The organism is Halalkalibacter alkaliphilus (assembly GCF_023555415.1).
In the GTDB taxonomy this organism is placed as follows: Bacteria; Bacillota; Bacilli; order Bacillales; family Bacillaceae_D; genus Halalkalibacter; species Halalkalibacter alkaliphilus.
The window spans coordinates 1-115,343 of the sequence record NZ_JAKRYL010000008.1; the positions used below are offsets into that span (position 1 = coordinate 1).

110 protein-coding genes, 1 tRNA gene, 2 pseudogenes and 1 riboswitch are annotated in these 115,343 nt (G+C 35.6%); of the genes and pseudogenes, 83 read left to right on the forward strand and 30 right to left on the reverse strand.

Annotated features, from left to right (window positions below; all coding sequences use genetic code 11):
- Positions 1 to 196: 196 nt before the first annotated feature.
- From MF646_RS09130 to MF646_RS09140, 3 genes are all read left to right on the forward strand, one after another.
- Positions 197 to 754, forward strand: a complete 558-nt coding sequence (locus MF646_RS09130; RefSeq protein WP_250096189.1) for a DUF1405 domain-containing protein — start codon at positions 197 to 199, stop codon at positions 752 to 754.
- 222 nt (positions 755 to 976) lie between these two features.
- Positions 977 to 2,899, forward strand: coding sequence for an asparagine synthase (glutamine-hydrolyzing) (gene asnB / locus MF646_RS09135; RefSeq protein WP_250096190.1), 1,923 nt, complete (start codon positions 977 to 979; stop codon positions 2,897 to 2,899).
- 192 nt (positions 2,900 to 3,091) lie between these two features.
- Positions 3,092 to 3,508: a rhodanese-like domain-containing protein gene (locus MF646_RS09140; RefSeq protein WP_250096191.1), complete on the forward strand. Its 417-nt coding sequence runs from the start codon at positions 3,092 to 3,094 to the stop codon at positions 3,506 to 3,508.
- Positions 3,509 to 3,580: 72 nt separating this feature from the next.
- On the opposite strand, the gene MF646_RS09145 is transcribed toward MF646_RS09140, so the two are convergent.
- Positions 3,581 to 4,417: a cupredoxin domain-containing protein gene (locus MF646_RS09145; RefSeq protein WP_250096192.1), complete on the reverse strand. Its 837-nt coding sequence runs from the start codon at positions 4,415 to 4,417 to the stop codon at positions 3,581 to 3,583.
- Between the two features lie 401 nt (positions 4,418 to 4,818).
- Entirely contained in the window at positions 4,819 to 5,982 is a 1,164-nt protein-coding gene (gene spoIIP, locus MF646_RS09150) for a stage II sporulation protein P (RefSeq protein ID WP_250096193.1), read from the reverse strand.
- A 290-nt stretch (positions 5,983 to 6,272) separates the two neighbouring features.
- Between spoIIP and MF646_RS09155 the strand changes: the two genes are divergently transcribed.
- The 20 genes from MF646_RS09155 (at position 6,273) to MF646_RS09250 (ending at position 24,806) form a co-directional block, all read left to right on the forward strand.
- Positions 6,273 to 6,971 (forward strand): response regulator transcription factor, encoded by a 699-nt coding sequence (locus MF646_RS09155; protein ID WP_250096194.1) that lies wholly within the window; start codon positions 6,273 to 6,275, stop codon positions 6,969 to 6,971.
- Positions 6,968 to 8,353, forward strand: coding sequence for a sensor histidine kinase (locus MF646_RS09160; RefSeq protein WP_250096195.1), 1,386 nt, complete (start codon positions 6,968 to 6,970; stop codon positions 8,351 to 8,353). Before MF646_RS09155 ends, MF646_RS09160 begins: the two co-directional genes overlap by 4 nt.
- A gap of 214 nt (positions 8,354 to 8,567) precedes the next feature.
- Entirely contained in the window at positions 8,568 to 8,825 is a 258-nt protein-coding gene (locus MF646_RS09165) for a hypothetical protein (protein ID WP_250096196.1), read from the forward strand.
- Positions 8,826 to 9,065, forward strand: a complete 240-nt coding sequence (locus MF646_RS09170) for a hypothetical protein (RefSeq protein ID WP_250096197.1) — start codon at positions 8,826 to 8,828, stop codon at positions 9,063 to 9,065. It begins immediately after the preceding gene.
- 322 nt (positions 9,066 to 9,387) lie between these two features.
- The gene (locus MF646_RS09175) at positions 9,388 to 9,945 is read left to right on the forward strand and encodes a TVP38/TMEM64 family protein (RefSeq protein WP_250096198.1); all 558 of its coding nucleotides are present in this window, start codon (positions 9,388 to 9,390) and stop codon (positions 9,943 to 9,945) included.
- Between the two features lie 88 nt (positions 9,946 to 10,033).
- Positions 10,034 to 10,867 (forward strand): M15 family metallopeptidase, encoded by an 834-nt coding sequence (locus MF646_RS09180; protein WP_250096199.1) that lies wholly within the window; start codon positions 10,034 to 10,036, stop codon positions 10,865 to 10,867.
- A gap of 214 nt (positions 10,868 to 11,081) precedes the next feature.
- Positions 11,082 to 11,429, forward strand: coding sequence for a four-helix bundle copper-binding protein (locus tag MF646_RS09185; RefSeq protein WP_250096200.1), 348 nt, complete (start codon positions 11,082 to 11,084; stop codon positions 11,427 to 11,429).
- Positions 11,430 to 11,495: 66 nt separating this feature from the next.
- Entirely contained in the window at positions 11,496 to 12,824 is a 1,329-nt protein-coding gene (locus tag MF646_RS09190; protein WP_250096201.1) for an MFS transporter, read from the forward strand.
- A gap of 51 nt (positions 12,825 to 12,875) precedes the next feature.
- Positions 12,876 to 13,193 carry a hypothetical protein gene (locus MF646_RS09195; protein ID WP_250096202.1) on the forward strand — a complete coding sequence of 106 codons (318 nt, stop codon included), beginning with the start codon at positions 12,876 to 12,878 and terminating at the stop codon, positions 13,191 to 13,193.
- Between the two features lie 779 nt (positions 13,194 to 13,972).
- A complete protein-coding gene (locus MF646_RS09200; RefSeq protein WP_250096203.1) occupies positions 13,973 to 15,121 on the forward strand; it encodes a YncE family protein in 1,149 nt (382 codons plus the stop codon).
- Between the two features lie 475 nt (positions 15,122 to 15,596).
- Positions 15,597 to 16,331, forward strand: a complete 735-nt coding sequence (locus MF646_RS09205; RefSeq protein WP_250096204.1) for a cytochrome c biogenesis CcdA family protein — start codon at positions 15,597 to 15,599, stop codon at positions 16,329 to 16,331.
- Between the two features lie 129 nt (positions 16,332 to 16,460).
- Positions 16,461 to 16,667, forward strand: a complete 207-nt coding sequence (locus MF646_RS09210) for a hypothetical protein (RefSeq protein WP_250096205.1) — start codon at positions 16,461 to 16,463, stop codon at positions 16,665 to 16,667.
- 308 nt (positions 16,668 to 16,975) lie between these two features.
- The gene (locus MF646_RS09215) at positions 16,976 to 17,671 is read left to right on the forward strand and encodes a response regulator transcription factor (protein WP_250096206.1); all 696 of its coding nucleotides are present in this window, start codon (positions 16,976 to 16,978) and stop codon (positions 17,669 to 17,671) included.
- Positions 17,668 to 19,080 carry a sensor histidine kinase gene (locus tag MF646_RS09220; protein ID WP_250096207.1) on the forward strand — a complete coding sequence of 471 codons (1,413 nt, stop codon included), beginning with the start codon at positions 17,668 to 17,670 and terminating at the stop codon, positions 19,078 to 19,080. Before MF646_RS09215 ends, MF646_RS09220 begins: the two co-directional genes overlap by 4 nt.
- Positions 19,081 to 19,341: 261 nt before the next feature.
- Positions 19,342 to 19,539, forward strand: coding sequence for a hypothetical protein (locus MF646_RS09225; RefSeq protein ID WP_250096208.1), 198 nt, complete (start codon positions 19,342 to 19,344; stop codon positions 19,537 to 19,539).
- A gap of 2 nt (positions 19,540 to 19,541) precedes the next feature.
- Positions 19,542 to 19,796, forward strand: a complete 255-nt coding sequence (locus MF646_RS09230; protein ID WP_250096209.1) for an SHOCT domain-containing protein — start codon at positions 19,542 to 19,544, stop codon at positions 19,794 to 19,796.
- Between the two features lie 89 nt (positions 19,797 to 19,885).
- A complete protein-coding gene (locus MF646_RS09235) occupies positions 19,886 to 20,128 on the forward strand; it encodes a hypothetical protein (RefSeq protein ID WP_250096210.1) in 243 nt (80 codons plus the stop codon).
- Positions 20,129 to 20,533: 405 nt separating this feature from the next.
- Positions 20,534 to 20,740, forward strand: coding sequence for a copper chaperone CopZ (gene copZ, locus MF646_RS09240; RefSeq protein ID WP_250096211.1), 207 nt, complete (start codon positions 20,534 to 20,536; stop codon positions 20,738 to 20,740).
- A 222-nt stretch (positions 20,741 to 20,962) separates the two neighbouring features.
- Positions 20,963 to 23,416 carry a heavy metal translocating P-type ATPase gene (locus tag MF646_RS09245; RefSeq protein WP_250096363.1) on the forward strand — a complete coding sequence of 818 codons (2,454 nt, stop codon included), beginning with the start codon at positions 20,963 to 20,965 and terminating at the stop codon, positions 23,414 to 23,416.
- A 58-nt stretch (positions 23,417 to 23,474) separates the two neighbouring features.
- On the forward strand, positions 23,475 to 24,806 hold the full coding sequence (locus MF646_RS09250; protein WP_250096212.1) for a cell wall-binding repeat-containing protein: 1,332 nt from the start codon (positions 23,475 to 23,477) through the stop codon (positions 24,804 to 24,806).
- 96 nt (positions 24,807 to 24,902) lie between these two features.
- Here MF646_RS09250 and MF646_RS09255 read toward each other — a convergent pair whose 3' ends face one another.
- Positions 24,903 to 26,177, reverse strand: coding sequence for a hypothetical protein (locus MF646_RS09255; RefSeq protein ID WP_250096213.1), 1,275 nt, complete (start codon positions 26,175 to 26,177; stop codon positions 24,903 to 24,905).
- 457 nt (positions 26,178 to 26,634) lie between these two features.
- On the opposite strand from MF646_RS09255, the gene MF646_RS09260 reads away from it, so the two are divergent.
- Together MF646_RS09260 and MF646_RS09265 are read left to right on the forward strand one after the other, a co-directional pair.
- On the forward strand, positions 26,635 to 26,829 hold the full coding sequence (locus MF646_RS09260) for a hypothetical protein (protein ID WP_250096214.1): 195 nt from the start codon (positions 26,635 to 26,637) through the stop codon (positions 26,827 to 26,829).
- Entirely contained in the window at positions 26,829 to 27,347 is a 519-nt protein-coding gene (locus MF646_RS09265; protein ID WP_250096215.1) for a DUF2269 domain-containing protein, read from the forward strand. The genes MF646_RS09260 and MF646_RS09265 overlap by 1 nt, the downstream gene beginning before the upstream one ends.
- Before the next feature lie 632 nt (positions 27,348 to 27,979).
- Here MF646_RS09265 and MF646_RS09270 read toward each other — a convergent pair.
- From MF646_RS09270 to MF646_RS09280, 3 genes are all read right to left on the reverse strand, one after another.
- Positions 27,980 to 28,444: a phage integrase SAM-like domain-containing protein gene (locus tag MF646_RS09270; RefSeq protein WP_250096216.1), complete on the reverse strand. Its 465-nt coding sequence runs from the start codon at positions 28,442 to 28,444 to the stop codon at positions 27,980 to 27,982.
- A 543-nt stretch (positions 28,445 to 28,987) separates the two neighbouring features.
- The gene (locus MF646_RS09275; protein WP_250096217.1) at positions 28,988 to 30,154 is read right to left on the reverse strand and encodes a type I restriction enzyme HsdR N-terminal domain-containing protein; all 1,167 of its coding nucleotides are present in this window, start codon (positions 30,152 to 30,154) and stop codon (positions 28,988 to 28,990) included.
- Between the two features lies 1 nt (position 30,155).
- Positions 30,156 to 30,494: a hypothetical protein gene (locus MF646_RS09280; RefSeq protein ID WP_250096218.1), complete on the reverse strand. Its 339-nt coding sequence runs from the start codon at positions 30,492 to 30,494 to the stop codon at positions 30,156 to 30,158.
- Positions 30,495 to 30,642: 148 nt separating this feature from the next.
- On the opposite strand from MF646_RS09280, the gene MF646_RS09285 reads away from it, so the two are divergent.
- Positions 30,643 to 31,302 (forward strand): SOS response-associated peptidase, encoded by a 660-nt coding sequence (locus MF646_RS09285; protein ID WP_250096219.1) that lies wholly within the window; start codon positions 30,643 to 30,645, stop codon positions 31,300 to 31,302.
- 65 nt (positions 31,303 to 31,367) lie between these two features.
- The gene (locus MF646_RS09290; protein ID WP_250096220.1) at positions 31,368 to 34,232 is read left to right on the forward strand and encodes a DUF4116 domain-containing protein; all 2,865 of its coding nucleotides are present in this window, start codon (positions 31,368 to 31,370) and stop codon (positions 34,230 to 34,232) included.
- 350 nt (positions 34,233 to 34,582) lie between these two features.
- Here MF646_RS09290 and MF646_RS09295 read toward each other — a convergent pair whose 3' ends face one another.
- The 5 genes and pseudogenes from MF646_RS09295 to MF646_RS09315 form a co-directional block, all read right to left on the reverse strand.
- Positions 34,583 to 35,770 carry a chromate transporter gene (locus MF646_RS09295; RefSeq protein WP_250096221.1) on the reverse strand — a complete coding sequence of 396 codons (1,188 nt, stop codon included), beginning with the start codon at positions 35,768 to 35,770 and terminating at the stop codon, positions 34,583 to 34,585.
- A gap of 16 nt (positions 35,771 to 35,786) precedes the next feature.
- Complete coding sequence (locus MF646_RS09300) at positions 35,787 to 36,095, reverse strand: PadR family transcriptional regulator (protein ID WP_250096222.1); 309 nt, start codon at positions 36,093 to 36,095, stop codon at positions 35,787 to 35,789.
- Between the two features lie 320 nt (positions 36,096 to 36,415).
- Positions 36,416 to 37,768: pseudogene (locus tag MF646_RS09305) on the reverse strand (TrkH family potassium uptake protein).
- A gap of 2 nt (positions 37,769 to 37,770) precedes the next feature.
- On the reverse strand, positions 37,771 to 38,436 hold the full coding sequence (locus MF646_RS09310; protein ID WP_250096223.1) for a potassium channel family protein: 666 nt from the start codon (positions 38,434 to 38,436) through the stop codon (positions 37,771 to 37,773).
- A gap of 65 nt (positions 38,437 to 38,501) precedes the next feature.
- Positions 38,502 to 38,646, reverse strand: a riboswitch (cyclic di-AMP (ydaO/yuaA leader).
- A gap of 81 nt (positions 38,647 to 38,727) precedes the next feature.
- Positions 38,728 to 39,756, reverse strand: coding sequence for an ion channel (locus tag MF646_RS09315; protein WP_250096224.1), 1,029 nt, complete (start codon positions 39,754 to 39,756; stop codon positions 38,728 to 38,730).
- 543 nt (positions 39,757 to 40,299) lie between these two features.
- Here MF646_RS09315 and MF646_RS09320 point away from each other — a divergent pair.
- On the forward strand, positions 40,300 to 42,225 hold the full coding sequence (locus MF646_RS09320; RefSeq protein ID WP_250096225.1) for an SNIPE associated domain-containing protein: 1,926 nt from the start codon (positions 40,300 to 40,302) through the stop codon (positions 42,223 to 42,225).
- 83 nt (positions 42,226 to 42,308) lie between these two features.
- Here the strand turns inward: MF646_RS09320 and MF646_RS09325 are convergent, their stop codons facing one another.
- Positions 42,309 to 42,539: a hypothetical protein gene (locus MF646_RS09325; RefSeq protein ID WP_250096226.1), complete on the reverse strand. Its 231-nt coding sequence runs from the start codon at positions 42,537 to 42,539 to the stop codon at positions 42,309 to 42,311.
- Between the two features lie 445 nt (positions 42,540 to 42,984).
- On the opposite strand from MF646_RS09325, the gene MF646_RS09330 reads away from it, so the two are divergent.
- The 7 genes from MF646_RS09330 to MF646_RS09360 all read left to right on the forward strand — a co-directional run bounded on the left by MF646_RS09330 (position 42,985) and on the right by MF646_RS09360 (position 53,886).
- Positions 42,985 to 44,538: a hypothetical protein gene (locus tag MF646_RS09330; RefSeq protein ID WP_250096227.1), complete on the forward strand. Its 1,554-nt coding sequence runs from the start codon at positions 42,985 to 42,987 to the stop codon at positions 44,536 to 44,538.
- 1,344 nt (positions 44,539 to 45,882) lie between these two features.
- On the forward strand, positions 45,883 to 46,965 hold the full coding sequence (locus tag MF646_RS09335; protein ID WP_250096228.1) for a protein NO VEIN domain-containing protein: 1,083 nt from the start codon (positions 45,883 to 45,885) through the stop codon (positions 46,963 to 46,965).
- Between the two features lie 66 nt (positions 46,966 to 47,031).
- The gene (locus MF646_RS09340; protein ID WP_250096229.1) at positions 47,032 to 47,931 is read left to right on the forward strand and encodes a hypothetical protein; all 900 of its coding nucleotides are present in this window, start codon (positions 47,032 to 47,034) and stop codon (positions 47,929 to 47,931) included.
- A 722-nt stretch (positions 47,932 to 48,653) separates the two neighbouring features.
- Positions 48,654 to 49,208, forward strand: a complete 555-nt coding sequence (locus MF646_RS09345; RefSeq protein ID WP_250096230.1) for a restriction endonuclease — start codon at positions 48,654 to 48,656, stop codon at positions 49,206 to 49,208.
- Positions 49,209 to 49,213: 5 nt separating this feature from the next.
- Complete coding sequence (locus MF646_RS09350) at positions 49,214 to 50,764, forward strand: PDDEXK family nuclease (protein WP_250096231.1); 1,551 nt, start codon at positions 49,214 to 49,216, stop codon at positions 50,762 to 50,764.
- Positions 50,765 to 51,431: 667 nt separating this feature from the next.
- The gene (locus tag MF646_RS09355) at positions 51,432 to 52,724 is read left to right on the forward strand and encodes a GTPase family protein (protein ID WP_250096232.1); all 1,293 of its coding nucleotides are present in this window, start codon (positions 51,432 to 51,434) and stop codon (positions 52,722 to 52,724) included.
- Positions 52,725 to 53,112: 388 nt separating this feature from the next.
- On the forward strand, positions 53,113 to 53,886 hold the full coding sequence (locus tag MF646_RS09360) for a hypothetical protein (protein ID WP_250096233.1): 774 nt from the start codon (positions 53,113 to 53,115) through the stop codon (positions 53,884 to 53,886).
- Positions 53,887 to 54,688: 802 nt separating this feature from the next.
- On the opposite strand, the gene MF646_RS09365 is transcribed toward MF646_RS09360, so the two are convergent.
- Together MF646_RS09365 and MF646_RS09370 are read right to left on the reverse strand one after the other, a co-directional pair.
- The gene (locus MF646_RS09365) at positions 54,689 to 55,057 is read right to left on the reverse strand and encodes a hypothetical protein (RefSeq protein ID WP_250096234.1); all 369 of its coding nucleotides are present in this window, start codon (positions 55,055 to 55,057) and stop codon (positions 54,689 to 54,691) included.
- 267 nt (positions 55,058 to 55,324) lie between these two features.
- A complete protein-coding gene (locus MF646_RS09370) occupies positions 55,325 to 55,537 on the reverse strand; it encodes a hypothetical protein (protein WP_250096235.1) in 213 nt (70 codons plus the stop codon).
- A 122-nt stretch (positions 55,538 to 55,659) separates the two neighbouring features.
- Between MF646_RS09370 and MF646_RS09375 the strand changes: the two genes are divergently transcribed.
- Positions 55,660 to 55,977, forward strand: a complete 318-nt coding sequence (locus tag MF646_RS09375; RefSeq protein ID WP_250096364.1) for a nucleotidyltransferase family protein — start codon at positions 55,660 to 55,662, stop codon at positions 55,975 to 55,977.
- Positions 55,978 to 56,312: 335 nt separating this feature from the next.
- On the opposite strand, the gene MF646_RS09380 is transcribed toward MF646_RS09375, so the two are convergent.
- The 5 genes from MF646_RS09380 to MF646_RS09400 form a co-directional block, all read right to left on the reverse strand.
- Positions 56,313 to 56,522: a hypothetical protein gene (locus tag MF646_RS09380; RefSeq protein ID WP_250096236.1), complete on the reverse strand. Its 210-nt coding sequence runs from the start codon at positions 56,520 to 56,522 to the stop codon at positions 56,313 to 56,315.
- A gap of 381 nt (positions 56,523 to 56,903) precedes the next feature.
- Entirely contained in the window at positions 56,904 to 57,152 is a 249-nt protein-coding gene (locus MF646_RS09385; RefSeq protein WP_250096237.1) for a hypothetical protein, read from the reverse strand.
- A 569-nt stretch (positions 57,153 to 57,721) separates the two neighbouring features.
- Complete coding sequence (locus MF646_RS09390) at positions 57,722 to 58,138, reverse strand: CPCC family cysteine-rich protein (protein WP_250096238.1); 417 nt, start codon at positions 58,136 to 58,138, stop codon at positions 57,722 to 57,724.
- Between the two features lie 202 nt (positions 58,139 to 58,340).
- On the reverse strand, positions 58,341 to 58,550 hold the full coding sequence (locus tag MF646_RS09395) for a hypothetical protein (RefSeq protein WP_250096239.1): 210 nt from the start codon (positions 58,548 to 58,550) through the stop codon (positions 58,341 to 58,343).
- A gap of 184 nt (positions 58,551 to 58,734) precedes the next feature.
- Positions 58,735 to 59,775 carry a hypothetical protein gene (locus tag MF646_RS09400; RefSeq protein WP_250096240.1) on the reverse strand — a complete coding sequence of 347 codons (1,041 nt, stop codon included), beginning with the start codon at positions 59,773 to 59,775 and terminating at the stop codon, positions 58,735 to 58,737.
- Positions 59,776 to 60,116: 341 nt separating this feature from the next.
- Between MF646_RS09400 and MF646_RS09405 the strand changes: the two genes are divergently transcribed.
- From MF646_RS09405 to MF646_RS09450, 11 genes are all read left to right on the forward strand, one after another.
- Positions 60,117 to 60,725, forward strand: a complete 609-nt coding sequence (locus tag MF646_RS09405; RefSeq protein ID WP_250096365.1) for a recombinase family protein — start codon at positions 60,117 to 60,119, stop codon at positions 60,723 to 60,725.
- Position 60,726: 1 nt separating this feature from the next.
- Entirely contained in the window at positions 60,727 to 62,739 is a 2,013-nt protein-coding gene (locus MF646_RS09410; RefSeq protein ID WP_250096241.1) for a type I restriction-modification system subunit M, read from the forward strand.
- Positions 62,736 to 64,085, forward strand: coding sequence for a restriction endonuclease subunit S (locus MF646_RS23415; RefSeq protein WP_250096242.1), 1,350 nt, complete (start codon positions 62,736 to 62,738; stop codon positions 64,083 to 64,085). Before MF646_RS09410 ends, MF646_RS23415 begins: the two co-directional genes overlap by 4 nt.
- On the forward strand, positions 64,082 to 67,075 hold the full coding sequence (locus MF646_RS09420) for a type I restriction endonuclease subunit R (protein ID WP_250096243.1): 2,994 nt from the start codon (positions 64,082 to 64,084) through the stop codon (positions 67,073 to 67,075). Before MF646_RS23415 ends, MF646_RS09420 begins: the two co-directional genes overlap by 4 nt.
- A 679-nt stretch (positions 67,076 to 67,754) precedes the next feature.
- Positions 67,755 to 68,507, forward strand: coding sequence for an AbiV family abortive infection protein (locus MF646_RS09425; protein ID WP_250096244.1), 753 nt, complete (start codon positions 67,755 to 67,757; stop codon positions 68,505 to 68,507).
- Positions 68,508 to 68,970: 463 nt separating this feature from the next.
- Positions 68,971 to 69,093, forward strand: a complete 123-nt coding sequence (locus tag MF646_RS23250) for a hypothetical protein (protein ID WP_275980265.1) — start codon at positions 68,971 to 68,973, stop codon at positions 69,091 to 69,093.
- A 526-nt stretch (positions 69,094 to 69,619) separates the two neighbouring features.
- Positions 69,620 to 70,807: an AAA family ATPase gene (locus tag MF646_RS09430; protein WP_250096245.1), complete on the forward strand. Its 1,188-nt coding sequence runs from the start codon at positions 69,620 to 69,622 to the stop codon at positions 70,805 to 70,807.
- Positions 70,804 to 71,553, forward strand: coding sequence for an HNH endonuclease (locus MF646_RS09435; protein WP_250096246.1), 750 nt, complete (start codon positions 70,804 to 70,806; stop codon positions 71,551 to 71,553). Before MF646_RS09430 ends, MF646_RS09435 begins: the two co-directional genes overlap by 4 nt.
- A gap of 1,015 nt (positions 71,554 to 72,568) precedes the next feature.
- Positions 72,569 to 74,161, forward strand: coding sequence for a hypothetical protein (locus tag MF646_RS09440; RefSeq protein WP_250096247.1), 1,593 nt, complete (start codon positions 72,569 to 72,571; stop codon positions 74,159 to 74,161).
- Between the two features lie 79 nt (positions 74,162 to 74,240).
- Complete coding sequence (locus MF646_RS09445) at positions 74,241 to 75,098, forward strand: hypothetical protein (RefSeq protein ID WP_250096248.1); 858 nt, start codon at positions 74,241 to 74,243, stop codon at positions 75,096 to 75,098.
- A 522-nt stretch (positions 75,099 to 75,620) separates the two neighbouring features.
- Positions 75,621 to 76,598, forward strand: coding sequence for a tyrosine-type recombinase/integrase (locus tag MF646_RS09450; RefSeq protein ID WP_250096249.1), 978 nt, complete (start codon positions 75,621 to 75,623; stop codon positions 76,596 to 76,598).
- A 107-nt stretch (positions 76,599 to 76,705) separates the two neighbouring features.
- Here the strand turns inward: MF646_RS09450 and MF646_RS09455 are convergent, their stop codons facing one another.
- The 3 genes from MF646_RS09455 to MF646_RS09465 form a co-directional block, all read right to left on the reverse strand.
- Positions 76,706 to 77,764, reverse strand: a complete 1,059-nt coding sequence (locus MF646_RS09455; RefSeq protein ID WP_250096250.1) for a tyrosine-type recombinase/integrase — start codon at positions 77,762 to 77,764, stop codon at positions 76,706 to 76,708.
- A 129-nt stretch (positions 77,765 to 77,893) separates the two neighbouring features.
- Positions 77,894 to 77,990: transfer RNA gene (locus tag MF646_RS09460), tRNA-Sec, on the reverse strand.
- A gap of 209 nt (positions 77,991 to 78,199) precedes the next feature.
- Positions 78,200 to 78,799 carry a CBO0543 family protein gene (locus tag MF646_RS09465; RefSeq protein ID WP_250096251.1) on the reverse strand — a complete coding sequence of 200 codons (600 nt, stop codon included), beginning with the start codon at positions 78,797 to 78,799 and terminating at the stop codon, positions 78,200 to 78,202.
- Between the two features lie 243 nt (positions 78,800 to 79,042).
- Between MF646_RS09465 and hutP the strand changes: the two genes are divergently transcribed.
- The 7 genes from hutP to MF646_RS09500 all read left to right on the forward strand — a co-directional run bounded on the left by hutP (position 79,043) and on the right by MF646_RS09500 (position 86,594).
- Positions 79,043 to 79,486: a hut operon transcriptional regulator HutP gene (gene hutP, locus MF646_RS09470; protein ID WP_250096252.1), complete on the forward strand. Its 444-nt coding sequence runs from the start codon at positions 79,043 to 79,045 to the stop codon at positions 79,484 to 79,486.
- 123 nt (positions 79,487 to 79,609) lie between these two features.
- Positions 79,610 to 81,127 carry a histidine ammonia-lyase gene (gene hutH / locus MF646_RS09475; protein ID WP_250096253.1) on the forward strand — a complete coding sequence of 506 codons (1,518 nt, stop codon included), beginning with the start codon at positions 79,610 to 79,612 and terminating at the stop codon, positions 81,125 to 81,127.
- 16 nt (positions 81,128 to 81,143) lie between these two features.
- Entirely contained in the window at positions 81,144 to 82,811 is a 1,668-nt protein-coding gene (gene hutU / locus MF646_RS09480) for a urocanate hydratase (RefSeq protein ID WP_250096254.1), read from the forward strand.
- A 19-nt stretch (positions 82,812 to 82,830) separates the two neighbouring features.
- The gene (gene hutI, locus MF646_RS09485; RefSeq protein WP_250096255.1) at positions 82,831 to 84,117 is read left to right on the forward strand and encodes an imidazolonepropionase; all 1,287 of its coding nucleotides are present in this window, start codon (positions 82,831 to 82,833) and stop codon (positions 84,115 to 84,117) included.
- A complete protein-coding gene (gene hutG, locus MF646_RS09490) occupies positions 84,086 to 85,051 on the forward strand; it encodes a formimidoylglutamase (RefSeq protein WP_250096256.1) in 966 nt (321 codons plus the stop codon). The genes hutI and hutG overlap by 32 nt, the downstream gene beginning before the upstream one ends.
- A complete protein-coding gene (locus MF646_RS09495) occupies positions 85,044 to 86,351 on the forward strand; it encodes a Na+/H+ antiporter family protein (protein WP_250096257.1) in 1,308 nt (435 codons plus the stop codon). The genes hutG and MF646_RS09495 overlap by 8 nt, the downstream gene beginning before the upstream one ends.
- Before the next feature lie 102 nt (positions 86,352 to 86,453).
- Positions 86,454 to 86,594 (forward strand): hypothetical protein, encoded by a 141-nt coding sequence (locus tag MF646_RS09500; RefSeq protein ID WP_250096258.1) that lies wholly within the window; start codon positions 86,454 to 86,456, stop codon positions 86,592 to 86,594.
- A gap of 66 nt (positions 86,595 to 86,660) precedes the next feature.
- Here MF646_RS09500 and MF646_RS09505 read toward each other — a convergent pair whose 3' ends face one another.
- Positions 86,661 to 86,879, reverse strand: a complete 219-nt coding sequence (locus MF646_RS09505; RefSeq protein WP_250096259.1) for a hypothetical protein — start codon at positions 86,877 to 86,879, stop codon at positions 86,661 to 86,663.
- A gap of 385 nt (positions 86,880 to 87,264) precedes the next feature.
- Between MF646_RS09505 and MF646_RS09510 the strand changes: the two genes are divergently transcribed.
- The 8 genes from MF646_RS09510 to MF646_RS23255 all read left to right on the forward strand — a co-directional run bounded on the left by MF646_RS09510 (position 87,265) and on the right by MF646_RS23255 (position 92,910).
- Entirely contained in the window at positions 87,265 to 88,053 is a 789-nt protein-coding gene (locus tag MF646_RS09510; protein ID WP_250096260.1) for an ABC transporter ATP-binding protein, read from the forward strand.
- Between the two features lies 1 nt (position 88,054).
- Positions 88,055 to 89,686 (forward strand): hypothetical protein, encoded by a 1,632-nt coding sequence (locus tag MF646_RS09515; RefSeq protein ID WP_250096261.1) that lies wholly within the window; start codon positions 88,055 to 88,057, stop codon positions 89,684 to 89,686.
- 158 nt (positions 89,687 to 89,844) lie between these two features.
- Positions 89,845 to 90,339: a small multi-drug export protein gene (locus MF646_RS09520; protein WP_250096262.1), complete on the forward strand. Its 495-nt coding sequence runs from the start codon at positions 89,845 to 89,847 to the stop codon at positions 90,337 to 90,339.
- A 14-nt stretch (positions 90,340 to 90,353) separates the two neighbouring features.
- Entirely contained in the window at positions 90,354 to 91,094 is a 741-nt protein-coding gene (locus tag MF646_RS09525; RefSeq protein WP_250096263.1) for a hypothetical protein, read from the forward strand.
- 18 nt (positions 91,095 to 91,112) lie between these two features.
- Positions 91,113 to 91,505, forward strand: coding sequence for a GntR family transcriptional regulator (locus MF646_RS09530; protein ID WP_250096264.1), 393 nt, complete (start codon positions 91,113 to 91,115; stop codon positions 91,503 to 91,505).
- A gap of 2 nt (positions 91,506 to 91,507) precedes the next feature.
- The gene (locus MF646_RS09535) at positions 91,508 to 92,392 is read left to right on the forward strand and encodes an ABC transporter ATP-binding protein (protein WP_250096265.1); all 885 of its coding nucleotides are present in this window, start codon (positions 91,508 to 91,510) and stop codon (positions 92,390 to 92,392) included.
- 37 nt (positions 92,393 to 92,429) lie between these two features.
- The gene (locus tag MF646_RS09540; RefSeq protein WP_250096266.1) at positions 92,430 to 92,759 is read left to right on the forward strand and encodes a hypothetical protein; all 330 of its coding nucleotides are present in this window, start codon (positions 92,430 to 92,432) and stop codon (positions 92,757 to 92,759) included.
- A 25-nt stretch (positions 92,760 to 92,784) separates the two neighbouring features.
- Positions 92,785 to 92,910: a hypothetical protein gene (locus MF646_RS23255; RefSeq protein ID WP_275980266.1), complete on the forward strand. Its 126-nt coding sequence runs from the start codon at positions 92,785 to 92,787 to the stop codon at positions 92,908 to 92,910.
- A gap of 47 nt (positions 92,911 to 92,957) precedes the next feature.
- Here MF646_RS23255 and MF646_RS09545 read toward each other — a convergent pair whose 3' ends face one another.
- On the reverse strand, positions 92,958 to 93,281 hold the full coding sequence (locus MF646_RS09545) for a 2Fe-2S iron-sulfur cluster-binding protein (RefSeq protein ID WP_250096267.1): 324 nt from the start codon (positions 93,279 to 93,281) through the stop codon (positions 92,958 to 92,960).
- Between the two features lie 250 nt (positions 93,282 to 93,531).
- Between MF646_RS09545 and MF646_RS09550 the strand changes: the two genes are divergently transcribed.
- Complete coding sequence (locus MF646_RS09550; protein WP_250096268.1) at positions 93,532 to 94,251, forward strand: YebC/PmpR family DNA-binding transcriptional regulator; 720 nt, start codon at positions 93,532 to 93,534, stop codon at positions 94,249 to 94,251.
- A gap of 96 nt (positions 94,252 to 94,347) precedes the next feature.
- Here the strand turns inward: MF646_RS09550 and MF646_RS09555 are convergent, their stop codons facing one another.
- Positions 94,348 to 94,494 carry a hypothetical protein gene (locus MF646_RS09555; protein WP_250096269.1) on the reverse strand — a complete coding sequence of 49 codons (147 nt, stop codon included), beginning with the start codon at positions 94,492 to 94,494 and terminating at the stop codon, positions 94,348 to 94,350.
- Between the two features lie 183 nt (positions 94,495 to 94,677).
- On the opposite strand from MF646_RS09555, the gene MF646_RS09560 reads away from it, so the two are divergent.
- Positions 94,678 to 94,818 (forward strand): hypothetical protein, encoded by a 141-nt coding sequence (locus MF646_RS09560; protein WP_250096270.1) that lies wholly within the window; start codon positions 94,678 to 94,680, stop codon positions 94,816 to 94,818.
- 115 nt (positions 94,819 to 94,933) lie between these two features.
- Here the strand turns inward: MF646_RS09560 and MF646_RS09565 are convergent, their stop codons facing one another.
- On the reverse strand, positions 94,934 to 95,248 hold the full coding sequence (locus tag MF646_RS09565) for a hypothetical protein (protein WP_250096271.1): 315 nt from the start codon (positions 95,246 to 95,248) through the stop codon (positions 94,934 to 94,936).
- Between the two features lie 150 nt (positions 95,249 to 95,398).
- Here MF646_RS09565 and selB point away from each other — a divergent pair, with 150 nt between their 5' ends.
- The 6 genes from selB (at position 95,399) to MF646_RS09595 (ending at position 102,056) form a co-directional block, all read left to right on the forward strand.
- Positions 95,399 to 97,312 carry a selenocysteine-specific translation elongation factor gene (gene selB / locus MF646_RS09570; protein WP_250096272.1) on the forward strand — a complete coding sequence of 638 codons (1,914 nt, stop codon included), beginning with the start codon at positions 95,399 to 95,401 and terminating at the stop codon, positions 97,310 to 97,312.
- On the forward strand, positions 97,284 to 98,336 hold the full coding sequence (locus MF646_RS09575) for a glycosyltransferase (protein WP_250096273.1): 1,053 nt from the start codon (positions 97,284 to 97,286) through the stop codon (positions 98,334 to 98,336). The genes selB and MF646_RS09575 overlap by 29 nt, the downstream gene beginning before the upstream one ends.
- Positions 98,337 to 98,410: 74 nt before the next feature.
- On the forward strand, positions 98,411 to 99,361 hold the full coding sequence (gene phnD, locus MF646_RS09580; protein WP_250096274.1) for a phosphate/phosphite/phosphonate ABC transporter substrate-binding protein: 951 nt from the start codon (positions 98,411 to 98,413) through the stop codon (positions 99,359 to 99,361).
- Between the two features lie 12 nt (positions 99,362 to 99,373).
- A complete protein-coding gene (phnE, locus tag MF646_RS09585; RefSeq protein WP_250096275.1) occupies positions 99,374 to 100,135 on the forward strand; it encodes a phosphonate ABC transporter, permease protein PhnE in 762 nt (253 codons plus the stop codon).
- A gap of 242 nt (positions 100,136 to 100,377) precedes the next feature.
- Positions 100,378 to 101,112 carry a phosphonate ABC transporter ATP-binding protein gene (gene phnC / locus MF646_RS09590; protein ID WP_250096276.1) on the forward strand — a complete coding sequence of 245 codons (735 nt, stop codon included), beginning with the start codon at positions 100,378 to 100,380 and terminating at the stop codon, positions 101,110 to 101,112.
- Positions 101,113 to 101,333: 221 nt separating this feature from the next.
- Positions 101,334 to 102,056: a lipocalin/fatty-acid binding family protein gene (locus tag MF646_RS09595; protein WP_250096277.1), complete on the forward strand. Its 723-nt coding sequence runs from the start codon at positions 101,334 to 101,336 to the stop codon at positions 102,054 to 102,056.
- 711 nt (positions 102,057 to 102,767) lie between these two features.
- Here MF646_RS09595 and selD read toward each other — a convergent pair.
- Positions 102,768 to 103,817, reverse strand: coding sequence for a selenide, water dikinase SelD (gene selD, locus MF646_RS09600; RefSeq protein WP_250096278.1), 1,050 nt, complete (start codon positions 103,815 to 103,817; stop codon positions 102,768 to 102,770).
- 179 nt (positions 103,818 to 103,996) lie between these two features.
- Here selD and MF646_RS09605 point away from each other — a divergent pair.
- The 3 genes and pseudogenes from MF646_RS09605 to MF646_RS09615 form a co-directional block, all read left to right on the forward strand.
- A pseudogene (locus tag MF646_RS09605) lies at positions 103,997 to 104,188 on the forward strand (Rdx family protein); the annotation flags it as partial.
- Positions 104,189 to 104,243: 55 nt separating this feature from the next.
- Positions 104,244 to 105,635, forward strand: a complete 1,392-nt coding sequence (gene selA, locus MF646_RS09610) for an L-seryl-tRNA(Sec) selenium transferase (RefSeq protein WP_250096280.1) — start codon at positions 104,244 to 104,246, stop codon at positions 105,633 to 105,635.
- Between the two features lie 53 nt (positions 105,636 to 105,688).
- Positions 105,689 to 106,147, forward strand: coding sequence for an acyl-CoA thioesterase (locus MF646_RS09615; RefSeq protein ID WP_275980271.1), 459 nt, complete (start codon positions 105,689 to 105,691; stop codon positions 106,145 to 106,147).
- 67 nt (positions 106,148 to 106,214) lie between these two features.
- On the opposite strand, the gene MF646_RS09620 is transcribed toward MF646_RS09615, so the two are convergent.
- A complete protein-coding gene (locus MF646_RS09620; RefSeq protein WP_250096282.1) occupies positions 106,215 to 106,346 on the reverse strand; it encodes a small acid-soluble spore protein P in 132 nt (43 codons plus the stop codon).
- Positions 106,347 to 106,455: 109 nt separating this feature from the next.
- Here MF646_RS09620 and MF646_RS09625 point away from each other — a divergent pair, with 109 nt between their 5' ends.
- Positions 106,456 to 106,608, forward strand: coding sequence for a hypothetical protein (locus MF646_RS09625; RefSeq protein WP_250096283.1), 153 nt, complete (start codon positions 106,456 to 106,458; stop codon positions 106,606 to 106,608).
- Positions 106,609 to 106,680: 72 nt separating this feature from the next.
- On the opposite strand, the gene sspO is transcribed toward MF646_RS09625, so the two are convergent.
- Positions 106,681 to 106,815: a small acid-soluble spore protein O gene (gene sspO / locus MF646_RS09630; RefSeq protein ID WP_250096284.1), complete on the reverse strand. Its 135-nt coding sequence runs from the start codon at positions 106,813 to 106,815 to the stop codon at positions 106,681 to 106,683.
- 291 nt (positions 106,816 to 107,106) lie between these two features.
- Here sspO and acnA point away from each other — a divergent pair, with 291 nt between their 5' ends.
- The 7 genes from acnA (at position 107,107) to MF646_RS09665 (ending at position 112,194) form a co-directional block, all read left to right on the forward strand.
- The gene (acnA, locus tag MF646_RS09635; protein ID WP_250096285.1) at positions 107,107 to 109,821 is read left to right on the forward strand and encodes an aconitate hydratase AcnA; all 2,715 of its coding nucleotides are present in this window, start codon (positions 107,107 to 107,109) and stop codon (positions 109,819 to 109,821) included.
- A gap of 141 nt (positions 109,822 to 109,962) precedes the next feature.
- Complete coding sequence (locus MF646_RS09640) at positions 109,963 to 110,106, forward strand: hypothetical protein (protein ID WP_250096286.1); 144 nt, start codon at positions 109,963 to 109,965, stop codon at positions 110,104 to 110,106.
- 10 nt (positions 110,107 to 110,116) lie between these two features.
- The gene (locus MF646_RS09645) at positions 110,117 to 110,329 is read left to right on the forward strand and encodes a DUF1657 domain-containing protein (RefSeq protein WP_250096287.1); all 213 of its coding nucleotides are present in this window, start codon (positions 110,117 to 110,119) and stop codon (positions 110,327 to 110,329) included.
- Positions 110,330 to 110,460: 131 nt separating this feature from the next.
- The gene (locus MF646_RS09650; protein WP_250096288.1) at positions 110,461 to 111,180 is read left to right on the forward strand and encodes a DUF421 domain-containing protein; all 720 of its coding nucleotides are present in this window, start codon (positions 110,461 to 110,463) and stop codon (positions 111,178 to 111,180) included.
- Positions 111,181 to 111,237: 57 nt separating this feature from the next.
- Positions 111,238 to 111,378 carry an FbpB family small basic protein gene (locus tag MF646_RS09655; RefSeq protein WP_250096289.1) on the forward strand — a complete coding sequence of 47 codons (141 nt, stop codon included), beginning with the start codon at positions 111,238 to 111,240 and terminating at the stop codon, positions 111,376 to 111,378.
- Positions 111,379 to 111,425: 47 nt separating this feature from the next.
- On the forward strand, positions 111,426 to 111,566 hold the full coding sequence (locus MF646_RS09660) for an acid-soluble spore protein N (RefSeq protein ID WP_250096290.1): 141 nt from the start codon (positions 111,426 to 111,428) through the stop codon (positions 111,564 to 111,566).
- Positions 111,567 to 111,735: 169 nt separating this feature from the next.
- On the forward strand, positions 111,736 to 112,194 hold the full coding sequence (locus MF646_RS09665) for a VanZ family protein (protein ID WP_250096291.1): 459 nt from the start codon (positions 111,736 to 111,738) through the stop codon (positions 112,192 to 112,194).
- A 53-nt stretch (positions 112,195 to 112,247) separates the two neighbouring features.
- Here the strand turns inward: MF646_RS09665 and MF646_RS09670 are convergent, their stop codons facing one another.
- Entirely contained in the window at positions 112,248 to 112,877 is a 630-nt protein-coding gene (locus tag MF646_RS09670) for a TVP38/TMEM64 family protein (RefSeq protein ID WP_250096292.1), read from the reverse strand.
- A 227-nt stretch (positions 112,878 to 113,104) separates the two neighbouring features.
- Here MF646_RS09670 and MF646_RS09675 point away from each other — a divergent pair, with 227 nt between their 5' ends.
- Together MF646_RS09675 and MF646_RS09680 are read left to right on the forward strand one after the other, a co-directional pair.
- The gene (locus MF646_RS09675; RefSeq protein WP_250096293.1) at positions 113,105 to 113,689 is read left to right on the forward strand and encodes a copper resistance CopC family protein; all 585 of its coding nucleotides are present in this window, start codon (positions 113,105 to 113,107) and stop codon (positions 113,687 to 113,689) included.
- Positions 113,686 to 115,284, forward strand: a complete 1,599-nt coding sequence (locus MF646_RS09680) for a copper resistance D family protein (RefSeq protein WP_250096294.1) — start codon at positions 113,686 to 113,688, stop codon at positions 115,282 to 115,284. The genes MF646_RS09675 and MF646_RS09680 overlap by 4 nt, the downstream gene beginning before the upstream one ends.
- Positions 115,285 to 115,343 lie beyond the last annotated feature (59 nt).

Genomic DNA, 115,343 nt, shown 5'->3' on the forward strand with positions numbered 1-115,343 from the left:
GTTGTCATAAGAGATTAAAGCTATTATCTTTTTTTCAAAGATTTCATAAATCTTCTTCATAGTTTCTACACAATTAAATGCAATACTCTATAACACAAAGCTTGTTAGGCTAATTTTAAATAGGATGTAGAAAGAAGGAAAGCTATTGATTTACTTGAAGCTGGTTTATTAACTGGCTTGGGAAGAAACGTACTATTTGGTTATTATTTATGACCAATTGGGAACGATCTACGGATATATATGGTATATGCCTCAATTAGTCGAAACGGAACTTTGGTTTTTGCCGTTTGTCCCAGATAGTCCTACTGCTAGTTTATTTTTTACCATTACGTTGCTGTCCTTTTTAGTAGGGAAAAAATGGCCGCTAATAGAAGCGTTTGGTGCTGTTACTTTGTTTAAATACGGAATATGGGCAGTTGTCATGATTGTGGCAACAAATTTTACTGGAGGAACCCTTCATTGGACAAGTTATATGTTAATTGTTTTTCACATTGGAATGGCAGTTCAAGCACTCCTGTTTAGTCGATACTTTCGTTTCAAATTAAAACATTTGTTAATTGTAGCACTGTGGACTTTAACAAACGATATATTGGATTATTCACTGGGGATTTTTCCGTGGTTATATTCAGGACTTCATCCCTATTTAACTAATATTTATATGTTTACTGTAAGTCTAAGTATTACGAGTGTTCTCGTATTTCATGTGTTGGTTGCAAGGAGAACTGGACAATACAAGAATGATATACCTGTTTGATTAAATTCGATGTGTACTCCTAAACATGACCATAAAGTAGAGGTCATGTTTTTATGATGGTATGTCTTTAAAAATGGCGGTTCAAAATGGGAGTGGCACTGTGATGTTGAACATTAAAATTCATTTCCCTTTGTTTTACATGAGTTCTTCATGAAAAAAACATACATTGAGGGTAATGTAATTATCTAATCTAAAACAAGAAGAAATATGAGGTGTTGTCAAATGTGCGGTTTTGTTGGATATATAAATGAACAAAATGAAATCGGAAATATAGAAAAAAATCAAATAAATAATATGCTTAAGTTGATTCATCATCGTGGACCAGATGACACAGGTTTCTTTAATGATGATCATATCGTTTTTGGATTTAAAAGACTAAGTATCATTGATGTGGAAAATGGAAAACAACCTATCTCATTTGAAAATGAGCGGTACTGGATGGTATTTAATGGTGAAATTTATAACTATCAGGAACTGCGTAAAACCTTGAAAAATATAGGTTATACGTTTCAAACTTCATCAGATTCAGAAACGATTCTTGCTCTTTTTAGTCATAAAAAAGAAGAAGCTTTTTCTGACTTAAGAGGAATGTTTGCTATTTTGATTTGGGACAAGCAGGAGCAAACGATGTACGGAGCACGAGACCCCTTTGGTATCAAACCATTGTATTATACGAATGGTGAAAGTGAGCATGAACTATATTTCGCGTCTGAGAAAAAAAGTTTAGTAGCACTTGAAAACAAAAGATCTTTAAATAAGGAAGCATTACATCATTATTTAACTTTTCAATATGTGCCTGAGCCATTAACGATGACAACTGATACGTTTAAAATCGAGCCTGGCCATTATTTCATCAAAAGGAAAGGAGAGAATTTAATCCAAACAAAATATTGGGAGCCAACCTTTAAACCAAGTCAAGGTGATCTGGATGCAAGTTCTAAACAGATCGCACGAACGTTAGAGGAGTCTGTAAATTGTCATATGATAAGTGATGTTCCATTAGGAGCTTTTTTATCTGGAGGAATTGATTCCACTTGTATAGTAACATTAGCAAAAAAAATTAATCCTGACATTAAGACATTTACTGTTGGATTTGAGCAAGAAGGATATCATGAACTAAACCCTGTAAAGCAAACAGTGGAAGCTTTGGAGGTTGAAAATTCTTATTATCAAGTTTCAGTTACCGAATTTATTGAGGAACTTCCTAAAATCATTTGGCATTTAGATGATCCCGTGGCTGATCCAGCAGCTATTCCTCTTTACTTTCTAGCAAGGGAGGCTACCAAACATGTAAAAGTTGTTTTATCTGGAGAGGGTGCAGATGAACTTTTTGGAGGCTACCGAATCTATAAGGAGCCTTTGTCACTTCGTCCTTTATCTTCACTTCCGGATAGTGGTAAAAAAATGATGAATTTCATTCTTAATCGAGTTCCACAAAAAGTAAAGGGCAGAAATTATATAGAACGCGGGCTTACACCGATCGAAAAGCGTTACATTGGGAATGCAAAAATGTTTTCGGAAGCCGATAAATTTAAGTTGTTAAGCCAGTATCAATCAGAATATAACTATGAAAAGATTACTACGCCATTTTATGAACAAATTCAACACCTTGATGATATTACGAAGATGCAATATATCGATCTTCAGACATGGTTACGAGGTGATATTTTAGTGAAGGCTGATCGAATGACAATGGCGCATTCATTAGAACTCCGTGTTCCATTTTTAGATAAAGAAGTCTTTAAAGTGGCTGCTAACCTTCATCCCACTTTAAAGGTAGATAAATCACAAACGAAAATTGCTCTTAGAAGTGCTATGAAGCACATTGTACCAGAGCATATTGTCAATCGAGCTAAGCTAGGGTTTCCGGTTCCAATTAGACATTGGTTACAAAATGAATTGTACGATTGGGCAAAGAATTTGATTATGGATAGTCAGACTGACTATATATTTAAGAAAGAAGAGATTCTTCAGTTGCTTGAACAACATCGTAAAATCAATTTGCATGAAAGTTCAATGTTTAAGAGCAAAGGGGATTATAGTCGTCCATTATGGACAGTACTGACTTTCATGCTTTGGCACCAAGTCTTTATTGAAAAGGTCTATGAATTTGATACTACTATGGAGCATAGTAAACAGTTTTAAGTTTTTTCATTGAACATGTTGAATAACTTTATTCAACATGTTCGGCTATTATTGTTGTATGTTAAACACTTTCTAACAATGCTTGTCCCGCCTTAAGGGGCTTACATGTTAACAGTTTTAATACATATCCTTTTCTCTAATCTTTTAAATAAGCAAGAAAAAATATAGAACTAGAAAAAGGAGCGAGAAATGATGAGAAAATATCTTTTACCTTTAAGTTTTATCGTTGTAATAATCATTTCAATTGCAATTGTTATTAATCCATTCCAAACAGCTACCGTAGAAGAGGAGCCGATAAGTCAAAAATGGGATGATATTGACCAAGAGGAAGTTCTGATGGAAGTTGGTAACGAATATGTAGAAATAGTAGATTTACGAGAAGAGGAGCTCTATAAGGAGGGGCATATATCTGGAGCCATTAATATCCCCTATGAAGAGTTTCAAGACCGCTATAATGAATTAAATCAAGAAAAACGAATTATTCTTATTTGTCATACAGGTAGAATGGGAGTTGAAAGTGCCGATTTTCTTGTGGAAAAAGGATTTGATAAAGTAGCTAACTTCGGAGGTGGCATGGCTGTTTGGGATGGACCTCTTTCAACAGAATAAGTTCGTTTCCTTTTTAAAATAACAAAGTTCCCCTACTTAGTCTGAGCGAAAAGTAAGTAGGGAAACTTTGTCTTATAATTCCGTAACGATTATAGTAGCTTTCATTCCAGCTGCTTCATGTCCAGGTATGGTACAAACGGCTTCATACGTACCAGGTTTCGGAAAAACAACTGACATATTTTCAGAAGTACCAGGCATCGCATGGAGGTGAAAATCCAACCCTTTAATCTCAAAATCATGTTCCTCTATTCCGTTATTAACTAATGTTAGTGATACCTCCTCACCGGGTAACAATTGAATTTGATCTGGACCAAATTGATATTCATTCGCGCCTACTACTATTTCTTGATTATTTCCATGATTGGCATGATGGGCTGGGCTGTTATTAAATTCAAAAGTGAAATTGTGAAAACTAAAAATAAACAAACAAACAAGAGTAAAGTATGGAAGTGGGTGTGAAATCAATGAATTATTGTTTGATTCCTTATTAATTTCATAAACTAAAAGTAAATAAATTAGAAAGAAAATCCCAACAGTCCAAAGACTCATTATGTTTAAAAGTTGGTTATAATGTTCAGGGGAAATCATAACACCTAACATCGTTCCCATCATTCCCCCCATTACTCCAGAAATGAGTCCATCAATAATTGCGATCAAGGAGTAAGGAAATCCTGCTATTACACCAACGAACCCGCCAATTAACATGCTTAGAACAGTAATTTCAAAAAACAAGTCAGGAAATAAAACTGCAGAGAACGTACCTATACTTAATCCGGTAATCATTCCAAGAGTCATTGAAACAACCATTCCTATCATATTGCTTAATTTCTTTTTAAATAGATAGGAAAGACATATTAACCAAGTTAATAAAAGGATAAAAACAATACCGAGCAAAACTGGTTGTAGCAATTTATTCTCTCCCTTCATGTTCATACTGTTAGTTTATTAACGTTAAAGATTAAATATGTACAAGGGTTACTATTTCGTATCTTCACACATCGGGAGAAAGTCGATATAAATAATTTTAACGAGGTAAGGGATAAGTACGTGAGGTGAGACAGGGGCTCATAAAATTAATCATTTTTATTTAAGACGATGTAAACTATAATTAAGTAAATTCTCTTCTACTTTTTGTTTTTTGCGTACTTTTTAAAGGGTATACAATTATTGTTATTGAAGGTCCCAAAATTATGGGGTCCTTCAATAACATGTAAAAGTCAAGTCATTTCAATATTTTTCATTAGATTACGTTTGTCAAAATTCAAAGTAGAACTAGAGTAATTACTATTAAGAAATAATGCTAAGTAAAATTAGTTATTCACCTGCTCAGCGGAGTTCCAGTAATACTCACTAATAATTTCTGCTAATGCCTCAGTTGTCCGGTAACTTTCCTCTAATGTATTATCTACACCGCCCATTTCAATAAGTATGGAGTTTTCCGAAAGATCCTGATTATATCTACCGTTAATCCCGGTTCCGTCTTTAACTAGTACCCCTCTACTTAACCCTGGATATTGTTTTTCGAGTAAATAGTGCAAGTCCTCAGCTAGTTTTTGATTCTTCTCATAGTTAGGGTTATTTTTCCCAATAACAAAATAAGTTCGTGCGTATTCTATCCCGTTAATTGTAACGGTTGTTATATCTCTGCGTAATGCATCGCGATGGATTTCAAAGAAAAATTCTAAGTCTTGATTGTTTTCCATGGCTGTTTTTATAAGATCTCTTGACGCTTCATAGGACTGAGGATAGCTCCATCCAAGTTCGCTTAACATACCACTAATATCAGTTTTGTCGACCTCCGTTCCGATACCTCTCTTTTCTAATTCTTTTCCTAATCTCTCGCCTACTAAAGTGACATTTACATCTGCATGCCAAGCATCGTCCGGTTCAGATGCGTTTTTTAATTCAGGAAGGAATGATTCCCGACTATGTGAATGGATAATATGAACAACTTTATTCTCTGTTGATTGAGATTCGGCGCTCATATCATTACGTTCATCAGAAGTTTCTTCGTTTATATTTGGTAACCCCTCAGAAGCCGCCTCTCTTTCAGCAAGTATCACATCCATTGGGGGAGCTGATTCAGAAGTAGGCATGTTTGTAAAATCGGATCCTTCTCCAGCAACAACAATCGTTCCATCATAAAAAGAAAACCCAGGAAGTTCTCTTCCTAAAAAAGTTCTAGGATCATCAAAATTTATATTAGTTATAAATTCAAATGCAAATTTCCCTATTGAGGGATTTTGACTTTCGGCTGGCAAAACCTCCGAAAAATATTGATTCTCCATGCTCATAAAATAAAAGAGTGATTCAACGGAGATGTCATAAGTTGTTCGTTTTAATGCGTCACTTGTTAGAGATGTTTGAAAGGTCGTTAATGCTCCAATAATTATAAAGATGGAAATCATACTTAAAATCAACATAGTTATCATATTTTGAATGGTTGCAGCACTATGAGTTTTGCTAGATTTCAATAGCGACCTCTCCTTTCACTCGTTAATAGATATGATGATAAGTTAAATATTAGAAGAATCAAATTCTATAAAACTCTATTAATTTAAGCGGAACTTTTTATTTATAATAGTAAAAGGGACAAGAGATTAGTTCATAGCAAAGTGGATATAGAATAAAAATGAATCTTTTCTGATAAGAAGTTCATTGTTTTTACATACTTTTAAGTTAATATGACATTGGATTGTTAATATTAAAAATCTATGTCGAAGGTAATATGTTTAAGAAATAGATTAAGTATGAGGTGAGATCAATGAAAAAAATACTTATAGTTGATGATGAAAAACAAATGCAATCATTGCTCTGTGTATGTATTGGTTCTAGTGAATTTGAGTTAACGACAGCGGGTTCTGGAAAAGAAGCACTTGAATTAATAAAAGAGCAACAGTTTGATTTAATGTTACTTGATATCATGATGCCAGAAATGAATGGCTTTCAAGTATTGAAGGAATTAACGGAGAAAGAATTATTAGTCCCTACTATTATTATTTCAGCTATTGGTGAAACAGATCAGGTGGTAGAGGGGTTAAACCTTGGGGCATCTGATTATATTACGAAGCCGTTTGAACCGAAAGAACTAGTGGCCAGAGTTAATTCTGTACTTCGACGTGTAGAACCTTTACAACTGGTAGAAAAAAGGAAGGGGATTTTTGGAATTACCATAGATCAGTCACAGCAAATGGTTTCCTACAATCAGAATGGGATTCCACTGACGAAAAAAGAGTATCAGCTTTTTAGTACCCTTCTATCCAACCCTGGACGTGCTTATACAAGGGAACAACTCTTTTACCTTGTATGGGATGAGGCAGATGATCGTGATTTCCGAAATATTGATACCCATATTAAAAACATCCGTGACAAATTAAAAAAAGCCGGGCTTGACAACACTGTCGTGGAGACAGTATGGGGGATTGGTTATAAAGTTCCTCAATGTGAGGGATTGAGTATATGAAATTGTCGACTAAAGTGAGCTTGCTTGTACTTTTGTCCGTGGTATTGATTATAGTCATGATGGGTTTCTCTTTTTACACCCTTTCGAAATCATTTTACAAAAATCAACTGCAGGTGGAAATTGAGCATAGACTTGACGCACACCGCGAAGTAGTAGAACTGCATACGGTGCCAGAAACGCTAGAACATGTGATGATTATGGAAAAAAGAAATCAAGATAATTCATTTATTGTGTTTGATGCGAATTTCAATGTTCAAAATAGTACTCAACAAGTTTCAAAGGAAATGATTGATCGATATCAAAGTTGGATTGTTAGCCTTTCTGAACGCTCGAATGAAAAAACAGAACTTGTTAACACCATGACTGAACATATTCCCCATATCTGGTCATACGAACCGTTTGAAATCAACGGAGAGTTGGGAGGGTATCTATTTATTGACCAAGATACTGGTAGCTTTGAAAAAGCTAGATTAACTCTTTTAGGTATTACAATGTCAATGGGATTGATTACACTATTATTTTCAGGTATGTTAACAATTTTCTTGTCAAAAAAGATTACGCTTCCACTTAAGAACGCACGGGATTTGACAAAGCAAATAGCAAAAGGGAACTTTGATGTCCAACTTTCTAGTAGAGGAAATGATGAAATAGCTGATTTATTAAGACATATTTCTACTATGGCAAGACAACTTAAAGAATATAAAGATACAAGACAACAATTTCTAACCAACGTCTCCCATGACATCCGAACACCACTAACATATATTAAAGGCTATGCTGCATTGTTAAAAGATCAGAAGGTTGAAGCAGACCTTGTTCATGAGCAGGCAACAATTATTCACCAAGAAGCTGTACGAATGGAAAGTTTAGTAAAGGACCTGTTTCAATTAATGAAGTTAGAGGAAGGGAAAATCCCGTTGAATATTCAGGAAATCGATCTTGTAGATTTCATTCAAGAAGTTAAAAAGAAAGTAACATTAGCTACTGATGATAAGAAAATAGACATACTCTTTTCATACGCCTACCCAACTCTTCTTGCTAACATTGACCCAGATCAGTTTGAACGAGTCTTACTTAATCTTTTGAATAATAGTATAAGACACACAAACCTAAATGGGAAAATACAAGTTAGACTAGAGAAGAGAAACAAAGAAATAATAATTGAAATTGAAGACGATGGCGAAGGAATTCCAGCAAAGGATCTTCCCTATATATGGGACCGTTTTTATCGAGTAGACAAATCGCGTTCCACGAAATACGGTGGTAGCGGATTAGGGTTAGCCATTACTAAGCAAATAATTGAACTGCATGGTGGAACAATACAAATCAAAAGTATGGTTAATGTAGGAACGGTCTTCACCATTAGATTAAACAATTCTTGATATATTGTTATCAAAAATAGATGGACTTAACAACCAGCGAGCAGAGTAAGCCCTTTTTTCATAAATGAAAATCGGCTCAAAAATAAATTTTCCAAAGAAAGTATTCTAATCTTTTGTACTACTTCATATTTCCATCAAATTCTTTTGTTACATTTTTTATGAGAGGTCCTTAAAGCTCTGTAGGGAACCGAATTGCTGAAAGGGGTTTTGCGAAATGGATTTAGTTACATTCCTTTTACTTGGTGTTCTTGTGCTCTTAAGCCTGACTTGTGTTAAAGGCATGGGCAAGCATGGTGGAAGTTCTACCTGTTGTTCGCCTAAAAAAAACATAACTGGTAGTCCAGTAAACAACGAAGATTCAGTTTCTGAATCGATCGAGTTACAAAAAATGTATTCACAAATGGAGAAAATGGAAAAGGATAATCAAAAACTATTGAAAGAAATTGACGGATTACGAAAGGAGTTGAAATAATTGAACATATTTTTAATAGTATTTATTGCGATTAAAATCGTTTGTCTGTTCTTCTGTTGGAAAGCCGTCAAGATGACTAAGCAGAGTACCCCTAATAGGACGCAAAAAAATAAGAATGAGAATGTAATTAACTCATCTGAAGATTGGCAGCGAGCACATAAACAAATGAGTAAATTAATGGAAGAAAATAAAAAGTTGACGGCATCTTTAGAGGAACTAAAAAAGTCAAAGTCATCATAAGAAAAATGCTCACTTTATAGAGAAATCATTGTTGAAAAGGTTAATATAAAATGAAGGTAATTGAAGAAAGCATATGACGCATGAAAGAATAATGGCATTGACTCCTATCAATTTGTAGGAGTCTTTTGGATTTTATAAAAGGTATGCAAAGTTACTTTAGTGATAATAACCAAAATTTGAAAACTTCATATTTTCTACATAAATGAACGATAGAATGATAGTTCTTGATCAGAGTAACAATACAAGAAAAATTAAGCGTCAGGGTCTATGGAGATCTCATAAAAATACAAGATCATTATGAAGACAAATAGAGGAGGGGAAAATGGAAGATCGGCTTATATATTACTTTCAAGAGTATGAACACTTTGCAATCTTAATTAGTATTGGAATTAGTATTATTGTTGCAGTATTAGGAGTTATTCCAAGTTTCTTTGTGACTGCAGCGAATCTTATCTTTTTCGGGTTCTGGATGGGGACATTTATTTCTTTTGTTGGAGAGTCGCTCGGAGCCATCATAGCATTTTATTTGTATCGAAAAGGGTTTAAACAATTTTCTCAGAAGCCATTGGACAAGTACCCGAAATTAAAACGGTTAGTACATTTAAAAGGAAAAGATGCCTTTTATTTAATTTTATCCCTTCGCCTTCTTCCTTTTGTTCCTTCAGGTCTGGTTACTCTTGCTGGAGCCATTGGGAGTGTTTCATTTATCACTTTTGCTATTGCAAGCTCAATAGGTAAAATACCTGCGCTTTTGATTGAAGCGTATTCGGTTTATCAGATTACTCAATTTGAGTGGCAAGGAAAAATGATCCTTAGCATTGCAGCGATTTATTTAATTTTTGTTGTTTGGAAAAAAAGGAAGCAACCCACTTCTGTATAATGAGTCACTTACTAATAAAGCTTAAGACCTGAAATCTCGCTAAGTTGTAATTGCAGTAATAACACAGAAAGGATAGGTATTTTATTAAATGAGGTATTTTTACATTGCTGCACTAGCAGTCGTATTTGTAATCTTAATTGTAATTTATAAAGAAAATTCACTATTAACAAATTCTACAAAAGAAGAAAATAAAGAAATGTTATTAAGTGACTACTTATCAACAGACGACGGAAAAATGAAGAATAAGAACGGTGATATAGATAGTGCTCCAATAAAAAATAGTATCGATAAAGGCGAACAATCCCAAGAAGATCTTGCTAAAGATAAACCATGGGAATCTTACACGGAAGAGCAATTAGATGATGTTCTTTTATTGGTAAATAAAGAGCGAAATTTACCAAAAGACTATGTACCTTCGGATTTAGTTGAGCCCAATGTACCTTTTCCATTTATAGAGGATCTGCCTCAACGGTTAATGCGCCAAGAAGCAGCGGAAGCACTTGAAGACTTATTTGAAAAAGCCAATGATGATAACTTAAATCTTTATGCTCAATCCGGGTATCGCTCTTACGAACGACAGGAGAGTATTTTTGCATATTATGTTGAGAGAAGCGGAGAAGAAAAGGCAAGTCAAGTAAGTGCGAATGCTGGACATAGTGAGCACCAAACTGGTCTAGCAATGGATGTTACTAGTCCGGAAGTGAACTTTCAATTAGTTACCTCATTTGAAGATACGCCTGAGGGGCAATGGATTAAGGAAAATGCTGCGCAGTTTGGTTTTATAATACGTTATCCAAAAGATAAAGAAAAAATTACAGGTTATCAATACGAGCCATGGCATCTTCGGTTTGTAGGCAAAGAGCCAGCCAAAGTAATTTATGAACAGGGGTTAACGTTAGAAGAATACTTAGGATTTGAGTAAGATACGAAGAGTAAATTTTAATTAAAGTAAATACTAATATTTTTTTTCTAAGCTCCCTTCTCAAGGGGGCTTATTTACGTTTTGGTGTCATGATAATAATTAAAATTTTGAACAAATTTCCTATAATACTTCTGCCTTGTGTGACTTGGTAATATTTACTAGATTTGTGTAGAGTGGTCTATTAAATAATAAGAAAGAAGGGAGGAGATGTAAAATGACCAATTTGATTGATTCAACTATACAACAACATCAGGCCTGTATTGATGCTTGCAACAAATGTATGCAAGCATGCGAAGAATGTTTGTCATCATGTCTAAAAGAGCCTGATGTACAAGCTAGAACTCACTGTATCAGTATGTTAAGAGACTGCGCAGATATTTGTTCAATGGCATCTCAATGGATGTCTCGTGGGAGTATGTTTGCAAAACAATTTTGTGAAATGTGTGCTATGATCTGCGAAGCCTGTGCTACTGACTGTGAGAAGTTCCAAGACGCTCATTGCCAGGAATGTGCTACTTACTGCCGCAAGTGTGCAGAAGAATGCCGTAAAATGGGAGCTTAAAATCGAGCAAAAGCAGGTGATCAAGGTTGCCTGTTTTTGTTCAATACCTGTTAAAGAAGGGATCAAATGATTATACAAGACATTAAAAAATTAGACCGTGCCATGCTGATTTTATTATTAGGAGTCTTGCTTTCACATCTAGGAACATACTTAGTGATTCCTATGTTACCGATTATGTTAAAAATAGATGCAGCATTATCTCTAGCGCAAGTAGGAATGGTATTGGCAACGAATGCCATATCATTTCAATTTGGGAGTTTACTCGGAGGATTTTTGGCAGATCGTATTGGAAGAAGGTTCATTATTGGATTAGGAGCGATGATTGGTGCAGCTGGATTAATCGGTTTTGGGCTCTTTAATGTATTTGGATTGTTACTTGTAGCCTCACTGATTACAGGTCTTGGCAATGGATTGAACGCTCCATCAACCAAGGCGGCCATTGCGGCATTGGCATCAGAAGAAACGCAAACGACAGCCTTTTCGATGCGTGGGATTGCCGCTAATATCGGAACAGCAGCAGCTGGACTTATTATCTTCTTTGTTGTGACAGGATCCTCTAAGTTGATTTTTTGGATTGCGGGGATTATTTATGTGGCACTCGCATTAAAGAGTTGGTTTTTCCTTCCGAAAAATTGTGGAGATGCAAATTGTCCTGTTATCCCATCGGGTGCATATAAGGAAGTGTTTAAGAATAAACCTTTTATTGTGTTTGGTGTAGTTAGTGTTATTATTTGGGCTTTATATGCTCAGTTGGCTTTGACCCTTCCAATACGGGCAACGGAGGTCTTGCCCGATCCAAGTAATGTGGCCCTAATTTGGACGATCAATAGTGGGATTGTCATTTTGGCTCAAAACGTGATGACAGGAAAAGTTATTCAGAGGTTACATCCGTTAACCGCACTTGCATTCGGGATGTTATTTATCGGGTTTGGAGTCGGTTCTCTTTACTTTGCTACATCGTTTTTTCACCTTGTGTTAAGTGGTGCCATCTTTGTTTTAGGTGAAATGCTTATCTTACCAACTATTGATAGTACAATTTCACAGTTATCGACAGCTGGATTGATCGGTCTCTTCTTTGGATTGGCGAATGTGATGTCAGGCTTAGGTGAAGCTGGTGGAAACTTTATTGGTGGTCAATTACTTCAAATCGGAACAGAAGTTAGTTATTTGCCGTGGGTCGTGTATGCAGCAACAGGGGTAGCGTTATTCTTGGTTGTTCTATTACTCAAAAAGTGGCAGCCGCTTGAACAATTATTACAAAAGGCAGCGACACAAGATGATAAGCCGAGACACGCACCAAGAGTTCAACCGGGACCTACGAAAAACCGCTCTCATCCGTTTAGTGGTTGGGAACAAGAAGTATTTTTCAGAAAAAAAAGTCATCCCCAGAGATAGGCGAATAATCAAATGGAACAACATCATTAGCATCATGAATTGCAATATCATATGTACAGGGGTGCAGACGAAAACGATATCATCACAACCATTACGTATCAAGATTCTATTTTGAAAATTCATTTAGAAGATCGGGAAGGAAATTCACCAGAGTTTTTACCAACACATGAGAAATATATGCACCTGATCGTAGTTAGTGATGATTTGCAAGAGTTTTATCATTTACATCCTGAACAAATTGATTTGTATACGTATGAAGTAACGCTTCCTCTTCGTGATCTTACATCATATAAGGCTTTTGTTGATATAAATTCGAAAGGGAAACATTATCTAATTGAACCGAATGCAATAAAGGGCAATATACTTTAACATACTAATATGAATCTAATTCCTAACAAAAAAAGATAAAGGAGATTAATGGGAAGCAAGTTGAAATGACTCAATCGGAGAAGATGTTACATTTCATTTCGATTTCAAAGGTGAGAAACCTGAACCTTAACGAGGGGCTCTTGGACATGTAGTAATTATTGATGATGAAGTAAAGCAATTTATTCGTGTGCATCCTAATACTATGGGTTGAGTTTAAATTTGCAGATCAAATAATTGCTTTTCCTTTCTGGATAGAAGTAAAGGAAAAGTAAAAGTAAAAGCATGAAATATCAAATCACACCTATCAGAGACTTGAATCTCAAAAATTCTTGTCTTTTTATTTTTGCTTTTAATTCTACAAAGGCTAATGTAAATATTAAACAAATACTAAACAATCTAGTGATTGGATAGAATTAAAAATAATAATCAGCAATGAATTAATAATTGTCTCCATGTACAATATTTGGTTTCTTTTTTGAATCGAAGTTAAATATGAACACAACTTTGAAAAAGCAGCAATCACTCATAGATAGCTAGGAATAAATCAGATGAGGAGGTTTTTGAATATGTTTACTGTATTGTTTGAACTTCTCTAATTTCAAACGATGTAATACAGATAACGACTTTTTTATTACAGATAATTATATAGAAACTATGAAGAAAGCAAGGTAATATATTGAACAAAAAATACTTATTATTTGCTTTTGTGATTGGAATCACATTTGTCCTAAACCCCCTCCTTTTATACTTACATTTATAAAGATCTAGGAGGGAAATAGATGAAAAGAAAAATTTGCTTCATACTTATGATTTTGACGTTTTTACTTTTGCTTGCTGCTTGTGGACAGAACGCTGAAAGCATGATGACTAACGAAGAAAATGCTAATGCAGAAAACAAGTTAAACGATGATATGGAAGAAACAGTAAAAGAAGTGGACGAAGGGGATAATGATTTCGAAGAAGAGTACAATGTTGTAGTCGGAAATGAAAAGGATGGGACTATGTCTGTCATTTACTATCCAGAAGAAAGGCAAGAGCTTGTTTACCTTGATGGGGAAGCACATAATCTAGAAGTCAATGTTGAGTCTCAATTAATTTGGGTAACCATTAATCCGCCACATGGCGATAATGAAGATGAGGAACATAGTCATAGCCATGAAAATGATGGTAACGAAGAAGAAGATAAGGTAAAACAAGAAAAGGTTGTAGCATATGATATAAACACACTAGAAAAAGTCGAAGAACATCAGGTAGGGAGCCACCCTGCTCATGTAACGGCCACAGAGAATGGTGAGATCGTTGTCGTAACTAATTCAGGTGATAATTCTGTCACGGTTATTAATAGAAAGACAGATGAAGTTGTTAATGTAGAAGTGGGAGAATATCCGCATGGAGTAAGGATATCACCCGATCAGCAATATGCTTATATAGCGAATATGCAAAGTGCTGATGTTAGCATTATTGACTTACAATTGAATGAAGAAGTTAATCGAGTACATGTAGGAGAGGGTGCTGTTCAAACTGGATTTTCCCATGACGGAAAGTATGCCTTTGTTGGATTGCATGTTGATAACCAACTAGCTGTTATTGATACTTCATCACAAGAAGTAATCAAACACATTAATGTTGGAGTAGGTCCGGTACAAATGTTTGCTAGTTACAATAATCAATATGTCATTGTTGCAAATCAAGGAAGTGAAGAGAACCCATCAGATACGATCTCTATTATAGGACTTGATACATTAGAAGTTGAAAAGGAGCTTTCCTTAGGAAAAGGGGCACATGGTATCGTTATTTCTAAGGATAGCAAATATGCCTTTGTAACAAATATGTTTGAAGATACGGTTTCCGTTGTTGATTTAAAAAAGTTAGAAGAAGTTAAACGATTAGATGTAGGGGAATACCCTAATGGAATTTCTATAAACTAGAGGAATAGCCTTAAGAAGTTGTAGGTAAACTTTTTAAGGCTTTTGCATTGTTAAATTGTTAATATATATGGCCCCCTAAATTCGGCTGCCAGCGCAAAAGCAGGCTTTACAATGGTTCCCGTTTTCTTACTAGAGAATTTGTCTGACAGTTCTTGAGAAGCTATTTCTATACCTTTAATAGAACCTCTAATAAATAACACCTCGACGATAATCCTTTCTTCGAGGTTCTTCTTGCTTACTATACAATTTTCATTGTCACATGAAAGAATTTTTTCTCGGTGCTTGTCGAAAAAATCTATATAAATTTCGCATTTTTAAAATTTTTTCTTCATAGTTTCATCACAATTCTTCGTTACAATTGCAAAATATTGAATCATTTTTATCAATTCTTACGGCAGTAATTAAGTGAAAAAGTGAAAATTCTATTAAGGAAGCTTCATGAAATTGTTGTTTACTATAAAGCGAGGTTCGTAATATGTATGATGTATTTAATTCTATTAGCAGATTATTATATGATCCTTTGATTCAACTAACGTATGGTTTTGAACATATTCCGATATTAGCAGCACTTGTTATAGGAATTCTAGCAGCCGCTGCTCCGTGTCAATTTACCGGAAATGTAGGAGCCATTACACTCTATGGGAATCGGTCTATCCAAAAAGCTATTCCATGGTCAGAAGTCATATTCTTTCAACTTGGGAAAGTAGTTGTTTTTTCGGGGTTAGGATTACTAGTGTGGATATTAGGTTCTGAATTTCAACAAGAACTAATTGGTTATCTTCCATGGATACGTAAAATACTTGGGCCCATTTTTATCGTAATCGGTCTTTATTTAGTTGGACTCATCACATGGAAATGGTCTATCGGTCTAAAACAAAAAGAAGCTGGTGATAAAAGAAGAGGCAAATGGGGGGCATTTCTTTTAGGAAGTAGTTTTTCATTAGGGTTCTGTCCAACCATGTTCTCAATCTTTTTCTTTTTGCTAATGCCGCTAACCCTTTCTACTTCATACGGATTTATTTTACCAACTGTGTTTTCGTTTGGTACATCGATTCCTTTGTTCATTACGATGTATCTCATCTGGACTTTTGGATTAAACGGGACACTTTTGAAAAAAGGAAGAAACATCGGAAAATGGATCCAGCGAGTTGCAGGTTTTTTTCTGATCATCCTTGGGATTTTAGATACGATAACTTATTGGGGGATTTAAGAAAGTATGTGCATTTTTTAAACCATGATCTTAACCTAAAAGAAAAGTTTATTTGAGGTTTTTTCTTCAAAATTTCAACACATTTATCCTTTACAATATAAGTAGTTTAAAAATAAGGAGGTATTGTCTATGGAAAATTTAACTTACTATCTTCCACTATTATTATGTCCTTTAATGTTAGTGATGTTATTTTTCTTTATGAAAAGAATGTCTGATGGAAATAACAATAATAAGAGTGAACCGAATGCAAATGATTTACAAAAAGACATGAATCACTTAATGGAGCAAAATCAAAAATTGATGAAAGAAATTGATACTTTAAAAAGGTCACCATAACGGAGGGGATTAGGTTTGAAGGAATTATCAATTTTTGTTCCGATCATACTTATATTCTTACTAATAATTGCGATGATGATTCACTCTTATGCTAATATCAAAAGAAATCCAGAAGTTTTTAAACTATGGATTAACAAACCGGAAGATCCCTTTGGTAAACGGGAAAAAAGAACCTGATATTGTTGAAAGAATTTTATCGTAAGATCAATCAGTGGAGGAGACTTTTAATTGAGTACCTCCATTTTCTTCTTTTCAAGTAGATTTGTGAGTATAAGATTATATTCTTTTATAAGAGAAGAGGCAAAAACATGAATACTAAAATTCTAATTGTTGATGACGAATGGAATATGAGAAATTTAATCCTAATTCATTTATCCAAGCAAGGTTTTCACATAGTGGAAGCTATTAATGGGAAAGAAGCACTTAAAGAAATGAAATGTCATTCATTTCAACTTGTTATTTTGGATGTTATGATGCCAGAGATGGATGGGTGGGAAGTGTGTGAAGAAATTCGAAAAGAAAATTTGTCTATACCTATTTTAATGTTAACAGCTAGGACGGATACCACAGACAAGGTGAAAGGACTCGATATTGGTGCGGATGATTATTTAACAAAACCGTTCAAACCAGAAGAACTTATTGCGCGGGTGAATGCATTATTAAGAAGATCCGTAATAAATCAAACAACGCAAACAAAACAACTCCACTTCCACGAGCTGAAAATGGATGTGGATGATCATAAAGTTTTTGTTCAAGACAATCCCGTTCATTTAACCCCTAAAGAATTTGAGTTATTAAAATTTTTACTATTAAATCCTAAGCAAGTGTTTAACCGAGACCAGTTACTTTTGAAAATTTGGGGAGTGGATTTTCTCGGAGATGAAAGAACGGTTGATTCTCACATAAAAAGTATTCGTTTAAAATTAAAGAAAGAAGGGCTGAGTTTTACTATCATCGAAACGGTTTGGGGTGTTGGCTATAAGTTGAAGGAAATAGACACATGAGATTGAATCGAATTGATGTAAAATTAGGGCTGACAATGATTACCGTTTTTTTATTAGTTTTCGCACCTTTTGTTTATGTCATTGATCAGGTTTTTTGTAATTATTATTACAATAAGGCAAAAGAGGAAGCTCGTCAATTAACGTCAAATTATGCACAGATGATAGCGAATAATCAAATGTTAATGTCAACGCCAATGGTCGAAATGGCAGGAAATATTACACAAAAAATAATCTTCTTACTAGACAAAGATGGAGATATGATCATGTTTACAGGTACGGATGATCTGGAAATAAACATTAAAGAGTTCGACTTGCAAAACCTTTTTGAAGGAAGGCCTGTTTTCTACGAATACGTAGAACCGCTCACTGACAATCCTTATCTTTTGTATGGTCATCCGATAAATGCTGATCAATTCAAAGGTAGTCTGTTCATGTTATTTCCACTTAATGATATGTATGATTCGATGTCTAAGGTAAGACAGTTGTTTCTTCTAGCTGGTGTTGGAGGTTTCTTTCTAGCTCTTGGATTTACATTTATTGCTTCAAGAAAGCTCTCGTCACCTTTACTTGAAATGCAGGCTGCAACGAAAAAGATTGCCAAAGGGGATTTAAATACAAAAGTGATTGTACGATCAAAAGATGAAATCGGTTCTCTAGCTGTTGGCATTAACAACCTAACTCAGGAACTAAAGAGACACCATGATACAAGAAGTGAATTCTTTGCTAGTATTTCTCATGAATTAAAGACACCGGTTTCATATTTAATGGGTTATTCGGAAGTCTTGAAAGAAAAGCTGTATCAGACGGAGGAAGAAAAAGAACAGTATTTATCAATCCTTGAACATGAAGCAACTCGATTAAATTCTCTTATATCAGAACTATTTGATTTATCTAAGATGGAAGAAGGGAAGTTTGAAATAAAGAAGGAGTGGATCGATTTAACAGAACTTGCCGATAATCTCGATATGAAATATTTATTAAAAGCAAAAGAGAAAGGGCTATCATTTATATTTAAAGTAGATGAAAACATTTCCTTGTTTTATGGAGATGGGAAACGTATTGAACAAATTCTTACCAATTTATTGGATAATGCGTTTAGGCATACGACTAACGGACAGGTAACGTGTGAGTTCAAACAAGGTGAAAATCAAGTTTTCGTTATTGTTAAGGATACCGGAACCGGTATTCCTGCCGACGAAGTTCCATTTATTTTTGAACGGTTTTACCGTGTTGAAAAATCTCGTTCAAGGGAATTTGGAGGGACAGGATTGGGGTTAGCCATCGTTAAAATGTTAGTCAAATTACACGGTGGTACAATAGAAGTAACTAGTAAGGAAAACGAAGGAACCCAATTTACCCTTTCTTTTCCTAACGAATTTTTGAAAAAGGAGAGGGGAGAACAGATATGAAGTGGATAGACTGGGTCATTGTTAGTCTACTTTTACTTATTGGGTTAGTTTGTTTAAGTATGTCCTTAACATTAACGACCGACGAAAATTTTATCATCTCTCTCCTGAAAATTTGTCTTTGGGTAGGTATACCATCTCTAATGATCGGACTAATCTTTCTGATGTTCAAAAGAAAGTAAGCAATTCAAGGAGAAAAAACAGGATGTGTGTAACTAGTGTTGACAAAAAAAGATAGATTTACTTGGGGGGCTTATTCTTTTTATGACAATATTCATTTCATTGGTAAACGGAACTGTTGTTGAAGCCCATTCAGAAATAAAAGAAATAAGTCCGAGAATCAGTGAAATATTGGACTTTTCACCGGAACATATTAGTGTCATGTTTGCTAAGCCTGTAGAAGTCTATTCAGAGTCTTTATTTGAGGGAAACCATATAGTTGAAATAATTGGAGGTGTTTAATCATGATGATGAACTGGGGAATAATGAATATCGGTATGATTTTGTATATGGTCTTAGTAATTCTTATATTAGGTTCAATCATTTATGGTGGATTGGTATTAGTCATGAGACTCTTAAAGAAGAACAATTCAACCGTTGTCATTCAAGATCATGAACAAGATACATCACTTGAAATCTTAAAAGAGAGGTTTGCAAAAGGGAATTTAACGCAAAATGAGTTCGAGCAAAAATATACGTTCTTAAAAGGAAAAAATTAAATTATATCAGTAACTATCACAATTTCATCAAAATTATAGTTTAAACTATAAATGTAAATAGATAATACACTTTTAAAGGAGTGAATAACATGCGAAAAAAAACGAAAATGTTACTTTTTTCATTCGGGTTATCTTCTGTCTTAGTCGTAGGAACAATGGGGTTTTCAGGAGTATCTCAAGCTAATGAAGACCATGGTATGATGAATATGATGAATGGTAATGGCATGATGAATATGATGCAAGGTATGAATTCCTTAGAAGGTGAGGAAATGATGGAAGCATGCAGTAACTTTATGGAATCATATGGAAATAAAGGGGCTGAAACAAATTAGGAGCTCTAATAAAAGCTTTCAAGTATAAGAGGAAGGAGAATCCGAGACTGCTGAAAATATAAGGTCTATGAAGTGCAATAAAATTAAAAAGATTAGGGAATGATTTTAAACATTCTCTAATCTTTTTTGAGTCTTACAAGAGCAAATTAATAGGTCATTTCTAACTCATTAATGTGATGATTCGTTTCATATTCACTACGAAGATCGTCGTTGCAATCTGTATGTGCGTGGCTAAGAGACCTTGGGAATGACTTTTTTCAAAGCCATGGCGATTCTTTAGTTAGTAAGGATGCTTCTCATCTATTCAATTAATTTTCACATTTAAATAAGCATTCGGGTTTATTACCGTAGGGGGGTATGGTAAAATTAATTTGAAAAGAAAAAAGATTTTGGGAGGATGAAAAAATGGAACAAAAAACATTAAAAGTTAACGGAATGTCATGTGGGCATTGCATTAGTACGATAGAAAGTAATATTGAAAATTTAAATGGTGTCAACTCAGTAAAAGTTCTACTGTCTGAAGGAGAAGTAAACCTTAATTATGATTCTAATGTTATTTCATTAGATCAAATTATTCATGAGATTGAAGACCAAGGATATGATGTAGAATGAAATAGTTGGATAGAATCATAGAAGTGAGGTCGCACGATTTTAGTACGACCTTCTTCACTATTTTCATTAGCTATATCAAAATGAAGATACTTATAGAAACAAAGAAGAATTTGTGATGTATCTCACATATTTTCTTTACATTCTTTTGGTAATCTATAGGGGAAATATGATCACAATAACAGTATTATTCGAATTGTAAAGGAGGGGAATCAGGTGAGTAAGATGATATTTTCGGTAAAAGGAATGACATGTGCCTCTTGCGTCAATCGCGTTGAAAAGATGATCTCAAAAGTAGAGGGTGTTCGATCTGTTAATGTAAACCTGGCAGCCAATCAAGCTCAAGTTGAAGCGGATGAAACAATAGAAATGTCTGAGGCAATTATAAAGGCTATTGAGAAGGCTGGATATGATGCTAAGCCTATTGATAACGATGGTCGAAGAAAGGTTCTGTTTTCTGTCAAGGGAATGACATGTGCCTCTTGTGTTACTCGTGTGGAAAAGGCTATTGCAAAAGTAGAGGGTGTACAATCTGTTAATGTGAACCTCGCTGCTAATCAAGCTCAGGTTGAAGGAGAAAAAGGAATATTAGATCCCGAAGCTGTTATAAAACGAATTGAAAAGATAGGATATGAAGCATCAATTATCAATGAAAATGAACAGAGAAAAGAATCTGATGAGCAAGAGGTAGAAACGAGAAAGCTTTTAAAAGATTTTACAGTAGCAGCCGTCTTAACAACCGTTGTGTTAGTTGGTAGCATTCCCCACATGATGCATGGCTGGGGAGCATGGGTACCGACATTTTTGTCTAATCCTTTATTCTTACTTGTGTTAACGAGTTACATCCAACTCGTACCTGGATGGAGATTTTACAAAAATAGCTATAAGGTATTAAGAAATGGATCAGCAGATATGAATGTACTAGTAGCAATGGGTACGTCAGCTGCGTGGCTTTATAGTGGTGCGATGACGTTATTTCCGGATCAGCTTACGGCAATGGGCTTCCCGTACCAACTTTATTACGATGTCACAACCGTTATTACGACGCTTATCCTCTTAGGACGTTACTTTGAAGCGAAAGCAAAAGGGCAAACCTCTACGGCAATTAAGAAATTAATGAGTTTGCAAGCAAAAACAGCCAGAGTGAGTAGAGATGGAAATGAACTCGAAATTTCTGTTGATGAAGTAAAGATTGATGATGAGATCATTGTAAGGCCAGGTGAACGTATTCCTGTCGATGGAGTCGTCACGAAAGGTAGATCTACGATAGATGAATCAATGTTAACCGGTGAGTCTATCCCAGTAGAAAAAGTATCTGGAGATGAGGTTATCGGTGCGACTATTAACAAATCTGGAAGTTTCCGTTTTCGTGCAACAAAAGTAGGGAAAGAAACGGCACTCGCACAAATTATTCGAATGGTTAATGAAGCTCAAGGTTCCAAAGCTCCCATTCAACGTGTCGTTGATTTAATTTCTGCTTACTTTGTACCGGCAGTCTTACTAATAGCGGTAGTCTCATTTATTGTTTGGTATTTTGTCGGTCCGGATCCAAGTCTGATTTTAGCATTAACTACCTTTATTGCGATTCTTATTATTGCTTGTCCTTGCGCGTTAGGTTTGGCAACACCAACAGCCATCATGGTTGGTACAGAAAAAGGAGCTGAAAATGGCATCCTAATTAAAAATGCTACAAGTTTAGAACGTGCCCATAAAATTAAGACCGTTGTTTTAGATAAGACAGGTACCATAACGGAAGGCAAGCCAAAACTAACAGATATCATTACAACTGACATAGTAAGTGAACAGGAACTATTGCAAGTCGCTGCATCAGTTGAAACTGCATCAGAGCATCCATTAGGTGAAGCCATTGTGGAAGCTGCCAAAGAAAAAGACCTTCCTATAAATCACCCTGAATCTTTCGAAGCGATTGTTGGTCACGGATTACTTGCCTCATTAAATAACAAAGAAGTCTTAATTGGTAACATCAAACTGATGAGTAAATACAATATTGATTTGGGGTTATACGAAGAAAAAGCAATTGCATTAGCTGATCAAGGGAAAACACCCATGTATGTTGGGATTGACGGGGAATTTGCAGGGATCATAGCAGTAGCTGATACATTGAAAAAAGGAACCATCACAGCTATCAAAGCCTTAAAATCGATGGGCATTGAAGTGATTATGTTAACAGGCGATCATAACCGAACGGCCAAAGCGATAGCAATGGAAGCCGGAATCGATAACTATATTGCTGAGGTGTTACCTGAACATAAGGCAGAAGAAGTAAAAAAACTACAAGGAGAAGGAAAAATGGTTGCTATGGTCGGTGATGGTATAAATGATGCTCCTGCACTCGCTCAAGCCGATGTAGGAATTGCGATTGGAACAGGTACGGATGTTGCAATGGAAACCGCAGATATCACTTTGATGCGTGGTGATATTAAAAGCGTTGTAACGGCCCTCAGACTATCTAAATCAACGATGAAGATGATCTGGCAGAACCTTGGGTGGGCGTTTGGATACAACATTGTCTTAATTCCAGTAGCAGCGGGTTTACTATATCCTCTATTTGGAATTTTGCTAAATCCGATGTTAGCTGGAGCGGCAATGGCATTTAGTTCTGTTTCAGTTGTGTTAAACACTTTAAGACTTAAAAAATTCAAGTCAACGATTGAGTAGAGTTGATTTGGATAAGATAAAAACAGGAGATATAAAAGAAGTTAATGATTAGAAAGGAATGGATAAATTGAAAAAAGCAAAAGCTACTAAGTTGATGTTAATTGTATCTTTCTTACTTTTAAGTATGCTCCTTGCCGCTTGTACCCAAGCCGAAGAAGAACATGCAGGGCATGGAAACGATCAGGATATCGATCACGGCGAAGAAATAGATCATATGGACGAAGAGATGGATCATGAAGGGCACCATGGTGACTCAGTTGACGTAGATAGATCTAATTTAGAACAGGAAGCGGCAAAAGCTCCGGAGAACCTTAATGATTTAGCAACTGATGAATTAAAGGTCGTAAATACTAAGAACATTACTCGAATAAATGAGGATGATCCTATCCAATTATCCATTCACGTATCACAAACTGTTTGGCCAGCAACCCATGAGGAAAACCAACCTGGAACAGTTATTTTGGCTCCGTTAAAGCAATGGCAATATTCCTTAGCCGCTCTAACACTGGTTCACCATCCTAATGATGGTCCTTTGATGTATTGGGACGGAGAAATTTCTGACGATGTCTTAAATGAACTCAATCGACTACAACCAAAAGGCAATAGTGAAGACACTCAAGTCCTCGTGGTTGGCGATCTTCCAGAAGCAGAATTAAATAAATTAAACGCCTACAATGTTGAACAAGTACAAGGTGCAAATGCAGCAGATTTTGCAAGGAATATTGAAGAAAAATTCACAGAAACCATTAATAAAGTTCATCCGAGTGTAATCATTGGTTCTTCAGAGGAAGACGCAAAAGAATATACAATAACTGTTGGAAATTGGATTGCTCACATGAATGAATCTTTACTTTATGTTGATAATGATGGGATTCCACAAGAAACTATTGATGCTCTTAATGCAAGAGAGAATGGGGTAACGATCTATCTTGTAGGACCAGAAGATATTATATCTGATGAGATTGCTCAAGAGTTAGAAACGTATGGAACGGTTCACCGAATTGAAGGGGATAATCCAGTAGCTCAATCCATTGAATTCGCCTCATATAAAGATGCTGAAACAGGATTTGGTTGGGGAATTACTAGTCCTGGGCACGGTTTTGTGTTTTCATCAACTAATACACCTGAACTTGCCATTGCGGCTGCTCCTTTTGCTCATTTAGGAAAGCATGCTCCAATGATCTGGTTAGATGAAGGTGAAATCACAGATGAAGTTTATCAATACCTAGCAACTGTTAAGCCTGCTTTTAGTGAAGATCCTACAGAAGGTCCATATAATCATGGTTTTATGATAGGAACATTTAAGGATATTTCATTTACAACTCAAGGCATACTAGATGAAAAGCTAGAAATTGTATCATTAGGCGGAGACGACCACGGAGGACATTAATAAATGGAGGAGAGGTTGGTATACCAACCCCTCCTTTTAAGATTCGGATTTCAAGACTATGCATTAGAATTTCAGAATTAACTTACGGATACCTCATTAAGGTGAACTAAATTCAATATCATCGGGAATTTCAAACACCGCATCGGGAATGATTTCTCCTACATTATGAATGGAGACTTGTAATTCTCCACTAGAAAATGGAATTTTGTGTTCTCCTGCTCCGTACTGTTCTGCCCATCCCCCTGTTTCTATGGCAACTTCTAAAATTCCAATATCTTCTGGTCTCACATTCACTATTTTAGACCAAACAAGCTCCATGTCAGCATCTAGTTCTTCCATATATAAAGTCTGATCGTCGTAACGGTATATGTTGTTCAGAACCTTCTCCCCTGATATTTCGGTCATTTGGCGAAAGTATGGTGCACTGTCAAGGTTTTTTGCCCAAATGTAAATATTCTGGTTTTCTTCATGGATAACCATTTCAAAATTTTGTGCATAATCTTCTGCGGCCTGGGTAAACTCGGGTGGTTCTTTTATCGTTCGATTGTCAAAATACGCAACCGTTCCCGTCATTAGCACTAAAGGCATTGCAAACATTATGGCTATACCAATTACTGCAGCTACCTGGATAATACCATTCTTTTGTTTGCGTCCTCTCCGATGGAGTACAGTCTTAGTAAAGGCGCACGCCTGAAGTAAAACGACAAAAATAGCCATCCCAAGAAAAACATATAAGAACCAAATTGGAGGATACGCCCGCCAGTTAGGAGGCGAATATTGAAAGAAATAAAAAAGATACAATACACCGCGAATCATAACAATATAGAAAATAACATGTACTAATGTGGTGTGAAGCCACTTCCACGCAGATGCTCCGAGTAACTTTACTGCTCCGTCAAAAGAAGTAACGACAAGTAAGATGATCATAGGAGCTATTATAAGTCCCATCATGTTCATTATGCCAACTTCTGGTCTAAAGAGAATATATCCACCTACGTCTTCCATATATTCAAATCCAAATAATCTTGCCACATCCCAGCGCGCCCAACGGTCCCATATAGCGTAACCATGTCCGAATGATAACACAGCAAACCATATACCCAATTCACGCCTCCAAGAATACAATCGTTTAATAGGGGGCCATAGTGTGGCAGCTGGTGAAATGATTAGGGTAAGGAAAAGAAGAACAAATGCAGCATGTGCCCATGCCCTCCAAAATGGATGATCAGCTCCCCAATCTGGGAATAAAGCAGGAACAACCCCCCATGCTGAATAGGATAGATAAAACAAATAAACCAATATAGCGGAAAATACCGCTACGCCTAGATGTCGAATAAAAATTAACCTTCTACTTTCTATGCCATAGATCATAATACATCTCCTATACTTTTTGAGGCTATAAAAGTCTGACAAATCAGCTATATACATATTTTGAAAACGTAACTTTTGTAAGGACCTTAAATGTCAAGATGAGGATATTAGCTACTATTCGTTCTTGTTTGCTTTATATCTTTTTAGCTATTCCTCTCTTAAGGTAGTCATCACAAAAATCTAAGTTTCCTTGATTTCGCCTCTGGATTTTATATTCTAACCACATATTATAAATAAATTTTGTAGAAAGTTTGTAGAACGACACGTTTGTGTATCCTTGATGATTAATTAGTGATAGTTTTGTTAGTGGAATTGGAAGGAGGATATAAACATATGAAAGAGAAAAATTAGTAAACCATCTGGTCTTTGAATAGCTAAAAAGAGAAATTCTATTCATCGAATGTTCATAAAAAATTGTTATACTTAACTGTAGATTTTATATTTGGAGGTTACCTAAATGAAAAAGTTTTCATCAGGCACTAAAACTGAGAAGGATATGGAAAAATCGGGCTCTGATTCTAACCATAGAACACCAACCTGGGTTAAGGTAATAGGAATCATTGTGATCCTCATAGCTGTACTAGTTATCATCATGATCTTCACCGGCGATCATGGACCAGGTCGCCATTTACCTTCCGGAGGTAGTTATTAATGATCATGGTACCATGGTTTCGCAAATTAACACTCACGATACATATTACATCGACAGTTGGCTGGCTGGGAGCGGTATTTGGATACATAGCTCTCGTAATAGCTGCATTGATAACGCAAGATGTTCAAATGGGGCGAGTTGCGTGGAGTGCTATGGAGATTATTGGATGGTATGTCATTGTCCCATTAGCACTCGTTTCTTTTCTAACTGGGCTTGTCATGTCACTCGGGACCGCCTGGGGCTTATTTAGGCATTATTGGATTCTCTTTAAACTTCTTCTTACCATAGTTGCAACTGTTGTTTTGCTTTTAAATATGCCGACAGTTAGTTATCTAGCGAATGTCACCCATCAGACTGGTGCTTTTAACTTTGATGGTCTGTGGGGCCAACTTCTTCATGCTGGGGGTGGATTAGCGGTATTGTTTTTAACTACGATCTTGTCAGTATACAAACCACGGGGGATGACGAGATATGGGATACAGAAACAGGAACAGTTGCGAAAACTCTCCCAACAGTAACCGTTACTGTGCAAGTGTTTGGAATGAAAAAGTAACTTACTTATAACGTATTGGTTTCATGAACGCTTCACTTTGGATAAGGAAACAAAAAGTAGATCTCTATGGGTAACGGACTTTTACGTAATATAGTCCGTTATCCTATAATTCATGAACATGGTCATCATCTAAATTAATTAATTCGACTCCTTCTGCCGCTTGCACAATAAGTATGTCTTCATCGTTAGTTCTTGCTCACTCCTTCCGGTCCACTCCGCTAATTCCTCAAGCGTAGGATTTCTCCCTTTCGTAATATTAACGTTCTGTATTATCTGTTTAACTTTACGTTCCATATCGTTCATTTTAAACGCTCCGTTATCGTTTTATTTATTATTATATGCGAAAATGTGTTCATATGCTGGTGGCGTGCTTCTCTCGACGTTTCTCGTGCAATTAACTTTACTATTGCGTATGGGTTTTTTATAGAAAAAGGCGCTCTAAGGCTTCCTTACTATTATTTATCAAATACGTTCTTCAGTGGACTAAATTTATTGTGCTGCTTTACTACGTTATCGCTCGCCATATTTACATAAAGTCGTACCATTGATATATCGGAGTGGCCTAGTATTTTTTTGAAACTAAACGGATCGCCGGCATTATGCGTTGTAATTCATCGGGAGTAAGAGCTTCAACTTGCTCAAGTGGCTGCTTAATAGGTTTAAACTTTTCGTGAATGGCTTCGTCAAATAGTCCTCGTTATAACACCAACGCAAGAAGGCTCGAACTGTTCTTATGCGAATATTTATCGTTGAATTCATAAGTTTATCGATCATGAATCGTATATAATCAATAAATGGCTCTGACGTTATTTCGTTGTGTAACAAGTCACGAACGCCCTTATGTTCTTCAAGCCAGTTACAAAACCAATCGAAATGAGTGACGTAATCAGCCATTGTTTTACGTGCCAATCCTTCCGATTTTTTAACTACCATAAATTTATCGAATAGCTCCGACATTCCAATTTCCCGAATACTATTTGTATTAAAACGACCGCTAGCATACTTACGCGTACCTACTTTCTTTTTAGGTCGCTTACACTCCACCTTACCTTTTAACGCCATAATAAAAAAACTCCTGCAATATGATCGCAAAAGGTCGAATTTACTACGTAATTATGTATTTGTTCCACGCGGTCACAGCAAATAGTTCCGTGACGGTTTCGAAAAATCCAGCTATAATCCATTCGGGAAATCACCGTATCAAATCACCGCATAAATCAGCGTCAAATCTCCGTATGCCTTGCAGCAGTCGATTTTTGGCGGGACTGTGTAGGAATCGAACCTACCGGAGACGGCACGCGCCTCCCAAGCGGTTTTGAAGACCGTGCTATCGGTTCTGAAAATTCTGTAAACTCTAAAACCCTTGCTATATAAGGGATAATCCCCTTTTAATTTAAATTTTAGTAACTAGAAATCCATCGTAACTACACGGTCTGTGGCCAGTATGTGTCACGGTCTTCATTATAGCATATAACAATATATTTATTTGCAAAAAATCATACTTAACTTCATCTCAAGTTTATATTGTTACAAACAGCACCAATCAAAAGGACATTTTGTAATAACAAAGATTGAATTGCGTCACGCAAGGATACCCTATTAGAGTTATTTCATAGTTAAACGCTTCTTTTTTACTTTCTTTTTCTGGATTAATTTCTCTCTTACACTAGCATATAATAAAAGCCTTTCTATGAATTGTGATCCAGTTGAAGAAGTAAAAGATTCTCCTTCTGGTAAGGACCCAAGGTATATTTGGCCATTGCAGATTAATTCGGGAGCATAATGTTGAACCTTATCTATTACTTCTTTATTTGTATAACCATTCCGTCTTCCGTTGTGAAAAATATTATATATTTTTTGATCTTTGTTGTACCTAAAAAATTTATCAATGTTTAACTGAAGAATGTGTGTAGAAACACCGGATTGATCTACTGCCACACATAGATAGCTATTTCCAGTCCGGTTACCATATACTGGATCATTTTTGAATATAGGTGTTCCAAATATTCCTATTCTGTAGATTGAATGATTACCATTTATATCCTCAACAATAAAACTTCTGTAATAGCCAGGGAAGTTACCACCACTTGCATTTCCAAATGAAAAGGTCCCGTAAGAGAGGTCTTCCTTAATTGAGGTACTATATTTAGAGCTTGATAATATTTCGCCACATAGAATATAGTTTTGTAACTCAGAAATAAATCCGTGCATTTCCTCGGGTGTCCCTTCACCTATATACCCCACATCCAATAAATGATTCACATAACGCTCGTATGTAGTTAGATCATATGGGAGGCGCTTTAATTCACGAAACTTTGTATATTCAACCTTCCCTTTTAAAAGCTCTGAATATGTATGAATATCATCAGTAAGAAGGACTAGGTTCTCTCCGTCTACTTCATATAAATCAATATATTTTCCATTAGATACTCCAACGTATTTAGCTTTGAGAATATTATTATAAGATTTTACTTGTTCTATAGTGTGTTCAGTTAATTCAATGTGTTTAGCCTTTAACTCTAAAACTAAAAGTGCTTGTTCATTGTCGTGCCGGTCTATATTCCAAACAACTATATCTGCTCTTTTTTTAGAAGTCGGATCAATATGATTAAGAGGATATTCAGTACTAATTGCAGAGGGAGGTATCTCCATTTCGTTTATTAAATAATTAATGAGATGCTGCCTTACTTCTTCTTCCGGAGTATATTGTAGAAATATCTGTCGGCATGGATCGTACAACAATTTCTTTCTTTTACTTTTATAAGTATTCATATTAATTACTTCCCTTGTAGAATTTTATTGGATATCTGTCTACTCTTCCAACATCAATTTTTTCAATGAAACCTTTTGGAAGAGACCAGAGTTCCGTAGTTAAAGTAGATTGAGGTTGTCTTGATACGTCAAAGAATATGATTTTATCTTTGAAGTCAAGATTATATAGAGCTAAAAAAGTAGTAAGCATAGGTTCTTCAGATTGATCGGTACTCTCATTAAGTATTGCATAAATCTCGTATGGGTTCGTTAGAAGGAGGTCTTTTAATTCTTCTACTGAATTAGGTTGTTCCATAAGATAATAGTTTTTATTGTTATGTGTGAATTGTTTAGGATACATTATTTCACCTTTTTCATTTTGTTGTTAGATAATGGTAATATAATAACATAGAATTAAAGAATATTTATAGCTTAGGAATACACTGAATAAATACCGTGGTAAATATGTTATCTACTTGGTTAATAATAGTTGTTGGAGGTGATAAATTATGTGCGGGAGGTTTTCTTTGACAGCAACTAAAGAAGAAATTGAAGAGCAACTGCTCGTAGAACTATTTGAATATCATCCAAGATTCAATATAGCTCCTAGTCAGCCTGTCTTAAGTGTTATTTCGGATGGAGAAAAAAGAAGAGCTGGTTATTTAAGGTGGGGACTTGTACCTGTTTGGGCAAAGGACCCCAAAATTGGATATAAGATGATTAATGCTCGTGGTGAAACGGTTGATGAAAAACCAGCTTTTAAACGATTACTTATTCGCCGCCGTTGTTTAATTGTGGCTGATGGTTTCTATGAATGGAAGCGAACGGAAGAAAATAAGAAGCCTTATAGAATTACAGTTAATGAGGGCATCTTAACATTTGCAGGCTTGTGGGATAGATGGAAATCTAATGACAAGGAAATTGTTTCTTGTACAATCCTTACAACTAAACCTAACGAGTTTATGAAGGGAATCCATGATAGGATGCCAGTTATCTTGGGTGGAGAAGATAGAAATGTTTGGTTGGATCCGGGTGTGAAGGATAAACAGATATTAAAGAACCTTATAAAGCCATACCCAACTCAAGGCATGAATGCATACGAGGTTTCGACTTTGGTTAATAGTCCAAAGAATGAGACGCAAGAGTGCATAAGATCTTTAGTAGAGTAAATAATCTTGTAACTTTTTTGTTTATCATGTTACAGGTTAAGGATTCTATAGTGGAGGCGGATAACATGGATAAGCCATTTGAGATTAGTACCATAAATGATCAAGAGATAATATCAGCCATACAAGAAAATGGTTGGTACATTGAAAAGGTAGAAAAAACGGCTGAAAGATGCCTTGAAGCTGTAAAGCAAGATGGTTGTACATTAAGATTAATCCCAAAAAGGTTACATACTTTAGCTTTGTGTCTTGAGGCGGTTAAACAAAATGCATCAGCTATAAAATATGTGTCAAGAAAAATAATGACAGATGATATTTGTATAGAAGCTGTCAGAAATAGGGGAACAATAATAGCCAATTCCAGGTATATTCCTGATTTGTTCCGAACAAAAAAACTTTATCTTGAGGCAATAAAGCAAAACGGCAAAGCCCTTGAATATGTGCCTGATAAGTATAAGTCGGAAAGATTTTGTAGATTAGCTATTATGCAAAATGGTTTAGCACTCGAATTTGTTCCGAAGAATATTCTGTCAAAAGAATTATTCTTGCTAGCAGTTGAGCAAGACGGATTGGCCTTGGAATATGTCCCATATAAAAACAGAAGCAAAGAAATATGTAATGCTGCTCTTAATAATGATGTATTAGCATTAGAGTATGTACCTAACAGATATAAAAAGACGGAGTTGTGCAAAGAGGCAATCAACTCAAGTTGGGAAGCTTTTCTTTTTGTGCCTGAGAGTATGTATACTTTTAATAATTGCCTTGAGTTATTTGAAAGGGTATTAAGGGAATGTGACGATCCTTCTGTGATGTCGTATAGTGACCGCTCTTGTGTTAGAGAGATAGCAAAACGCTTGCCAGATACTATAAACAACGATATTCAAATTATCAAACTGGCAAGACAATTACGGATAAGGGAATTTAAGAGAAAATACTTCGATAGTGAAACACATAGATTTATAACAATAGAAAGAATAAGTTATAGAGAAGAGGATGAAGTAAGAGAATTTGATTTATTTGTTGACTTTTATAAATATATAGATGGGGATTTGAGAAATGCAAATCTGCATGATTATGATTTTAAAGAGGAGAGTCTGGCCAATTTTAATATTGAAGGTGCCTATATTAGTAGCGCTGTATTAATCGAACAGCACTTATATAACGATTCTTTTTACGATAAGAACATCAAAGATTTCGAACGCAACACGGAACTTATGATTTCTAAAGAAAATGAGGTAGTAGAATCTATCTCTGTTCTTCATGATATCGGTTTGGTTTCAAATGATTCACTAAATGACAATTCTCACAAGATATATTATATCAGCGATATCCATCTAAATCATAAGCTTCTAAAAGCATTCCCAATAAGTGCAACTGAATTGGAAGTTAAGATGTATATCAGACAGTTAGTAAAAAAAATGGTCGATACTGCTACAGATCATTCTTATGAGGACTACTTATTATTAGCTGGCGATATATCTTTTAACTTTGAAATATCAACATTGTTTTATACAGAATTAGTCAAGTATCTGAAGTCAAAACGTTGGAATCCTCTTCAAATAGTAGTAGTGCTTGGGAATCACGAATTATGGGATTTCAATCGACACGGGAGCACACATGCCAAATTGCTTACATTGGATGAAATTATTCAGCAATACCGGGATTTGTTTTCAAGTCTAGGCATATGCTTTTTGCAAAATGATTTGTTGCTTTCAAACGGAGAGATTATTTCAGAAGAGCAATTGGAATCCATTGACCAGGAAGAGTTAAAGCAAATGTGCTTGAAAAGTGCTTTTGTAATACTGGGAGGATTAGGGTTTACCGGATTAAATTCACAATTTAACGCCACGCAAGGAATTTATCGGCAAACCATTATGTCTTTAGATGAGGACATTAAACAGACAAACCAATTTAATTTCATTTACAATAAAGTTAAAAGTGTTTTAAGCAACGATAAAGTTATTGTTTTAACTCATACACCTAAAGTAGACTGGTCGAATGAAGACTACAATCGGAACTGGATATATGTGAATGGACATACTCATCGAAATGATTACTGTTGTGATGAGGAGAAAACTTTTTATTCGGACAATCAAATTGGTTATTATTCTAAAAACATAGGTTTAAAGCATTTTAAATTATCGAGAGTTTATGATATTTTTAAGTACTATTCTAACGGAATTTATTCTATTTCAAGAGAGCAATATTTGGACTTTAACCGGGGTCTCGGGATTAATGTGATTTTTAATAGAACAGGAACTATACTTATGCTTAAAAACAATAATGTATATTGTTTTATACTTGAAGACCAGGATAAAGGGAAAATATATTTGTTAAATGGTGGGAGAATTAATAACTTAGAACATAACGACATCAATTATTATTTTGAGAAAATGGCGTATTATTCAGATGCTATCAGAGGGTTATTTAGCGATTACAATCAAGCATTAAAATCTATAGCTGATAGTATTAAAAAAATTGGTGGTAGTGGGACAATTCACGGCTGTATCGTTGATATAGATTTCTTTAATCACATTTATGTGAATCCGGAAGACGGAAGCGTAACCCCGTATTTTGCCTTGTCGATTGTGGATAAGTATATCTATCCAAATGTCAAATCGCTTTTGTTAGCTCAAAGAAAAGATTTATATGATAATTATATGAAACTTTTAAAAGGAGAGAGCGAGGGCGACAAGCTGTTGAAAGGTCAAATTAAAGCAGGAAGCATTGAAATATCAAGATTTATATCGGATACTTATATGTATAGACCATCAAGAATAATGAAGTCATTACAGTACCTGACAGAAGTTAATGTTATAAGGATTTGGAACGATCGTATTTTCGAAACTCAATTTCAAAGCCAGAAAAAGGAAAACGACTTGTGTGCTAATAATGACGATACTTTGTTGCTGTCCGCTAAACGACAGGAGTAACAATTAACGCCTGTCAAAGACAGTAAGTGTAAGCGCAGAAGTGTTGATAGATCCTTGGTTGGACAAGGACTATCATTTTTGTTTGGATCTTTTGCTGAGCAGTACACCGATACATATTGAAAAATTAAAGAGACGATTACGATTATAAGTGAGCGTCTCTCTGCTGCGCAGTAGACTCTTACTGCGCAGCAATGTGCTTTATTAAATAAAGTTAACAATCGGTCCAATTTGTTAAAAAAGGATTGTAGAAATTTCCCGTATTGAAATAATTATATTGGACTAAAGAGCAGCAAATTTTAAGAAGAGTAAAAAAGATGAGGTTTTAACCACATCTTTTCATTTTGAGCATATTAAATTAACGTTAAGAAAAGCCCGCCTATTGCACCTGTAAGAACGATAACCCAAGGTGGCAACTTCCAAAAGACCAACATACTAAACAATACAGCGGCAAAAGCAAAATCAATTGCTGATAAAATTGAACTGGTCCAGATCGGATGATAAAGTGCTGCAATTAGGATACCTACAACAGCAGCATTTACCCCCATTAAAGCACCTTTAATTTTAGGATTTCGTCGCAAAGTATTCCAAAAAGGTAACGTTCCTAAAATAAGAAGAAAAGCTGGTAAGAAAATAGCAATTGTTGCTAATAATCCACCTTGCCAACCATTAATAACTGCTCCGATGTAGGCTGCAAAAGTAAATAAAGGACCCGGTACGGCCTGAGCTGCTCCATAACCAGCAAGGAACTGTTCTTCACTTAGCCATCCAGTTGGAACGAATTCTCTTTCAAGCAAAGGTAATACGACATGACCCCCACCAAACACAAGAGAGCCGGCACGATAAAAGCTATCAAACATCGCAACCCAATTGAGGTTTGTTGCTTCTCGCAGTAATGGCAGAGCGATAAGTAAACCAAAAAAGAGGATTAAACAAATAACAGCCAAGCGATGGGAAATAGGGAATTTCATGTTTTCTGATGAATCATCTAATGTATGATGTCTATAGATAAGAAAACCGACAAATCCAGCTAAAAGAATCACGCCAACTTGAGTGAATGCAGTCTGCCATAGTAAAGTCACGACAATTGCAAATAAGGCAATCGTTTTTCTTTTAACGTCAGGAGTCAAATTCTTTGCCATCCCTAATATGGCGTGTGCTACTACCACAACAGCGACAATCTTCAGTCCATGTATCCAACCTGCATCTGCAAATCCAAAGCTGTTTAGCAGTAATGCAAAAATAATTAAGGCAAGAACAGATGGAAGAGTAAAACCTATAAACGAAACAATCCCACCTAAAATACCAGCTCGCATCACACCAATACCGATACCCACTTGGCTACTAGCTGGTCCGGGAAGAAACTGACATAATGCTACTAGATCGACATAGCTCTTTTCGTCCATCCATTTCCTTCTTCGTATATATTCTTCGTGAAAATAGCCTAAATGCGCTACAGGTCCACCAAATGAAGTAAATCCAAGTCTTGTAGATACCATTAGGATTTCTAACAGTAATCTAATTTGCTTTTTCTCAGTCATTTCTTTCACCTTCTTATTATTCTTTAATTTCTTTAAAAAGCTCATGGGCTTTTTTCCTAGCCTCTTTTAAGACCGCTTCACCTTTTTCAGTTGTCGAGTAGTACTTTCTAATTTTCCCTTCAACTTTCTGTTCATTTTTTACTAGAAGTCCATCTGCTTCCATATTGTGAAGAATAGGATACAAAGTTCCAGCACTAATGTCATAACCATGTTCTTTTAACTCTTCAAGCATCCATAATCCAAAAATAGGATGTTCCTTAGCATGATGCAAGATATGGATTTGGATAAACCCTAAGAACAGCTTTCGCAACACTCTATCCTCCAAAATTTACCTCCTTTCCATTAACGAAAACTAATATCGGAAATCGATATTGTTAAGGTAACAAATTTAGAAGGCATTAGCAATGAATGAACAAAATTTTATGAAACCTTTACAATTACTTAAGAAAAGCATTGGCGTAAACGCCAATGCTTTTTACAGATTAACGGTCTGAAAATATCTTTTGTAAATCACTTCTAAATTCTGGGTGAATCGAGATTTCGGGTCGAATGTCTTTTACCATTGTTTCTGCCTGTTCTATGGTTTTCTAAAAGATCAATTACTAGTACACTAATTAGAGGTTTTCTAAAGTATACATTAATCTATTACCCAATAATAACTCTCTCTTTTGGATAATGATAATGCTCATCCGTCATTTTACCCCGAATAATAAATAAGAATGCAAAAACACCGATACGACCTACAAACATTAAGAAAATGATTGTTAATTTTCCAGCTGTGCTTAGATCAGGGGTAATTCCCATTGATAATCCTGTAGTTCCAAAAGCCGAGCAGACTTCAAATATGATAGCTGTTAAAGGAAATGGTTCAATGTATGAGAGGAAAATAACAGCTGAAGCAGTAAGCATAATTGCTACACTTATGACAATAAAAGACTTAATCATGTCTTCTTGATCGATTTCTCTGCCAAATACCTTTATCGAGTTTTTCCCTCTAGCAAATGTATAAATAGCCAAAATGATGATTGCGAACGTAGTGGTTCGAATTCCTCCACCCACACTACTAGGAGAAGCCCCGATAAACATGAGAGCACTTAAAAATAGCTGTGTAGGAATATAAAATTCTGCTACATCCATTGTGGCAAGCCCACCATTTCTAGTTGTAACAGATTGGAATAGGGCATAAAAGAAGGTTTCATGCCACGATTTATCAAGGAAGAAATGATTTCAAACCAATAAAAGTATTCCAATAAAACCAACTAAAACAAGTAACCCAAATGTTGTTGTTGTTAATTTAGTATAAAGTGAAAAGCGCTTATTAAATGGTCGTTCTTTTGCCATTAAGAACTCCTTTACTTCAATGAGAACAGGAAACCCAATTGCACCTAATACTAATAAAATGATATTAACAAATTGAACGAAGTAATCATGAGCAAAGGGCTCTAATGAACTCCCTGTAATATCAAACCCAGCATTTGTTGTGGCACTTACTGAGGCAAAGAAGCCTTGTATAAATGCTTCTTGCCAAGTTGGAAAGTATTGTAAGAAGTGTATACCGAGAATGAGTGCACCGATAGCTTCAATCGCTAAAATAATAATTAAGATCTGTTTCATGATCAAAACTAAGCCTGCCATTTCTCCACGGTTTTGATCTGTCATAATTAATTGTCTTTCTCTCAATCCAATCTTCCGACGAAATAGCATCCATACAAATGTTCCTAATGTCATAATTCCGATTCCGCCAAATTGCAGAACAAAAGCAAGAATAAACGTACCTGGAACACTGAAGGTTTCTGCTGTGGAGACAACAGTTAGTCCCGTTACACTAACAGCACTTACAGCCGTGAAGAGAGCTTCAATAACCCCCCACTCCGTTCCAGGATTACGTGCAATAGGTAGACTAAATAAACCCATTGCAATAATGACAGCAAAAAAGTAGTACATAACAATAATCTGAACAGCAGAAAGGTGACTTAGGTGCTCCTTTATTTTTCCCATCTCTATAAACCTTCTTCTTCAAATCGTTTTAAATCTCTTTTATGACCAATGACAATAAGGATATCTTTTTCATTTATCACATCTTCAGGCAACGGAGAAACATTGATATCTTCACCTTGTTTAACAGCTAAGATCGTACAACCAAACTTGGCACGTACATCTAAATCAATGATTGAGCGATTATGAATTTTGTTTGTTGCTAGCAGTTCTACGATACTGTATTCATCAGACAACTCAATAAAATCTACAATTTTTTCTGAAGTTAAATGTTGTGCAATACGAACTCCCATATCATGCTCAGGGTGAATGATTCGATCAGCACCTATTTTATCAAGTACCTTATGATGATAAGCGCTTTGAGCTTTTACCCAAACATTCTCAACTTCCATTTCCTTTAATACGAGAGTAGTTAATATACTAGATTGAATATTATCGCCAATCGCAACTATGACGTATTCAAAATTTCGAATTCCCAGAGATTGTAACGCTTTTTCATCGGTCGAGTCTGCAATAACAGCATGTGTAGAGTATTGTGCAAACTCATTTACTTTATGCTCTCTATTATCGATTGCTAAAACTTGATGTCCCATTCTATATAACTCCTTGCACACACTACCACCGAAACGTCCCAACCCAACAACAGCAAACTGTTTCTTTTTGCCTGCCATTTTTGCTCCACCTCTTTTTATGCAAAATAAAATAGACCATCACAAAGAATGGCCTATTGAGACCCTTCTCTCCAAAATAACGCTGACGAGGTTAGCTGTCGGATTAGGGACTGAGAGTATCCCCTCTTACTTAGTAAGATTCACCCCAAGATGGAACATTTCCACCAAAGTTGGTTCCCCCGCTCGAAAATGATTAAGCGACTAAAGGTTATTATTAAATTAACTAATAGAGAATTTACTCCTCTTAGGTCAGGTTGTCAATACTTATTGTATAAATTTACAAATTGTATTTTAGTGGGGTTTCATAATCTTCTCATATGATTCTTTAGTGCAGATGGCGTAAAGTTCAGCCTCTTTAGGAATAGACTCTCCTAGCTTGGTTAGAATTTGAAAATCATTCCGATCAGAAATTAAATTAGCCCCGAGTTTTTTTAAATCTTCAAAAGCATCGTTATACGTTTTCCAAACTTGTTTTTTAGTGATTTTACGAATATCCACACCGCTTCTTCTACTTAGGAGTTCCATAATTAGCTTGCTTGATCCTTTGTCAACAGCAGCTTTTGCCATTAGATCAGATAAGGCTTCATCAGCAATAATAAATTCATCTACATTCGCATGTTCGAAGTTTGAAATATGCTTTTCTTTAAGAATTTCTACAATGGTATAAATCTCTTGATTCATCTCTACTGCATAACTCTCAATGGCCGATACAATCAGAAGTGACTGTCCATCTGCAGCGACAGGATTAAACTCTTTATCTCCTGTAAAAATTAAAACAGCTTTCGCCTCAAGTACATTTGCCTTTTCTAATGTTTCTAAATCAGTTGCGTCACCTTGTATGTAGGAAAATTTATCACGCTCTAAGGGTGATTTCGGTAGTGAATCGACCACAAGAATCTTTGCTTGGTCATCAATTTCTAAGATCTCATTCATGGTATGTTTAGCTTTATTGGACCAACCGATAATCACATAGTGACCTTTTCCTTTATAATTCAATTTCCCTTCCTCCTTTAATTTTCGTAAAAGTCCAAAGCCTTCAACAATTTTGCCTATGACAATACCGATTAAACCAATTCCAAAAAAATATAAAAATAATCCAAATATCTTACCTATTGTGGTATCTGGAACGAAGTCACCATAGCCTGTTGTTGTAACAGTAGTCATAACATACCAAAATCCGATGAATGGATTTTCAAACATTGCAGGTTCCAACCAGTGAATAATAAAAGAACTGCTAATTAAAAAAATGACCGTTATCAATAATAATGTTAGCTTTCTGATGTTGACAGCCATTTTCATTATTTCAAATATCATTAACATATAAATCCCTCCTTTTAGATAAGGTTTCCAATGTTAGCTTCGTTATAAGTTACGTGAGCTTAAACCATAAAAATGTTTTCTTAAAGTAAAGGAGTATCTTATGTTGAATAAGAAAAATGGAAAAAATTAAGGTCATTTGCTACACAGTACAACGATACTATTCATTGCTTAATAGAAAATGACATTCACAATTGGACACGATTGCGGAAGCATAAACAGAAGCCTAATTCCTTGGTAAAGCAAGGAGTATTAGGCTTTTTGCAAATTTATCATTGGCATTTTTTCTATTGATAAGCAGGTCAACAGCAATTTAGGGAGTGTAAAAAACATGAGATGGCACATATTCTTGTAGTTGTAATCAATTTGTTCCGAACAAAAGGAAATTAATGTTAAAATAAAATTAGTACGTATATAAGTATCGATATATTGCTAGAAAAGTAATGGTTATAATTTGTTAATTGGAAAGTTGATTACAGACTCTTAGTTTGACTTAATTGTGTATGAAAGAACGTTAGTAAATATTATGATACTGGAGGGTTAAATTTGAATAAAAAGCCATGGTACCTATCAACTGAATTTATTTCTTTCATGTTTGTAATTTGGTTTTTAATTGTTCCTTTGTTCTTAGGAATACTATTAATTTTAAAACAAAGAAAAATGAATAAAATCCAAATTGATCAATTAATTTTAGATGTTAATAAAAAGGAATCAGAGCTAAAAAATAAAGAAGAAGTTTTGAAAATGAGATATATTGAATTCGAAGAACGAGTTCAAAATGAAGAAATTGAAATTCAAAAAAAAGAAGTTGCTCATCAACAATCGTTACAAGCCATGGCACACAAATTTGATAAGGAGATCAGGAACAAGCATCTAGAATTAACAGAAATGGAGAACGTTCATCAACAGCTGTTAACTAAGTGGAAAATGGAAACAGAAGGCGAGTTAAAACGATTAGATGAAGATAAACGAAAAGAATGGGAAAAAAAGGATTTAATTTTACAATTCAAATTATTAATAAAATACAAAGCAGCAACGAATCACTTATCAGAAAGGATAAATGAACTAAAATCCGAAAAAAGGGATCTGCTATACCTTATTGGGGAAAAGCAAAACACATTAGATACAATGGAGAGCAGGCATCAGCAAACACTAGTATCTATGACTAAGGACAGAGAAATTGAATTAGAAATTAGAGAAAAAATGGTAAAGGAAAAGGAAGAAGAATTAAAACAAAAATTTCTTAATCTACAAAAAAAGTATAGTGCTGTGGAAGTAGCTCATCTTAAAAAGTTAGATTTGATGACAAAAGTTAAGGAAGAGGAGTTGTTTAACAGGGAGAACAGTGTTAAAGAAAAAGAACGAGCCCTTGCTAACGTACAACATGAGATAGAGAGTGCGAAACGAAGGATTCAGATATTAAATCAACAGATTGTAAATCTAGATGAAGAACTATTATTACAATCATTTGGATATTATGAAACAAAATATGACCTTGAAGATTCAGAGGAATATAATAAATATTTAACATTAATTAGAATTAAACAAAAGGATTTAGTAAAGGAAGGTTTAGCTACAGAGTTTGAGATCAATTGGAGTATAGATAAAGATGAAGAACGAGCTGTTAAAGTAGCAGAAAACAATAAGAGATTAGCCATCCGATCTTTTAATAATGAATGTGATGTTATTGTTAATAAAGTAAAATACTACAATGTAGATTTATGTGAGAAAAGAATACGCTCTGCTTTTGCCCACATTAATCGTCATAATAGACATAATCATTTGAAGTTAACAGAGGCGTTCTTATCTTTAAAACTAGAAGAATTATATTTAGCTCATGAATATGCTGAAAAGAAGCAAGAAGAAAGAGAAGAGAAACTGCGTGCTAATGAGCTAATTAGAGAAGAACGCAGGCTACAAAAAGAATTGCAAGAGCAATTAAAGAAGATTGAAAAAGAACAAAAACTTATAGAGAATGCACTAAAAAAAGCATCCGAACTAGCCCAAGATAGAATTGATGAATATATGATACGACTAGACCAAATCAAAAAACAAAAAGAAGATGTAGATTACAGGATTAACAATACTAAAGCAGGACATGTTTATGTAATATCTAATATTGGAACTTTTGGAGAGAATATTTACAAAATAGGAATGACACGTCGGTTAGATCCAAATGACAGAATAACAGAGCTAAGTGGTGCATCTGTCCCATTCCGTTACGATGTTCATGCAATATTTTTTTCACAGAATGCTCCACAGTTAGAGGCTATGCTACATAGGACATTTAGACATCGTAGAGTAAATAAAGTTAATGAGAGGAAGGAATTTTTTAATGTTAGTCTTCAAGAAATTAAACAAGTAATCCAACAACACCATGAAGCTATAATTAAGTTTACTATGAAAGCTGATGCAAAAGAATATAGAGAGACTCTTGCTATTGAGAGAGAAACTCAACAAGGTGCTGTATAGACCTATAAAAAGAATAAGAGTGATTTCATAGTGGTTATACAGTAATAGCACGTTGTTAAACTCTACTCAATGTCTGAACTAATCTAAAACGGAAGTTCATCCTCATCTCTCGCTTTCTCCAACACATCATAGAATTTAGATTGTAAATAAATTCCTTTTGTTATGCCTTTTTCGTTTTCTAAATAACCAACAATTACATTATCATTGTCACAGACTAATAAGACACTCCAAATTTGTCGAGGTAACATACATTGTACCCAATCTCCTTTTTTAGGAAAACGTGTTGAAATTTTATATAAAGGTTGATCTATCAAAACAAACACCTCCTAAATGTTGTACTCATATATATCGAAAAATTTGAAGCAGTGTTCAATATTTTTTTAGAGAACGAATAATTACACGATCATTTATGGAGAATTTGTTTATTCAATTTGTATTTGGCTCAAAAATTTTACTTAGGTAACGATTCGTGCATACTATGTCTTTTAAAATAACGGTGTGATATGACGTATAATGTTTTTTATATATATTGAACAATAGGTTGATTAGAGTATAAAACTTATGTATAATAATCAATAATAAAGTATATATTTTATAAATATTAACTATAAGTAATCTATGAGATAATTTAATACATTTAAAAAGTGGAAGCACCACACTAAGAGCCGATGGGTAGAAAGAAATACCTGCATCGATTTATTAGTGGTGCTTTTTTCTGTTTTGTTATAAATTAAATGACTCTAAAGAGGTGAGATGAAAATGAACTTTGGTATACATAATTCAAAATTAGATAGAGACCTTATGAAAGCCATTTCTAGAAAAGAAATTGTTATCTCAAAAACAGCTATAAACCTCATCTTCCACCTGCTTCCCTATGTGGACCATGATGGAAGCATTCACCTCGATGAAGAATTAATAAGAAAACGAATGTTCTGCGAAAGACGCTCTTTCCGTAGAGCTTTTGATGAATTATGCGAAATTACATTTAAAGACAAGAAACTATTAACTTTTGAAAATGGTTACTACGTTTCTAATTTCCACCTGTCTACAAAAGGGGCCGATTCTTACCTTAAGCACCTTCCAATCTTCAATTCGCCTGAATTCTTGGAATTAACCTTAAACCAAACGCGACTATTTCTTTATGTCGCAACTTTAAACGTTTGGAATCAAGATACGAAGGTAGCTATTGAAAACCTTTATAAAAACAAGTTACAGAATGATAAATACGGCATGCCTGTTTATCACAGTTATCAAGACATGGTTGATGATTTATTTTATCTCATCGACAATGGCTTTGTTTCCGCGCGCCTACCAGGAGAAACTTCTGAACTCGACAAAAACAATAGCAATTACAAGGAATTATTTAACCAGATGTGCGGATTTGTAAACAACAAGAAAAAACGAACAAGCAAATATAAAAAGAACAATCATGTGATCGGCCTTAAAGTAGCAACCGAAACATACCAACAGCCAGCAATCTCTAATAAAGCTAGTGAAGCAGAAATTCGTTTATTAGCAGAGAAGCACCATATGTTTCATGAGGATATGAAACAAGACACTTTCAACATGTTTATAGGAAATAAAAAAAAATTGATGCAACAATTCGAAGAGGCTGGACTTAACATTTATCGTGCATCCTTGGAGAAATACTTTGCTGAAAAACATGAGAACATTGTTTATTACGATTTAAAAAATAAAGCTGTTAATTACTTCGTTGACTTCTACTTATTAGAGGAAATCAAGAAGGTTATTTTATCTGCCCTTAAATTTGAAACAGTAAAAACTAGGGGAGAGGAGTTCACTTCTCAATATTCATTTAAGGAAGGTCATATCCACGGACTAGTGAACTATTTCATTGCAAATTCGAGCGAAGAACACAAAGTATTGATTGATCAAGATATACAATTAATCCAAGAAGCACACGAAGTCATGTCTTCTCGCACTGCAAAAGCACCTTGGACAGACTTATCTGATTCCATAACAGCCGCTTTTGTAAAACACACATACACAGTCAAAGGGATGTTCGAAGAAGAGTGTAAGAAAAATGGCATTGATAATGCAGATATCCTTTTTGAAAAAATCGATGAAAAAGAACTGATCGTTTCCTTAGCAAGTAACTCTCTCCTTTCTCAACAAAAGAAAGCAGACGAGGAAGCTCAAAAACTAAAACAGATCGTTCGCTTTTTCAGAAAGAAAAGAATTCCACTCAGAATGAACGCCAAACTGTTAGAAAAACAAGAGCAAGAGCGACGAGAACAACAAAATAAACAACGAACCCATAAGAGTAATTTCGATTGGCTCGAACAACGATAAAGCTGTGTCCTTTTTTAAAAAAAGAAAGGATAACGGCTTATTCGTGTTGGAGTTCCCGCTATAACGCCCCTATCAAAGTGACCATATATTATATACAAACCCATAACCAAGGTATGAATTTAACTTATAGTTCATATTTTGGTTATTTTAACGCCTGCAACTTCCATTTTTATGTAAATTTAATCAATTATAAAAACATACAAAAAAGTAAACATCATAACTAGATTATTATATGTAATGTAATTTTCATTATCGTGGTTAATAGATAATGAAAAAGGAACATTTACACTTAATCGCGCACGATATATTTAGTCAGAATAGTATTAAAAATCGCTAACCCCTTAAAATAAAAGGGATTGGCGAAGAAAAATTTCCAATTAACAATTTCACAATGTTATTTGTTATGTTATTTGTAATTGAATTTGTAATGAGATTTGAAATAGAATTTGTCATTTTGTTTTTGGAAAAGACAATGAATTTATATTTATTAATAATATGAACCTTTATGTATTTCAAAATATTTTTGTATAAAGTATAATGCACCTTTTTAAACTAATTTCTAATAATTTGTTCTAAGACTAAATAATTTTATCCATTTTTAAGTGGGTTTAGCCCAGTAATACCATACGTTTCGCTATGTGGTTGGGAAAATTCAATAAAATTGTTGTTAATTAGTACCCTATAACAAAAAATTCAAAACAAAAGTAGAAGAGGCCAGTTATGACTTGAGGTAATATACGTAAGAGTTAAAGTATCAAAATTAAACTAAAGAGAATCGTTATTTTACAGCCATTGAAATGTACCACCTCTGAAATAGCGTTTCCACCAAATGACCAAAAGTGTACCAAAGAGTAACAGACTGTTTACCACTGAAATCTTTGTGGATATAAAAGATATAACTAGAGTTTTGAAAATAAAAGTTTATAAAGAATTGATTGATTCTCAATTAGACAGTTCTTTTGCAAGCGGTCTAGATTTTATATTTAGTAAACAAATACTGTGGAACAAAAGTCTTCATTTTTAGGTCATATTGTGAAAGAATGTACTAACGGGTGGGATTAGTACAACAAGCTAGGGGATTAAGAGTAAAAAATTTATATGATCAACCTTCAACAAATCAGAACAATTCTCCAAAATAGAAGGGGGAAGGAAAATCATCTACAGACGATGATTTTTCTTCTCCTGTTTCTTTTTATTTTACAATCTGAATATAACAGGGGGATAAAATTAATGAGAGTTTACAGTTCAATAATGTTAAAATTCAGAAAAACAGTTAGCACATTAGTTAGTGACACTATTGTTTAGCTTGAAGGTAAGTTACCATAAAAGGGTGGTGGATTTTTTATGAACCTATATGTATCTGAGTTTTTAAAAAAATTGAAAGATGAAGCACCAGCTGAATTAGATGTAATTATAGGACAAAGTAAGTTTGATTTTAAATCTGTTAGCCTTACTTCTGTACAAGGTAGTTTGCTGCGTTATAAAGCAAATTATAATAATAATGAAATAGTTTTAGAGGTACGACATGTACACAATCATTCTACGTTTAATAGGTTGGAAATTCATAGTCCCGGGAAGAGTGCTCAAATAACATGCTTTCACTTCGGTACTACTGGTTTAATGTATGGCCAGGAAATAGTAGAAATTAATCAAATAGTTAAGTTCTCAGGACAAGCTGGATCAGAATCCAATACTTCTAAAAAGGAAGCAGTTTGTGAGGTGTTTGAAAGGGAAGGTTTACTTGTTCAGGAGGATAGAAAAGCACCAAAATGGCATATAGGAACTTTTAATAACCAAGAGAAAGAGTGGTTATATGGGCAAAATTCAATTGGTTTCCTAAGAAATTTTTTAAAGGTTGCTTTAATTATGGCTCATTTCAGGGGTGACAGGGGCATCATACTTAATTTTGGAAATGAAAGTGAAGAAATTAATAGTCCTGATCAATATTTAGATCAAGTAGATGTCGAATCTTTGTACCCAGAAAAGGATAATTTAAAGGTTATTGACCCAGTTATATTTAGTAAATATCGAGACTTGTGTGAAGAAATAGGAGCTGAAGGGGAGGTATTTGTCTACTTTTATGAAAAGGAACGATTAGAGGCAGCTGGAAGGTTAGATTTAGCTTCAAAAATAAAACATGTTAGTAAAGAAAATTGTGCTGCTGGATACGATATTTTATCTTATTCAGAAGATGGTAGGTATAAATATATTGAATGTAAGGCTACCAAAGGTGCATCAACTCTTTTTGAGATTTCCTCTAATGAATGGGAAAAAGCAAAACATTTAAGAGAACAGTATTACATATATCGGATAAATTATGCTCTAGATTCCCCAAGGGTTACTATTATAAAAGATCCATACAAGCTATTTGAGAGTAATGAGGCATCTATTATTCCAACTGCATATAAGTTTAAATTAACTAATTAGCCGAATAATTATTTTTTTAATATATAAGACGAACTAAAAATAGTTAGAAAAAGAGAGGTAAATGGAATGTCAGGAGTTACAGACATAGAATACCGTTTGTTAAGTAATATAGCATATTATGATGAAATTACCGAAGAATTAAATGAAGTAAGAGACAAACATATCCTTCCAATAAAATTTAGTAGATTTCCTAGAACGCTTTCTAGATTAGAGAATGAACTAAAAAAATTCAATTCTAGTATTATAAGTTCTGGAATCGACTACAAAAATATTCTTGGAAAATGGTCAGTACTACACTCAGTACAAAGTTTATTAAAATCATCAGAAGGAATTCAGGCTTTAAGAGATGCAAAATATAAAAATCTTGAATTAGATGCTTTTGTATTTATTAAAGAGACGTTTGATATAAACGATGGTATTAAAAAATTTATGGTTATTGGTTATCGTGGGACAAATTTAAGGAGGGTTAATCAATTATTAAGAGATTTACAAGAGAATGGGAAAACAACTAATAACAAGTTTTTTGCAGAACATTTAAATCAGAGCGATTGGGCTTCCGTTTTCTTTCAATTAATGCACCAAAAATACTCAAAAAACTTTGAAATAAGTTTAACTGGTCATTCTAAGGGGGGAGCTTTAGTTCAAAAAGTGATATTAGTAGCTTTACAACGTGATAATGTAGAAGTTTCAGGTGTTACATTTAGCTCTTCAGGTGTACTAAAGGTGGTCGATGCACCAGAAGAAGGAACGTTAAGTCAATCCGATATTAACAAGTATTCATCGCTTTGTACAAACTTTGTAATTGATGTTGATCCAGTTTTAAATTATGTAAAAGCATTGGATGGAAATTTCAAAACCACTTATGTTGGAAAAGTTATTATCCTGCCACATAAATCAGATGGAAATGCTCATAGGATAGCCTCTAGTTTTGATAATCATTTCGATAAAGATGGTTTCATAAAATAGAAACCTCATTTAGATATACGGTGAACCATATCAAAAATAAGGTAATGGAAGAATTCAAGCAATCGTGTGCTATTCTGATTAAGTTGTTAATAATTGTTGCTGTGTACAACGATACTGGCAAATAGAATAATTAACTAAGAGGGAAGATTCCATTTAGAGTAATCAGCCCTCTTAGTTGACGATTACTGTACAGCAAAGAACATTATCTTTTAAGGGCATTGTAAAGAATGTACATAAAGTAACGGGTAGTGCATGTTGAATCTGTAGAGGATATCGGGTTATAGAAGAAAGCAGGAGCTTAATGGTTCCTGTTTTTTAGTATAAGGAAATCTATAATTCAATAATTAGTACAGATTATGGTGGTAAATCTTGTTCTGCGTAGTTTACTGCGCAGCAAAGTTCTTCAAGTTAAAAGCACTTTTTGAAAGAGTGTACTAAAGCTAACAAGCCGGGAGATTAGTTAAATAAGGATCTTTTTTCTTCAACATATTGTTGAAAATATAATATAGATATTTTAGTTCTAATAGGTAAAAAGGTGTAGGGTAACCCACTGAGTTAGCGTATGTAGTACCATATTGCTACTTGGTGGTTTTTCTTGTTGTCTTTAAAAAGAATGATAAGTAGGCCTTGATTGTCTGATATAATAAAAAATATTTATGTAAGGTTTTGGATATTTACAATAAAAATAAATTTTGATAAAAGAGTAATAGGAGTAGATAGATATGGATATCGGTTTCTTTGAAGGTTTTAATATGGGGCTAGACTTACTTTGGTCTATGTTAACTGCCGCCCCTTTATTAACATTTGGGATAATAGTATTTTTTGGTGGTCTCCTCTTAGTTGCGTTAATAGTTGATGTGCTTAGAGAACAAAAACTCAGAAAGTCAGGTATTTTAGAAGTTGATAAAATGTCAGGAAGGAAGTTTGAAGAGTATCTACTGGCCTTATTAAAAGCGAAAGGCTATTATGTGCAATTAACACCAGCAAGTGGTGATTACGGAGCCGACCTTATTTTATCAGCAAAAGGCAAGAAAATTATTGTCCAAGCAAAGAGATATAAGAAAAATGTTGGTGTAAAAGCTGTACAAGAAATAGCTTCAGCAAAAAATCATTACAAAGCAGATGAGTGCTGGGTGGTTACTAATAGCTTTTTTACCGAACAAGCTAGAAAACTAGCTAATTCAAACCAGGTACGGTTGATTGATCGTAAGCATCTAATGAATTGGATGCTACAAGAAAACAAAGTTGATAGAGGGTTCGGTAGGGCGATGGGGTGAATCTTTTGACAAACAAAAAACTAACTATTGAAGATATGCATTTACTAGCTTCGTCACGTGGAGGAAAGTGTTTATCAAAAAAATATGTGAACAGCCGAACCAAACTAGAATGGGAATGTTCAGAAGGTCATAGATGGGAAGCTGTTCCAGCAAAGGTTAGATACGGTCAATGGTGTAGAAAGTGCTCGGGAAACGTTAAAAAAAACATAGAACAAATGTATGAGTTGGCAGCAAAGTATAGTGGTAAATGTATTTCTAAGGAGTATGTGAATAATATGACTCCGCTTGAATGGGTTTGTAAAAAAGGCCATTATTTTACAGCATCGTACTCAGGAGTAATGCGATCTATTAATAATGGAGGCTTTTGTTCTGTTTGTGGTCGGCTTAGAGGTGCAGAGAAAAGAAGGAATACGATTGAAGATATGAAAGAAATTGCAGTCTCAAAAGGTGGTAAGTGTCTATCTGATCAATACAATCATGCTCACCAAAAGCTTATTTGGGAGTGTGCAAATGAACATGCGTTTGATATGAAAGCTAATGACGTGAAAAATGGTCATTGGTGTCCTCATTGTCATTTTTACCTTAATGAAAATAAATGCCGCTATATACTAGAACAGCTTACAGGCAAGCAGTTCAAGAGCACTAAGAAAGTGTTAAATGGGTTGGAGTTGGACGGATATAATAGTGAGTTAGAAGTAGCCTTCGAATATAATGGCGTTCAGCATTATGAATACATAGAGTTTTTTCATAGAACATATGATGAATTCTTAAAAAGAAAAAAGTATGATGAACAGAAATATCAGCTATGTAATGAAAAAGGAATTAACCTTATTGTCATACCCTATACCATCACAGATGATACTGAACTAGTAACCTTTATTTTTAATAAGCTAAATGATTATGGTGTTAAGCCGCTTATAGAGATAAAGTATTTTCATTTTAAGGGGTTTTATCGAAAGTCACCCATGATAAAAGAACTTTCTGATATTGCCAAAGCTAGAAGCGGAAAATTACTTTCTAAACGATATCATAATAATAAAACAAAGTTAGTATGGGAATGTGAATACGGACATCAATGGGAAATGCGTCCTAATGATGTTAAGAGCGGACAATGGTGCCCGTCTTGTAATGGAAGTCATAAACTAACAATAGAAGAAATGGATCAAATTGCTAGAGAAAGAAATGGGTTATGCCTTTCGATCGCGTATATTAATAATAAAACGAAGTTAAGATGGCGGTGTGCAAAGGGACATGAGTGGGATGCTGCACCTGATATGGTAAAACAAGGGACATGGTGTGAGATATGTTCTAAAAAAGAAAGCGGGAAAAAACGTAGACTTAAAATAGAAGAAATGCACTACATTGCTAAAGAACGAAGGGGTAGATGTCTTTCAACAGAGTATATAAATAACAGTACTCATTTGTTGTGGGAGTGCTCTAGCGGACATAACTGGAAGGCAAATGCCAACAACATTAAAAATGGTACTTGGTGTCCTCGTTGTAAACATAAAAAGACCGAAACAACATGTGAATCAGAGCAACTTAGGTTATTTTAGTTTTATTTATACAAAGAAATAAAGTTTATACTCTACATTAAATAGTGGATATTTAAGAGATGATTACGTTAAGTGATCGTCTTTTCATATTTAACTCATACTGCGCAACAAATAATTTTGTTTATGAAATAAAGTACTTTATTAAAAAGGTTTATTTATCGGGATGAGTTCAACAATCGGGCAAGATTGTGGAGGAAGAGTTCGTGAATTTATTGGTATCACATTTAAGTTTTTTGGGAAAAATCGGAGTAAACCATACATAAATAAATGAAGTTTTTAAAAGCTAGATCAATTTTCGAAAGTGAAATAATAGATTTGATAGCCAGAATAGGACCACTATAAGCTGGAATAAGACAATTGCAAACTACCAACGCTCAATATAGAGGTTCTTGAAGAATTACAATTAGGAGTGGGAAGAGTCATCATTAGATGGTTCTCTTGCTCCTTTGTCGGTTTTGTTGGCTTTAAAATATGAATAAAAGTAATTCGAGTAAATTTAATTATATTTAATGAATCTATAATGATATTATATAAGTGGGTAATTTTCCCTATACCATTACGTATAAATTAGATTCAACTATTTAAATCAGAAAACTGTATTGAATAATGTATGTTTTGATTTTATTTAGTGCAATATGAATTAGGTATTTAAAATGGAGGTGGAATTATGACTAGCAGAGAGGTTTTAGAAAAAAGATTGCAACAAATTACAGATACGATGGACTCTGTTGAAGAATTAATTAATGGGTTAGATTTTGTTATCCCGAAAAAAGCGAAAGATTTAGTGATTAATGCTTTAAAATCAGATGAGATTACTAGTATTATGGAAGGAATCAAAGAAAGAAGACCGCCTAGATTAGTTATAATGGGGCGCACTGGTGTAGGAAAAAGCAGCCTTATTAATGCCATATTTGGTACATATTTAGCGGAGACTAGTGCTATAGAGGTTGGTACTAAAGATTCTCAAGTATTTCAATATAAAAAGAATGATGAAGTAATATTTGAAATTATTGATACTAGAGGAATTAAAGAAAATTTAAATGCATTATCAAGTACAGCTGAAGAAGATTTAAAAAATGTAATTGAAGATTTTGAACCAGATGCCTTTTTATTATTAACCAATGGTGCTGATAGATCTACTTTAAGAGAAGATGCTGTGTATCTTAAAGAAGTCTATAGTAGTCTAGATATAACTGTCCCTTTAGTTACAGTTATTACACGAATAGATGATATAGAGCCAGCTAGGATTAAGGAACCAACAAGATATACTCAAAAGAAAAAAGATAATATTACAATAAAAGAGCAACAAGTTAGTCAAGTATTAGAAGAAGTAGGATTATCAGATACTTTTATAGTACCAGTTTCTTCATATATTGAATGGAATCATGAAGACCCAGAATCTTTGTCTTTAGAAGAGCGTGCGGAACTAGTAATTGAATTTGATGGAAGATACAATATTGATAAGCTGGTAAACTTCTTAGAAGAAAACATTGACTTTCGTGCCGCTGTATATTTAATGTTAAACAACAAACTTGATATAGCTATTGAGAAAATTGCCAATAAGTTTGTCAAAGTGTTTTCAACAGCAAGCGCAGGTGTGGCAATTACCCCGATACCAGCAAGTGATATTGTAGTTCTAATACCTATACAAATAGTTGAAGTTACTCTTATAGCTTATCTAAGTGGACAAAAGATAGATAGTAAGATGGCGAGAGAATTTATTCTTTCGTTAGGAGGGGTAGCTATGTTTGGATTAGGATTAAGATTTGTAGCTCAACAAGGTGCAAAATTTTTAAATGTATTAATACCAGGTTCAGGATCTGCTATAAGTAGTACAATAGCTTATTCGGGAACTTATGCAATAGGTAAAGCAGCGATAGCTTACTATATAGAAGGAAAAACAAAAGAGCAAGTAAAGAAAGAAATGGAAGAAGCGAAAAAAGAAGAACAGTTGCAATAATAAACCACACTTAGATACATTACGGAGAGCCGGACCATTAATAATATTTAAATGATGTTCTTCCACAATCGGGGCTATTGTGAATAAGCAATTAGAAAAAACAATAGATATATTTATTTCACAGTACATTCATACTGGTAACTAAATACAATTCATTAGGGACGGTCACTTTTTTAGGGTGATCGTTTTGTCGTATTGGACCATTACTGTGAAACAAAAAAGTGCTTGTTTGAAAAAGAAATATACATAAAATAGATAAGTCGATCTTTACTTAATGATGATTTGTTCCTTACAATCCATATTATAGAAGAACTTTCGGGATTATTTATGTTAAATTTAGAAGTGTTAAAAACAGTTTTTTGTTTGATAATAATAGGAGGGGACAAATTTGAATATTGAAAATAGGCCAAAAGGATATATCTCTAAATGGCATCTCATTTACATTACAATAATACTAATAATAGTTATTATCTGTATTTTAGCAATTAATAATTGGTCGGGAGATCAGGCAGGAGTTGGTTTGAGCAATTCTGCAACTGCTGTATCTATCGTTCTTGCAGTTGTGGCTATTGTTATCACACTTGTAGATGTTGCTGGGCAAAGAAATGCAATTATGGATTTAAAAGAAACGTCAGAGAAACTTCAAAATGCTCATATGAATGCAAACGAAGTGTACGATACACTTGTTGAAAAGCTTCAAGAGATTAATGCGGTTAGAGATGGATTATATGAAGCCGTTTCACAAAATAAAACCTTAAGAAAAGATGTTTTACATTCAATTAAAGATTTCACAAAAGAAAATGGTACTATTGATGAGGTTAGAATTAAACAATTAGAAGACAAGCTTAATAGTCTCAATGATGTACATGAACGTACTACTATACATACACCTATTCTAAAAGGTAATTTAAACATAGCTGGAAAAATACTAATATTGCCAGAGAATAACTCACCCTTACAAGATGTCATAAAATACATAAAAGAAAGGTATAAAAAGGATCATCGAGTTCAGTATAAGGACTTTGTTCTAGAATTAACAACGAATTTAGAATTAAGTTTTTATAGTGCTGAGCAAGTAATTCAAAGTTTAAAATTCCATGATTATATTAGTATAGTAGATGGTGGGAGATTAATAGATTTTTTACAAAAAGTAAATGATTAGAAGCATATTTAAAACGCACATTATTTAAAGAACAAACCAATTATGGGCTAGTTGGAGATATAGAGTATGATGTTTCATAGCTCAGATCTTGATGTTATTAAGTTATGCCCTATAAGTGCGAGCTGAAGGTGAAAAAACAAGATAAAATACAACAGAATGATTTGCTGCGTAGCAAGAATACTATTTATTAGAAATGTATATTCCACAAAGGTTCATTGCGGAAGACCATAAGCCTAATTCCTCCCTCGGTAAAAATAAGGAGGAGTTAGGTTTTTGTATTTTGCAGAAAGAAGTACACATTGTTGCAATTACGCAAGCAGAGTAGTGTAACTTGACATGGAGCTTCTATGGGCATACTAGCCATAGGGATTTTGATCAAAAATTTAATAGTCATGAGCGTGTGAGAAAACGATATTATGTCGATACGTATGTGCTCAGCAGGGAAGAAAAGAAGAGGAATATACATCACTCAAAAAGTTTTATCTAGAGAAACACCCGCTCCTGCGATCGGCAGAGAGTGGGCTTTTCATAGAATCACTGAAGGCTTTAGGTGAGAATCAGGGACGTTAGACAAACTAAACGACAATTACTAGTTAATTTTTAATTTTGCTTAACTTAGCTTTTACTATTATATGGACCTTGTTTAATAATGGAATGTATGACTAATTGGTAACCTCGTTCTTTAAAGTATTCAATAAATCTATATTGATTAGGAAAAACGATTAATAAGGCTATCTCATCCTTTGGCATATCTGTTTTAAAAATTATGCAATCACCGTTTTTGAGAAAATGCTTGTAAAGTTTATTCATGTTTATCACGCTCTAATAAGTATTGCTTAATAAGGGAGATGGGAATTGTATCAAGGCTTTTTTTGATACCGAGGTTAAAAATAATCAACTGCAAAACTTCAATTAATTCGTCATCATTATTGAGTAACTTCCCTTTCCTCGGCATTTCCCATTTTTGAGGGAGAAAAGACTGGGCAGTATCGTAATCTAAATCTTGAGCTTCAAATTTTAGTTTTAAACTAGGTTTATTCCTTTTATTGTTATAATCTCGGTAATAAATATCTTTTATTTCATCTATTGAATATGGCAAAGATGCAATTATTTCTTGATCTTCTTCTAATTTTTTCTCAAAGTAGCTATCAAATTCTTTATCTTTTTTCATTCGTATTACAACTCCTCTCACAACTTTAATAGAGTCATTACATTTTCAACAAAATAATTGGTATTACTTTCAATATATATTTTACTCTTCAATGTTTAAGAATTATACAGTAAAACCCATATACTCTATAATTAACTAATATGTTAATGGTTTATCAAGAAGATAATTATAAATAAAAAAGGACAGAAATTTCTTTCTATCCTTTTTCAATGTGAACCTATACATAATTTTGGTTGAGCTCTTTACTAGGGGAAATGTGTGCTTATCTTAGTCATTTACATACTTTAGAGAACGATATGTTTTAGGAGGAAATTCTCCTTCACCTACGTGTATTACTTGATACTTTTTATTTTTGTTCTCATAATCCTCGACAATCTTATCTAAATCCAATTCCCTATTTATCATAAGGGTATCGTTAAAAAAATCTCGTGTTTCTTGATTGTAGACAACTAACCAAAAAGTAGCTTCCATGTTTTTCATAACCTTTCACCTCATTACTATTAATAGATTAACATCTTGAGTATTATGACTAAAATTATGAATAACAGTATTTTTGAAAGTAGATCATTAAAAGAAGTGTAAAGGAGCGGTTAGTTTTGGAAATGAGGAATGCAGCCTTAACGGTTATAGAAAAGCAAATACTGGCATCTAAAAGATTTTTGAAGGAAGAGTATGGCATTATGGAATTAGGTATATTTGGTTCATATTCCCGCAATGAACAAACCTCTTGTAGTGATATAGATATTCTTATTAAATCTGACATGGCACTTGGATTTGAATTCCTTTCAATTAAATATTACTTGGAAGAAAAATTAGACTTAAATGTTGATTTAGCCACAGAAGCAATGATTTTGGCAAAACCAGAATTGCGAGAACAAATATTCAAAGAAATTGTTTACCTATGGAAGGACGAGAAATAGTAGTCTAAAGTCAACTAGTCTACTTTAGACTACTGATATAAATATGACATGCGGAGTTTGTTAAGCTTATAGTTGCATTTTTTTACCTACCTTTGAGAACATAGATACTATCACACAGCAAGTATTTGCAGGTTCTTCGATAAATTGAGAACTAATAAACGGAGGAGAGGTATCATCTTACGGAAGAAAGGTGCTTCACCCTATAATCTACACCGACATTTTTCAACTAGTTCACTATAGGTGAAAAAATAAAACCCGCTCCTTATTGTAAAAAGGAGCGGGTAGTATGTTCAACAATAGTGAGTCTTTATGGTTTGGAATATGTTCATTAAGTCTTAATTTACATATGCTAAAGACCTGTAAGTTTTAGGAGGGTGTTCACCCATTCCTATGTGAATAACGCGAAATTCCGGATGATTTTCCTCATATTTATCAGCAATTCTTTCAATACTTTCGTTTGGATCCTCAGAAATTATTGCATTTTTAAATTCCTTTGTTTCAATTGAATATAGAAGTATCCAAAACATAACCTTTGCTTTTTCCATTACTTCTCACCTCTATTCTATTGCTAATTTAGTAAGCCCTTCTTATTGAACTAACTATTACTAGTTTAATAAGAAAAAGAGTTTGAGAAAAATTTTCATCAAGGTAAAATGGATAGATTAATTTTCAGAAAGGATCAAATAAAAAATGATCTATTTTTTGAGAGGCAGTATTTATAATATGAGAAGTTTTAGGAATAATCTAACAAGGTATGCTTTAAAGATTGGGATATTAGGATTGTATCTCAAGGGGCTTATAGGGCGTTATCTGGAATTATTAATTTATTGATAAAAGTCGTAAGAGAAATAACAATTATGAGCTTATGCTTTAGAATTAATAATAAATTTTCGTACAGATATTTTTATAGGTTTGGTAAATCGCATTTAATTCTTTTTCTTCCAGGATGTACCTAAGTTTTCTTCTTCTCCTTCTTCGACTAATTCTAATACAAAATAATAATCTGGTCCTGTAGATTCAATGTGATATTCACCAGTATAACTATCGTAATATTCATTGTGAATTACTCCGCCAGTTCCTTTTATTGTTGCATCTACTTTATAAATTTCATCCTTTAACCAATCGTAAATAAATTCATTTTTCTTTGGAATTTTTTTTACTAAACGAAAATACATAAAACGAACACCACCTTAAAGATTTGTTATTAATAAATATCGACAGTTTAGGGCGGTTGTTTAGCTTTTTTTTTCGGAAATGTATAATGGAATGGAGAAAAACAAGGATAATAAATGGATAATTATTATCCGTTTATTATCCTCTTTTTTATCCTTTACAAAAGGGTATAGATATCAGTATTTTCAAGGGGTTAAGATACAATTTTTATGGACATTAAATGACAAGAGAAAAATGTTGCTAATTAGTACCTTATAACATTTTTCTGACCCGGTTTTTGGGGGATTAAAAAATATCGTTTAGCATGCTTAAGAATTATAAAAAAGTGTAATAAAAAGGAGGTATATTGACACTAAGTTAGAGTTTGATTCCATATAGAATATCTATTACCAACTAGTCTAAAGTAGACTAGTCTATTCTAGACTAATAATATGCATAGTTAAATCTGGAACAGATGCTTTCTAACAAAGGTATAACCAAAATAACCTCACATGCCTATTTTTTCCAACTCTCCAAACATATCTAAATGATGCACCTTCATACGGTTTTAGCTGGATAGCCTATGTGAAGATTAATCCATACCTCTGCGGATCTTCTCAATCTCCGCTTTTATAAGCGCTTTTCGTTTTTCGCGCGCTATTTTTCGATTTTCGTTTATTTGTCGTTGTGATTTTAGTTCAATAGTTTCAACCCGGTTAGCATCTTCCGCTACAAGATTTTCAATATAATCGTAAAGTTCTTTATCCTGGGCAAATCTTTTTGCTGATTTTTCAATTTTCTTCTTGAATTTCAGCATTACTTCATTGCATGCCCCAATTTCCTTATAATTTTTCTGTGCCTCCCATAATGAAATCCCTCCATTCGCACCACTGAGACTATCAGGATGATCCCAGCAAGTGGGATCATCCTGCCACCCGCAAACTTCACAGATATCAAAAATATCACTATCTAAGGTTTTATAATTGCAACAAAGACAATTTTTTTTCACTCTAAATCCCTCTTTCGTTCGCTTATTAAAAAAAATAAAAAATGAACAATGCCAGTTTATAAGTGATCCTACCTTTAAAATGAACGCATATTCTTATAGAGAAGAACTGTGCAAGAATATACGTTCATATTGTTCTATGTTGACCATGAAAAAATTGAAACAAAAGTAAGTTGCCCAAAAAGAATCTTTTAGGGCAACTTATCTACCTTAAACTTATTCCAACATACTCTAGAGCCCTGTAGGTTTTTGGACGGGTATTTCCAATTCCAGTGTGAATTACTTTATATCCTTTTTTATTCTCTTCATATTCTTGAATAACTTGTTCTTCCGTCAATGTACTATCCGTTAGATAGCTGTCATTAAAAAAGTCGCACGAAACCGCATCATAAACAACCATCCACCAATGAACCATCTTAATCACCCTTTCTTTTATTCGACACAAGTATAACTAGAGATTTTTTTTGAGGGAAATTTTGAAAAGGTGATTTTAATTTTTAAAAACTACTTTGAAACGTATAAAATGATTGTATTATTTTTTGCAAAAAGAAGAAAACCAGCTCCCTTTTTGATAATTATGAGGAGCGGGTCTAATTAAACTAGATCGATTTTTTATAGGATAAATGTTCAGAACAGTACTTATTATTAGCAGTAGTTTGGAGAAACTCTTGCTGGCAATCATGGCGGGCGCATGTAACCATTAAGCGTTCCTTATTGGGGTATTTCCGCTGTTTATCGCCACAATTAATAGAACAATAAAAATGATCATTTGCTTTTGCTACAAATTTGTTTTCACAAAAGCCATATGCACATTTTACAAACTGCCCGATTCTAGACGGGGCTGCATATTTCTGTTTTAAATTCTCTAAATCATTAAGTATATCAATGATTGCTTCTTTCTTATCTTCATAACAAACATGATAATCAGAATACATTCTTGCTAAAATGTTTACAACATCATGGAAGGAATGATAAACAAGTATGTACTTTTCACCTAACTCATTGCTAGATTTATGAAACTTGGCTCCGCTCACTCCGAACAGTTTAATACATTTAGCATCTATCCATTTCAGAAAGTCTTCGGAGCCACTGTATATACGAATAGAGGTCGTTTTTCTTCGTTTATCCAAATTATAGTTGCCATCCCCATCTATAACACCTCGTAAAAAATCACTAAAATACTCATCAGGAATTGCAAGCTTATTTAATGTGTATGTCTTTTTTGGTTCTAATCCAATTCTTAAGCAAAATTCATAGAAAGGAGTAGAGGTAAATTGAAGTTGATAATGAGTGTACTCTTTTTCTTGGAATTTTGCTGTTACTTCATTTACATTTTGGTCTCTACCGGTAAACTCAATGATAATCTTATAGAGTAAATCGGTTAAAAACCGTTTGCTTTTGCTAGTGATTTTTATTTGAGGGCGATTTCTCCTTAGAGTTCCGTCTGTGGCAATAACTCCTATTAGATAAGCTATATCTTTGTTCCAAGTGATTTCTTTTAACTCTGCCTTTACTTGTTTTATGTAAGTTCCATTTCTTACTGCATTTGCAAAACCATAGCACTCTTTGCAATAATTTCTTTCCTTTAGATGGTTAGTGAAGATTTCCTTTCCACACCATGCGCAATTTGTTTTTTTCAATTTTCTCAACCTCTTTCAGTTTAATATATTTGGCATTCTACTTATTGAAGATACCTTAAGTTTAAAAAGAAATAGAATGGAAGAAAAGTTTTGAAAAGGATAAATTGGCTTTGTAAATAACTAAAATAATATTGTATGCCGTATTTATTAAGCAAACTCGCTCTTGATATCGTTTGAGAGGGAGCGGGTTATAAAAATAGATTTGAAAGCATGTATCCCAATAGAGTTTACTCTATTGGGACTTTTTCTGTTTGTTGATTTAATTGCACTTAGAGCATCCCATTTACTTATTCCAAAAATAGAAGTAGAATTATAGTAAATTTATCCCATATTGAGGTGATATTTTGAAGTTTGGATACGCTAGGGTGTCTAGTATGGATCAAAATTTAGATCGTCAGCGGTCGTCTCTTAAAGAAGTGGGCTGCGAAGTGATTTACGAAGAAAAAGTGAGTGGAGCAACGACGGATCGGCCAGTTCTTCATGACTTACTAAGCAAAGTGAGTGAAGGGGACGTTGTTGTTGTACATAGTTTGGATCGAATTAGCCGCTCAACCGTTGATTTACTGCAACTCGTCGATCATTTAAAAGGTCAGGGAGTCGCTTTGTGTTCGATTAAAGATTCTTGGTTTGATATGACAGATGAAAATCCCTTTTCGGGATTCCTATTAACTGTTATGTCTGGTTTATCGGAATATGAACGTAAAATGATCCGCATGAGACAGCAGGAGGGCATTAAACAAGCAAAAATTAAAGGTAAGTTTAAAGGTCGGGTAAAAAAATATACGGTTGAGCACCCTGGAATGAATCATGCAATTGAGTTGTATGAAAAAGGTGATAAGACTGTGAAAGAGATTTGTGCAATCACCAAAGTCAGTCGGAGTTCGTTCTATCGTGAAGTAAAGAAAAGAGAAGAACAACAATACATTAGTGGAGAAAAAAGGAGAATATGACATGGTAAACTTTCAAGATAAAGTGAATTTCTTATGGACAATTGCAGAGATATTAAGAGGGCCTTACAAGCCAGAAGACTACGGTAAGGTCATTTTACCAATGGCGGTCTTACGACGCTTTGATAACGTCCTAGAAGATACGAAAGAAGATGTATTAAAAAGTTACGAACAATTCAAACACTTACCCGAAGAAGCAAGAGATGAAATATTGAATCGAAAATCAAAGCAGCGCTTTAACAATACGAGTAACTATGATTTCAACAAACTTCTCAATGATTCCGATAACATTGCGGAAAATCTTCGAGATTACATAAATGGATTTTCAAAAGTCGCTCGTGAAATTATTGAGTATTTTGATTTTGATAAGCAAATTGAAAAGATGGATCGTAATGATCTTCTATATTTGACAGTAAAACGCTTTTCAGAAGTTGATCTACATCCGGATGTCGTCTCCAATCTTGAAATGGGATACATTTTCGAAGAATTGATCCGTCGTTATTCAGAACATGCTGAAGCAGGGGATCATTACACGCCTCGAGAAGTGGTTCGCCTCATGGTAGGATTGATGTTCAACGATGATGATGAAATCTTAACGAAACCAGGTATTACTCAAACGCTCTATGATGGGTGTGCAGGAACAGGTGGCATGGGGTCCATCGCTCAAGAATATTTAAAAGAGATGAATGAATCTGCCGAGTTAGAGTTTTTTGCTCAAGAGATTAACGAAGAATCTTTTGCCATGTGTAAGGCTGATACCCTTATTAAAGGAGAAGAAGCGCAAAACATTCGCTTTGGCAATACGTTAACCCGTGATGCCTTTCCAACAGCGAAGTTTGACTATCTAATTTCCAATCCGCCATATGGTGTTGAGTGGAAGCCTTCTGAAAAAGTTGTACGTGAAGAACATGAAAGTTTAGGCCTGAACGGACGTTTCGGTGCTGGTTTACCTCGTATTGGTGATGGTCAACTATTGTTCTTGCAACATCTAGTATCGAAAATGAAGCCCGTTAGTGACGAGAATCCGAAAGGCTCCCGTTTAGCGATTATTATGAACGGCTCCCCTTTATTTACAGGAGATGCTGGTAGTGGAGAAAGTGAAATCCGTCGCTACATGATTGAAAATGACCTTGTAGAAGGCATTATCGCGATGCCTACAAGCCTTTTCTACAATACGGGCATTTCCACATACATTTGGATTTTGACTAACCATAAATCTGCATGGCGTAACGGAAAGATCCAACTCGTCAATGCGGTAGATTTCTATCAGAAAATGCGTAAGAGCATGGGAGAAAAACGACATGAGATTTCACCTGAGCAGATCAATGAAATTATTCGCATTTATGGAGAGTTTAAGGAATCCGATAACGTGAAGATCTTTGATAATGAAGACTTTGGATACCAAAAGATTGTTGTTGAACGACCATTGAAACTCAATTTTAAAGTCGATGACGAACGAATTAAACGTATACATAAACAAAAAGCATTCCAAAACCTTGCAAAGTCAAAGAAAAAAGGCGAGGCAGGGATGAAAGAGGAAGAAGAAGGAAAGAAAAGGCAAAAAGCAATCATCGAAGCGTTACAGAAGTTGAATGATCGAACACTGTATAAAAACCGAGAAACGTTTACAGAGAAACTTAAAGTAACGTTCGCGAACGCAGGAATTGATGTGAAAGCCCCATTACAGAAAGCGATCTTTGCAGCATTATCGGAGAAAGATGAAACTGCCGACGTATGTTTGAAAAATAAAAAAGGCGATGTCGAACCCGATCCAAACTTACGAGATACGGAAAACGTGCCACTAAAAGAGAACATTCATGACTACTTTGAACGAGAAGTGTTGCCACACGTTCCCGATGCTTGGATCGATGAAGAGAAAACGAAGGTCGGTTATGAAATTCCGTTCACACGACATTTTTATCAATATCAAGAACTACGGCCTTCTAGTGAAATCAAAGCGGAAATACAAAAACTTGAAGCAAGTATTTTAGAGAAATTGAAGAAGGTGATGGTGTGAAGAAAGATAGCAATCAAAGTTTAACTGATAGTAAAGAAGTTTGGTTAAAAGAAATCCCTTCTGATTGGGAAGTGAAAAAGATAAAGTGGTTAACTAGCATAAAAAGAGGCGCATCGCCTAGACCTATTGATGACCCAAAATATTTTGATGAAAACGGAGAATATGCCTGGGTTCGAATATCGGATGTTACCAAGTCCAAAATGTACCTGGAAAAAACCACGCAAAGAATGTCTAAAATAGGAAGCAATTTGAGTGTTAAATTGAATGAAGGAAGCATCTTTTTAAGCATTGCGGGTAGTGTTGGAAAACCTTGTATATCTAAAATAAAATGTTGTATTCATGATGGGTTTGTTTACTTTCCAGAGTATAAGGAAAATATAAAGTTTTTATATTATATTTTTGCATCAGGAGAACCATATAAAGGGTTAGGTAAGTTGGGAACTCAACTAAATTTAAACACTGAAACAGTTGGTTCAATTAAAATAGCCTTACCATCAATAGATGAACAAGATATAATAACTTCCTTTTTAGATCAAAAAACCACCGAGATCGACGACTTGATTGCAGACAAAGAAAAACTGATCGAACTACTCGAAGAAAAGCGTCGAGTGGTCATTACGGAAGCGGTCACGAAAGGGCTAGACCCGAATGTGAAGATGAAGAACTCTGGTGTGGAATGGATTGGGGAGATTCCTGAGCATTGGGAACTTGCTCAATTAAAGCATATGGCAAACGGTATTACGGATGGAGCTCATATATCTCCTGACACAAATAGTGAAGATGAACATTTTATCTCTGTAGTTGATATTAAAAATGGCCAAATTGATTTTGATAATTCATTAAAAACTTCAATTGATAGTTATGAATATATGGTTAAGACAGGATGTAAACCTAATTACAAAGATATTTTGCTTAGTAAAGATGGGACAGTTGGGAAATCAGTAGTAGTAAATACAGAAAAAAACTTTGTTGTAGCTTCATCATTAGTAATTATTAGTCCGAAACTTGAAAAGGTAGTTCCAGAATATTTTAATTTATTAATTATGAGTAATATAATACAAAATCAGATATTTAGTTTTATGAAAGGCTCGGCCCTGAAACGAATATCGATAGTTAATATAAAGAGGCTACTTGGGGTATTCCCGCCTCTTAAGGAACAAAATGAAATAATCAACCAAATTCAAAGTAATTTAAATTATTTCGATAATCTATCAAATCTTTTATCAAAACAGATCCATTTACTCAAAGAATACCATCAGTCCCTCATCTACGAAGCAGTTACGGGTAAAATTGACGTTCGAGAGATGGTGAGTGAAGCCGAACAGGAGGAGGTGTCATTATCATGAGTATCGATATGAGTGAAAGAGGCTTTGAAGAGAATATTGAACTTCAACTGATGGAAGCTGGCTTTCAACAGCGAGTGCTGACAGGCCCTGTTCTTGCTACTTTTCAAAAGTGGGCGATAGATCAAGAAACGCTTTTTACGTTTTTAGAAGCGACCCAACCGAAGTCGATGGAACGGTTGAGGAAAGCCTATAAAGACGAGGCTCAGTTCAAGATCATGGATCGCATCGATAAAGAACTCAAACGTCGGGGGATGATTGATTGCCTTCGTCATGGTGTGAAGGACTATGGCGTAACACTGAAACTTGCTTACAACAAACCACCGACAGATATGAACCGAACGCTCATTGAAAAGTATAAACAAAACATTTTTAGTGTCAGTCGCCAAGTCTATTATAGAGCTGGAAGTAAAAAATCGATTGATATGATGCTATCGGTCAATGGATTGCCGTTAGTAGTTATGGAGTTAAAAAACCAATTGACAGGGCAAACAGTTGAACATTCGATAAAACAATTTAATAAAGATCGTGATCCAAATGAACTCCTTTTCCAATTCAAAAAACGTGTGGTCGTGTTCTTTGGAATTGATACCGATGAAGTGTATATGACGACACAGTTAAATAAAGACAAGACGTTTTTTCTCCCGTTCAATCGAGGAAATAATGGAGGGAAGGGAAATCCGATTGTGGAAGGGGATTATCGAACATCGTATCTTTGGAAAGAAATTCTTAAACCTGATAGTTTAATCGACATTCTTTTTCGCTTTGTCTATATTCAGAAAGAAAGCATTCGTGATAGCAATGGCGACATTATTGATGAGAAAGAAATTGTGATATTTCCTCGTTACCATCAACTTGATGCAGTACGAAAAATCGAAGCTGATGTGATGGAACACAGAGCAGGGAAGAACTATTTAATTCAACACTCGGCAGGAAGTGGTAAAACCAATAGCATTTCCTGGTTGTCCCACCGCTTGGCAAAACTTCATTATGAAGAAGAACAACCTGTCTTTGATGGCGTTATTGTCATTACCGACCGTCGCGTGTTAGACAAACAACTTCAAGATGCGGTTTATCAGTTAGAGCATAAGGCGGGCATGGTTGAAAAAATCGATGAAGACTCTAATCAGTTAGCGAAAGCAATCAAAAACAAGACAAAAATCATTATCACAACGCTACAAAAGTTTCCGTTTATCCTTGATAAAGTGGGGGAATTCAGTCGAGGAATGTATGGAATCATCATCGACGAAGCCCACAGTTCACAAGGTGGAAAGGCTTCATCAGCAATGACCGCCCTTCTTTCCAATAAAACATTAGAAGAAGCCTATGAACAAAGTATTATGGAAGAAGGGGAAGCAACGGATGCAGAAGAACGTATGATAGAAGAGATTGCAAAAAGCGGTGATCAGTCGAATATTTCCTTTTTTGCTTTCACGGCTACACCAAAACCTAAGACCGTGGAACGTTTTGGAACCCCAAGAGAAGATGGCACGTATGAACCGTTTCATCTTTATTCCATGCGTCAAGCGATTGAGGAAGGCTTTATTCATGATGTATTAAAAAACTACGTCACGTATCAAACCTTTTACAAAATCGAAAAAAGCATCGAAGAGGACCCAGAAGTAGTGAAGAACAAAGCAAGCCGACAAATTGCTCGTTACGTATCCCTTCATCCGCATAATATCGCACAAAAAACAGAGATTATGGTGGAGCATTTTCGAAACGTCACAAGGCACAAAATCAATGGGCGAGCGAAAGCGATGGTCGTTACAGGAAGTCGTCTTCATGCGGTGCGATATAAGATTGCCTTTGATAAATACCTCAAAGCAAAGGGTTATACCGACCTGCGAACGCTTGTTGCATTCTCAGGGACTGTTGAAGATAGTGGATTATCCTATACGGAAGCGGACATAAACGAATTTAGTGAGAAAGAATTACCCGAGAAGTTTCATACCGATGATTATCAAGTCTTGATAGTTGCTGAGAAGTATCAAACAGGCTTTGATGAGCCGTTACTTCATACAATGTATGTCGATAAGCCACTCGATGGCATCAAGGCGGTGCAAACTCTTTCACGCTTAAATCGAACGTGTAAAGGCAAAGATGATACCTTTATTTTAGATTTTGTTAATGATCCCGATACGATTCAGGCCGCCTTCCAAACGTATTATGAGATCACAGGGCTTGGTGAAACAACTGATCCCAATATCCTATATGATGTTCAACATGAACTGGATGCCATGCAAGTTTATACCGAAGATGAAGTGAATACCGTTGCTAACCTTCAATATAGTGACCAGCCAGCGAAAAGTGCACGCTTTCAAGGGAAACTAAATGCTGCCCTTGATCCTGCGGTACAAAGGTTTACCAACGACCTTGAAGAGGACACACAAGATTATTTTAAATCATCAGCGATGAAATTTGTTAGAACGTATGCCTTTGTTTTACAGATTGGGCCTTTTTCTGATGTCGATCTTCATAAACGATTTATTTACTTAAGTTCACTATTGAAGAAACTCCCACGCAAAGCCGAAGACCCTGTGTACCTCTCAGATGATGTTGCTTTAGAGTATTATCGAAATGAGAAAACGTTTGAAGGAAGCATATCGCTTAATGAAACGGGTGGTGAATACCTCACGCCAGGTAAACACGGTAGCGCTGCAGGAGGAGAAGAAGAAAAAGAACGTCTTTCTTCGATTATTGAACGGATGAATGAACGCTTTGGAACGGAATTTACGAAAGCTGATAAACTATCAAGAGACCAGATTGTTGAGGATATGAAAGCCGATCAAGATTTGGCACAAAAAGCCAAGAGCAATACCAAGGATAATTTTAAGTTTAGTTTTAATCGTACATTTATGGATTTTGTCGTTAATCGTATGCAAAATAATGAAGAATTCTTTATGAAGATCCTTGAAGATACAGAGTTCAAAGAATTCTTAATGGAAGATATGATTGATGAAGTCTACAATGAACTACGGAATCACGGGTAAGCACGTTTATATTATTTTAAGGAGCGGGTTACGATGGCAGACATAAAATATGAAATTGTCCAACATTTCGGTATATTATCTTAATCACCTAAAGGGTGGAAGAAAGAACTCAATCTCGTCAGTTGAAATGGACGTGACCTAAAGTATGACGGGACCCGATCATGCCAAATGGGAAAGGGTATCACACTGACGGAAGAAGAAATTGGCGGTTAAAAAGAATACTAATTGAAAAGTAGGTATTTTTTACAAGGAAGCAGGAGAAAGAGGCAGAAATTGTTTCTTTCTCCTGATTTATTATATTTAATAAAAATCATATATTTTCTACTGAACAAGTATGTTTGACCACTGAAACATTTTGATTTACTACATTTATGTTTGTTAGTTAATCTTTTTTTGTTGCATAAGTATTCAGAACACGGGAATGTCTAATCGGACATCTATATTGTATTTTAATGAAAATATCTACAACTATTCTAGGAATATAATATAACAACTTTAAATTTATATGATCAGCCTAGCTTTAAAATGTAGGGAAAGAAAATATTGAGCCATACATTTGAAAAATTATTTCAGCAAATTAAAAGGAGGAGCTAAGAGGCTTTCCTTCTTTTAATCTATAAATACATATACAATGAATGGTAAGGATTTGGTGGTTACATTTTTAATCAGGAGTGATTGTATGAGTTTTAATCAATTAAAAGTAGAGGAAATAGAAAAGATTTTTTCTAAAATTCATGGAAATGCTAGTGAGCTTTTAGAGGAGGCGGAGCTTTTATATGATTACCAAAAATATGCGAGATCCTATCTATGTGCTCATATTGCTTTTGAGGAATTTGGTAAATTACCTATGTTAAATACAGCAGCTCTAAATGTTTATAATGGAGTAAAAACTGATTGGAAATATCTAAACAAGAGAATAAGAAACCATCATAGAAAAATCTCGCAAAGCTGGGGAACAATTATGATGTTTAGAGAGATACTTAACAAGTTCGAAACATACTCAAAACAGAGTGGTGAAAATGATAATGACTCATTAGATGCTGATTTTAATTATATTAAAGAATTTAAGGCCTTTTTAGATAGTGATAATTTTTTTACTACTTTGGATTTTATTAAATATATGGAGGAATTAGAAATTACAGAGCAAATTAAACAAAAATACTCAATGTCAATGTTATTAAATGAATACAAAAATGGTAGCTTATATGCTGATTTTGATGAGGGGATATTTTTAAAACCTAGTGAAAAAATTGATAAAGAAATTTGTGAATTTGGCTTAAGTAATGCTCTTATTCAGAAGAAATTTATTGATATTCCAAATATTCATAAAGAGGGATTTAGACTGTATAGATTAACCGATGAGCATAATCAATGGTTAAATGCTTTAAATAATAAGTATAAGGCCCAATTTGAGAAGCTAAAATTAAAATAAACACAATGAAGGTAAGAAATATACTCTGATTAAGTAAGATTGGAGATACATTTATTCCTATCAAACTTTTTCAATTTTAAATGTCAAAACCCGCTCCACTTCTCCAAAAAAGAAAAGGAGGGGTTTTTTTGTTGGAAAATTCGTTTCTGTAACTGGTGTCAGTAAACCAGAGTATCTATTTTTGTTCTCTTAATGATCGATATAATGTTGCTTTTGATACTCCAGTCATTTCCTCAATTTCTTTTACGGTGTATTGTTGACTATTATATAACTTAATGGCTTTAAAAAGAAGCAAATCAACGATTTGCATACTACAATTTAGGATTAACACCTGAGTTTATAGAAAAAAAGTGCAATGAATTTAATAAGATTATTGATATTGTGGTTGGGAATTTATCGGAAGAGGTCTTAGAATATTTTATTGATACCCCTATGCCACCTGCTTTGATTGAAGAGTACATCAATGACAATTACTGTTGATTACAACCATGCGAAAGCGGTTCGTTATAATTGGTACCCAGGAAAAAACCACACGACAGAGCAAGATCGTTTAGGTGTGATTAAAGAGTTGAAAAGAAAAGAGTAATTAAAATTTCGAAAAGCACTGTACGGTTTTTATTGAAATCATAATGCCCGCTCCAATTCTTAAACGGTAAGGAGCGGGTATTTGTATGAACTATTATTCTCGTGTAATTATCTAAATGCTGGCTAGCTTTTAAGCCCCACGCCAAATAGTGTACAAAGAATGACAGGCTATTTACCACTGCGATCTTTCTGATGGTAAAAGATATAAAGCCGTATTATGGATAGTCAAATATGTTATAAAAGTTGATTGATTTTCAAAATTTAAGTCTTCTTGTACACGGTCCAGACTAACTCGTGTATTACGTGGCAGACACATACTGTGCAATAAATAATTTCGTTTATGAAGTACGTTAAGGTAAAGAAGTTTTATCCATCTGCCTTATTCAACAATCAGGCCATATATTTAACTAAGATAATGGATATTTATGTTAAAATAATTGTGATAATGTAAGAGCACGTAACAGTCATATTGTTGAAGGTAACCTAAATGATAAAAATAGTTAAGAAAATAAGAGGGGGCAAGTAAAATGAAGGTAGTCGAAATTAAAATCCGAGGAATAGGTGGAATAGATGATTTAAATATTCAGTTTAATCCTGGACTCAATTTAATTTCCGGTCCTAACGGAGTAGGGAAAACGACAATATTAGATTGTATTAGTCATTCTTTTAGTCCATACGGTTCTAAAACGCTACGAAGGAATTCAAGACATGATGAGGGATTATGGGACATTACGGTTGAGAATGACGGCCATATACATAATTCACGAGAAAGAAGGCGATTTTTTCATCCTCATGAGAATCAAGAAAATGGGCAAGGGACTTTACCGAGAAAATTTGCAAAAAAAGTGGTGATATTTAAATCGCATCGTCCATTAAATTACGTTCCGGTTAACGCAATTTCGCGTGACCCTGACTCTAATGAAAATTCTATTGCACAGCAACTACTTCAACAGACTAACAATGATGACATAAAAAGCTGGTTTTTAAGCAGATATTTATGGTCAGCTCATGAAGGTCTTCTGACCCAAGAACAAAGAGAAAACTTTGAGTTAGCAAAAGAATGTTTTGGTATTATTGACGAAAATGTTTCATTTAAGAATGTAAACCCCTCAACCCATGAAATCTTGCTAAACTCATTTAATAAAGATATATATTTTGAATATCTATCATCTGGCTATAAATCGGTTTTAATTCTGTTATTGGGTCTCATAAAGCAAATTGAATATAGATTTAAAGAGCCTACTATGAAGGTAAAGGATTTTGATGGTATTTTATTAATAGATGAGGCAGATATGCACCTTCATCCTCAATGGCAAGGGAAATTAGTAAAAGTGTTAAAGTATGTTCTGCCTAATGCACAAATAATAGCTACAACACATAGCCCCCATATGATACAAGCAGCGGAGCCTAATGAAATAATTCCTTTAAGTCTTAATGAACTTCAACAAGTATTCGTAAGGGAATTACCTAACAGCAAGTATGGTTTCCAGGGATGGACCATTGAAGAAATATTAACTGATGTTATGGGCTTAAGTGAAACAAATTCTGAGTTATATTTAAGTACTTTAAATGATTTTGAAAGAGCATTATCGCAAGAAAATCTAGAAGAAGCAAATAAAGCTTTTGAAGTTCTAAATCTTATGCTACACCCAAAGAACCCATTGAGAACACTTTTAAAACTTCAATTGGCAACATTGGGTGGTGAGATGATTTGATAAAATTAGAAAGAGTACCTAAACCTCAAGAATTAACTGATGAAATCGTTAAGGAACTAATACATAGGTATAAACAAGATGGATCTAATGTCTGGAATAAAAATTATATTAAAAGAGACTTACTGGGTATGTCAAATAACAAGTGTAGCTACTGCGAATGTCTTGTTAATGAAGAGAGCAAATACATGGAAGTTGAGCATTTTTACCCCAAAAAAGACTATCCAGATTTAGTTGTTGAATGGGAAAATTTATTGCCGTCATGTAAAAGATGTAATGGGAATAAATTGGATTATGATCCGAAAAGCGAACCAATAATTAACCCATGTGATACTAATCCTAAAGAGCATTTAGGGATGAGGTTATATAGATTATTGGGTAAAGATGATATTGGCAATAACACTATAGATATACTTTATTTAAATGAGATGGATAGACTGGTACTACCCAGATTTCTAATTGGAAATCAAGTTCAAGAATCATTAGAGGATATCTTAAATAAAATTAAAATGTACCAACAAGGTGTATTACAAGGTACGAGAAATCGCAATATCATAGTAAATGGATTCAAAAACCTTCTGAGACAAGGATTACCTGAAAAAGAGTATTCAGCTACAGTGTCGACAGTTCTTTTAAATGATCAAAAATACTCAGAAGGCAAAGATAACCTTATACAATTAGGTTTCTGGGATGATGAATTAAATTCGTTAGAAATTAGCCTTTTTAGTATTAAATTAGACACGCTGTAAAAAATCCTATAATACCTAGCCGAAACACAGTAAAAACGACATTATTGAAAATGATTGACTGTGTGTGACAACTTTTAAAATAGGAAATGGGTATTATTATTCTGAACTAATGAATATAAAGAAAATGGGCTTTTTTAATTTGAATAAAAACCACTATATAATAAGGCGTTTGCTACACAGTACAACGATACTATGCAATAGAAAATGATACCCGCTCCTGTTTCCGACCAGAGGCGGGATTCTTCATTTTTATATTTTATTTTAAAAGGAGAGAGTGCAGAATCGCTTCAGCTTAATTTTAATAATAAGACATACAATCCCCAAGTGCAAAAAATGAAAAGGACAATTAAATAAATGGGACTGATGAGGGGAATTGCCGGGACAATTAATTAATTCACCTACATTTACAGAACATGATCTCAAAGAACTAACATTGGTGGAATAAAGGCAATTACATAAATAAGAATAGAAGATGAACAGAACAGAGAAGCGGGTATATTAGGTTGATTAACAATTGAATTTCTCTAAGTGTCAAGTTTTAGAAAACTTAGATACCTTCATCAGACTGTTATCTCTTGGGTTTCAATTAGGTGTAGTCAAATGATACAAAATAGATTTATTGATATAAGGGACTTAATAGTATCTAATATACAACATCTCATTAATAGAGGGAGAATTAAATTGCGATAAGGATATGCTAGAATTTAGAGTAACAAACAAAATTTATACAATATACTTAAACTATTTCATGATAGGATAATAATAAAATGACTCTTGATGAGATATCTGTGAGATTACTAAATAAGCAGCTCTACTTTATATAGAGCAATCAAACATTAAAAAATTACGAGTAAGAAATCCAGGAGACCTGATAACAGGAAGAGCAATTAGAAAATCTAGTACTCCACAAGAATAACAGTAATATAAAAATAATTTTCAATTGAGAAAAACACATGGTTAACGGGAGAAAACTATTGGATAATTAGTGGTAAGGGAATTTTTCGGGGGAATATAAATGATACAGATAAAGAATCCGCATAGTCGATTTAGATTAAGTATGAAAGAAAAGTTCGAAAAGAAATTAACTGAATTTACTGTACCCTATATTAAGAAGATTCCTTTGGATGAGAATTGGAAGGTGAATTCAAAATATATTCCTAAAGTACTAGAATCAGCAAGAATTAATGTAGAAGGTTGGGAAAGAGAACATATTAGTACATCTAAAATCCCTCAAGACATCGACTTAGATTTGCTTTCTGTTTATGTAGCTGAATACATACCCATTGAGGACGTGGATAAGCTAAACAAAGGACTAAAAAAACTGGTGAAAAACTATCCATTTCGTTTTCAACATGGACAAGCTGAGCGAGTAGATGAATTTTGCAATCAGGTTAAAAAGAGCATTCATGGAGGACGTTGGAATAACTTTGGTTTTATAGATCTTTCTGTGGAGAAAAATGTTTCTGAAGTTGTAAAAAACATACACATTTATGCAACACACTTGTCGTCCTCCTCAATTATTTTGCAATTTATTATAACTCCTTCCGATGAGTATATTAGACAGTATAAAAAGCTAATTGTAAGTGATATAAAAGAGGGTCATTCATTTGACCTTAGGTTTAAGAATCTTTTAAAGTTTTGGGGAGGGAAAAGCTTATCATATGAAATTGTAAAGAATCAGAAGTTAGAAGATTTGATAATAGAACTAAAATGGAGGACAATGAAAGAAATCAGTAAATACTTCCCCTTATATTTCACAAATAAGAAACTGATTCCTCCTAGTGTCGAAGTCTACAAGGTAAATCAAAATTCTTGTACTTTTAAGCATGCTGAAAATGAGAAAAGAAGTTCGTTCTGGGATTCAATCGGAATGGATAGTACTTTTAGTGATATATCTAAGGATGGGTACTGGCAACTATTTTCCGAAGGAAGAAGACCCCACTTAATTGATAGTTCATTAAAGGTTATTTGTAATTCAACAATTAGACGGGAACCAATGTATCATTCACTTGATTTTCAAATTGTTTATATGCTAGAAGAATTTGCAAATTTACTTCTACCGATTATGGTGATGAGAGAGTATGCGGTAGATACCAGTGAGAAGGTTGCTATTCAACAAAATAAAACTTTTTCATCTATTAAAAAGGCCAAGCCTAATTATCATAAATTGATAAATATAAGGTATGAATTAGAACGAAACTTGCAAATCCTCAAGAGATTTAGAAATGAAATTGGTGATAAGTACTTCAATAGAGTGAAATCTAAAATAAATACAATCTCTGAATTTGAACCATCAAGACCTAGGTATATCAGTATGAGTGCTACTGAAATGGTTGTGGATAACACTAAGTATATTGTTGATAAAACATATGAACATTCTCAACACTTTGCAAAAATTATAGACGACACCGTTCAATTGCTTGAAATTAAAACAAACAACTCTCTAAGAAGAAGGTCTTTTGCACTTTCAATTATTACAGTTGTATTATCAATTGCAGCAACTATCTTTGCAGGCCTGTCAATGTTCTATCAGCTAAGTGATGAAAAGCAGAGTAAGTTAATTAATCTTTTTAGTCCAATTATAAACATATTGAAATTCTTCTTTTGAAAAGAATATAATATATTCGGATTCATTTGACTATTATAAAGTTTAGTAACTAAATAAAAAATCAGGCGGTTGATTGAATATGACAAAGAAAATGGACCCTTTAGAAAAGGCGATAGCTCAAATCGATTGGGGCAAAGAAAATCTGGATAAACAAGAATGGTTAAGAGGGAATTACGAACTTGGTTGGATAGACACTGATAATGATGTCCATGTGTATGTATATGAACATATTTATCGACCGGCAATAAGAATCTATCTTGATCAAGAAGGAAATATGTTACAAGGTTACTTAGACTGTTCAGATTATGAAGAAGAAATCAGGTTACATGAGGACTTAGATTTAGGTGATTTTGAGTTACTAGATGATGAAGATTGGCCAGAGGACGAAGAAGATTTTATATTTATAGAAGAGGAGAATCCTGAAGAAAAACTAGCTTGGGCTTTGTGGTTAATTAATAAACAGGCTAAAGCATATAGAGATGAAGTGAAATTTAACTCCCCTAGATTACCTAGAGAAGCTATAAACTACTACAATATTATGAAAGAGAACTATTATACTTTGAAACATATTACTTTAAAAAGGCTTCATAAAAAGAATAAATTAACCTATAAAGGTATACATAAGAGTTCAGGTAATTTAACAAAGTATCCTTATGTAGAATTCGGTCCATATGGCTTTCATATAAAGGCTAATGATAAATACCTAGAATCACTAATTAATAGAAATCCAACAATAATAAAGGGAAATTTACCTAATAAAATTCAAGCGGTTGATCATTCAAGATTAAATATAAACCAGTTACTACTTTCTATAGCGGAGGAAACGGTTTGTAATTATTTGCACAAAGGACTTTATAATGGTTTATGGAGAGAGTTAGTTAAAAATAAAAAGCGGTTGGGAATTGATGAAACAGGAAGATTTATCTCCATTAATTAACTAAATATGTGTTATAACAGGAGCATGAATTATGCAAGATAAAAGAAGAGAAATATGAGGATAAATATAGTATAATTAAAGTGCACATATATAAAAACTATTGAATCGTGTTGTTGAGGAAAAGAGAATTTATAAAATAATTTCTAATCCATTTACTAATTATTTTCTTTTCAAAAATACCCAAACTTCATTACACAAATTTTATACACTATCCCTATGAAACCTTTTAAAATAAGGGGTTATGAGGCTTTCTCTAGACTGACCACCGGTAGCAATTTATGCTTTGTAACAATTTCCATAAGACCTTTTTTGAAGGTGATTATAAACAACATTTCTGCTCTTAGGCTTTAATAAAAATTTTTTTATTTTTTTGTGTACCTGTTGTTGCCGTCACATAAAATCTATTTTAAGATTACATCATAGATAGATTCACAAATTTAATAATCGAAAAGGGAAGCACCCTCACGAAGCCTAATTACTTAGGTCTCGTTTGGGTGCTTTTTCTTATTTAAGGAGTTGTAGATGTTGATAGAATACCGTAACAATATCAAGCTAGAAGATGCATTTGAAGAGTTTATCTTTCAAAAAAAGATTGGTGGAGAAAAAGCACGGACCATAAAGGACCATATCACACACCTTAATTATTTTAAAGGATTTCTTAAGCTGAGAAACAAGGCGTTTACCTACCTAGAACAGATTGATAAAAAAACATGCCAAAAGTACATTGAATATATGTTGGAAGAAAAAGTACTTTATGATGATCATCGACATATAACAAAGGATAAAAAAGGTCTAAGTCCTTCTACGATAAACATACGGACCAATTCACTTAAGGCACAATTCAATTTTTATGTTGAGGAAGGGTACATTCAACAATCTCCTTGGAAAGGGATAAAGAAATTAAAGGTAGATGAGACAGAACCTAAATTCTTAAGTGTGAAAGATTATTCACTACTACTAAAAGCACCTGACCGCAAGACTTTTCATGGATTTCGAGATTATTGTATCATAAATATCTTGTTAGATGACGGACCTCGGATTACTGAAACATTGAATTTGACTCTTGATGATGTAAACTTGGAAGAACTCTACATTAAATTCCCTTCACAAGTTACTAAAGATGGGGAATTTCGTATTGTTCCAATTAGAAAAAGAACAGGCTTCCTATTAAAGCAGCTAATCAAAATGAACAATGAAGTAAATGATGAATCTTTCCATATTTTCATAAGCAGTACAACTGGGAAAAAACTAGCTGCTAGTAGCTTTAGGAGTAACCTTACCAAATATAAAGAGAAAGCAGGAATAACAGAATCCGTACATCCACATAAATTACGCCATACATTCTGTATTGATTACCTGAGAAATGGAGGAGATCCGCGTTCTATGATGGCTATCATGGGACATACAACTGAGGTAGCCTCTAAAAAGTATTCACGATTTTCAACTAATACTCTTAGAGAAATAAAGGGTAAGCATTCGCCACTTAGTAAAAAGGATTAAGAAAAAAATTTCTTAATAATCCAACTCGAAAAAATGTTTCAAATAAAAGCCATCAACTATTATCATTTACTATAGTTGATGGCTTACTTATTAAAATAGCTAATTGTTTAACTTTCCATCAAATGCTGAATAGGACTATATTGATGATGTTGCGATTTGATATCTTCTCCATTCATCTGAATGTATTTTCTCACCATGTTCATGCTAGAATGTCCCAGTATCCTCTGAAGTGTAAAAGGATCACCACCATTTAAAATATAAAACTTCGCAAATGTATGTCGGAACGTATGAGGGGAAACTCTTACATCGCTTATGTCTGATTTATCTCCATAACCTTTAATTCTTTCTCTAACTCCACTTGCATCTAATTTTTCTCCAAAATTGCTCAGAAAAATGTTATCAGCGGGGTCTTCAAATGCCCTACTTTCATTGATTAGTATTTTAATTAACTTTGCTGTTTTTTGTGAAAGAGGCACGATTCTTTCTTTACCATTCTTTGCTAAATGGGCAGGAATTGTTATTGTCTTTTGGATTTCATCAAAGTGCTTTTTCTCTATGCCCAATATCTCTTTGCATCGGATTCCTGTATCAATAAACGTAACCATTAACACATAATCTCTAAAGCCTGCATAGCTCCTTTGATCAGGCTGCTTTAATAGGTCTTGGACTTGTGTTTCTGAGAACGACGGAATGGTATCTTCTTTCGTTTTTAAGAGCTTTATTCGTGCTGTAGGGTTAATTCGAATATAATTTTCATCAAATAAAAACTTGAAAAAGCATTTCAAGGTTCTTAGCCGTACATTAACTGTGACAGGAGAGAGACCCTTCTTTTCTATATGCTTATAAGCTGAGCTGGTATGATCATCCCAAAGCATCTTTTCTTTTGTCATGTAATAAATATAATCCCTTACCATTTCAGTGGTAATATCTATGCCTAGTTTAACACTTGGATAAGCATTGTTTAAAAATGAAACAAAATACCGAAAATGGGTACTGTGATCCTTTAGTGTACGTTCTCTTAACCCTTCAAGTTCTTTTGACTTCATAAATGTATCAAATAATACATCTAACTGTTGCTCCTTTTTCTCTTCAGCTAAAGGAACTTCATCATAAAACGCTCTTTGTGAAATGGTCTTCCTACCCTTACGTTTACTTTGGTTTGCCAAAATAAAAACCTCCTTCGATTTGAGGGGAAAGATCCCTACATAGCAAAGGAGGTTGAACGGTTTTCTTTGTTTTGCCCACACGGTCTATATGTAAAACCTAAATTTGATCAGGTCTTAAAAACGTTGATTTGGCGGGACTGTGTAGGAATCGAACCTACCGGAGACGGCACGCGCCTCCCAAGCGGTTTTGAAGACCGTGGCGAACACCAGTGTCACAGCCAGCCCCGTAGTATAAATAAATGTGTCTTATAAGGACAAAGATTATATTAACATACAAGTTAATTATTTATCAAGTAGGGGAGACTTTGCACTAATTTCCTTTCTATTAAATTAGTCTTAAAAATAAACTAGCCCCACCAAAATTTAAATAAAAATTTAATTTATTTAGATAGGTAGAGTAAAAATGATCACTATTCTTAACCTATATTGACTACATCAATAATGCCCATCTATTTGTTTCAACTTTTCAATGACCCATTTACAAATTACACCAATAATAATGTAAATAGGGAAGGAATAAATGTACTTCCAATGATAAATTTCGTATATCCCTAGCCAAACTGTAATCGGTTCTAAAACAAATGAAAAAAACAAAGCACATACAGTCATAACAAGTAAAAATGGTTTCCAGTTAGGGAAATATTGATAAACAATCATATACACAATAGGAAGATGAAATTTATGGATTTCAATGATTGGAGGAATAATAGGAAAAATCTTATCAGGATAAGACCACATGACAAATGAAACTCCTGAAATATCCAAAAAGAATCCTATAGATCCGATCATAAGACCAAATAAAACAACTTCAATGAGTCTTTTTTTATCTAATAATCTAAGCCAAATTAGAACAAAAGCAATCGTTGTTATAACAAGGAACCACCAATTGAAAGTAAATAATGTTTCTGTTAGCCAATACTCCCATAGAAGGTTTCTTGATTCTCGACGTAATTCAATTATTTGACTCCAAAGAGAGCCACCTTTCATGTTAATTATTGAGGAAGCGATTAGGACTCCCTGTATAATAGTAAACATCCGGACCCTCCGATATACCCATGACTTTATATATATTGTGGGTTATTTTAGCAATGTATATACGGGTGATGAAGTGAAGTCTGGGTGATAGTTAATGACTACCTATATATTTAGGCCGATACATCAAATATTTCATTTACCGTATGAATTTGGAATTTGTTATTGACACATGAAATTGAAGCGCTTACACTTGAGGTAGTTATTAGATATTAGTTTTATAGAAAAGTGAAAGAGTTGTTGTTGATGGCGTTAAGTAATGATAATCGGATTGGACGACATGCGATTCTGCTATTGCTTTCTGAGGATTCAGAGGGACAGCTGAAAAAGTTGGAACAGTCCAATTGGAAAGGTTGTACCGGAAAAGTCGGTTCAATGGAAGCGCATAAAGTAGTGGCAGCAATAGAGACTGCGGCGAAGAAAAATGGGATTATCCAGTCGAATGTATATCGTGAATCTCACTCACTTTATCATGCAATTATGGAAGCATTGCATGGTGTAACGAGAGGCCAAGTTCAGTTAGGGTCCGTTTTAAGGACAGTGGGCTTATCGTTTGCTATTTTGCGTGGGAACCCGTATGACAGTGAGTTAGAAGGAGATTGGATCGCTGTTTCCTTGTATGGCACAATAGGTGCACCTGTTAAAGGGTCAGAGCATGAAACGATTGGTTTAGGAATTAATCACATATAATTGCCCATAGTATTTTAGTTAATAGGGGGCTATATCTTGAAATCAAAATTTTGATTTCATTGATATAGTCCCCTTTTCTATTGCTCCTTTACTTAACTAAAGAGAAAGAAGGGAGAGAGAAAGATGGTTATTTTAAACGGTCAAACACTCACTTTTTCTGATGTGCGTAACGTGCTGTTTGAAAAAGAGAAAGTAACGTATTCAGATGAAAGCATGAGGAAAGTAAAAGAGAGCCGCAAAGCGGTTGAACGAATCGTTGACGAGGGAAAAGTTGTCTATGGCATAACTACTGGCTTCGGAAAATTTAGTGATGTATACATTGGCAAAGGTGATGTGGAGGCATTGCAATTAAATTTAATACGTTCACATGCTTGTGGTGTTGGAGAGCCTTTTCCGGAAGTAGTCTCAAGAGCTATGGTTTTACTTCGTGCTAACGCATTGCTTAAAGGTTTTTCAGGGGTACGACCAGTTGTAATTGAAAGGTTAATAGATCTAGTAAATGCCAATATTCATCCGGTAATCCCGCAGCAAGGGTCACTCGGAGCAAGTGGAGATTTGGCTCCTTTATCTCATTTAGCACTCGTGTTAATTGGGGAAGGGGAGGTTTTTTATAAAGGTGAAAGGATAGAAGCAATCGATGCGTTAACGAAAGAAGGGATTTTCCCAATCACGTTAACCGCAAAAGAAGGCTTAGCGCTTATTAATGGAACGCAAGCCATGACAGCAATGGGCGTCGTTGCTTACTTAGAAGCGGAAAGACTTGCTTTTCAATCTGAGGTTATTGCCTCAATGACGATCGAAGGGTTGCGTGGCATTATTGATGCCTTTGATGAAGATATTCATCTAGCTAGGGGCTATAAAGAACAAATCGATGTTGCACGGAGAATTCGCACGTATCTTTCGGATAGCCAGTTAACAACGAAGCAAGGAGAAGTAAGAGTACAGGATGCTTACTCGATTCGCTGTATTCCGCAAGTACATGGAGCAACTTGGCAGGCTTTGAATTATGTGAAGGAAAAATTAGAAATCGAAATGAATGCAGCAACAGATAATCCACTTATATTTGATGAAGGAAAGAAAGTATTATCTGGCGGCAATTTTCATGGTCAGCCAATCGCCTTTGCGATGGATTTCTTAGCGATTGCGATGGCAGAACTTGCAAATATTTCAGAACGTCGAATCGAGCGTTTAGTTAATCCGCAATTAAGTGATTTACCTCCATTTTTAAGTCCTGAACCAGGATTGCAGTCTGGAGCGATGATTATGCAATATGCAGCGGCATCACTTGTATCTGAAAACAAAACGTTGGCACATCCAGCAAGTGTTGATTCGATTCCATCATCAGCGAATCAAGAAGATCATGTCAGCATGGGAACGATTGGTTCAAGACATGCATATCAAGTCATTCAAAATGCTCGTCGTGTTCTATCTATTGAAACGATTTGTGCGATGCAAGCGACAGAGTATCGAGGAACAGACAAAATGTCACAAACTACGAATCTATTTTTCCAAAAAGGTAGAGAGTTAGTTCCATCTATTACGAAAGATCGAGTGTTCTCAAAAGATATTGAAGCTATAACTGATTGGTTAAAAGCCAGTTCGCACCATTTTGATCAAACAGGATCGAAAATTCATTCATAAAAGGAGAGAGATTACTATGACAACAAAAAAACGAATCATTCAAGCAAAAACAGGTGTAGAAAGAGAATGTAAAGGCTGGGAACAAGAAGCTGTATTACGTATGCTCTACAATAACTTGGATCCTGAAGTCGCAGAAAAACCAGAAGATTTAATCGTTTATGGAGGAATCGGGAAAGCGGCTCGAAATTGGGAGTCATTTGATGCGATCGTTCGTTCTTTAAAGAAGTTGGAAGCAGATGAAACCTTGTTGATTCAATCTGGAAAACCTGTTGGGATGTTTAAAACCCATCCGGCAGCACCTAGAGTGTTATTGTCAAATTCAGTTTTAGTACCGAAATGGGCAAATTGGGATCATTTCAACAAACTTGAAAAAGATGGATTAATGATGTACGGACAGATGACAGCAGGAAGCTGGATTTATATTGGAACACAAGGCATTTTACAAGGAACATATGAAACATTTGCTGAGATTGGCAGAAGGCATTTTTCTAATAGTTTGAAAAGTACTGTAACATTAACAGCAGGTCTTGGAGGAATGGGCGGAGCGCAACCTTTAGCGGTGACAATGAATGATGGAGTTGTCATAGCTGTAGATGTAGATTCAGAGCGTATTCAAAAAAGAATCGATACGAAATATTGTGACCGAATGACATTTTCGTTGGATGAAGCACTTGAATGGGCACAAGAGGCAAAGGAAAAAGGGGTACCTCTATCAATCGGTTTAGTAGGCAATGCAGCAGCGATTCATCATGAAATCATTGAGCGCGATATTCATATTGATATTGTCACAGACCAAACATCTGCCCACGACCCTTTAAATGGCTATGTTCCAGAAGGGTTTTCTCTTGCCGAAGCTGCTGAGCTTCGTGAAAAAGATCCGACTAGATATGTGAAACTAGCAAATGAAAGCATGAGAAAGCATGTGGAAGCGATGGTCACACTGCAAAAAAGAGGCTCGGTTGTATTTGATTATGGCAACAATATACGCCAAGTTGCAAAAGATGAAGGGTTTGAAGATGCATTCAGCTTTCCAGGATTTGTACCTGCCTATATCCGTCCTCTTTTCTGTGAAGGAAAAGGTCCTTTCCGTTGGGTAGCTTTATCAGGTGATCCTGAAGACATTTATCGTACAGATGTATTGATTAAAGAGCTATTCCCGGAAAATGAAGCTCTTTGCCGCTGGATTGATATGGCTCAAGAAAAAGTCGCATTTCAAGGTCTACCATCTCGTATTTGTTGGTTAGGCTACGGGGAGCGGAAAAAGATGGGACTCGCAATCAATGAGCTTGTTAGAAAAGGAGAGTTAAAAGCTCCAATTGTGATTGGGCGTGATCACTTAGATTGTGGCTCTGTTGCCTCACCAAATCGGGAAACAGAAGCGATGTTAGATGGCAGTGATGCAGTAGGAGACTGGGCAATTTTAAATGCATTAATCAATAATACATCTGCGGGTGCTAGCTGGGTATCGGTTCATCATGGTGGCGGAGTTGGAATGGGGTATTCGCTTCACGCAGGAATGGTTGTCGTTGCTGATGGTTCAGAACTAGCAAAAGAGCGATTGGAACGTGTTTTGACAACAGATCCTGGCATGGGTGTCATTCGTCATGCAGATGCAGGGTATGAACTTGCAAAAGATGTCGCGAAGGAGAAGGATGTCGTTATTCCAATGAGTGAAAAAGAGTAATCAAAAGGGAGGGGATCGTATGAAACAACATGTAGATTTACTACTTATGAATATTGGTCAGTTACTCACGATGGAATCAATTGGTCCAAAAGAGGGGAAGGACATGCAAGAGCTAGTTATGCTTGAAGATGCTGTTGTCGGTATCACTAATGGCAAGGTTGTTTTGATTGGTGAGAGAGAGTCAGAAGAAGGAATTCAAGCTGCTGAAGTTATTGATTGTCAAGGGAAGCTCGTATCACCTGGTTTGGTTGACCCGCATACTCATGTTGTTTTTGGAGGGTCACGCGAACATGAAATGGCATTAAAACAGCAAGGAGTTCCTTATCTTGAGATCCTAAAACAAGGAGGAGGCATTCTTTCAACGGTTGAGCATACTCGCCAAGCGACAGAAGATCATTTATATGAAAAGGCATACTTTCACCTTGATCGGATGCTGTCACATGGAGTAACGACAGCTGAGATAAAAAGCGGCTATGGGTTAGATGTAGAGACAGAGTTAAAGCAGCTGAAGGTGGCAAAACGCTTACAGCAAAATCACCCAATTGATCTTGTTTCAACGTTTTTAGGAGCACATGCAATTCCTCATGAATATAAGGACGACCCTCAAGCGTTTTTAGATGAGATGGTCGGCATGCTTGATTTAATTAAAATTGAGGAACTTGCTGAGTTTGTTGATATTTTTACAGAGACAGGTGTGTTTACAGTAGAACAGTCTCGGGATTATTTGACGAGGGCGCAGGAAAAAGGGTTTGGTCTTAAAATTCACGCTGACGAAATTGATCCTTTAGGTGGAACGGAACTAGCGGCTGATTTAGGAGCAAGTTCTGCAGATCATCTCGTTGGTGCATCGGATGAGGGAATTAAAAAATTAGCTGAATCCAAAACAATAGCAGTACTGTTGCCAGGAACAACTTTTTATCTAGGAAAAGAAACATTTGCGCGCGCACGAAAAATGATAGATGAAGGAGTGAGAGTAGCTCTAGCAACGGATTTTAATCCTGGTAGCTGCCCAACAGAAAATATTCAACTAATCATGACTTTTGCTGCGTTAAAGCTGAATATGTCTCCTGAAGAAATTTGGAATGCAATGACCGTGAATGCTGCTTATGCGATCGGGCGCGGTGAGCAAGCAGGGCAAGTTGTCGTCGGGCGTCAGGCAGATCTTGTCATCTGGGATGCGCCAAATTATCAATATCTTCCTTATCATTACGGAGTGAACCATGTTAATACCGTGATTAAAAATGGGCAAATCGTCTCAAGAAGGAGGGAGGTCAGTGAAACCATTTCCTTATCTCCAAAAAGCTAACACATCATTTACGGATCGTGAAGTAACAAAGATAGGTGATCTAATGAAAGAGTGGGATGGTGAAACGATCAGAGGGGTAGGACTAATTGGAGCCCACCTCTCTAAATCATCGATTAGTCACTCTGGAGCCTGCTTTGCTCCAGGTACGATTCGCAAAGCATTGTCAGGATACTCAACCTATTCAGTAGAGGAAAACATTGATTTAGCAAATTGGATTATTCAAGACTTAGGTGATATTTCGATGCATATAACAGATGTTATTCAGTCTCAGAACCGCATCTATGAAACGGTTCAACAATTATTAAAGGAGCACTCATCGTGGCTTCCCGTTGTGTTAGGAGGAGATAATTCTATTACTTATCCAAGCATAAAAGGGTTTAAGGAAGCAAAAGGGGAAGTCGGTGTTCTTCAGTTTGATGCCCATCATGACGTCAGAAATTTGGAGGATGGGGGACCGAGTAATGGAACACCGTTTCGAAGTTTACTTGAAACAAAAACGATTAAGGGAACCAACTTGGTTCAAGTAGGCATTCGTGATTTCTCAAATAGTAAACCATATCATGATTATGTAAACAAACATGGTGTAACTGTATATACGATGAAGGACGTTCGTCAGGCGAGTATGAAAGAGTTAATGGAATCATCGTTAAAAAAACTTGAACAGTCAGTTGATTCAATTTATGTATCTGTTGATATGGATGTAATTGACCAAGCACAAGCACCAGGTTGTCCAGCTATTGGACCTGGTGGCATGGATGCAGTTGATCTTTTTGAAGCGATCTCGTATTTAGGAGAACATCCTATGGTTAAAGGACTAGAAATTGTAGAAGTAGATCCGACAGTAGATTTCCGTGATATGACGAGTAGGGTAGCGGCTCATGTCATCTTAAACTTTTTAAAGGGAAAACAAAGAGGGGGATTAACGTTTGATTAATGCTGTACTCATTTCCGTTATCGTAATGGTTGTTCTCAGTCTTCTTCGAGTAAATGTAGTATTGGCCATTCTTTTTGCTGCACTAACAGCTGGGGTAGCATCAGGACTCCCGGTAACAGATACAGTTGATATGCTTGTATCAGGTATGGGAGGCCAAGCAAATACGGCTCTCAGTTACATTTTACTAGGAGCATTTGCAGTAATGATCGGATATTCCGGTATTACTGGCTTCTTAGTACGGCATTTAATTAATGCGTTAAAAGGGAGAAAAGCATTTCTATTACTGGCAATTGCAGGGGTCGCTTGTTTATCTCAAAATGTCGTACCAGTCCATATTGCTTTCATTCCGATATTAATTCCACCACTTCTTCACCTGTTTGATAAGATGAAGCTCGATCGTAGGGCTGTTGCTACTTCATTAACATTTGGTTTAAAGGCACCGTACATCATGATTCCTGCTGGATATGGGTTGATCTTTCACGGCATTATCGCAAATGAAATGACATCAAATGGGATGCCGGTTAATATCATGCAAATTCCTATGGCGATGCTCTTACCGGGTTTTGGTATGTTCATAGGGTTGTTAATCGCTATTTTCATTACGTATCGGAAAGATCGAGTCGTTAATGCTGATTTAGATCACCATTCGGAAATTGCTGCAACTGTAGATGAAGGCTTAACGTTTTCAAGGAAGCATGTATTTACAATTGTCGCCATCATAGCAGCGCTTACTGTTCAAGTTCTTTTTAGCTCCTTAGTTTTGGGGGCGCTTACAGGCGTAGTCATTATGTTTGCGTTGCGAGTTGTGCCATTTAAAGAAGGAGATTGGGTCGTTAATGATGGCATAAAAATGATGGGAATGATTGCTTTTGTCATGTTAATTGCTTCTGGATATGCGACGGTTCTAAAAGATACTGGAGCAGTCGAAAGCTTAGTTGAATCAACGACCGGTTATCTTGGTGGGAGTATGTTCTTGGCTGCAGTAATTATGTTGATTGTTGGGATGCTAATAACAATGGGAATAGGTTCGTCATTTGGCACACTGCCGATATTAGCAGCATTGTTTGTCCCCATATGTGCGGCAATTGGATTTTCTCCTTTAGCAACTGCAGCGTTAATCGGAACAGCCGGTGCGATTGGAGATGCAGGCTCTCCAGCTTCTGATAGTACTCTTGGACCGACAGCTGGATTAAATTCAGATGGGAAGCACAATCATATTTGGGATACATGTGTGCCGACCTTCTTGCACTTTAATATTCCATTGCTTATTTTCGGTTTGTTAGCAGCTTTGATTCTTTAATATGATGGAGAAAGGGTGTGATCTTGTGATTGCACTCTTTTTGATTGTAAGCGGAGTGAAAAAAGAACTGATAGGGAAACTAAAAGCGAAGGAGGGAAGGGCATGACAAATATAATTGATGGTATGGATGCGGCTAGGTTTCAATCTGCCAATCATCCTGATGGAAAGAAACATGAAAAGAAGCTTAAGGAAGAAGAGAAAAAAATGCCTACTGTTTTACGAAACTTAAAGAACGGATCATAAGGATGAATTGACTCGGGGTGTCTCAAAGGACTAATTTTGACCTTTAAGACACCCCGATCATAAAATTTAGCTGTTAGAGCTATGAGAGTGAGTATGATTTACGCTACGCTGAATGCCAGAACTCGAATAACTTTGAACCATTTTTTGTAATTCTTTGTGTGCCTCTCGTAGTTCTAACGTTGCATCGATAATTTTTTGAAACCCTTCCAAATCTTTATCTGAAGCATTTAACAGCGATTTTGTCATGCCTTCGGCGATTTGTTGTAGGCTTAAGTCTCTGTTCACAAACAACGACCACCTTTCTTTTTCATTTGTTGGTTTCTAACTTACTATTTTTTGATTCAGTAGGTATTTTCCTGCAAGAACTTCTCTACATATATCAGCAGATTGTCGTAAATGGTAACAAATACCGAGTGAATATCCTATATGTATCCAATTTGCGAATATGTGTTTTGTGATATGCGTTTTGCAAGCTCATACATTTAATAGTTTACGCTATTATTTTAGTAATTGGAAGGAAGTTGCTGTTTTCTCATAATTATTTGAGAAAATTATAGTTTTTTTAATATATTTGTAATATATCATTTCATTGAGTAAAGAAAGAGGATTACAAAATGGATGATTGTGTTAAAATTGAGAAATAATTCAATTTTAAAAAGTAGGTGGTCGTATGGGAGAAGAACAACAACCAATTCTATCACTTGAAGATGTAACGATGTCATTTGATAACAAAATGGTATTACGTGCAATAAATTTAAAAGTTTATAAAGGACAAATCATTGGATACATAGGGCCAAATGGAGCTGGGAAAAGTACGACGGTGAAAATTATGCTTGGCCTCATTGAAGGTTATCATGGGAAAATTACGGTATTTGATAACGATATATCGGATGGAAAAGTAGATTATAAGAAAAAAATTGGCTATGTTCCGGAAACGGCCGAATTGTACGATAACTTAACAGCAAGTGAATATTTATCGTTCATAGGAGAATTATATGGTGTTCCTCCAGAGAAAGTAGAGAGTAAAGCTAGACGGTTAATGGAGAAATTCGGATTAGAGGAAGTCTATCATTCAAGGCTGTCGTCTTTTTCAAAAGGAATGAGGCAAAAGGTATTGCTCATTTCAAGTCTATTACATAATCCTGACTTATTATTTCTTGATGAGCCGTTAAGTGGATTAGATGCCAATAGTGTCATGGTTGTAAAAGAAATTTTAGCAAAGCTTGCAGCAGAAGGAAAAACAATATTCTATTCTTCACATATTATGGAAGTGGTAGAAAAAATCAGTAATCGAATCATCCTCTTATCAGAAGGGCAAATTATTGCAGATGGGAGCTTTGACGAATTAAAGAAACAAAATACAGAGGGGACATTGGAACAAATCTTTAATCAACTAACTGGTTTCCATCAACATCATGAAATTGCAGCAGACTTTGTCTCTATCGTTCAAGAGGTGTAGGATGGAAAACTTTCAAACTCTAAAGCTACTAGATTATTTTAGAAAGCCAATTGAAAAATTGGGCGTAGATTACAGCAACATGAGGAAAATTTTACAAGTGAAATTAACGATGGATAAAAGAAGAGTACCGACCATTTTTACTCAATCAAATACAAAGAAAGAAGGAAATCAATTTCTTAAGTCATTATGGCTGTATGCCTTATTTGGTCTTGCCTTCATCCCTTTTATTCTTCTTGGTGATAATTATCTGTTTCAAATGAGCATTGTTTTTGGAATTGCGATGTTTATTATTATGACTTCGATGATTTCAGATTTTTCGTCAGTTTTGCTTGATGTAAGGGACAAAACGATTTTGCAAACAAAGCCTGTTGATCAGAAAACCATTAGTGCTTCAAAATTAGTACATGTAATCATTTACTTGTTCTATTTAACTGGGTCAATTATGACTATTCCTTTGCTCGTTTCGTTGTTTACAAAAGGAATTCTATTTTTTCTTGTTTTTCTAATTGAAATCATCTTTGTTAATTTATTGATCATTGTGATAACAGCCTTACTTTATTTGTTTATCTTACGCTTCTTTGATGGCGAGAAATTAATGGATCTCATTAATTACGTTCAAATCATATTATCACTTGCTACGATAGTTGGGTATCAATTAGTGATTCGATCTTTTGAATTTATTAATTTTGATATTCAAGTTTCTCTGAAGTGGTGGCAGCTTTTCGTGCCGCCGCTTTGGTATGCAGCTCCATTCGAATGGGTATTAAATGGAAATACAGATGTGTATATATTGATTTATACGGTTTTAGCAATCTTAGTACCGCTGATTTCCATTGCTCTCTACATTAAGTTAATGCCGGCATTTGAAAGAAATCTGCAAAAGCTAACGGCGCAAAGTACTGGTAAATCAAGTGGACGTAAAGAGAGTTTCATAGGAAAGTGGATTTGTCATAGCAATGAAGAAAGAACGTTTTTCCGATTTGCTAACCAGATGATGGAACAAGAAAGAGAGTTTAAATTGAAGGTATATCCTTCGTTAGGTCTCGCACTAGTCCTGCCTATTTTGTTATTTTACAATGAGGTTCGCTTCCGTTCTCTGGAAGAAATTGCATCAAGTCAATACTATTTAGCGATCTATATTTGTCTGTTGATCGTTCCTACTATTATTATGATGCTGAAATATTCGGGAACGTATAAAGGGGCTTGGATCTTTCGAACGGCACCAATCCAACACCCAGCACTTATTTTTAAAGGAACCTTAAAAGCTTTTCTAGTTAAATTATTTCTTCCCATATATATTCTTCAAAGCTTTGTATTTGGGTTTATTTTTTCGGCAGCGATCATTCCGCATTTAGTTGCTGTTTTATTAAGCTCTTTTATGTATACAGTCTTGTGTTTCTTATCTTTAAAGAAGGCTTTGCCGTTTTCTGAATCTTTTAAAGCCGGACAACAAGGTGAGGGCTTCACTATTTTTGTTTTGCTGCTGTTAATTGGTCCTCTTATTGGACTACATTATGTAAGTTCAATGGTTTCTTTTGGGGTTTATTTTTATATCGCTGTTTTGTTACTTGTTAACTATTTTCTATGGAGTGATCGTACTTTTCAAAGAGTAAAGATACGCTTTAATGATTAAGTTAAAAATGAGGAGAGACGGGTGCTTTTGATGAGCAAGCGTCTCTTTTTTATTTGAACAAAGCACTAGTTTCTAAATTGCCACTTTTCAATCACCAATCACGATGTTATAGTGTATATATAGATATACACAGTATAGCAGTGAGGAGTTGGGAAGGTATGAGTTTTATCGAATTATTATGGGCGTATATTTTAGTTTTTGTTTTATCTGCAGTTCCTTTTCTTGAAGGGTATGCAGTTGTTCCTCTTGCTATTATTGCTGGCTTAGCGACAGTACCAGCTGTCATTTTAGGTTTAGTTGGAAACATTGTAACGGTCTTTTTAGTCATCGCATTCGTCGATAAAATTAAAGCTTGGCGTAAAAAGAAAAAGGGTGAAGAGGAAGGCCAGGTGGATAGCAAGCGCTCGGTTCGGGCACAAAAAATATGGAATAAATATGGCTTGCCTGGATTATCAATCATTGGCCCTTTATTTGTAGGAAGTCATGTGACTGCATTTATGAGTGTATCTTTAGGAGCGACAAAAAAGAAAGCCTTTGTTTGGATGACGGCAAGTATAACGATTTGGACAATTGTTTTTGTTATCTTGGCTCATTTAGGAATTGATTTGTTAGGGCATCAAGATGATGGAGTATCGAATCGGTTCTTTAATTAAAGGAGGAATTGAGTATGTTGAATCAAGCATTTTGGCTTGTGAAAAAAGATTTAAGATATAATTGGAGAGGTCTTGTATTTACGATCATTGCAGTTGTCTTCTTTGGTTTTTTTACAACCATTTTTCTAGAACAAGCCGCTAGAGCTTTGTTTGGTGATGGTGTAATGTATTATAACCATGTTGTGCTCGATATCTTTTTTGTTGCGATACTGCCTTCATTAGCAGCTATTTTCATGTCAGGTCCGTATTTATCATTTCAAACAATTAAAGACGATCCATTTACCAAAAGAATGGCTTTTTTAAGAGCATTGCCGATTCCGGTTGAGTTATTAGCTTTTAGCCGAACTTTGTTAATGCTTATCACTTTATTTATGCTGTCTCTTGCTTTTTATGGAACGATTGTAACGCAACTTCCTGATCGTTTTTATTCCTATATAACATTGAATGAACTATTCATATTTATCCTTGTCTGGTTTGGATATTCTTTGGCACTTGGTGGAATGAACCCATTTATCGAATACGGAACAAGCGGGAAAATGCTGCATCTCTTACCATTTGTGTGGATTGCAATAATGATTGGTCTATTCGTCGGCTTTCGTTTAATCGTTGGTTATAGCATTGTTGAATGGAGTCTTCTTTTAGTAAAAGATTATGGCTGGATAATAGCTTTTATTTCGATTGCTCTAGGTGTCGTTGGGTGTTATTTATGGCATAAATTGCTTACGTATCGTTTGAAAAAAAGAGATTATTTGTAATGGAAGGGAGGATGGCCCATGAAGCTACCGATACGAGTTTCTGAAGAAAGCAGAGAACCTATTTATCATCAAATTGAAACACAAGTGAAATCACTTATTGTTGGAGGGCAGCTTCCGCCTGGTACACCGCTTCCTTCCATTCGTGTCCTTTCAAATGATCTACAATGTAGTGTGATTACAACAAGGCGGGCTTATCAAAATTTAGAAAGCAATGGATTTATTAAGACTGTTCAGGGTAAAGGAACCTTTGTAAAAGAGGTTGAAACAATCAAAATGGAAGAAACAAAGCAGAAAGTTGTCATCGATGCTTTTGTGAAAGCGATTGAACAGGCTGAGCAAGTTGGGTGTTCGAGTGAGGATATCCGACGTATTTTTAAAGAAGTGATGGAAAACAAGAGGAACGGGGGATAATTATGACCAGCTCTTTACTAACGACAACCGCATTAACCAAAAAATATAAGAAATTTACACTAGGGCCAATTGATTTTAAAGTCGAGACAGGAACAGCGATTGCTATAGTCGGGGCAAATGGGTCCGGGAAAAGTACATTCTTTCGCTTGCTTATGAATTTGATTCAACCAAATAGTGGTTCTGTGCATGTGTTTAATCACATATTTGGAGAAAATGAGGCAGAAATTAAGAAACAAATCGGTTATGCTGGAGAATTACTAGAGCCATTCGGTCATTTAACGATCCGTGAGCTTGCTAGCTTCGTTTCTTTTTGGTATCCAAACTGGGACCCAAAATACTTTCGTTATCTTATAAAAAGGTATCAGATTGATGAGAGTAAGAAGTATGCTAAGTGTTCAAAAGGAATGAAAAAGAAAGTAGAATTTATCCTCTCACTCACTCATCATCCAAATTTGCTTATTTTAGATGAACCATCAGCTGGCGTAGATATTATCTCCCAAAAGAAGATGAAAGAGGATTTAATTCAATTTATGGAGAGCGGTAACAGGAGTTTAATACTAGCAACTCACTCCATAGATGAGGTAAAATCAATTTGTGATTGGATAACCGTTTTTCATGAAGGGGAAATCATACAGGCTTTTGATAAAGATGAGATTTTTGAAAAATGGGGAAGAATATGGGTATCGCAGGTAACGGATAAGATTCGGGAGCATCCAAATGTAATCGAAGTTAGCTCCACCCCATTACAAATCGTTACAAATGATTTACGAAAACTTGAAAATGATTTGAAAAATGAACATATACAAATAACACATGTGCAAAAATTAACGCTAGAAGAAGGGCTTGAGTATTTAATAGGAAAAGAATTAACTGCTAAAGCAGATTAAATGATTGTAGGGATAAAAACCTTGATAGGTGATGACGATGGCTTATAAAAGAATTGTTTTGCTCGGCATATTGCTTTCTATAATCGTAAGTTCGTACAACTTTTCATACAACCAATTGCTGTTTGACGGTGATTACCAACTTTCCGAAACAATTGAATTTACAATTAGTGAAGGCGGGGTTAATCCGTCTTCTTTTCAATCGGTCATTACTAGACTTGGAAAGAGTCGCATGATAGAAGGTAGTATAATCCTTTCGAACTACATTACGCAATTATTTCAATCGCCAATACCTTCCGAGAAACGGATTTTTAATTTAATGACGGTGAAATTTCAAAGCACGTTCTTCTCTTCGTTGATTAGAAGTTAAATCAACGAAAAAAGAGGTGAAACATATGCTGAAGAAAAAGGTCATTCATCCAGATTTAAAAGAACCGATTGGCGGCTTATTTGTAGGACTTGTTATGATGCTCATCGTATTTTTGATTGCCCATTTTGTATTTGGGTTAGAATTTTTTTAATAAAAAAGAAAAAGGAGCAGTGGAATATTCCATCGCTCCTTTTCCTATTAATCTTGAGGGCGAGTCCCTGGCTCCATACCCGAGTCAGATGCCGTCATTATAGGTTTAACGGTTAGATCTGATTGAACTCGAATTTGACAGGAAAGGCGAATGTTCTCTTCTCTAAATCCTTTAGCATCGAGAATTTTTGCTTCTGCCTCCTCAACTGGACCAGCATCTCCTTCGAGAATTTCAACACGACAGGTTGTACATCTTGCGTTTCCACCACAACGATGCAGAATATCAACATCGTTATCTTCTAAAGCAAGTACTAACTTTGTCCCTTCCTCAACTTGGAAACCTTCTTTTCCTTCTACTTGAATCTTTGGCATACTATCTCCTCCTAAGGATTGTGTCTTTAATAAAAACATTACCATAAATAAAATTAAATGTGTAATTTGTCTAAGTGCAGAGTCTGTTCAAAAAGGGAAAAACCACCCTTTTTGAACAGACTCTATAAGATAAAGCTCGATAGAATTTACATATTTATAGTATAATGAATGTTGGTGAATAATGGATTAGTTCAAAATCAATTGGACTAATAATGCAACAATATAGATATAGTGAAAGTGAGTGTTCATAATGGGGCGTAAGTGGAACAATATCAAAGAAAAAAAAGCGTCAAAGGATGCAAATACGAGCCGTATATATGCAAAGTTTGGACGTGAAATTTATGTAGTTGCTAAGCAAGGTGAACCTGATCCAGAATCAAACCGAGCGTTAAAAGTTGTACTTGAGCGTGCAAAAACGTACAGTGTGCCAAAAGCAATTATTGATCGTGCTATTGAAAAAGCTAAAGGCGGTTCAGAGGAAAATTACGACGAGCTGCGTTATGAGGGGTTTGGACCAAACGGATCTATGGTCATTGTGGATGCTTTGACTAACAATGTTAACCGCACAGCGGCAGAAGTACGTTCTGCTTTTAAAAAGAATGGTGGAAACATGGGAGTTAGTGGTTCTGTGTCATTTATGTTTGATGCGACGGCTGTCATTGGTCTTGAAGGTAAATCAGAAGAGGAAGTACTTGAATTATTACTCGAGGCAGATGTCGACGTTCGTGATATTATTGCAGAAGACGATTCGATTATTGTGTACGCGGAACCAGATCAATTCCATGAGGTTCAAGAAGCTTGTAAAAATGCAGGAATAGAGGATTTTACAGTTGCGGAACTAACAATGCTTGCCCAAAATGATGTATCGCTTCCAGCTGATGCGAAGGAACAGTTTGAAAAATTAATTGACGCATTAGAGGATTTAGAAGATGTTCAACAAGTGTATCATAATGTAGATTTAGGAGAGTAATTTTTCAGCAGGCCTTTTAGGGTCTGCTTTTTATTACGTATAAAGCCAACAAGAGGATGGACTCTTGTTGGCTTTATACGTGCTAATAGTGAGAACTTAATCTCGACTAGATCTTTCGTTAAGTACATCTTTTTGAAATTTTCTCAAGCGTTTCATTGTTAATCGCCAGTCACGCTGTTCACGCTTTTTCTTCCTTCTGAGCATAATTTTCAGCTCTTTTTTCCGAGAGTCTTCATGATTCATGACAAAACACACTCCTTTCTTTGTAGTAGCGAGGCGACTACGAAAGATACGTATGTCGAATATTGCCTGGACTATGCCTTGTAATTTGCATTTTCTTGGATAAGATGACATATATATTGCGTTTTACTTCTATGTTTATTGCGTACCATATAAGCAATCTCTTTTGCAGGAGGATTGTAGAAAATGGAAGATACTTGTTTTTATTGTGGTGAGGAAGTAAATGATCGTTTTAGCCATGGATTGTTTATCCATCAAAACGAGCATGTCGACAAAACTCTTTGTCAAGATTGTTACAAAGAGTGGCTTGAAGGGATAAAGGAGTAAATTAAGTAAGCCTGAACTAAAGAGTTCAGGTCTTATTTTAGTGGATTTGGCGAGTAAATCTGAAGTCCGGTGAGTAAACCTCCTAAGCATGTAAATGAAAAAACATTACTCATGATTATCGTTGGTTTCCAGGTTCTGTGATATCGAGATCAATGTAGTCTTTTTGATCATTTTGCTGCTCAATTCGCGGTTCGAGAACATTTGAGATGAAAGAATAGGTACTATCAATATCAGTCAAAGTTTTTTCTGTAAATACCTCCTTTGTATCTGGATCAAACACTTCAGCTGTAAAGTTCCGTTCACCTTCGTTATAGTAAAGCTTTACTCCATCTCCAAATTCCTCGGGAGGCCTTGGCAGAACAAAGATTTCATACTCGTTTGGATTAGCTGTTAAGTTTTCAATTTTTTGAAGAATCTCTATTTTGTCCATCGATTATCTCCTTTATTATGTGATTGGTTGTAGCTTGTACCTTTTCTAAAAGTAGCATTCATAAGCTGTCTTTTCTTTGTTTCCTGTTAACGTATATAGTATGATAAACAACGATAGAAATTGGTCATAGTAGAGAGGGATTAGGTTGTTATGAATCATTATACGGTTGGAATGGCTGGTCATATTGACCACGGGAAGACAACGTTAACAAAAGCTTTAACGAATATAGATACAGATCGTTTAAAGGAAGAAATAGAGCGGAGTATCTCAATTGAGTTAGGCTATGCTCCTTTGAAATTAAACGACGAAATGGAAGTGTCTCTTATTGATGTACCTGGGCACGAACGCTTTATAAGGCAAATGATTGCGGGAGTAGCGGGAATAGATTTGGTGATGCTTGTAGTAGCTGCGGATGAAGGAATTATGCCTCAAACACGTGAACATATAGATATTTTGCGTTTGCTCGGAATAGAAAAGGGGATTATTGTCGTAACGAAAATTGAGAATGTTGATGAAGAGATGAGAGAGATTGTGGAACTGGATATACGGGAAGCGATAGAAGGTACTTTTTTAGAAAAAAGTCAGCTCTTTTTCGTAGATAGTCTTCGTTCTGTTGGGATTGAAGAGTTAAAGAAAGGAATTGTGATTGAACTGGAAGGAAGGACAAGTCGTGATGCAAGTGGCGCGTTTCGCTTACCTATTGATCAAGTCTTTACAATTCATGGACAAGGAACCGTTGTAAGAGGCACCGTCTATGAAGGGATCGTGAACGAAGGAGATGTGTTAGATTTATTACCAAAGCGGATTCCAGTTCGAGCTAGACAGTTACAAGTACATCATCAAGCTCGAAAAAGTGGACGAGCAGGGCAACGTGTGGCAGTTAATGTCGGCGGTATTTCAAAGGATGAGATTAAACGTGGCGATGTCCTAGTTGCAAGTGGACATTATGAGACAACTCATACGATTGATGTTGGTCTCACAACAGTTGCAAAGCTAATGTATCCTCTAAAACAAAGAGGAGCAATCAAATTACATATTGGTACGGCTGAAGTATACGGTAAGATTGTCTTTTTTGATCGGAATGACTTAGCTGAAGGTAATGAAACAATAATGTGTCAAATTCGTTTGGATGAGCCAATTGTTACAAGAAGAGGCGATCGGTTTATTTTGCGACGGCCGACACCGATGGAAACGATTGGTGGAGGAACTGTAATTGACCCTCATGGAGCGAAATATCGCTTCGGTGAAGAAACGGTTCAAATGCTTGAACAAAAAATGGACGCAACACCTATTGAGCGATTGCAACAACTTCTATTAGATAAAAAATTGCTGCCGATAAAAGATGCTAGTAAAGAAATGAATATGTCAGAAGACGAAATGAAAGAACTGGTCGAGCAAGAGGAAAAGACATTTCAATTACCGACTGGGGAGATTACGAGTGAGAAAGTCATTCAGTCATTACGGGAAGCATTTCTAATTGAGCTGGAGCGTTATCATAATGAATTTCCGTTCCGTGCTGGGGTTAAGAAAGCCGAACTAGTTCAAAGCTATACTCATACGTATCCTAAACGATTATTGGATTGGTTGCTTGATGAGGGACATAAACAAGGTTGGTTTGTCATTCAAGGACCATTTGCAGCACTATCTACCCATACTCCTCACGCGCCGCGACAGTGGGGGAAACGGGTGGAGCATGTATTAACGGCAATTAAAAATGAAGGGCTTCAAGTAACACCAACTTCTGATCATCTAACAGCTCAACAAATTCCGAAAGAACTACATGAAGAAGTGACTCATTATTTTTACCAGCAAGAACTTCTTTATCAACTTGATGAGAAATTATCAATTCATAGAGCGCCCTTTAGAGAGGCGGTAGCTAAATTACGAGAAGAGACAGATGTCGTTTTTGCTTTAAAAGAAGCCAAAGAATCAACTGGGTTATCACGTAAGTACTTAGTACCCTTTTTAGAAAAGCTAGATAAGCTCGATTTAACGATTAGACATGATCAAGAACGGAAATGGAGGGTGACTGAAGTTGAAAATTGGCTCGGTGACAAATCCTAAAATCATTCTATTTACTCCGTATTTCAAACAAAATCGTGGAAATTCCACAACGGCAAGACGTTTCGTAAAAGGATTGAGGATGTGGGGTGTAAGTGTTCGAATCTTTGCTTATGAAGAAGAAGAGTGGAATTCAGATTGGGATTCTTACTTCTTAGAGGCAGATATATATCATGTAATTCATTTGAAACGGTTTTCCCAATGGTTAAAAAAGTATCCACATCTGCATTTCAGTAAACCCTATATATTAACCTCTGGTGGAACGGATGTTAATGAGGACTTAAAGGACCCAGATGCCGTTAAGTTAATGGTTTCAGTAGCAGATGAGTCTTGTGGAATTACTGTTTTCAGTGAAGATGGAAAGAATAAGATTATTCAGACGTATCCGGACTTAGCTGATCGCATTTATGTTATTCCACAAAGTGTAGATTTTCCAAAGGATGGGACGAAGGAATCAAACCGCGATATTCTTTCTGGATATCCTAAGTTTTTGCTGCCGGCAGGGCTACGGCCGGTGAAGGATGTCCTCTATGTAGCAGATGAGTTAAAGAGGTTGCGTTATACTTGGCAAGAACTGACCTTTACGATCATTGGTCCTGTTCTAGATGACGGTGTCTATCAAGAAGTTCAAGAATTTGAAAAGGAACATGAGTGGTTTCGTTATATAAAAGAAGTTCCGCTTGAACAAATGAAAGCTGTTTATCAATCTTGTGATTTTGTTCTAAATACATCTATCTCAGAAGGGCAGTCCTCTGCAGTACTTGAGGCGATGGCTTTAGGTAAGCCTGTTATAGCAAGGCTGAATTCAGGAAATGCAAGTGTCCTTTCAGATGGGGAAACAGGGGTGTTGTTTGAGTCGCCTGAACAATTCACCCTCAAAGTGCAAGAATTGCTCACTTCTGAAGGAAAGCAAAAGAGCATTATTAAAAAGGCAATCTTGTATATTAAAGAGCAGCATTCATTGGAAAAAGAGATGGGACAATTTTTAGAAGTGTACGAGCATTGTTTAGCAAACGCTTATGTGTAAGGGTTATTTCTTTACAAGAAAGACTTAAAAATGGTAAATTCCTTCAGTAGATTAAATAAAAAGGTGGAGAAAAGATGAAGAAATGGATGATGACATTAGGGATGGCACTTGTCTTAACTGCATGCGGAGCGGCAGACGATCCTGATGAAGTAGTACAATCTCCAACAGTTGATGAACATGGAGAAGAGGCGCCAGCAACTGAAAATGACGATAGTGTGTTTGAAATTGCTGTAATCCCTTCACAGTCAATGGGAGAAATGCAAACAGGACTTGATAATTTAGAAGCTCATTTAACAGAGAAACTAGGGAGGGAAGTTGTTGTAGAACAATACCCGAATTATAACGCTGTAGTTGAAGCGATTAATTATAACCATATTGACTTGGCTTTCTTAGGACCGCTAACGTATTTAATTGCTCATGAGCAAAGCGGAGCGCAAGCGATCATTACACAGGAAGTAGATGGAAGTCCCTATTACTTTTCATACATTATTACTCATAACGATCGTGAGTGGGATGATTTAGATGATATGCTAGAAGACCGTGCAGATGTTGATTTTGCGTTTGCGAGTATCTCTTCCACATCTGGTCACTTAATTCCAGGCCTTCACCTACGTCAGCTAGGTTTTTATGAAAGTGAAGATGATCATGAATTTAAGCAAATTCAATTTGCTGGATCCCATGATATCGTAACAACTCTTGTCCAAGATCAAACGGTTGATGCTGGGGCAGTCGATAGTGCGATCTTAGAAGCATTAATGAAAGAGGATGACCAAAACGGTGGTACAATGCGTGAAGACATTAAGGTTATCTGGCAATCGGAAGAACTTTATCAGTACCCTTGGGTTGTCCCAGCTGGTATGAGTGATGAATTAATTGCAGAAGTACAAGAAGCTTTTTATGAAATTGCTGATGAAGAAATCCTACGAATTTTCGGTGGTGCGACACGCTTTGTTGAAGCAGATGACAGTCAGTATGCAGATGTGTTAGAAGCAGCTCGTGAATTCGAAATGCTTTCATTAGATTAGGAGCCTTCTACGATGGTTTGGTTTCGTAGGCGCTACCTCATATATCTTATCTTGATTATCGTTGCTCTTTGGTGGAGCATGGATATGACAGGGTTTGAATGGAGAAAGCTTACGCAAATCGGAAATATTTATCACATGGTGACCACTCGTTTTTTTCCGATTGAGTGGTCCCTTTTTCCGAGAATGGCGTATCACAGTCTTGTCACTTTAGCTATTGCTTTTTTAGGTACATTTTTAGCACTGATTGTAGCTTTGCCACTTAGCTTTTTGGCAGCAAAAAACACGAGTGGGTCTGTAGGGATGTATAGCACCATTCGTGGCGCATTAAGTGCACTAAGATCTATTCCAGAGATTGTATTTGGTTTAATCTTTGTTTCGGCATTTGGGCTTGGACCATTTGCAGCTGTCTTAGCAATCATTTTGCATAATATTGGCGTTTTAGGGAAGTTAATTTCTGAATTGATTGAAGCGGCAGATTCTGGACCTCAAGAAGCGATGCGTTCTGTGGGGGCAACAAAATGGGTCGGACATTTATTTTCAATTTTGCCTCAAATATGGCCGAATGTGTTGTCTCAATATTTTTATCGGTTTGAAGTAGCCATTCGGACGTCTCTCATCCTCGGATTCATCGGAGGGGGAGGAATCGGTCAGCAGCTCTTTAATCATTTCCAAAGCTTCTACTATACAGCCGTAGCACTAGATATCGTACTCATCATGATTATGGTTATCATAGTGGATTTCATCGGCGGCCGAATTAGAGCTAGGGTTATATAGAGTTCAATCAAAAAGGCGATCTTCCTTTTTGATTGAACTCGAAGCGATGAGCGGAGCCGTTGCCAATGTTTTAAGCTTTTTAGGAGTGGGTTTCTCCTAAAAGGCGTGCAACGAGAGGAGCCATCGCAGCATGTTCGCACAGTTAAGGACAAAGCGAATCCCTTATAAGAAAATAAAGGGTAGTAAAGTCATTCAAAAAGGCGATCTTCCTTTTTGAATGAACTCGGGGAGGAGGGGGCATTATGCTTTCAATTGCAGATTTAGTTGTACGTTATCCTAAAACAGATGAGAATGCCCTTGACCATGTCAATTTGACATTTAAGAAGGGAGAGTTTGTTTGTGTGCTTGGCAAAAGTGGTGCAGGGAAGTCGACGTTTATTCGCACAATAAATCGTTTGCAGTTGGCAACTGCAGGGCAAATTACGTGGGAAGGGACGAACCTGACAAACCTCTCGGAAGCGAAGATGAGAAGGGTTCGCTCAGATATGGTTATGATCTTCCAACACTTTAATTTAATCCCGAGAATGACTGTATTGCAAAATACATTAACAGGTTCTTTTGGAAAGCGACCACCATATAAAAATATACTCGGGCTTTTTTCTGAACAGGAACAAAAACGAGCATTAGATGCATTAAAAGAAGTTGGATTGGAAAAGCATGTTCATAAGCGGGTAGAGGCACTAAGTGGAGGGCAGAAACAGCGAGTAGGGATTGCAAGGGCTTTGCTACAAGATCCAAAGATTTTATTAGGAGATGAGCCTGTTGCTAGCTTGGATCCAACAACATCAAGGAAAATTTTTGAACTGTTAAAACGAATTCATGAAGAACGTGAATTACTTTCTATTATTAATATCCATGATGTCAATTTAGCGAAAGAGTTTGCTACAAGAATCGTCGCTTTTCGTGATGGTCAATTAATTTTTGATGGGATGCCAAATGAGGTTGACGATCATATTTTTGCTGAAGTCTACCAATAATTCTTACTTGTCAATATACAGAGAACCCTCCTTATGGTAGTGGGTTCTTTCTACTTTTAAAAGGCGGTTTTTTAGGTCTGAAGTCTCATGTGGATTTTCCAAATACCCAAATATTTTATAATGTGTGGAATGAAAAATAGATCTATTGGCATGTGTGCTTTGTGATAAAATATCGGTTAGTACGTTATTGGGTCTAGTAAGAAGAAGAGGAGAAAAGCGACATGCGGCAAAAACAAAAGCAATTACGAGCCAAAGTTAATGATGTTGTACAATCGGGATCACCACTTAATAAAGGTATTAAGTTTTTTGGAATAGTCGTTGGTGCTATAGCGATTTATTCCATTATTCAGTATGAGCAATTATTTCGATTGTTTGTTATTTTATTTTTAGTCGGCTTTGCCTATGTAATGAATAAAAAAATAAATAACCTTGCACAACCAACATCAGAACCAGTCCCACCTGTAGTAGAAAGAATCGAAGAGCAGCAAACACAGATTTTTGAGAAAGCTGTAATTGAAAAAGAGGAAGCACTTGAGAAAATAGATTTAGATCGAACTCAATTGTTGGAGGAACTTTTTTCAAAGGCGGATTTAGATGATTTAGAAAAGCAATCGTATCGTGAAAAGATTAAAGAAAAAGAATCAGAAAGATCTAATACGATGCAAGACCTCTTAATTGTTAAGGGGAAGCTTCAAACAGCATTGCTTGAAACGAAGAAGTATTTTATCAAAGAAGATCCTATTAAAGAAATCGCAGCTTCCCTAGAGCAAGAAAAAATTCAACACTCTTCGATTGCAGCGCTTAATGATGAAGTGTATGCCATTGTCACACGGTTAAGTGAGCATACGATCAATGCGTTGAAAAAAAGCAACTATATTGATGATGATCACAATTTAACTCGTTCTGGTTATAAAGCGTTAGTCAAAACAGTTGAAAAAGAGTAAGCAAGGCATTAAAAAAACCACCCAGTTTATTTCCATAACGGGTGTGCTTTAGAGGGAGAAAGCAGTAAATCACATAGCTTTTGGAGATGTAATTAGCACGCTAATTCGCATCTCCATTTTTCGTTGTTATATCAATGTTTAAAAGTAATAGATGCTATGAAAAAGATGTTGATTCACTCATCTGGGGTCGTAAGGGTCCGCTCTTATCGGCTGGGGGATCAGGTTAAGCACCCGATTTGATAAATAAACGGAGAATTTTCTCTTAATTAGTAATTAACACTAATAGCTTAAATAGACGGAGAGATTCCGGCTATTGAGTCCAAAAATTTGAAAATGTGAAATTTTTCTTTGCTTAATCGGAAAATCTCCTTTTATATCCCCCGGAATGACCTCTATTCTGCATTTAATCGGAAAATCTCCGCTTATTTTACTATAGCCAATTATTGACAGATTTTTTGTTTAATGGAGTTGAGATGGGTGCTTTGATTTAGTATCTTATAAATCAAAGAGAACCTCAGTTAGCTTAGTTTAACAAGGTTAGGTTTTAAGACCAAAAAGGATCAGATTCTAAAATCTGATCCTTTTGTTTGCAATTTGTATTGTTGGTTTTTCCACTAAAACCTAATTTATAGCTTATTTGTCATGTTGAATTGCAGTTTCTCCCTCTCAACCGACACGTATTTATTTCCAAACTGGAGTGGTTTTTTGTTATTACTTCACAATAATAGGCTTGTCTTTTTTCTCAGTAACTACACCTATTATAGACGCATGAGCACCTGTTGCTTGCATAGATTCAACATAACGTTTCGCTTCATCAGGAGGTAAACTGATAAGCAATCCACCTGACGTGATTGCGTCACAGAGGATGCTTTTTTCTACCTCTGTAATGTCTGATGAATAGTCCACACAGCCTTCGAGCCAACGCTCATTTGCTTTTGAGCCTCCTGGAACAATTCCTTTTTCAGCAAGTTCCTTTGTTCCCTCAAGCATTGGAATACGCTCCATCTCAAGTTCAAAAGTTACATCACTTCCATTGGCCATTTCATAACTATGGCCTAAAAGTCCAAACCCAGTTACGTCCGTAACGGCATTTGGGTGTAACCCTTCTAGTTGCTCTGCGGCTTGTTTATTCAATAGAGCCATCGTTTCAGTAACAGCTTTTTCTTGATCTGGTGTTACAGCTTCGCGTTTAATCCCTGTTGTTAATATTCCAACACCAATTGGCTTTGTTAATACTAGGGAATCACCAGCTTTAGCACCAACATTTTTGAAAATACGATCAGGGTGTGCAAGACCTGTAACAGATAACCCGAATTTTGGCTCTTGGTCATCAATTGAGTGCCCACCAACAATGATGGCTCCTGCTTCTTTTGTTTTATCTGCTGCTCCACGTAAAATGTCTGCTAACGTTTCAGGTGGCAACTTCTTGATTGGAAAACCAACAATGTTCATTACTGTTGTTGGCTTGCCGCCCATAGCATAGACATCACTTAAGGCATTAGCTGCAGCGATTTGGCCAAACATATATGCATCATCAACAACGGGTGTAAAATAATCGACAGTTTGAATCATTGCTAAATCATCTGTCAATCGGTATGCACCGGCATCATCAGATGTATCTAAACCAACAAGTAAATTAGGATCATGTGTCTGTTTTGGTAAATGACGCAAAACTTGCGTCAGGTCTTCAGGACCAATTTTGCATCCTCAACCAGCTTTTGTTGAAAAAGAAGTTAAACGAATTTGTTCTTGTTTGTCCATTTTAGGACACCTCCTTATCTTACTTTGGAACACATATTAGTCTGTGTTTAATAAACAAATTTTTTGCATCGTTCATCATATTATCCTACAATATAGAGGAAACCAAAGTAAAGGAGTTTGATTCAAACATGGAATTCAAAGTATCTGTAGAATTTTGCATGATGTGAAACTACGCACCAAAAGCCGTGAGTTTCACGGACGAGCTACTTGATCACTTTCGTGGAAAAGTGAAAGAGGTAAAATTAGTAACAAGTGGCGGTGGCGTTTTTGAAGTAACCGTCAATGATCAATTGGTTTACTCCAAAAAGGAAACAGGATCATTTCCTGACCCTAAAGAAGTAATTGAAATAATGGAAAAGATGGCTGAATAAATAAGGGGTGACGAATGAGTCACCCTTTTTTGGAAGAAGGGTGGTTCATAGTAAGATGCGTCAATTATTACGACAAATACCTGCCATTCATGAATTGCAACAAGACCAGAACTTTTTGCATTTGCTTGAAACAAGTAATGTGTCCAAAATGAAGTTAACAGAGTGGTTACAAGAGACGGTTGCTGATATTAGGAAAGAACTACTTGCAGGAGACTTTCCCTTGGAAAACGATTCGATAAGAATTTCAGATATCATTTTTAAACGGTTATCAGATCGTCTTAGTTATCATTCAACATATAAAGTAAAACGTGTGATAAATGGAACTGGAACAGTGTTACATACAAACTTAGGTAGAGCACGTTTAAGTGATCAAGCGATTAAACAAGTAGTTGAGACAGCTTATTCATATTCCAATCTAGAATACAATCTTAATCAAGGCAAACGTGGTTCGAGGCATGAATTAATTGAAGATCTTGTTAAGGAAATGACCGGAGCTGAAGCAGCCATGGTCGTTAATAATAACGCTGCAGCTGTCTATTTGGTATTAAAGGCGTTTGCTAAAGGGAAAGATGTCATTGTTTCACGTGGTGAATTAGTCGAAATCGGCGGTTCGTTTCGTGTTTCGTCCATTATGGAAGAGAGTGGTGCTCATTTAGTAGAGGTTGGAACAACGAATAAGACGCATTATTATGATTATGAACATGCCATTAGTGAAGCGACTGCGATGATTATGAAAGTACATACGAGTAATTTTAAGGTGATCGGCTTTACAAAAGATGTCACGGTCGCAGAACTTAAACCATTAGCAAAAGCCCATGATGTTTTGCTTTATGAAGATTTAGGAAGCGGAGCCATTTATGATTTAAGAAATGATGGAATCGGGGATGAACCAACGGTAGTTGAAGCGTTAAACAAAGGGGCAGACCTTGTTACGTTTAGTGGAGACAAGCTTTTAGGGGGTCCGCAAGCTGGCATCATCGCAGGGAAGAAAAAGTGGATAGATAAGTTAAAGAAACATCAGCTTGCACGTGTATTACGAGTCGATAAAATGACACTTGCGGCTTTAGAAGCTACATTGAAAGAATATGCTAATGAGGAAATGGTGAAAGAAACGTTGCCTACGTTAAAATCTGTTTTATTGAAAAAAGATGAGATCCTCTCTCGTATTGATAAATTTTCGAGTGAGCTATCTCCTTTTTGGACCAAAAGGGTAAGGTCGGATGTATCTCAAGTAGGTGGTGGGACGATGCCTGATGTCACGCTCGATACTGCATTGCTACTACTATCAAATAGTAATTTTACAGCACAGGCTCTTCACAATCAGCTAAGACTTGGGACCCCTGCTATTGTATCACGAATTATAGAAGATCAAATTGCTCTAGACTTTCGTACGATAGAGGAGTATGAATTTGCAGATTTACATAGGCGTTTAAAAGAATTTGAATAGCGAAAGGTGAGAGCAAGGTGGAAGGAAAACGCGCATCGGAATCAAAAACGGTCATGACAGACTTGGTGTTACCTCCTGATACAAATTATCATGGAACCATCTTCGGGGGGAATGTGATGGCTTATGTAGATAAGGTTGCGAGCATTACAGCCATGAGACATTCACGTGCTATGGTCGTAACAGCTTCAAGTGATAGTTTGGACTTTATCTCTCCTATTAGAACAGGGGAAGCTATATGCTTGGAAGGTTTTATCACATATACAAGAAATACATCAATGGAAGTGTATGTAAAAGTTGAGGCTGAAAATTTATTAACTGGGGAAAAGCGGTTAACAGCCACGTCCTATTTAACGTTTGTTGCATTAGATAACGAGGGGAAGCCGACAAGTGTCCCTCCTGTTATTCCTGAATCAGAAGAGGAAAGGTGGCACTATGAAGGAGCTGTAGAACGATTTGAACAAAGAAATAAAAGGAGGCAAACACGAAAGGAAAGGTTAAATCAATCAAGATAGTAAGCTTACCGGGGCGAAAAAAGGAGGGATTCCTTTTTTCGTCCCCTTTCTTAATTACTATATACAGTTATCCTTCACCATTCGTTTGACTAACTTGATTTCTTTTCTTTACTTTTTTCGAACCACTTAAAGGTTCAGGCTGCCCAGAGTTTTTTGGTTGATTTCTACGTTGGTCTTTATAAGTATTATGCTCTGTCATCGCTAACATCCCTCCTCGGATGTAGTATAACTGGAAACAGCTGATGTATACGAATATTAGGCGTTGTTTTTCACACCCTAAAACTGAGCTTTGTCAAAGGGGGGAGAACATGCAGCTCTCCAGTAAGCAACAAATAGTTGAACCGGGGCGTAAGGCAGTTGAGAAAGCTCGAAAAGCAGTCGGAAATATAAATGCACATGAAGCAGATTTCCGCGCGAAAAGAAATGACAACAATAAAGATATAGATTTTATTGATGAGTAATTTACATCTGCATCTTTTTAGCAGATTTCCACAAAAGAGGGGACTATCGCATGACGAATCCCCTCTTTTTACTTATTGACGCTTCTTCGTCTTTTTGTTGTGCTGGCGTTCCATTGTTGTTAAAGGCTCATTGGCAGTTTCTTCTTGGTGCTGCGCATTATAGTCAAGTACTCTTTTGTCTTTTTCATCTGGTTGTTGCTTCGCCATAATACCACCTCCCATTGTTGTAGGTTTTGTGTTTGTGACTGGGTTTATACAAGATAGTTAGCATGGCTGTTCCTCACAAAATAAGTTTTTCCACTTTTGGAAATTAACTTTAAAATTATTTAAAAAAATCATTTATTCTTCACACAAGTTTTGATATTCTAAAGAGGGACTGTTTTGTCGAATCATTTAAGCGCTTTCTATTTTGTCATAAAAATAGACAGTCTAGTCGGTCTGATTTAGACAATTTTTACAGTTTGCGGTATGATAGTCTTGTAAAGGGAGGGTATACATATGTCAACGAAAAATGATGTATTCAAAGCAAAAACATCCTTTTCTTTGGATGGAAAGACGATTAATTATTACTCTTTAAAAGCACTAGAGGATGCTGGTCTAGGCAATGTAACAAAACTACCATATTCAGTAAAGGTATTACTAGAATCAGTTCTTCGCCAATATGATGGTTATGTAATTAAAGAAGAGCATGTTGAAAACTTAGCGAAGTGGGGAACAAACGAATTAAAAGAGATCGATGTTCCATTTAAACCATCTCGTGTAATTCTTCAAGACTTCACTGGTGTACCTGCTGTAGTAGACCTTGCTTCATTACGTAAAGCAATGGCGGACCTAGGTGGTAACCCAGATCAAATCAATCCTGAAATTCCAGTAGACTTAGTTATTGACCACTCAGTACAAGTTGATAAAGCTGGTACAACGGATTCTTTAGATTTCAATATGAATTTAGAGTTCCAACGTAATGAAGAGCGTTACCAATTCCTCAGCTGGGCAAAGAAAGCATTTGATAACTATCGTGCTGTACCGCCTGCAACAGGTATCGTTCACCAAGTTAATCTTGAGCATATTGCGAACGTTGTTCACGCTATCGAGCAAGACGGCGAGACAATCGCTTTCCCTGATACACTTGTAGGTACTGATTCTCATACAACAATGATTAATGGTATTGGTGTACTTGGTTGGGGTGTAGGTGGTATTGAAGCGGAAGCAGGAATGCTAGGACAACCATCTTATTTCCCAGTACCTGAAGTAATTGGTGTGAAATTCACTGGTTCACTCCCAAGTGGAACGACAGCTACAGACGTAGCATTAAAAGTGACACAAGTACTACGCGAAAAGAAAGTAGTAGGTAAATTTGTTGAATTCTTCGGTCCTGGTTTAGCTGAAATGCCACTTGCTGACCGTGCAACAATTTCCAATATGGCTCCTGAATATGGTGCAACTTGTGGATTCTTCCCAGTTGATGCTGAAGCACTGAACTACATGCGTTTAACAGGTCGTTCAGAAGAGCAAATCAAGCTAGTAGAAGAATATTCGAAAGCAAATGACTTGTTCTACGTACCTGGAGAAACTCCAGACCCTACTTACACAAGTGTAGTAGAAGTGGATCTTTCTGAAATTGAAGCAAATCTTTCTGGTCCTAAGCGTCCACAGGATCTTGTTCCACTTTCTGACATGCAAAAATCGTTCCGTAATGCAGTTGTTGCACCACAAGGAACACAAGGTTTAGGCCTATCAGAAGACGAATTTAATAAAGAAGTAAAAGTTAGCTTCAAAGATGGCCGTGAAGCAGTTATGAATACTGGTTCAATCGCCATTGCCGCAATTACAAGCTGTACGAATACTTCTAACCCATACGTACTTATTGGAGCAGGGCTTGTAGCGAAAAAAGCAGTTGAACTAGGTCTTGAGGTTCCTGAGTTTGTAAAGACTTCTTTAGCACCAGGTTCTAAAGTAGTAACTGGTTACTTAACGGATTCTGGTTTGCTTCCATACATGGAAAAACTAGGCTTCAATATCGTTGGTTACGGCTGTACAACATGTATCGGTAACTCTGGTCCATTAGAAGATGAAATCGAAGAAGCAATTGCATCTAATGATTTAACTGTTACTTCGGTTCTTTCAGGTAACCGTAACTTTGAAGGACGTATTCATCCATTAGTAAAAGCTAACTACCTTGCTTCTCCACCATTAGTTGTTGCATATGCACTTGCAGGAACTGTCGATATCGACCTAAGAAATGATTCATTAGGTAAAGATAAAGATGGCAAGGACGTATACTTTGATGATATTTGGCCAACAGCAGACGAAATCGCGAAAGTGGTTCAAGAAACAGTAACACCTGAGTTGTTCCGCCGTGAGTATGAAAACGTATTTGCAAGTAATCCACGTTGGAATGAAATTGAAACAACTGATGATGCTCTTTATAAGTGGGATGCTGATTCAACTTACATTGCAAATCCTACGTTCTTCGAAAATCTGTCTCCAGATCCAGAAGATATTAAACCATTATCAGCTCTACGTGTCATCGGTAAATTTGGTGATACTGTAACAACTGACCACATTTCACCAGCAGGTGCAATCGGCAAGGATACACCTGCAGGTAAGTACTTAATCTCTAAAGGTGTTGAGCCTAAAGATTTCAACTCTTATGGTTCACGTCGTGGTAACCACGAAGTTATGATGAGAGGTACATTTGCAAACATCCGTATTCGTAACCAAATTGCTCCTGGTACAGAAGGTGGTTACACAACTTACTGGCCAACTGGCGAAGTGACATCAATCTATGATGCAGCAATGAAATACAAAGAAGAAGGTACTGGCTTAGCTATTTTAGCTGGTAAAGATTACGGTATGGGAAGTTCTCGTGACTGGGCGGCCAAAGGTACAAATCTACTTGGTATTAAAACAGTTATCGCTGAGAGCTATGAGCGTATCCACCGTAGTAACCTTGTTCTTATGGGTGTTCTTCCACTTCAATTTAAAGATGGCGATAGTGCTGAATCTTTAGGTTTAACTGGAGAAGAGTCATTCGATGTTCAAATTACAAACGATGTAAAGCCGCGTGAAATCTTGAAAGTCGTTGCAACAGATAAAGATGGCAAGCAAACTGAATTTGAAGTACTTGTTCGCTTTGATAGTGAAGTGGAATTGGATTACTACCGTCATGGCGGTATCCTACAAATGGTTCTTCGTAACAAGCTTGCAAATTAATAAAATTAGAAACCTTCTTTTACCTTCGGGTAAGAGAAGGTTTTTTGCAGTTTTTACATAATACTTTTCAAATTATCACTAATATAGAACAAAAACTTGTGCATATTAAAACTGATAAATAAGGAAAGTGAGGTAGATATGATGGGTCGTCAGAAAAAAGGAAATGCAAACGCACAAAGAAACAACAACGCTAAAAAACACGGAAAAGATAATCATCCTGAAACTGGATATGAAACATACGCTGAGCAAGAAGCACAGAAAATGAACCGAAATCAACGTTCCTAGGAGGGATAAGATGACTGTTCAAACACAAATGCAACAAGCAATTGCCTCAGCGCAAAGCGTTCAAGCAAGTTTAGTGCAATTCTCTCTCGAAACAGAGAACCAACAGGCGAAACTGTTGTTCGAGAATTTAGCAGAGCAGCAAAAGAACATACTTACATTACTTGAGGGTAGATATCAACAAGTTTTGCAAGAAGAACCACAATTTAAGCACTCGAATCCCTGATAAATAGAGGTTGTCTCAAAAACAAGTTTCAGCTTATGTTGAGCATACCCTGTGCCTCATTACGAGTAGAGACACTTATGAGGCAACCTCTTTACACCATGTATAAGAGAGGAAGAACGGAGGAGTTTAGATTGTTTGACTTTTGGCTAGGAGCTGAAGGATTGCCGGTTTACGGTCATATGATAAGAGCCATCATTGTGTACTTTTATATTTTTCTTATCGTTAAAGTGTTAGGACAGCGTTCAATGAGCTCTATTGATGCGCTTGACTTTATTTTTGGTGTTGTTATTGGTGATATACTAGGAGAGCCATTAACGGATGGAGAGCTTCCTCTAGCAGGGCCTGTTGGAGCTGCAGCGATGATTGCTGGATTACATCTATCTTTATCTATGTTCGCTTTAAAAGCACCGCGATTTCGCAGGGTCATTGAGGATGAACCGATTATCTTAATGGAAAAAGGAAAAATTCTACATAAGGAGTTGAGAAAAGCTAAAATTACGTTAGAAGCCTTTTTGATGGACTTACGATTAAATAATGCGAGCGATTTGAACGAAGTCGATTATGCGATATTGGAGATGAATGGTTCAATAAGTGTAATTAAAAAATCAAATTATGATAGTGTCACTCCTAAAGATATGCAAATGAATGTGCCTTCGAAAGGGTATTCCTCTGTGTTAATTGAAGATGGAAGAATTATTGATGCAAATGTTGAAAAGTTTGGTACTTTAGAATGGCTTAGAGAACAAGTACACAAACATGGCTTTGCAAACCCTAGAGAGATCTTTTTAATGACCGTTGATGAAACAGGTCAGATTTATACGAGTCCTAAATCAAATAGCACTGAATCCTAATGTATAAAAACACTTCTTTTTAGCCACAATGGTAAAAAGTTAAAGGAGTGTTTTGTCATGAGAAGAGTCAGAAAATTATCATTTGAAGAATTAGTTAGAGAAAATAAAGAAAAGTTGCTAAGAGATAAAGAGGCTTTAGATCGTTTGGAAGAAAAATGGGAGCGAAAAAGAACGTCTGTTAATCAAATGGAGATATGAATAGGAATGCTTTTTAGAGGTAACCTATAGATAGGGAGGGGTTACTTATGAAAAGCACAAAGTCAAATTTCGCTCAGTATCGACCTGACCATTTAGGTACACAACCTGTAAAATCGAAGGCAAATAATGGGAAAAAAATGGCTCAAAAAAGCAACGAACAGCCAAATTACGTTCCTCCTAAAGGATAATAACTAACTACTATCCCTCAGATTAATTTCTGAGGGATTTTATATAGTTTATATTTCGAAATATTGCGAAAGTTATAATTGAAGAAAGTTGTCGATAAAAATTGCTTGTCATATAGGTGTATAAACGAAATAATGGAGTAGGAATGATGTCAGCAGGGGAGTGTAAAACATGAGACATCAAAAGTTAATCTTTACTACGTTATTTCTCTGTTACTTAATTGCTTTGTTTTATGTAACGCTATTTGCGTGGAATTATGGTGCTTCCCTAGGACCAGCTGGACCAGGAGGCAGAAATTATAACTTAATTCCATTTCGAAGTATATATCGTATCGCTGTTTTTAGCCCCCAATTGGCAGATCCTATCCGAATATTACTTGGCAATGTTGTCTTATTTATGCCATTAGGATTTCTTTTGCCCGCTATTTGGTCCAAGGCACGTCGGTTTGGTGTGATGATTGGGATTGGCTTTTCTATTTCATTATTTATTGAAGTAAGCCAGTTTCTATTTACTCAAAGGGTTGCAAATGTAGATGATTTAATTTTAAACACGTTGGGTGCGAGTATAGGATTATTCATTTTCTCAATAGTAAGATGGGTTAAACGAAGAACGGTATATATTCATACATAAAAGGCGGCCGATTGATTCTCTAAAAGGGAGAAGTTCAATCATGGCCGCCTATTTTATTTTCTCGCTTGTGGAGTATAGCGATTAAATAAACGAAAGAAGAAATAAACAATCAATAAAAAGGATCCATAAAAAACAGTAATATAAAGTAAATCACTTGGGTTTGTCACAAGAGTATTTCCAACAGTTGCGAACAATATCATCGATGGCACTTTGCCTAAGGAAGAAGCAATGCTATAGCGCATAAAGGAAACACGACTTAAGGCAGAATAGATATTAACAATGATCGATGGGATTACAGGGATGAGCCTAGTTAAGAAAATGGTCATAAACGCATTTCGTTCAAAAAGGACGGTAACTTTAGATAACCGTTCATAACGGTAAAGCCATTTCTTTCCCCAGTCCTGATATCCGTATCTGACAAATACAAACATAATAATCGAAGCAAGTGATGACCCAATCCATGTAATTAAACTCCCAGCTACTGGACCGTAAGCTGCACCAAGCACACCTCCGATGATTGGATATGGAATGATTGGAAACAATGCAAAGAATGTAGCAAGAATTGATGTAACTAACATATATTCAGTACCGCCTTGGCGTATCCATTGGAGTAATGACTCCCCATATAAATACATCAAAACAGCAATTAATAAATAACCTATAAAGACAAAACTTTTTCTCATTTCACCCTTCCTTTCTCCACCGTTTATTTTCTCATATTGTTTGTAAATTTGTCTCGGTTTTCTTTTGTCACTTTCATGAACCTTTTTTAATATACTGTGGTGGTTAGCCTTGTTAAAGTATAGGCTACCATTAGTAAAACGCCTATCATTTTCTCTTTTCGAAAAGGTACTTATCTGCTAAAATAGGAAAAACAAACAGGATTACTAGGAAAAAAGGTGGAATAAATATGAAAAAAGTAAAATGGTTATTCGTTATGTGTATGGCATTACTTTTGTTTCCTCTCCATGTAGCAGCCCATTCCTATGTTACAGAATCCTCTCCAGGTGATGGGGAAGTAATAGAAGAGGCAGTTGAACAAATTGTGCTTCACTTCAATGCGGGAATAGAACGAGTCAGTACCGCTACGGTTTATAATGAAGATGGTGAAGAGATTGAAGTAGAAAATATTGACGTTGAAAGTCCTGATTTAACGATCTTTCTAGTAGAGCCTCTGTTGCCAGGTGAGTATGTAGTAGAGTGGAGAGCTTTAGGAGAAGATACTCACCAGACGGAAGGAAGTATCTCTTTTGAAGTATTAGAATATGAAATAGAAGAAGAGGCATTGGAAGAACCTCCAGAGACAGAAATAGATGAAGTGGCCATTGATGAGGAAGAAACAACAACGGATGTAGTGGATGAGCCTAATGTGGCTGAAAGTGACGAGGTCGTAGTGGAGTCTTCAATGGAGCGATTCCTATTACCAATCGTTTTTACTGGTGCTATAGCTGTGCTAGTTATCCTATTATTATTAATTAAGAGGTTTCGTAAATGATTGATTCAATTGCGAATGTGTTGCTCTACACTTGCTTTTCTCTCTTAATGGGCTTCTTATTCCTTTACGCCCTTCCAAACCAATATCGACCTAACTTATTAGAACCTAAGAATTTGATGAAGGGCATAATTATCCTCATACCGGTCCTTCTGCTTGTTCCAGTTATTCGAGTTGTGCTAACTCTTTATAAACAATTTTCCGTGCCGCTCTTTGAAGCAATAGGCACGGTTGTTTTAGAATATTCAACGGGTCAAGCCTTTGTTCTTTCTTCTATTATTTCGATCATTCTCATTGCATACTATACAAACCTAAAGGGATCATGGATAGCAGTCCTATTAGTCTTACTTCTCATTGTTTTAGCTAGTTGGTCAAGTCATGGTGCAGCAGTTGCGGGGATGTTTGGATTCATTGGAAACACACTTCATCTAGTTGCTGTTTCTATATGGATCGGTACCTTAGCCGTTGTTGGCTGGTTTGCCTATGATTGGAAAGACCCGAGATTATTTACACGTTGGTTTTCTGCCGTAGCGTTTGCGGCTGTTGCTATCATCATTGCCTCTGGGTTCATGCTAATGGCAGCGATTGTTCCTGAATATGTGCAATCTTGGTTATTAACATATGGTCAGTTATTATTAATAAAACATTTATTGTTCTTGCCACTATTGGTATTTGGCTTACATCACTTTTTATTAGGGATGCGCAATGCCGTTGATAAGGTCAAGGTAACGAAGTCATTTCGAATTGAATCAATGATTGCGTTGTTGGTGTTTGGAGTCTCAGCGTTTATGACCGAACAAACTCCTCCACATGAAGTGGCACAGACGCTTCAAACTGAATCTGTTTCACCACTGATGCAGCTATTTCTCACCGGACCTATAAGCATTGGTGCTATTACCTTGTCTGTCTCAATCTTATCGATTAGCTTATTTGTTCTTGGTTTCTTCGTTTTTATTTATGCGACATGGATTCTAATTAAGTCATTACATGTAAATAAGTCTGTATTTGCTTTTGCGGTAAGTATTGTATTACTTTATTTAACATTGATGTTTAGTGTAGAAATTGGAGGATACGAGCAGGATGAAACGGTGTATTCATCTATCAAAGAAGCTGTTTCACAGACGTATCAGCCAGGTGCAAACATTGAAGTATTAGTAACAGAACAACATGAAGAAGAGATTTACATCGTATATACAGTTAATCAACATGATTTAGTAGCTGAAAAAGTCATTCATGTTGATGGCGGGTACAAACGTTTACCGGCTGCTATGTTGACGATCGGTGGAACGGCTGTTGTTGACGAAAAACAAAAGATTCGAACGTTTCGTGTTCAAAGTGGAAACTGGCATGATGATCGGTATGCACACACATATGTCACGTTTGGTATGATTCAAGACCCAATTGACGTGGCGAGAGTGCAAATTCACTATGAAGGTGGTTCATACATTGCCCAATTAGAACAACAAACATTCTTAAATGTTGTATCTAGTAATGAGAATTGGGCTGATCAACATCCGATCGATTTCCTAGCAGAAAATGGTCAAGTGATTGAAACATATTCACGAAATGTGATGGAGGAAGGAGTTTACTGCCACTAACGGCTGTAAACTTCTTTCCATTTTTACAAAACGCTATTTCGCTTATCGAAATAAAGGAG

Coding starts and splice junctions, on each gene's coding strand:
- hutU (WP_250096254.1), top strand. CDS start 81,144: ATGACAACAAAAAAACGAATCATTCAAGCAAAAACAGGTGTAGAAAGA.
- MF646_RS09555 (WP_250096269.1), bottom strand. CDS start 94,494: ATGAATCATGAAGACTCTCGGAAAAAAGAGCTGAAAATTATGCTCAGA.
- MF646_RS09215 (WP_250096206.1), top strand. CDS start 16,976: ATGAATACTAAAATTCTAATTGTTGATGACGAATGGAATATGAGAAAT.
- MF646_RS09235 (WP_250096210.1), top strand. CDS start 19,886: ATGCGAAAAAAAACGAAAATGTTACTTTTTTCATTCGGGTTATCTTCT.
- MF646_RS09345 (WP_250096230.1), top strand. CDS start 48,654: ATGGATATCGGTTTCTTTGAAGGTTTTAATATGGGGCTAGACTTACTT.
- MF646_RS09245 (WP_250096363.1), top strand. CDS start 20,963: ATGATATTTTCGGTAAAAGGAATGACATGTGCCTCTTGCGTCAATCGC.
- MF646_RS09525 (WP_250096263.1), top strand. CDS start 90,354: ATGTTGAATCAAGCATTTTGGCTTGTGAAAAAAGATTTAAGATATAAT.
- MF646_RS09195 (WP_250096202.1), top strand. CDS start 12,876: ATGTACAGGGGTGCAGACGAAAACGATATCATCACAACCATTACGTAT.
- hutH (WP_250096253.1), top strand. CDS start 79,610: ATGGTTATTTTAAACGGTCAAACACTCACTTTTTCTGATGTGCGTAAC.
- MF646_RS09520 (WP_250096262.1), top strand. CDS start 89,845: ATGAGTTTTATCGAATTATTATGGGCGTATATTTTAGTTTTTGTTTTA.
- MF646_RS09540 (WP_250096266.1), top strand. CDS start 92,430: ATGGCTTATAAAAGAATTGTTTTGCTCGGCATATTGCTTTCTATAATC.
- MF646_RS09565 (WP_250096271.1), bottom strand. CDS start 95,248: ATGGACAAAATAGAGATTCTTCAAAAAATTGAAAACTTAACAGCTAAT.
- MF646_RS09230 (WP_250096209.1), top strand. CDS start 19,542: ATGATGATGAACTGGGGAATAATGAATATCGGTATGATTTTGTATATG.
- MF646_RS09510 (WP_250096260.1), top strand. CDS start 87,265: ATGGGAGAAGAACAACAACCAATTCTATCACTTGAAGATGTAACGATG.
- MF646_RS09225 (WP_250096208.1), top strand. CDS start 19,342: ATGACAATATTCATTTCATTGGTAAACGGAACTGTTGTTGAAGCCCAT.
- MF646_RS23250 (WP_275980265.1), top strand. CDS start 68,971: ATGACAATTACTGTTGATTACAACCATGCGAAAGCGGTTCGTTATAAT.
- sspO (WP_250096284.1), bottom strand. CDS start 106,815: ATGGCGAAGCAACAACCAGATGAAAAAGACAAAAGAGTACTTGACTAT.
- asnB (WP_250096190.1), top strand. CDS start 977: ATGTGCGGTTTTGTTGGATATATAAATGAACAAAATGAAATCGGAAAT.
- MF646_RS09355 (WP_250096232.1), top strand. CDS start 51,432: ATGACTAGCAGAGAGGTTTTAGAAAAAAGATTGCAACAAATTACAGAT.
- MF646_RS09665 (WP_250096291.1), top strand. CDS start 111,736: ATGAGACATCAAAAGTTAATCTTTACTACGTTATTTCTCTGTTACTTA.
- MF646_RS09425 (WP_250096244.1), top strand. CDS start 67,755: ATGAGTTTTAATCAATTAAAAGTAGAGGAAATAGAAAAGATTTTTTCT.
- MF646_RS09535 (WP_250096265.1), top strand. CDS start 91,508: ATGACCAGCTCTTTACTAACGACAACCGCATTAACCAAAAAATATAAG.
- MF646_RS09410 (WP_250096241.1), top strand. CDS start 60,727: ATGGTAAACTTTCAAGATAAAGTGAATTTCTTATGGACAATTGCAGAG.
- MF646_RS09550 (WP_250096268.1), top strand. CDS start 93,532: ATGGGGCGTAAGTGGAACAATATCAAAGAAAAAAAAGCGTCAAAGGAT.
- MF646_RS09165 (WP_250096196.1), top strand. CDS start 8,568: ATGGATTTAGTTACATTCCTTTTACTTGGTGTTCTTGTGCTCTTAAGC.
- acnA (WP_250096285.1), top strand. CDS start 107,107: ATGTCAACGAAAAATGATGTATTCAAAGCAAAAACATCCTTTTCTTTG.
- MF646_RS09180 (WP_250096199.1), top strand. CDS start 10,034: ATGAGGTATTTTTACATTGCTGCACTAGCAGTCGTATTTGTAATCTTA.
- MF646_RS09175 (WP_250096198.1), top strand. CDS start 9,388: ATGGAAGATCGGCTTATATATTACTTTCAAGAGTATGAACACTTTGCA.
- MF646_RS09335 (WP_250096228.1), top strand. CDS start 45,883: ATGAACCTATATGTATCTGAGTTTTTAAAAAAATTGAAAGATGAAGCA.
- MF646_RS09365 (WP_250096234.1), bottom strand. CDS start 55,057: ATGAAAAAAGATAAAGAATTTGATAGCTACTTTGAGAAAAAATTAGAA.
- hutI (WP_250096255.1), top strand. CDS start 82,831: ATGAAACAACATGTAGATTTACTACTTATGAATATTGGTCAGTTACTC.
- MF646_RS09315 (WP_250096224.1), bottom strand. CDS start 39,756: ATGTTAATGATATTTGAAATAATGAAAATGGCTGTCAACATCAGAAAG.
- MF646_RS09185 (WP_250096200.1), top strand. CDS start 11,082: ATGACCAATTTGATTGATTCAACTATACAACAACATCAGGCCTGTATT.
- selB (WP_250096272.1), top strand. CDS start 95,399: ATGAATCATTATACGGTTGGAATGGCTGGTCATATTGACCACGGGAAG.
- MF646_RS09160 (WP_250096195.1), top strand. CDS start 6,968: ATGAAATTGTCGACTAAAGTGAGCTTGCTTGTACTTTTGTCCGTGGTA.
- MF646_RS09545 (WP_250096267.1), bottom strand. CDS start 93,281: ATGCCAAAGATTCAAGTAGAAGGAAAAGAAGGTTTCCAAGTTGAGGAA.
- selA (WP_250096280.1), top strand. CDS start 104,244: ATGCGTCAATTATTACGACAAATACCTGCCATTCATGAATTGCAACAA.
- copZ (WP_250096211.1), top strand. CDS start 20,534: ATGGAACAAAAAACATTAAAAGTTAACGGAATGTCATGTGGGCATTGC.
- MF646_RS09255 (WP_250096213.1), bottom strand. CDS start 26,177: ATGATCTATGGCATAGAAAGTAGAAGGTTAATTTTTATTCGACATCTA.
- MF646_RS09375 (WP_250096364.1), top strand. CDS start 55,660: ATGAGGAATGCAGCCTTAACGGTTATAGAAAAGCAAATACTGGCATCT.
- MF646_RS09660 (WP_250096290.1), top strand. CDS start 111,426: ATGAAAAGCACAAAGTCAAATTTCGCTCAGTATCGACCTGACCATTTA.
- MF646_RS09280 (WP_250096218.1), bottom strand. CDS start 30,494: ATGTATCCTAAACAATTCACACATAACAATAAAAACTATTATCTTATG.
- phnC (WP_250096276.1), top strand. CDS start 100,378: ATGCTTTCAATTGCAGATTTAGTTGTACGTTATCCTAAAACAGATGAG.
- MF646_RS09275 (WP_250096217.1), bottom strand. CDS start 30,154: ATGAATACTTATAAAAGTAAAAGAAAGAAATTGTTGTACGATCCATGC.
- MF646_RS09465 (WP_250096251.1), bottom strand. CDS start 78,799: ATGTTTACTATTATACAGGGAGTCCTAATCGCTTCCTCAATAATTAAC.
- MF646_RS09340 (WP_250096229.1), top strand. CDS start 47,032: ATGTCAGGAGTTACAGACATAGAATACCGTTTGTTAAGTAATATAGCA.
- MF646_RS09380 (WP_250096236.1), bottom strand. CDS start 56,522: ATGGAAAAAGCAAAGGTTATGTTTTGGATACTTCTATATTCAATTGAA.
- MF646_RS09670 (WP_250096292.1), bottom strand. CDS start 112,877: ATGAGAAAAAGTTTTGTCTTTATAGGTTATTTATTAATTGCTGTTTTG.
- MF646_RS09205 (WP_250096204.1), top strand. CDS start 15,597: ATGTATGATGTATTTAATTCTATTAGCAGATTATTATATGATCCTTTG.
- MF646_RS09450 (WP_250096249.1), top strand. CDS start 75,621: ATGTTGATAGAATACCGTAACAATATCAAGCTAGAAGATGCATTTGAA.
- phnE (WP_250096275.1), top strand. CDS start 99,374: ATGGTTTGGTTTCGTAGGCGCTACCTCATATATCTTATCTTGATTATC.
- MF646_RS09395 (WP_250096239.1), bottom strand. CDS start 58,550: ATGGTTCATTGGTGGATGGTTGTTTATGATGCGGTTTCGTGCGACTTT.
- MF646_RS09155 (WP_250096194.1), top strand. CDS start 6,273: ATGAAAAAAATACTTATAGTTGATGATGAAAAACAAATGCAATCATTG.
- MF646_RS09560 (WP_250096270.1), top strand. CDS start 94,678: ATGGAAGATACTTGTTTTTATTGTGGTGAGGAAGTAAATGATCGTTTT.
- MF646_RS09595 (WP_250096277.1), top strand. CDS start 101,334: ATGCGGCAAAAACAAAAGCAATTACGAGCCAAAGTTAATGATGTTGTA.
- MF646_RS09290 (WP_250096220.1), top strand. CDS start 31,368: ATGGATAAGCCATTTGAGATTAGTACCATAAATGATCAAGAGATAATA.
- phnD (WP_250096274.1), top strand. CDS start 98,411: ATGAAGAAATGGATGATGACATTAGGGATGGCACTTGTCTTAACTGCA.
- MF646_RS09680 (WP_250096294.1), top strand. CDS start 113,686: ATGATTGATTCAATTGCGAATGTGTTGCTCTACACTTGCTTTTCTCTC.
- MF646_RS09655 (WP_250096289.1), top strand. CDS start 111,238: ATGAGAAGAGTCAGAAAATTATCATTTGAAGAATTAGTTAGAGAAAAT.
- MF646_RS09330 (WP_250096227.1), top strand. CDS start 42,985: ATGAACTTTGGTATACATAATTCAAAATTAGATAGAGACCTTATGAAA.
- MF646_RS09285 (WP_250096219.1), top strand. CDS start 30,643: ATGTGCGGGAGGTTTTCTTTGACAGCAACTAAAGAAGAAATTGAAGAG.
- MF646_RS09190 (WP_250096201.1), top strand. CDS start 11,496: ATGATTATACAAGACATTAAAAAATTAGACCGTGCCATGCTGATTTTA.
- MF646_RS09530 (WP_250096264.1), top strand. CDS start 91,113: ATGAAGCTACCGATACGAGTTTCTGAAGAAAGCAGAGAACCTATTTAT.
- MF646_RS09310 (WP_250096223.1), bottom strand. CDS start 38,436: ATGGCAGGCAAAAAGAAACAGTTTGCTGTTGTTGGGTTGGGACGTTTC.
- MF646_RS09295 (WP_250096221.1), bottom strand. CDS start 35,770: ATGACTGAGAAAAAGCAAATTAGATTACTGTTAGAAATCCTAATGGTA.
- MF646_RS23255 (WP_275980266.1), top strand. CDS start 92,785: ATGCTGAAGAAAAAGGTCATTCATCCAGATTTAAAAGAACCGATTGGC.
- MF646_RS09675 (WP_250096293.1), top strand. CDS start 113,105: ATGAAAAAAGTAAAATGGTTATTCGTTATGTGTATGGCATTACTTTTG.
- MF646_RS09645 (WP_250096287.1), top strand. CDS start 110,117: ATGACTGTTCAAACACAAATGCAACAAGCAATTGCCTCAGCGCAAAGC.
- MF646_RS09640 (WP_250096286.1), top strand. CDS start 109,963: ATGGGTCGTCAGAAAAAAGGAAATGCAAACGCACAAAGAAACAACAAC.
- MF646_RS09210 (WP_250096205.1), top strand. CDS start 16,461: ATGGAAAATTTAACTTACTATCTTCCACTATTATTATGTCCTTTAATG.
- MF646_RS09250 (WP_250096212.1), top strand. CDS start 23,475: ATGGATAAATTGAAAAAAGCAAAAGCTACTAAGTTGATGTTAATTGTA.
- MF646_RS09260 (WP_250096214.1), top strand. CDS start 26,635: ATGAAAAAGTTTTCATCAGGCACTAAAACTGAGAAGGATATGGAAAAA.
- MF646_RS09515 (WP_250096261.1), top strand. CDS start 88,055: ATGGAAAACTTTCAAACTCTAAAGCTACTAGATTATTTTAGAAAGCCA.
- hutP (WP_250096252.1), top strand. CDS start 79,043: ATGGCGTTAAGTAATGATAATCGGATTGGACGACATGCGATTCTGCTA.
- MF646_RS09420 (WP_250096243.1), top strand. CDS start 64,082: ATGAGTATCGATATGAGTGAAAGAGGCTTTGAAGAGAATATTGAACTT.
- MF646_RS09370 (WP_250096235.1), bottom strand. CDS start 55,537: ATGAAAAACATGGAAGCTACTTTTTGGTTAGTTGTCTACAATCAAGAA.
- MF646_RS09440 (WP_250096247.1), top strand. CDS start 72,569: ATGATACAGATAAAGAATCCGCATAGTCGATTTAGATTAAGTATGAAA.
- MF646_RS09615 (WP_275980271.1), top strand. CDS start 105,689: ATGACAGACTTGGTGTTACCTCCTGATACAAATTATCATGGAACCATC.
- MF646_RS09385 (WP_250096237.1), bottom strand. CDS start 57,152: ATGTATTTTCGTTTAGTAAAAAAAATTCCAAAGAAAAATGAATTTATT.
- MF646_RS09270 (WP_250096216.1), bottom strand. CDS start 28,444: ATGGCGTTAAAAGGTAAGGTGGAGTGTAAGCGACCTAAAAAGAAAGTA.
- MF646_RS09140 (WP_250096191.1), top strand. CDS start 3,092: ATGAGAAAATATCTTTTACCTTTAAGTTTTATCGTTGTAATAATCATT.
- MF646_RS09200 (WP_250096203.1), top strand. CDS start 13,973: ATGAAAAGAAAAATTTGCTTCATACTTATGATTTTGACGTTTTTACTT.
- MF646_RS09265 (WP_250096215.1), top strand. CDS start 26,829: ATGATCATGGTACCATGGTTTCGCAAATTAACACTCACGATACATATT.
- MF646_RS09220 (WP_250096207.1), top strand. CDS start 17,668: ATGAGATTGAATCGAATTGATGTAAAATTAGGGCTGACAATGATTACC.
- MF646_RS09625 (WP_250096283.1), top strand. CDS start 106,456: ATGCAGCTCTCCAGTAAGCAACAAATAGTTGAACCGGGGCGTAAGGCA.
- MF646_RS09620 (WP_250096282.1), bottom strand. CDS start 106,346: ATGACAGAGCATAATACTTATAAAGACCAACGTAGAAATCAACCAAAA.
- MF646_RS09430 (WP_250096245.1), top strand. CDS start 69,620: ATGAAGGTAGTCGAAATTAAAATCCGAGGAATAGGTGGAATAGATGAT.
- MF646_RS09500 (WP_250096258.1), top strand. CDS start 86,454: ATGACAAATATAATTGATGGTATGGATGCGGCTAGGTTTCAATCTGCC.
- MF646_RS09445 (WP_250096248.1), top strand. CDS start 74,241: ATGACAAAGAAAATGGACCCTTTAGAAAAGGCGATAGCTCAAATCGAT.